Below are 114,099 nucleotides of genomic sequence, written 5' to 3'. Positions count from 1 at the left end.
CCGAGGAACAGCTGGTGGTCTACACCGCCCTGTACGGAGAACGCGGGCTGTGGGTGCGCCCCCTGGCCATGTTCACGGGCACCGTCCGCGTCGAAGGCGCAGACGTTCCACGCTTCGCCCTGATCGACGGCGCGTGATCACCAGCCCCCGCAGTCGCGTCAGAGGGCCTCCGCGAGGATCCATCTGATCGATACATTTCATGCGAAAATTGGTGAGCTTTTCTGCCCCACATAACCAGAGTAGGCCCCGACCGAAGTCGAGGCCTGTTCCATATTTTCGGTACGTTGTGCTACTCGGTGGATCCGAGGGGATTCGAACCCCTGACCCCCTGCATGCCATGCAGGTGCGCTACCAGCTGCGCCACGGACCCAGAATGTGTTTCGCAACTTGCCCGAAACAACTTCTCTAGGCTACTACATGATTAGCCTGCTGCTGACCACCGCTACTCGGCGGCCTTGTGGGCAGGCAGTGCGATGGGAATGACGGGGCAGTCTTTCCACAGACGTTCGAGCGAGTAGTACCCGCGCTCTTCCTCGTGGAAAATGTGCACGACGAGATCGCCGAAGTCGACGAGGACCCAGCGCCCCTCGGCACGGCCTTCGCGACGCAACGGTTTGTGGCCGGCCTCGGTCATCTTGTCTTCGATCTCACCGGCGATGGCCACCACGTTGCGCTCGGAGCGGCCCGTGACGATCAGGAAGATGTCGGTGAGAGGCAGGGGATTGGATACGTCGATTGCGACGAGGTCCTCCCCCGCTTTCGAGTCTGCGGCGGCGGTGGCCACCTGGAGGAGCTCGAGAGCATGGGCAGAAGCGGTCATCGAATGAATCCCTGAGTTAGTGAAGGCGAAATGGATGGCATTAGAAAATCTTGAGGACGTAGCCGGCCACGATCAGGGCCAGCACGCCGAAAGCGAGCACGCCTGCGGTAACGGTCAGGACGGCCGGGACGGTCAACCCGCGCTTTCTCGGTGGAGCCATGACACCCCGGGTCGAAGCGTGCGTGCTGACGGCGCGGCTCGCACTGACCGGGGCGACGTCGCTATGGTGTCCACCCTCGTCGAGCTGGTCGAGCATCTGGTCCATGTCCGACGAGTCGAAGACGTTCGGCAGGGCTCCGGTGGAACCGAGGCTGCGGGGTAGATCGATCGACCCGGTGACCATAATCTCGCCGGTGCGCATGAGCGGGCCCGACGAAGATCCGTGGTGCGGGATGGACGGCAGGATCAGGGCGTTGGTCGTGGTCGGAATGCCGCCGGCGCTGATGCCGCGAGCCACGATCTGGTCGAACGGTTCGAGCTGTGTCACGCCGGGAACGTGGTCGTCAACCTCGTCGCGGGCCAGCGACCAGTGTCCGACCGGCGGGTGGAGCACTCCGGGTCGGGACTTGACCTTCGTGCGCGGGGAGGCCTCAATCAGGAACTCGACGGGCGGCGCCACCTTGGCGGGGGCCACCGGAACGTGCAGCGCGTCGATGGCGAAGGGGTGCGCAGCCGTCTCGGGGACAGGTGCGGGTGCGATCGGGGCAGCGGGGAGCGCCGTCTCGGTGTGGGAGTGGTGCTTCAGCAGGAATTCGCCGGAATCGCCGGTCTGCGCGGTCTGAAGCGCGCGCAGCTCACGACGGGTCAGGGTGTTGTGGTCCTGTGCGTGGAGAACGCTACGCGCGCCGTCGACGGCGCGAGGCGCGAACGCGGTCGGTGCGGCGGGATACTGCTGGGCGGCATGCTGCTTTGCGGAAAGGGCATCCGTCGAAGGAACCGGTGCCTGATCCACCGGTGCCGGTTCGAGCGGCGCCGGAGGCGCAGGAACGGCGGATTCGCCGGCGACGACCTGCTCGTTCCGACTAGCCAATTCGCGGGCTTGTCGCCGCGTCAGTGGCTGTGGGTCATTACCCAACGTCATGCCACACTCCGATACAGATGATGCTTTGAGATGTACTGGACAACCCCATCGGGGACCAGATACCAGACCGGGAATCCCCGATTCACACGTTCCCGGCAGTCCGTGGACGAGATGGCCAGAGCCGGAACCTCCAATAAGCTTACGTCCTGGTTGGGCAATCCCGAAATACTGAGCTCGTGTCCCGGACGACTCACAGCCACGAAATGGGCCAGATCCCAGAGCTCCTGAACATCTTTCCAGCCCAGGATCTGCCCCATCGCGTCGGCACCCGTGATGAAGAAGAGCTCCGCGTCCGGGCGTTCGGCGTGCAGATCCCGCAGGGTGTCGATCGTGTACGTGGGCCCGGTTCGGTCGATGTCGACCCGGCTGACGGTGAACCGGGGATTGGAGGCGGTGGCGATGACCGTCATGAGATACCGATGCTCGCTCTCGGTCACATCTGCCTTCTGCCACGGCTGACCGGTGGGAACGAAAATGACCGTATCAAGGTCGAAGCTCTGAGCCACCTCGCTGGCGGCCACAAGGTGCCCGTGGTGAATGGGGTCGAACGTGCCGCCCATCACGCCGATGCGCGGTGGGCGGGCCCCGGGATTATGGATGGTGACGCTTCCGATTAGTGGTCGCTGCGCGCGCCGCCGTGGGCGTCGGAGTAAGCCTTCGCCTTGGCCTGGTGGCGGTTGGCGACATCCCGGTAGGACCAGACGACGAAGCCGAGCGCGGCGAAGACCACGAGGGCGATCACTCCGTAGAGGAAGATCGGCATCGGCAAATCGACGAGCCCGGCCTCAGCCAGCACAACGGTCAGGAACGACATGGGATTCTCCATTCAGGGACTCACAAGGCACAGCGATACGCCATGGCCAACAGTCTAGCGGGGGCTATGCGCGCACCTGGCCGGAGCCACGCACGATCCACTTGGTGCTGGTGAGCTCGGGCAGACCCATCGGCCCGCGAGCGTGCAGTTTCTGAGTGGAAATGCCCACCTCGGCTCCGAAACCGAACTCGCCGCCATCGGTGAACCGGGTCGAGGCATTGACCATGACCGCCGCGGAATCCACTTCTCCGAGAAACCGGTCGGCGTTCACGATGTCGTTTGTGATGATCGACTCCGTGTGCCCGGTCGAGTAGCGACGGATGTGCGCAATGGCGTCGTCGAGGGAGTCGACGACCGCCACGGCCAGTTCGAGGCCCATGTACTCGGTGGACCAGTCCTCCTCCGTGGCCGGCACCGCCGCGGGGAAGATCTCGCGCACGCGGTCGTCGCCGTGCAGGGTAACGCCGGACTCCGTCAGCTTCGCCAGAACGGCCGGCAGGAGCCGCGCGGCCGCGGCCTCGTGCACGAGCAGAGTCTCGAGGGCGTTGCAGACACTGGGCCGGTGCACCTTCGAGTTGTGCACGATGTCGACCGCCCACTCCGGATTCGCCGACTCGTCGACGAAGATGTGCACGACGCCGGCCCCGGTCTCGATCACGGGCACGGTCGACTGGGTGACGACGGCCCGAATCAGGCCGGCGCTCCCCCGCGGGATCAGCACGTCGACAAGGCCGCGGGCCTGCATCAGTTCGGTGGCACCGGTACGGCCGAACGGGTCGATGGTCTGCACACATGCCTCGGGCAGGCCGACCTGCCTGATCGCCGCCTGGAGTAGGGTGACGAGCACCCGGTTGGTGTTCTCGGCGGCCGATCCGCCCCGCAGGACGACGGCGTTGCCACTCTTCAGAGCGATGGCGGCTATGTCCACGGTGACGTTCGGGCGGGCCTCGTAGATGACGCCGACGACACCGAAGGGTACACGCACCTGGCTGATTCGTACGCCGTTGGGCAGGCTGGAGCCGCGCACAACCTCCCCAACGGGATCGGTGAGCAGGCTGATCTCGAGCACGGCGTCGGCGAGGGCGTTAATGCGCGCCTCGTCGAGGCTGAGGCGGTCGAGCATGCCCTCGGAGAGGCCATTGTGCGTGCCGGCGGCCAGATCCAGGGTGTTGGCGGCCAGAATCTCCGCAGCGCTCCCCCGCAGGGCGGCGGCGATCCCGTGCAACGCCTGGTTCTTCAACCCGGTCGACGTCGTGGCCAGAGTTCGGGCGGCGGTTCGGGCGGCTTCGAGGATCGGAGTGATCTGAGGTGAGTCGGTCTGCAGCATCCCGGTAGTTTAGGCCAGAGCGGGTTCGAACCAGGTTCCGACCGGGTCGCCGCGGAGTGCCTCGGCAACCAGACCAGTCGATGTGAGCAGCACGGCAGTGCCGGCCTCCGCCGCGATCCGTGCGGCCGACACCTTGGTGTCGGCACCCCCGGTACCCACGCCGGAGCGGCTGCCGCTGAGCTCGACACCGAGCATGGGATCGCCGCAGGGGACGTGATCGATGCGTTCCGCGCCCGGCAGGTGCGGCGCGCGCGTATAGAGGGCGTCGACGTCGCTGAGCAGGACCAGCAGGTCGGCGTGGATGAGCGTGGCGACCAGGGCGGCCAACCGGTCGTTGTCGCCGAACCGGATCTCGTGGGTGGCGACCGTGTCGTTCTCGTTGACGATCGGCAGGATGCGCAGACCGAGCAGGCGATCCATCGCCCGGTGCGCGTTGCCTCGATGCGAGGGGTTTTCCAGGTCACCGGCAGTGAGCAGCACCTGGCCGGCGACGATGTCGTACCGGTCGAGGCTGTCCTGGTAGCGGAAGATGAGCAGGTTCTGGCCCACGGATGCCGCGGCCTGCTGGGTGGCCAGGTCGGTGGGGCGCTCGTCGAGTTGCAGGTAGGGCATGCCGGTGGCGATGGCCCCGGAGGAGACGAGGACGATCTCCACTCCGCGCCCGTGCGCTTCGGCAAGGGCATCGACGAGCGGGATGATCTGTGCGATGTTCGCGCCGCTGATCGAGGAGGAGCCGACCTTCACAACGATGCGCGCGGCCGACGCGACCTCGTGTCGGCCGAGTGCGCTCACAGAAGCGCTCGGCCGGGCGCGGTGGGCATCGGCTCGAACCAGGTGCCACAGGAGCCGCCGCGGAGGGCCTCTGCGGCCAGGCTCGTCTCAGTGACGAGAACGGCCGTTCCGGCGGAGGCGGCCAGGCGGGCCGCCTTCACCTTGGTATCCGCCCCGCCGGTGCCCACGGCGCCGGCACCCTTGTTCGCCCCGAACTCCATGCCGTCCAGTTCCTGGTCGAACCCGATAAAGTCGATCGGTTCCGCACCGGGCAGGTGCGGGGGCTTGGTGTAGAGCGCGTCGACGTCGCTGAGCAAGAGCAGTAGGTCGGCGCGGATGAGCACCGAGAGCATGGCGGCGAGCCGGTCGTTGTCGCCGAATCGCAGCCCATAGGTCGCGACCGTGTCGTTCTCGTTCACGACGGGCATGATGCGCAGGTCCAGCAGCCGGTTCACCGCGCGGCGGGTATTGCTGCGGTGCGGCTCGTTGAGTAGGTCACCCTCTGTCAGCAGCACCTGCCCCGCGGCAATGCCATAGCGGTCCAGAGTCTCCTGGTAACGGGCCGTGAGCACGTTCTGACCCACGGATGCCGCGGCCTGCTGGGTGGCTAGGTCGGCCGGCCGCTCGTCGAGGTTGAGGTAGTCCATGCCGCTGGCGACGGCGCCGCTCGACACCAGGACGACCTCCACGCCGCGATTGTGGGCCTGGGCCAGGACCTCGATCAGAGGTGCGATCTGCTCGGAGTTGTCGCCGCTGATCGACGAGGAGCCGACCTTCACGACGATGCGCCGGGCGGCGGCTACCTGGGCGCGGGAGCGGTGACTCATTCGGCCCCGCTCTCCTTACGCGGCGACACCGGGACTGAACCGTCGCCCGTGAGAGTGTCGCCGTTGTACTCTTCCTCGCCGGTCGACCACATGCCGGCCTCGCGTTCTCGGATCAGTTCGGCGCGTGCGGCTGCCTTGGCGTCCATCCGGCCGAAGTACTCCTCTCGGCGCTCGTTGCTGGTGCGTCGCTTGGAGTCGTCAAGGCGGGTGTCGGTGCCACGCGGTGCCGTGATCAGTTCGGCCGTGGAGGTGAGGGTGGGCTCCCAGTCGAAGACCACGCCGTTGCCGGGCCCGATGATGACCGTCGAGCCGGCGATCGCGCCGGCCTTGAACAGTTCGTTCTCGATGCCGAGCTTGGCCAGGCGGTCGGCCAGGAAGCCGACGGCCTCGTCGTTCTTGAAGTCCGTCTGCTGCACCCAGCGCTCGGGCTTGGTGCCGATGATGCGGTAGATGTTGCCGAACGACCCACCCTCGACCTTGACGACGAAGCCGCTGTCGTCGACGGCCTTCGGGCGGATCACGATGCGCGGCTTGACGGCCTGCGCCGCGGCGGCCTCGACCCGGCCGGCCTCGACGGTCTCGGCCAGCGCGTAGTTGAGCTGCTTGAGACCCTCATGGCTGACGGTCGAGATCTCGAACACGCGGTAACCGCGCGCCTCGAGGTCGGGCTTGACGAACTCCGCGAGCTCCCGGCCCTCGGGAACGTCGATCTTGTTCAGGGCGATCAGCTGGGGGCGGTCGAGGAGCGGCTTCTGGCCGTCGGGCACCGGGTAGGCGGCCAGTTCGCCGAGAATGACGTCGAGGTCGCTGAGCGGGTCACGGTCAGGGTCGAGTGTGGCGCAGTCGAGGATGTGCAGCAACGCCGTACACCGTTCCACGTGACGAAGGAATTCGAGGCCGAGGCCCTTTCCCTCGCTGGCGCCCTCGATCAGTCCGGGCACGTCGGCGACGGTGTAGCGCACCTCGCCGGCATCCACGACGCCGAGGTTGGGGTGCAGGGTCGTGAACGGGTAATCCGCGATCTTGGGCCGGGCCGCCGAGATGGCCGCGATCAGGCTGGACTTGCCGGCCGAGGGGTAGCCGACGAGCGCGACATCCGCGACGGTCTTGAGTTCAAGCTGGATGTCGCCTTCCCAGCCGTAGGTGCCGAGCAGGGCGAAGCCGGGGGCTTTGCGTTTGAGCGAGGCCAGGGCCGCGTTGCCGAGCCCGCCCTGACCGCCAGGCGCCACGACGATGCGGAAGCCCGGCTCGGTCATGTCGGCGAGTTCGTTGCCCTCGGCGTCTTTGACCACGGTGCCGAGCGGGACGGCCAGCTCCATCAGCTCGCTGCCGAAGCCGGCGCGGTGGTCACCCATGCCGGGGCCGCCGTTCGCGGAACTGCGGTGCGGGGACCGATGGTAACCGAGGAGGGTCGTCACGTTCGGGTCAGCGACGAGCACGATGTCACCACCGCTTCCGCCGTTGCCGCCGTCAGGGCCGGCGAGCGGCTTGAACTTCTCACGCTTGACGGAGACACAGCCGTTCCCTCCGTTGCCTGCTCGCAGGTGGAGAGTGACGTGGTCAACAAACGTGGCCATGGGGGTGCCCCTTTCAGGTGGCAAAAAGCTCAGTGGTGCGTAAATCATTGGTGCTATGCATCTTGTCGTGCGGGTGCCGTGAAACACGCAAAGGGCGAGCCGAAGCCCGCCCTCACGCTTACCGATGTGAAATGCCTAAGCGGCAGCCACCACGATGTTGACGACCTTGCGGCCGCCCTTGGCGCCGAACTCAACCGAGCCGGGCTCGAGAGCGAAGAGCGTGTCGTCGCCACCACGGCCGACGTTGACGCCGGGGTGGAAGTGGGTGCCGCGCTGACGGACGATGATCTCGCCCGCGCTGACAACCTGACCGCCGAAGCGCTTCACGCCGAGGCGCTGGGCGTTGGAGTCGCGACCGTTGCGAGTGGAACTCGCGCCTTTTTTATGTGCCATCTGTTCTGCTCCTCAGGGCCTAGGCGATGCCGGTAACCTGAACGCGAGTGAGCTCCTGACGGTGCCCCTGACGCTTCTTGTACCCGGTCTTGTTCTTGAACTTCTGGATGACGATCTTCGGACCGCGGAGATCGTTCAAAACCTCGGCCGTAACCGTTATCTTGGCCAGTGACTGGGAGTCAGAGGTGATCGTGTCGCCGTCGACGAGAAGCACTGCGGCCAGCTCGACGTTGCCGTCCTTATTGGCTTTGATTCGGTCCATCGTGACGATGGTCCCGACCTCTACCTTTTCCTGCCGCCCACCGGCGCGCACAACTGCGTAAACCACGTTACGTACCTATCTCTGGGGAGCCGTGAGGCCCCGTGATGGAAAGTTACTGCCTTAAACACGCCAAGTCGGCCCGTCGCTCTCAGAAAACCACGGTGATCGCGGGGGCAAAGGCCCGTCGCACACCAAAAGTCAACGTTAGCCGATCCTGCTGCGACGGTCAAACCGAGGCCGGATCATAGAATCGGGTAATGACCGTCTTGATCGACAAGCCGATGTGGCCCGCGCATGGCACCGTCTGGTCCCATCTTGTCAGCGATTCGTCACTGGCCGAACTGCACGCTTTCGCGGCCCGCAACGGAATCCCCCGCCGCGGCTTCGACCTGGACCACTACGACGTACCCGCCCACCGTTATGACGCCCTCGTGGCCTCGGGGGCGCATCCGGTGGACAATCGGGAACTGGTTCTCCGGCTCCGCGCAAGCGGCCTGCGTGTGCGCGGGCGGGACCGATCGGGCAGCGGCTCTCTCCCAGAGTCCTGATCGGGGCCCGAAGCGCTGCCTCGCCGGTTGAAAGAGATCGGGAGACCGGCGACGCCCAGCCCCGTGGGCTGTGCGCCACCGGTCTCCCGATCGACTCGATTCGTTCCTGCAGTGATTCTCGTTACTGCTGGGAATCCGGGGCCGTGGTCATGATCGGCTGGGCCGACCCGGTGGATCCGCCGGCCGTCGTCACCCGCCGGCTGCGCGAACGCCCCTGGCCCGGCTGCTTGGGCTCGGGCAGGGCGTCCAGCACCGAGTCCAGCAGCTGGTCGGTGACCTGCTTGCTGACCGTGCGGCGGCTACGGGAGGACTTCTTGACCGGGATGTCCAGGATGGCGACGGGCTCGTCGTCGTCGGGCGCTGCGGCCTCGTGCGCGGCAGGCGCCTCGACCGGGGTCTGCTGCGCGTCCTGCACCGGGGTTTCCGGGGTCACGATGGGCGCTGCGTCCCGCTGGCGGGGCGTGGAGGACGCCCTACGGCTGCGGCGTGCCGACGGTGCAGACGTCTCGGCCGCGACTGCCTCATTCACGGCCTCCTCGATCGGGTTGGCCTCGGCGGCCGGGTTGGCTGATGCGGCGGTCGCCGCGTCGACAGATGACCCGTCGGCTGAGGCCGCGGGGGCGGCCGCCTTCTCCGCGGGAACCGATTCCGGCATCGCCTCAGGCAGGGCAATGATCGGGATCGAGCCGGTCAGGGCGCGCGGGATGGTGCGGGCGGCGATCAGGGCGAGGGCGTGCTTGGCATCCTCGGTGATGCCGTGGGTGCCGTGTCCGGACTTGCCGGCATCGGCCTGAGACGCGTGCACGGCTGCGGAGTTGGTACCGTTTCCGTTTCCGTTTCCGTTTCCGTTTCCGTTTCCGCCGCGGTGCCCGTTGTCGCCGCCGGAATTGGTGCCCGACTTGCTGCGCGGGCGACGCTCCATGGCCGGCTGAGCCGTCTGGCGGTGCTTGAGTACCGGGTCATGGTGGATGACGATGCCTCGGCCGGCGCAGGCTTCACAGTTCTCGCTAAATGATTCCAGGAGTCCGAGACCGAGCTTTTTGCGGGTCATCTGCACAAGCCCGAGCGAGGTGACCTCGGCGACCTGATGCTTGGTGCGGTCGCGGCTCAGGCATTCGAGCATGCGGCGCAGCACGAGGTCGCGGTTGGTTTCGAGGACCATGTCGATGAAGTCGACGACGATGATGCCGCCGATGTCGCGCAGACGCAGCTGGCGAACGATCTCTTCGGCAGCCTCGAGGTTGTTCTTCGTGACGGTCTCCTCGAGGTTTCCACCAGAGCCGACGAACTTGCCGGTGTTGACATCGACGACGGTCATGGCCTCGGTGCGGTCGATCACGAGGGAGCCACCGGACGGTAGCCAGACCTTGCGGTCGAGGGCCTTCTCGATCTGCTCCGAAATGCGGTACTCGTCGAAGGCGTCGTTCTCGCCCTCGTAGCGCTCCACGCGCTCCACCAGGTCCGGTGCGACCTGGCGCAGGTAGGCCTCGATGACCTCACGGGATTCCTCGCCGGAGATGACCATCTTCTGAAAGTCCTCGTTGAAGACATCCCGCACGATCTTGATCAGAAGGTCCGGTTCGCTGTGCAGCAGGGCCGGTGCCTGCACCGTGTCGACCTGCTTGGCGATGGACGCCCACTGCGAGGTGAGCCGGTTGACGTCGAGCGTGAGCTGCTCGTCGGTGGCACCCTCGGCCGCGGTGCGCACGATGACTCCCACGTTCTCGGGCAGAACCTCCTTGAGGATCTTCTTCAAGCGCGCCCGCTCGGTGTCGGGCAACTTGCGGCTGATCCCGTTCATCGAGCCGTTCGGCACGTAGACGAGGTAGCGGCCGGGCAGTGACACCTGGCTGGTGAGTCGCGCACCCTTGTGCCCGATCGGGTCCTTCGTGACCTGCACGAGCACCTTGTCGCCCGGCTTGAGCGCGAGCTCGATGCGCCGAGCCTGGCTGCTGTTGCCGGAGTTCTCGGCGGCAGCCTCCCAGTCGACCTCACCCGAGTACAGCACGGCGTTGCGGCCGCGTCCGATGTCGACGAAGGCTGCTTCCATGCTCGGCAGCACGTTCTGCACCTTGCCCAGGTAGACGTTTCCGATCAGCGAGGCATCCTGATTCTTGGCGACGTAGTGCTCGACCAGCACACCGTCTTCCAGCACCCCGATCTGAATCTTGTTCTGCTTGGCCCGCACGACCATGACCCGGTCGACGGATTCGCGGCGGGCGAGGAACTCGGCCTCGGTGATCACCGGGCGACGGCGCCCGGCATCGCGGCCGTCACGGCGGCGCTGCTTCTTGGCCTCGAGGCGGGTCGACCCCTTGATCCGCTGGGGTTCGGTGATGAGTTCGGGTTCGCGGGGCGTACGCACGCGAACAACGGTGTTCGCGGGGTCGTCGGATCCGGACCGGTTCTCGTCGCCGGTGCGCCGACGGGCGCGACGACGAACGGTCGACGACTCGTCGCCCTCGTCGTCATGGTCCTGACGGATGTCCTGGCCGGTGTCCTGGCGCTGGTCCTGGCGCGCGGTGTCGCGGCGCGCTCCGGTGCGGGCCGGTTGCGGCACGATGACCGGGGCCTGGAACACCAGCGAGGTGGACGGGCGGCGAACCACATCGGCGGTCGGGGTGGGCGGCGGCGTCGGTTCCACGGCAGCGTCCTGTTCTGAGTCGGGGGTTTCGCCGAACGGAGCGGCGGCTGCCGGCTCGGTCACGGCGTCGTCGGTGTGGACGCGGGGTGTCTGCGCTGCTGAAAGCGGCTCGCGCGTTGCCGCAGCGACGTTCTGTGCGGCGTCATTGTGCTGCGCACTGTTGTTCTCAGGCGCGGCCTCCGGAACGGCCACCGGGGTGGCAGCCCTCCGCGAGGTGCGGCGGGTGCCGAATAAACCCTTGCGTTTTTTGATGTTTTCGTTGTCTTCCACCATCACTGGCGCGCTCCTTGACCAGTGTGGGCGACCGCGCCACCCATCCGGCTACTCTCTCGTGCGAGGATCACGCTTGCGCGAAACCCTCGGAAATCCTCGTCGTTCGCAACCGGCTCTTGGCTCTGGCTGCTAATACCTTTGGTCGTGGGACCAATGAATCTGGGCCTTTACGGCCCATTAAGACTTGTATGGCGTCAACTTGAGCGCGGCCCAAGCGACTGTTCCGATTATCGCATGCATTCTCAGGAACACATGCGAGGCACATGACATAATCCAATCGTGCCCCACAACCCGCCCGTCAAGCGCCCCATCGGGCTCGCCATCTTCTTCATCATCGGTGGTTTGATCGCCCTCACCGCGGCTTTCCTCCTGACCGTCGACAAGTTCGCGATCCTCGAGGACCCGCAGGCCCAGCTTTCCTGCAACTTCAGTGTGCTGGTGGGCTGCAGCACCAACCTGGGATCGTGGCAGGGTGCCATCTTCGGTTTCCCCAACCCGGTGATCGGCTTGATGGCCTGGCCGGTCGTCATCGCGATCGGCGCCGCGATCCTGGCCGGGGCGCGGTTAGCCCGCTGGTTCTGGATCGCGCTGAACGTGGGCGTCACCGGCGCCCTCGCGTTCGTGATCTGGCTGATGGCGCAGAGCTTCTTCGAGCTCGACGTGCTCTGCCCGTGGTGCATGGTGACCTGGACGGTCACGATCCCAATGTTCCTAGCCGTGACGCTGCACAACCTCACGGCGGGCAACCTCCCAGCGGGGCCGCGCGTGCGGCGCCTGGCATCCGTCGCCTCCTCCTGGATCATCGTGATCACGATCGTCTGCTATCTGATCGCCGCCGTCATCGCCCAGGTCGAGATGGACTTCCTGAACCGCCTGTAATGGCGACCCTGCCCCCGTCCGGTTGAGACCCGGTGGTCGAGCTCCGGTGACGTGGCGGCCGGAGGTTGCCGCTCCGGGCATCCGTGGCGGTTGCTAACCTCGGAGATTTTTGCGACACGCCGCTCACGGCGCCACAACCGGTGTGTCTCAAAAATTTCCGCGTTTATGTGACGACGGATGCGTGCTGCGCGCCCCGCGACGGCTGTTCCCTTTCCACCACAATGCGCGTTTGATCAAGTTATCCACAGGGCGCTGACGGGTGCCGATCTGGGGCATGGAATGTCAGTGGCTGCCCGTAACGTTTTTCTCATGGAGTCCCCATACAGTGAGCAGCTAGAACGCCTGGGTCGTCACTTCGACGCCATCCGGGAGACCCAGGCGGACGCCGCCCTGGGTCGACGCCCACCTGGCCGAACAGGTCGATCAGGCCCGCCGGTTCGCCGAAGCCCTGGCCCGCGACGCGGCCCAGGCAGCCAAAGACAAGGCCAGGGAGGGACCCCGGCCGGGGCGGGGGGTTACACAACCACCGGGTTTCGACCGGCAGAGCCATCGGCCGGCTCAGCCAGCACCGCGGCTCAGCGCGTGGTTACGGTTCCGCCGAGAGAGGCGACCGCCCGCAGCAGTCGGGGACCCTCGGCGACCCAGGCCACGAGCATCACGACCAGGGATGCGGCGAAGATCCAGAATCCGGTCCAGCCGTCGTCGCTCTGCGCCGCGTACATGTGGTTCAGGTTGCGCAGGGCACCGGTGGCGAACACCAGCGTGACGTGGATCACGATGAATGCAAGGAAAAAGACCATCACGCCCACGTGCACGGCCCTGGTCGGGCGCAGCGGGATCAGTTCTCCAAGCCGGCGCGACGTGCAGAGCGGTGACAGACGGATGCCCGAGACCAAGGCGAGCGGCGCGGCCACGAACACGATGCTGAAGTAGCTCAGAGTTTGTAGCGCGTTGTAGTTCACCCAGCCGTCGGTGATCGGCCAGTCCAGTGAGGCGTACTGGAGGGCGGCCGAGAGTGCGTTCGGAATGATGTCCCAGCTGACCGGCACGATGCGCACCCACTGACCGGTGACGAACAGCAGCACGTAGAAGACGATCCCGTTGAGTACCCAAAGGGCATCCACCGCGAGGTGCAGCCAGAGGTTGATGCTCAACCGGCGGGGGGCACGTCGGGTTCGAAAAAGGCCGGTGTTGCGCCGGGTCCAGAACATGCTCGGGCGCCCGGCCGTGCGGATCTGCCAACCCGAACGCACGATGAAGAGCAGGAAGAAAACATTCAGGCCGTGCTGCCACGCCAGCCACGCGGGGAAGCCGACGGGGGCCCACGACGGCAACGGCGAGGCCCCCGGGAAGTCGACCAGGAACTCCTGCGCCATCGGCAGGGAACGGATGCCCCGGGCGGCGAGCACGACGGCGACCAGCAGGATGATCGCCAGCGGGATTGCCCAGACCAGATTGAACCAGGGGTTCCGGGCATGCGGCATGGTGAGGCTTTCTAGTCAGACGAATCAAAGAGGATGTCGGCACATGCTCAGCGGGGCTCTGCCATCATCGGCCATTCTGCGACAGCGGTGCGCTTGGTGCACAAAGCAACGACATCTGGTACCGACGAGAACAGCCGCCTCCAAGCATCCGGTCAGTGGTTGTTCCCCGGTCGGTACGGTTCAGTCGAACCAGAGGGCCAGTTCGCGGTCGGCCGACTCGGGCGAGTCGGAGCCGTGCACGAGGTTCTGCTGCTCCTTGGTGCCCCAGTCTCGGCCGAAGTCGCCGCGAATGGTGCCGGGAGCCGCGGTGGTCGGGTCGGTTGTGCCGGCCAGGGAGCGGAAGCCCTCGATCACGCGTTCGCCGGCGATGCGCAGCACGAGGATCGGACCGCTTTCCATGAACTCCACGAGAGGTTCGAAGAACGGCTTGCCCTGGTGCTCGGCGTAATGCTCGGCCAGCAGGGACCTGTCGGCCTGCACGAGCTTCGCGTCGACGAGGGAGTACCCCTTCTGCTCAATGCGACGCAGGATCTCGCCGGAGAGGTTGCGGGCAACGCCATCCGGTTTGACCAATACGAGCGTTTCCTGGACCTGGGTGCTCATGAGTTCTCCTTCTCGTTGTTCTCGTTGTTGGGAAAGTTCTGGTTCTGGTTGTCGATCCGGGAGCCGGCGATCATGCAGTACGTCCACATGGCGGCGAACATGCCGCCGACGAAGAACATGGCCGGATTGAGGAAGCCGGCGGCCACCATGATCAGCTGGAGGATCCAGCCGACCACGTAGGCCCACTCGTAACGGAGCAGCGCGAGCACGGCGACCATGGCCAGCCCCAGCACGGCTCCCCCGCCGAGGGCGAGCCACGGCGGCAACGCCTGCAGACCGAAGATCACCAGGGCGGCGAGGGCAACCACGATGACCTCGAAGCCGAGCACGATCGTCGCGAGCGTGCGCTTCACCGAGCGGGGAGCGGACGTCATTTCGCCAGCCATTCCCGTGCGTCGGCCAGAATGATGGCTTCGCCGACGAGGGTGATCGACCCGGTCACGATCACAGCCCGCTTGGGCGACTCGAGGGCCCAGTCCCTGGCGGAGTCGAGGGCCTGCGCGAGGTCGTCGAACCGGACGGTTGTCTCCTCGCTGCCGAGGTCGGCGATCAGATCGGCGAGGTCGTCGACGCCGATCGCGCGCTCGGACTGCGACTGTGTGACGTGGAACCGCACCACCTTGGACTGCAGCGCGGTGATGATGCCGGTCGCATCCTTGTCGGTGAGGATGCCCACCACGGCCACAATCTCGTCGAAGTCGAAGTAGTCGGCCAGTGCAGTGCTGAGGGCGGCCGCTCCGTGCGGATTGTGCGCGGCATCCACCAGGACGGTCGGTGCGATTCCGATCAGTTGCAGGCGTCCGGGCGAGGTGACCTGCGCGAGGCCCTCCTCGACCAGGTCATGCGAGAGCGCCGTGGTGCCGGCCCCGAGGAAGGACTCGACGGCGGCGATCGCGACGGCCGCATTCTGCGCCTGGTGCGTGCCGTACAGCGGCAGGAACAGGTCCGAGTAGGTGCCGGCGAGGCCGCGCACCGAGATGAGCTGCCCGCCCACGGCGACCTGGTTTTTGAGCAGGACGAAATCCTCGCCCTCACTGGCCAGGGTCGATTCGGTCAGCTCGGCGGCCCGCTCGAGTTCGGCCTGCGCCGCCTCGCCCTGCCGGGCGGAGACCACGGCGGCGGACGGCTTGATGATGCCGGCCTTGGTGCGGGCGATCTCGGCGATCGTGTTGCCGAGGCGGAGCGTGTGGTCGAGGGCGATGGGCGTGAACACGGCCACCTGCCCGTCGGCGACGTTGGTGGAATCCCACTCGCCGCCCATGCCGACCTCGATCACGGCGACGTCGACGGGGGCGTCGGCGAAGCAGGCGAAGGCCAGCACGGTGAGCGCCTCGAAGAAGGTGAGCACGTCGTCGCCTGCCGCCTCGAGCTCCGCGTCGACCATGGCCAGGAAGGGTTCGATGTCGGCCCAGTTCGCGGCCAGGGCCTCATCGGTGATGAACTCCCCGTCGATCACGATGCGCTCGTTGAGCCGCACCAGGTGCGGGCTCGTCATCAGTCCGGTGCGCAGCCCGTAGGCGCGCACGATGCTCTCGGTGATGCGGCTCGTGCTGGTCTTGCCGTTGGTGCCGGTGATATGGATCACCGGGTAGACGGTCTGAGGGTCACCCAGCAGTTCGAGCGCCCGCCGGGTCGGGGCCAGACGCGGCTTCGGCGCACCCTCGCCCACGCGGGCGAGGAGGGCGGCGAAGACGGCGTCCCCGGCCTCACGGCCGGCGTCGGAGGACTGGCGCGGCCTCTTCGATCCGGGCTCCTTCGATCCGGGCTTCTTCGATCCGGGCTTCTTGGGTTCAGACATGGACGAGTCCGTTCTCTCGGGCGACGGCGACCAGGACGGTCCCCCGGTTGGCATAGTGACCAGCCTCGTAAAGCACGTAGTGCTCGACGGGGAAGCCGACCAGGCTCTGCAGCCATTCGGACGGCAGACCGTGCGCCAGGCTGTCATCGGACACCTCGGTGGCCACATGGGTGGCGAACCGGAGGGTCAGGGTCTCCGCAGCGACGTCGACGCCGGCCGCAAGGGCGAAGGTCGCGGCGTCCTCGGCGGAGTAGAAGACGAGGTCGAGACGGATGCGGTCGCTCACTTCGAATCCGGCCGACTTGCGGGTGTCCTGCACGGCGCGGATCAGGTCGCGGGCGAAGCCCTCCGCCTCGAGTTCCGGGGTGGTCTGCGTCTCCAGCAGCACGAAACCGCCGCCCGCCAGGAGCGCCAGAGCCGGGGCATCCGCCGCCGTGTCGTCAGCGACGGCGGAACCGTCGGCCGGACCGGTCTGCAGCACGAGTTCGTACTCCCCCGCGGCGAGCGGGGTGCCGCCGGCGGTGACTACGCCGTCGGTTTCGCTCCAGTCGCCGGCGCGGGCGGCCTTGATGACCTGCTGCACCTGCTTGCCGAGTCGCGGGCCGGCTGCCCGGGCGTTCACGGTGAGCCGGGAGGTGATGCCGTAGGCGCTCGCGCTGTCGTCGGCCAGTTCGACCAAACGCACGCTCTTCACATTCAGCTCGTCGCGCAGGATGCCCTCGAACGGGGCCAGGGCCGCCGTGTCGGTGGTGACCACGGTCAGAGTGGCCAGCGGCAGACGCACGCGCAGCCCGGACTGCTTGCGCAGTGACAGCACGGTGGAGCTGATGGTGCGCACCTGGTCCATCGCGGTGACGAGAACGGCATCGGCCGGGAACAATTCGGCGTCGGGCCAGTCGGTCAGGTGCACGCTGCGACCGCCGGTGAGGCCCTGCCAGATACGCTCGGTGACGAGCGGGAGCATCGGGGCGGCCACCCGCGTCACCGTTTCGAGCACGGTGTAGAGCGTGTCGAAAGCCTCGTTTCCGGTGGATGAGACCGTCGAGACCGAGACAGAGGCCCCGGCGCCAGCCCAGAACCGGTCGCGCGAGCGGCGAACGTACCAGTTGGTGAGCACGTCGGCGAAGTCCCGGATTCGAGCGGTCGCCTGGGTGCTGTCGAGGTTCTCGAGGTCGGCAGTGACCTCCACGATTAGATCGCGGGTCTTGGCCAGCAGGTAGCGGTCGAGCACGTCGGTCGAGTCGGTGCGCCAGGTGGCGTCGTAGCCGTTCTCGCCGGACGCGTTGGCGTAGAGGGAGAAGAAGTACCAGGTGCTCCAGAGCGGGAGCATAACCTGGCGGGTACCCTCGCGGATGCCCTCCTCGGTGACGATCAGGTTGCCACCGCGCAGCACGGAGGAGCTCATCAGGAACCAGCGCATGGCATCCGAGCCGTCCCGGTCGAACACCTCGTTCACGTCGGGATAGTTGCGCAGCGACTTGGACATCTTCTGGCCGTCGTTGCCGAGCACGATGCCGTGGCTGACCACGTTCTTGAAGGCCGGACGGTCGAACAGGGCGGTGGAGAGCGTGTGCAGCATGTAGAACCAGCCGCGGGTCTGGCCGATGTACTCCACGATGAAGTCGGCCGGGTTGTGGCTGTCGAACCAGTCGGCGTTCTCGAACGGGTAGTGCACCTGCGCGAACGGCATCGAGCCGGAGTCGAACCAGACGTCGAGCACATCCGTGATGCGCCGCATGGTGGACCGCCCGGTGGGGTCGTCGGGGTTGGGTCGGGTGAGCGCGTCGATATAGGGGCGGTGAAGGTCGGTGGGGCGCACGCCGAAGTCCGCCTCGAGCTCGTCGAGCGAGCCGTAGACGTCGACGCGCGGATAGTCGGGATTGTCGCTCTTCCAGACTGGGATGGGCGAACCCCAGTACCGGTTGCGGCTGATCGACCAGTCGCGGGCGTTGCCGATCCACTTGCCGAACTGGCCGTCCTTGACGTTCTCCGGCACCCAATTGATGTCCTGGTTCAGGTCCACCAGACGCTCGCGGAAGTCCGTGACGCGCACGAACCAGCTCGACACGGCCTTGTAGATCAGCGGGTTGCGGCAGCGCCAGCAGTGCGGGTAGGAGTGCTCGTAGCTGGCCTGGCGCAGCAGGCGCCCCTCATTCTTGATCAGCTGGGTGAGCGGCTTGTTCGCGTCGCTCCAGAGCTGGCCGGCGACCTCGGGCACGTCGGAGAGGAACTTGCCGCCCGCGTCGAGGGAGATGATCACCGGGATGCCGGCGGCCATGGAGATCTTCTGGTCCTCCTCGCCGTAGGCGGGCGCCTGGTGCACGATGCCGGTTCCGTCGGCGGTGGTGACGTAGTCGGCCACGACGACGGTCCAGGCGTTCTCGGTGCCCCAGACCGCGGTGTCGGCGTAGTAGTCGAAGAGGCGGTCGTAGCTGACGCCCTCCAGGGCGCTGCCGAGAACCGTGCGGGAGATCGCCGCGGTCGCCTCTGCCGCCGAGTCGTAGCCGAGGTCCTTGGCGTAGTTGCCGACCAGGTCGATCGCGATCAGGTATTCGGCGCCGAAAACCTCGGTGGTTGCGACGCATGCCGCGGCATCCGCCCCGGAAACGGCCTCCCGCAGCACGGTGGCGTCCGGGGTGCCGTTCGGCCCGGCCGGCACGACGGCATAGACGATCTCCGGGCCCACGGCGAGCGCCAGGTTCGTCGGGAGGGTCCAGGGGGTGGTCGTCCAGGCCAGGGCGCGCACGGCGGTCAGCCCGAGGGCTTCGGCCTTGGCGCCGACCAGCGGGAAGGTGACCGTGACGGTCTGGTCCTGGCGCATCTTGTAGACGTCGTCGTCCATGCGCAGTTCGTGGTTGGACAGCGGTGTCTGGTCGCGCCAACAGTACGGCAGCACCCGGTAGCCCTCGTAGGCCAGGCCCTTGTCGTGCAGGCGCTTGAAGGCCCAGATCACGGACTCCATGAAGGTGATGTCGAGCGTCTTGTAGTCGTTCTCGAAGTCGACCCAGCGCGCCTGGCGGGTGACGTACTCCTCCCACACCTTGGTGTACTTGAGCACGGAGCTGCGGGCGACGGCGTTGAAGGCCCCGATGCCCATCTTCTCGATCTCGCTCTTGTCGGTGATGCCGAGCTCGCGTTCGGCTTCGAGCTCGGCCGGCAAGCCGTGCGTGTCCCAGCCGAACCGGCGGTGCACCTGCTTGCCGCGCATAGTCTGGAAGCGCGGGAAGAGGTCCTTCGCGTACCCGGTCAGCAGGTGGCCGTAGTGCGGCAGCCCGTTGGCGAACGGCGGGCCGTCATAGAAGACCCACTCGGGGGCATCCGCACGGTTGTCGATCGACGCCTGGAAGGTGCCGTCGGCTTTCCAGAACGCGAGCACCTCGGTTTCGATCTGGGGAAAGTTCGGTGAGGGCACGATGCCGCCGGGTTGGGCGGGAGAAGCGGACTGCTGGCCTTTGGGGTACGTCATGTCTCTCCTGGACGAGTCGGGCAGGTTGTGTCATTCACAGATCTGCCCCTGTTCCACGAGGACGCCGACTCCGAACGGGATTCGCCGCGGTACCACCTCGCTTGTCTCCCGGAGCCGAGGCTTCGGAAAACCGCTTGTTCTGAGGCTGTGACGGGCCCGACCCGTTCGGTTCTACTGAGAACCACCGCGAGGGTGGTTGCCGTTCTTCCGAAGACTCACCGGTGATAGCCGGATCACGGTCCTACTTGGAAAGTCTACCCTGCGCCTACCCCCGGGTGTACAGCGCGCGGTGCCCGCACACGTCTGCTCAGCGAACAGCTCTCCTGTGTTCTACGATGGTCCTCAATCATTTTATTTGTGGACCCCGTCCAACACGTGCCCGAGGCCTCTAATCTTGCGGGTCCAGCAGGTGCACACTCGGCCCATCGGGCGCCGCGGAAAGAGACCCATAATGCACACTTCGGGGTACACCCATCGCACAGCGCGCACCCTGACCGGGCTGGTCGGCCTCGCCGCCACCGGCATCCTGCTCACCGGCTGCGCCACCGCTGAGTCCCCCGAAGCCACCCGGCCTCTCACCGGCGGCACGTTGACCTACGCATCCGGCGACGCCGAGCCCACCTGCCTGGACCCGCACGTGGGCGGCAACTACCCGCAGGCCCTGGTCAGCACGCAGTACCTTGAGTCGCTTGTATCCCGCAACGCGGACGGTGAGATCATCCCCTGGCTGGCAGATTCGTGGACCGAGAGCGCCGACGGGCTGGCCTGGGACTTCACGCTCGCCGCCGGCGTGAGTTTCACCGACGGCACCCCGCTCGACGCCGCCGCCGTGCAGGCGAATATCGCGCACATCCAAGACCCGGAAACGGCCTCGTCGACCGGCTACCTCGCTCTGGGGAAGGTCACCGGCACCGACGCGGTCTCCACCAACGTTGTGCGCCTTACGCTCAGCGAACCCGACAGCGCCCTGCTCGAATCCCTGTCACAGCCGTGGCTGGCGATCGAATCGCCCACCGCGCTGGCCCGGAGCCAGGACGAGAACTGCGCCTCCCCGGTCGGCACCGGCCCCTTCCAGGTCGAGAAGTGGGTACAGCAGGAATCGATCACCCTGGTGCGGAACGAGAAGTACAACTCCCCGCCCGCGGATGCCGCGCACACCGGGCCTGCCTACCTCGACTCCATCGTCTGGCGCTTCATCCCCGACTCCGCGTCCCGCTACGCGGCTCTGCAGTCCGGCGACGCCGACGTGATCGACAACGCCCAGCCCGACACCATCGTGCAGGCCGAGAAGAGCGACACCATCGTGCACCTCGACGCCCCTCGCCCGGGTGCCTCGAACCGAATCGAACTGAACTCCGGCCGCGCGCCCTTCAACGACCCGCTCGTGCGGGAGGCGTTCATCCGCTCGGCGAATGTCGACGACGCCGTCACCAGCCTCTTCCGGGGCACGGCCGAGCGCTCCTACTCCGCCCTCTCCAGCGTCGAACCCCTCGCCGTGTCGGGCCCGGACCTGTTCGCGTACGACCCCGAGGCCGCCTCGGACCTCCTCGATTCCGCCGGCTGGACCGAGCGTGATTCCAACGGTTACCGGGTGAAAGACGGCGAGCGCCTCACGGTCGACTTCCCGGTGAGTACGAACCAGTCCATTCCGGCGGAGCAGTCCCTGTTCGAGCAGATCCAGGCCACCGCGAAGAAGACCGGCTTCGAGGTTCTGCTCAGCCCGATGGACCTCTCCAGTTGGTACACCGCGCTGGGCGAGAACGACTACGACGCCGTCAGCGCGCCGTACACGAAGGTCGGACCCGACGTTCTGCGCATCCTCTTCCACTCCGACGGGATCACCCCGGCACCCAGCGGCTACTTCGCCAACCACGCCCAGGTGAACGACCCGGCCATCGACGCCCTACTCACCCAGGCCGGCCAGGTGACGGATGCCGATGAACGCGCCGCCCTCTACGCCGACGCGCAGAACCAGGTGCTCGCGGGCTTCTACATCCTGCCGCTCTTCGACCAGCAGAACCAATACCTGCTCGGCACCGATGTGGTGGGCGCGCGGGCGCTGCCGACCGTGTCGACGCCCACGTTCTACGATGCGTGGCTGAAGTAGCGCGGGCAGCCCGGGTCGTCCTGGCCCGCCTGGGAGGGGCGGTGCTGGTGCTCTGGATGGTGGCCACGCTCACCTTTTTCGCCATCCGTCTGATTCCCGGAGACCCGGCCGAGGCCATCCTGGGTGGCCCCGGCTCGCAGACCTCCCCGGAGGCGCTCGCCGCGGTGCGGGCGGAATACGGGCTCGACCAGCCCGTGCTCGTGCAGTACCTGGCACAGTTGGCTCGCCTGGCCACCGGGGATCTTGGCCGCTCCTACTCACTGGACCAGGACGTCGCCCCGCTCCTGGTCGGCCAGCTCGGCGGCACCCTGCTGCTGGCCGTGCTCGCCCTCGCTGTGGCCTGGCTGCTCGCCCTCGGGCTGGCCACCTGGTCGACCCGCGGCGGGCGCGTCGCCTGGTACCTGGGCTCCGGTCTGGAGATCGTGGCTGCCGCGCTCCCTCACTTCTGGCTCGCGACGGCGCTGATCGTGTTGTTCAGCGTCTGGCTGGGCTGGCTGCCGCCGATCAGTACCTCCGGGGTTTCCGGGCTGGTGCTGCCGGTGCTCACCCTCGCCGTGCCGCTGGCCGGGTTCCTTGGCCAGATCATGCGGGAGTCCCTGCTCACCGCGCTGGAATCCCCATTCGTGCTCTCCGCCCGCGCCCGGGGCGAGAGCGAACGCGGGGTGCGCTGGGTGCACGTGATCCGGCACGCGTCACTGCCGGCGATCAGCCTCTCCGGCTGGGCATTCGGCTCCCTGATCAGCGGGGCAGTGGTGGTCGAGACCATCTTCGCCCGGCCGGGCCTCGGCCGCACGCTTCTGAACGCGGTGACCGTGCGCGACGTGCCGGTCGTGGTTGGTGCTGTGCTGATCGTGGCCGTCGGGTACATCCTGATGACCCTGTTCACCGATTTGGCCCAGCGCATCGCCGACCCGAGGCTGCGGGCACGATGAGCGACCTCGAGATCCAGGCCGGGCTGGGCCGGTCGCCGCGCACCGGCGCGCCCCAGTCGCCGCGCGCGCCCCGCACGCGCCGGTTCGGCGTGGCCGAGGTCCTGGCGGGCCTGTTCGCGCTGTTCCTGGTCACGGCGGCACTGTTCCCCGCGCTCGTAGCGCCCGGCGACCCGCTCGGGATCGACCCGCTGTCCGCGTTTCAGACCCCCTCACCCGCGCACTGGTTCGGCACCGACGAGTCCGGCCGGGACATCTATACCCGGGTCAGCCACGGCACCGGCAGCTCCCTGCTGATCGGCACCCTCGCCACCGTGATCGGCCTCGGCCTGGGCCTCGTGCTCGGCACCCTGGCCGGTATGCTCGGCCCGGTCGTGGACTTCACCGTGAACCGGTTCCTCGAGGTGCTGTTCGCGTTCCCCGGCCTGCTGCTGGCCCTGCTCTTCATCCTGATCTTCGGGCCGGGCGTTGCCACGGCGACCATCGCCGTGGGCCTGGCGACCGCTCCCGGCTACGCCCGCATCATCCGCGGCCAGCTCTTGTCGGTGCGGTCATCGGCCTTCGTCGAGGCGGCGACCGTGCTCGGGCGCAGCCCCGTCCAGGTCCTGATGCGCCACATCCTGCCGAACACGCTCGCGCCGCTGTTCGTGCTCGGCACCCTCGGCATCGGTCAGGCCATCGTCTGGGCGTCGGCGCTGAGCTACCTCGGCCTGGGCTCGGCGCCGCCCGCCGCGGAGTGGGGCGCGATGCTCTCCGCCGGGCGCACCTACATCGGCTCGGCCTGGTGGATGAGCTTCTTCCCCGGGCTGTTCATCGTGCTGACGGCGGTGTCGGCCACGGCGCTCGGTCGCGGCATCGAGCGACGGGTGAGGCGCGCGTGAGTGACGAGAGCGGCGTGGGCGCTTCGGTGGGCGCGCCAGGCGAGGGTGACGGCGGGGTTGCCCCGGCCGTGCGGGTGCAGAACCTCGTCGTGGGCTTCGGACCGCAAAATGATACCGACCCGGTGCTGAACGGCGTCTCGTTCGAGGTGGCCCCCGGGGAATGCCTGGCCCTGGTGGGAGAGTCAGGCTCGGGCAAGAGCGTCACCGCGCGCAGCCTGCTCGGCCTGGCCGGCGACAACGCCTGGGTGCGCGCCGACGAGCTGAGCCTCGCAGGCTCCGACGTGCGCGGACTCTCCGAGCAGAGTTGGCGCCGGCGGCGCGGCCGCGACGTGGGCCTGGTGCTGCAGGATGCCCTGGTGTCGCTGGACCCGCTGCGCCCGGTGGGCCGGGAGATCGCCGACTCGCTGCGACTGCACACCCGCCTCGGTGCAGCGGCGCGCCACGCCCGGGTGCTCGAGGTGCTGGCCCGGGTGGGCCTGTCCGACGCCGGCAACTCTGTGCGGAAGCGCGCGGGCGAACTCTCCGGCGGCCAGCGCCAGCGCGCCCTGATCGCGGCCGCGATCGCCCTGGACCCGCCACTGCTGATCGCCGACGAGCCCACGACGGCGCTCGACGTCACGGTGCAGGCACAAATCCTGGAGCTGCTGACGGGTCTGAAACGCGCCGGCACCGGCATCCTGCTGATCAGCCACGACCTGGCCGTCGTCGGCCGCATCGCCGACCGGATCGCTGTGCTGAGCGAGGGACGGATCGTGGAACAGGGACCGGCGCACGCAATTCTGACCCGGCCGGAGCATCCGGTCACCCGGCAGATGCTCGCCGCGATCCCGGTCGACAAGCCGCGCGGGCTGCGCCTCAGCCCGCGGGCCGCGGCCCCGGTGTCGCCCGCCGCCGCGCCCTTTCTCGCTCTCTCAGATCGTGCCGACCCTGTCGCTCCCCGCAACACGGTGCTGGAGGCCACCGGCCTGGTCAAGCGCTTCACCCGGCCCGACGGCACCGAGCAGCTCGCGGTCGACGGGGTCTCGTTCCGGCTCGAACGCGGCACGACGCTCGGCATCGTCGGCGAGTCCGGCTCCGGCAAAACCACGACGGCCCGCCTCGCGCTGGCGCTGACCCGGCCGGACGCCGGCGAGGTGCGGGTGCTCGGGCAGCCGTTCAGCGCCGCCTCGGAGAAGGAACGGCGGCTCCTGCGGCCCCGGCTTGGTGCGGTCTATCAGGATGCGCTCAGCTCCTTCGACCCGCGGCTGAGCGTCGAGCAGGTGCTCCGGGACGCGGTCGGCGGCGGGCGCACCGGGCGCGGCGCGGCATCCGCCTCGGCTGCCACTGCTGCCACTGCCGCCACTGCCGCCACTGCGGCCACTGCCTCGGCTGCCGACCGGCTGCGCGTGCTGGCGCTGCTCGACGCGGTGGGTCTGCCGCAGGGGCTGCTTGGCCGGCGGCCGCTGTCCCTCTCCGGCGGGCAGCGGCAGCGGGTGAGCATCGCCCGGGCGCTGGCGTCGGGGCCGCAGATCCTGATCTGCGACGAGCCCGTGTCGTCCCTCGACGTGACCGTGCAGGCCCAGGTGCTCGACCTCCTCGACGAGCTGCAGCGGAACCTGGGCCTCAGCCTGCTGTTCATCTCCCACGACCTCGGGGTGATCCAGCACGTCAGCGACCAGGTCGCCGTAATGTTGGACGGCCGTATCGTCGAAACCGGCGCAACGGCCCGGGTCTTCGCCGCGCCGGAGCATCCGTACACGCAGACCCTGCTCGGCGCGGTCCCCCGGATCGGGTTCTGACCCTCGAGCAACTCCGTACCGAACGAATTCGACGGAGATTTTGCCCGAAACGCCTTGTTTAAACCTGGCAACCGGCTCCCAGAGCAAAATCTCCGTCGAATTGGTTAGACCACCGCCTGATACGGGGGCTCACCCCTTTAGTTGACGTGCAGCACCACCGGCGGCTCGACCTCGCCGCGCCATGCCTCGATGCCCTCCTTGATCGCGAACCCGGCGATCACGAGGGCGGCGAGCGAGTCCGCCCAGGCCCAGCCGAGGAGCGCGTTGGCCGCCAGCCCGAGCAGCATCGACCCGGACAGCCACGCGCAGAGCAGCAGCTGCCGGGCGTCGGCGATCACGCTGGCACTGCCGAGCTCCGCGCCGGTCCGGCGCTCCACGCCTGCCACCCCGGGCATGATCACGAGGCTGAGGCACGCGATGACGATGCCCAGTGGGCTGGGCGCCGCCTCGACAACCCCGGCGAAGCTCAGGCCGGCGGCCAGGATCACGTACCCGGCGAGGGTGAAGAACGCGATCGCGATGGCGCGGAGGGCCGGTTTCTGCCAGCGCTCAGGATCGCGACGGGAGAACTGCCACGCGATGACCGCGGCGGAGAGCACCTCGATGACGGAGTCCAGGCCGAAGGCGATCAGGGCGGTCGAGGATGCCGCGGCGCCCGCCACGATCGAGGCGACGGCCTCGAGCACGTTGTAGCCGATCGTGAAACCCACGATCCAGCGCACCGTGCGGCGCAGCACCGTGCGACGGGCCTCGGACAGTGTTCCCGGGTCATCCATGGCACCCCTTCCCGCTCCAATCCTGCCACTCATGGCGAGGCCCGGCCGGGCGCTGCAGGCGCTCCGGCAGCCTGGTGACGGCCGGAGTCGGCGGACGACGGGGCATCCGGTAAGTTGGATAAGGCCCAATACTCAGGCACTTCACCAACGACACGGTGCCGCACAGATCGAATCGGAGAAACATGACCGCCGCCAACGTTCCGGAAAAACCGGCCCTTGAAGGCCTCGAAACCAAGTGGGGCGGCTCGTGGGAAGAGGCCGGCACCTACCGTTTCGACCGTGACTCGGCCACGCGGGAGCGTATCTTCTCCATCGATACCCCGCCGCCGACCGCTTCCGGCTCCCTGCACATCGGCCACGTCTTCTCTTACACCCACACGGATGTCATCGCCCGCTTCCAGCGGATGCGCGGCAAGAGCGTCTTCTACCCGATGGGCTGGGACGACAACGGCCTGCCCACCGAGCGGCGCGTGCAAAACTACTACGGCGTGCGCTGCGATCCGTCGCTGCCCTACGCCACCGAGTTCACCGCCCCGTTCGAGGGCGGAGACGGCAAAAGCACCAAAGCCGCCGACCAGCTGCCGATCAGCCGCCGCAACTTCATCGAGCTGTGCGAGCGCCTCACCATCGAGGACGAGAAGCAGTTCGAGGCCGTTTGGCGCATGCTGGGCCTGAGCGTCGACTGGGCCCAGACCTACCGCACGATCGGCAATGACTCCCTGGTCACCTCCCAGTCCGCCTTCATCGGTAACGTCGAGCGCGGTGAGGCCTACCAGGCCATGGCCCCCACCCTCTGGGACGTCACCTTCCGCACCGCGGTCGCCCAGGCCGAGCTCGAAGACAAGGAGATGCCGGCGTTCTACCACCGGGTCGCCTTCGCCAAGCCCGATGGCGGCGCCATCGAGATCGAGACCACCCGCCCGGAACTGCTGCCGGCCTGTGTCGCGCTCGTGGCGCATCCGGACGATGAGCGCTACCAGGCGCTGTTCGGCACGACCGTGCGCACCCCCCTCTTCGACGTGGAAGTGCCGATCCTGGCCCACCACCTCGCGCAGAAGGACAAGGGCAGTGGCATCGCCATGATCTGCACGTTCGGCGACGTCACCGATGTGATCTGGTGGCGTGAACTCGACCTTCCGAACCGCGCCATCATGGGCTTTGACGGCCGCATCATCGCCGAGGCGCCCGAGGCGATCACAAGCGAGGCCGGACAGGCCGCGTACGCGCAGCTGGCCGGCAAGACCGTCTTCTCCGCCAAGGCAGCCGTGGTCGACTTGCTCCGCATCGGCGGCGACCTGATCGGCGAGCCCCGCGCGATCGTGCACCCGGTCAAGTTCTTCGAGAAGGGCGACAAACCGCTCGAGATCGTGTCGACCCGTCAGTGGTATATCCGCAACGGCGCTCGGGACGAGGAGCTGCGCGCCCGCCTGTTCACGCACGGTACCGACCTGCAGTGGCACCCGGAGTTCATGCGTGTGCGCTACGAGAACTGGGTCAACGGCCTCACCGGCGACTGGCTCGTCTCCCGCCAGCGCTTCTTCGGCGTTCCGCTGCCGATCTGGTACCCGCTGGATGCCGACGCGAACCCGCTCTTCGACCAGCCCATCGTCGCCACCCGCGAGACGCTCCCGGTCGACCCGTCCTCCGACACCGCCCCGGGCTTTGCCGCCGAGCAGCGCGGCCAGGCGAACGGCTTCGTCGGCGAGGTCGACGTGATGGACACCTGGGCGACCTCCTCCCTGACCCCGCAGCTGGCGGGCGGCTGGGAGCGCGACCCCGCACTGTTCGATCTCGTCTACCCGTACTCGCTGCGCCCGCAGGGCCAGGACATCATCCGCACCTGGCTGTTCTCCACCCTGCTGCGCTCCGAGCTGGAACACGGCGTCTCGCCGTGGCAGCACGCAGCCCTGTCCGGCTTCATCGTCGACCCCGACCGTAAGAAGATGTCCAAGTCCAAGGGCAATGTGGTCACCCCGGCAGACATGCTCGAGCAGCACGGTTCGGATGCCGTGCGCTACTGGGCCGCGTCGTCGCGCCTCGGCACCGACGCGGCCTTCGACCCCAAGAACCCGACCCAGATCAAAATCGGCCGTCGCCTGGCGATCAAGATCCTGAACGCGTCAAAGTTCATCCTTGCCTTCGACGGCGCCGCCGACGCCCCCGTGACCGAGCCGCTCGACCAGAGCATGCTCGCTCGACTCAGCGTCGTCGTCGGCCACGCCACCGCCGCGATCGAGGGCTACGACCACGCACGTGCGCTGGAACTCACCGAGAGCTTCTTCTGGACGTTCTGCGACGACTACCTCGAACTGGTCAAAGAGCGCGCGTACGGCGAAGCGGGAGCCGGCCAGGCTTCGGCCGTCGCCGCCCTGCGCACCGCCCTGGCCACCCAGCTGCGCCTCTTCGCCCCGTTCGTGCCGTTCGCGACCGAGGAAGCCTGGTCCTGGTCCAACGAGGGGTCCATCCACCGTACCCCCTGGCCCGTTCAGACCGAGCTCGGCGGAGGGCAGGGCGGCAACGTGGCCCTGCTGGACCTGTGCAGCCGGGCGCTGACCGGCATCCGCCGCGCGAAAACGGATGCCAAGGCATCCCAGAAATCCGCCGTTGTTTCTGCTGTAATTAGCGGTACGGCTGCAGAGATTGCCCTGCTCAGGCAGGCTGCAGCCGATCTGAGGGCCGTTGGCCGCATCTCGGAGTTGGTTTTTATTGAGGGCAGCGAATTGGCTGTCACTGACATCGTGCTCGCCACGGTGCTGGAGAACTAGGAGAACCGAATGTCAATCAAGGTACGCGCGCTCGGCGACAAGGACTTCTTCTCATGGCTGGGACTCTTCGAGGGCTACAGCGAGTTCTACAAGAGCGAACTGACTGATCAGAAAGCGCTCCAGGTCTGGAGCTGGATCATCGACAAGAACGAGTCTCTCGCCGGTGCCGTGGCTGTCGACGAGGACGGCGAGTTCGTCGGCTTCGCCCATTACCGCGAGGTCCCGAGCACCCTGACCGCCACTCGCGGACTGTTCCTGGACGACCTGTTCGTGTCGCCGGACTCCCGCAGCACGGGCGTCGGCCGGGCCCTGATCGAGTTCGCCAAGGAGTGCGCCGCGGCGGACCGTCTCACGACCGTGCAGTGGCTGACCGCCGCCGACAACGAGACCGCGCAGCGCCTGTACGACGATGTGGCCACCCGCACGGACTGGGTCACCTACGAGATCGAGCTGTAAGTGAAGATGGGAACCCGCTGGCCTCTGGGTCACCCGGCGCCGGCCGGGCTGCCTCATGTGGTGGAAATCGCCATCCGTGCGGTCGAAGAGGACCTCACCGCGCTGGCGGAGGACTCCAGCGCCTGGCGCTGGACACTGACCTGGCTCGAGGGCAACCCCGTGCTCGAGCTCGACAACGGCACGATCATCCGCTATGACCCGGGCGAGGACAGTGCCACGATCACGCAGCCGTCGATCGTGCTCGACGACGAAGACGACTGGATCTAACCTCTGCTGACCGGCATTCCGGTACTCCGCGGGGCCGCTCCGCACCCCGTGGTCGTGCGTCAGCGTGAGAGTCGTTCGACGCCTGCTGCCTCCGATGACAGGGACTGCTCCCAGCGGAACAGGGCGGCTACCCCCAGGCCGCCGGCGATGCTGACCGCCGCGAGGGCGGCGTCCCCCGGCGTTGCCGCGGCGCGACACTGCTGCAGCAGCCTCAGTACCAGCAGGGCTCCGCTGGCGCCGAACGGATGCCCGAGGGCCAGCGCTCCGCCCTCGCGGTTGGCGTGCTCCTCCGCAACGCCGAGCAGATCGAGGGATGCGAGCACCTGCGCCGCGAACGCCTCGTTGAACTCGATCCGAGCCAGGTCGGCCCCGGTCAGGCCCTGCCGGAGCAGCACGAGGCGCGCGGCCTCGGCGCCGGCGATGCCGAGGAAGTTCGGGTCCGTGCCGGTGACCGCGGCGTCGACGAAGGATAACCAGCCGGTCAGTCCGAGTTCGCGTGCCCGCCGGCGGCTGGTGACCAGGACCACGACGGCGCCATCGGCATCCGCGCAGGAGTTGCCGGCGGTGACCGTTCCTCCCGGCCGGAAGACCGGCGCGAACCGGGCCAGCAGGGTCTCAGTCAGACCCGGGCGGGGACCCTCGTCGACGAAAACCGGGCCGGTCTCTGTCGGCAGCGGCACGATCTCGGGGGCTGGCACGGCGGCAGCCGTGGCGGCCAGCCGGTGACTGCGGAGGGCGAAGGCATCCTGCCGCTGCCGGGAGATGCCGTAGCGGTCGGCCACGTTCTCGGCGGCGACGCCCATGTCGGGGTCGCCGATCGAATCGGGGGCGAAACGCACGCGATCGAAGAAGTCCGGCTGCCCGGCGCTCGAGGTGAGCCGGTGCGCACGCAGCGGGGCCGTGCTGCAACTCTCGACTCCCCCGGCAAGGTAGAGGTCGCCGGCGCCGGCGGCAACCAACCGGCAGGCCAGCACGATGGCCTCAAGGCCGGAGCCGCACTGCCGGTCGATCGTGAGGCCAGGGACGGAATCCGGCAGACCGGCCGTCAGCGCGGCGAGGCGGGCAACATTGCCGCCGCCGCCCGCCGCGTTGCCGATGATGACGTCGTCGATGGCAGCCGGGGACACCCCGCCGCCGGACACCACGGCGTTCAGCACGGGGGCCAGCAGGTCTTCGGCACGGGTGTGCGCGAACACCCCGTTGCGGCGGCCGAAGGCGGTGCGGCGGGCAAGAACGATCACGGGTTCCCGGGCATCGTCGGTTGGCGGGCCGGCGTGCGAATCGACGGTGTCGGCGCTGGGAGCAGCGGAGCCGTCGGCACCGACCGCGTCCGGCCGGATTGGGTCAGCGGAGCGGGCGCACACGACGGTCACCCTCCTCGATCCAGCGGCGCAGCATCACCCGGCTGAGTTTACCGGCCGAGGTGAGCGGCAGTTCCGCCAGGGCGTAGTAGGCGCGGGGCCGGTGGGGCGCGGCGAGCAGAGCCGCGACGTATGACCGGATGCGCGCGGCATCCGTCTCGGAGCCCGCGATCACGGCGGCCACCACGCGGGTCCCGCGAACGGGGTCCGGCAGACCGGTGACGACGGCCGCCTCCACGCCGGGAAGGCCGCGCAAAGCCGCTTCGACCTGCTGCGGGTAGACGTTGTGCCCGGACGTGACGATGAGGTCGGCGCGGCGGCCGAGGTGGTGCAGCACGGCCGCCGGGTCGAGGAAGCCGATGTCGCCGACCGTGCACCAGTCGACCTCGCGGCGGAACGCCTCGCCGTCGTCGCCCCAGGCGTACCCGCCGCCCACCAGAAGGCTGCGCACGAAGATGGTGCCCGGGGTGCCGGTCGGCAGGGCGCGTCCCGCGTCGTCCTGGATGCGCACCTCCACGCCGGGCAGAGCCCGCCCGACGGCGGTCGCCGAGATCGGCGACACCTCGCCGGGACGCAGCACGGATGCCGTCACGAAGCTCAGTTCGGCCGCCCCGTAGTACTCGAACACGCTGGCGTCCGGCGCCCAGAGGCGCAGCATCGACAGGGTTCCCGGGTCGAGTTTGGCCCCCGCACTCACGATGCCGGTGAGCCCCCTGCCGGTGGGGGGCCTGCCGTCCGTGCCGACGGACAGCGCGTGCGCGGCGATCACACGCAGCACGGTCGGCGCCGCCACGATCCGGGTGATCTGCTCGACAGTGACACAGGCGACAGCGGCGGCGGCGGAGAAGCGGTGCAGAGCGAAGAAGGCGGAGCCGGTGTGCAGCGATTCGGCGAAAGCGTAGAGGCTGAGGCTGGCAGAGAGCGGGCCGGGCGCCAGTGTGCGGTCGTGCCGAGTCAGGCCGAAGAACTCGGTGCCCAGCGCGAACGAGCGCTGCCAGGAGGCTCGGCTGCGCGTGAATGCCTTGGGTACGGAGGTCGTGCCGGAGGTGAACCCGTAGAGGAAGTCCCTGTCGGGTGGACCGTCGCGCAGCTCCGTGCCGAGCAGGGGCGCGCCGGCGGCGACCCGTCCGTCCAACCCTGCGGTCCTCGCCAGGCGGCTCTCGACCACCCTGCGCTGCGCCTCCGGCCAGTCAGGGTTGAGAATCGCAGAGCAGCGGCCTTCGGCGACGCCCGCGGCGAAGGCAACGGCGAACGCGGTGCCGTGGGGCAGGCAGACGCTGGAGATCCGGGGCGTCGCGGGCAGGATCGCCGCCGCCGCATCGCGGAGCTCGGCGAAGCTGATTCGGTCGGCGCCGACCGCGACGGCGGTGGCGTCGGGCTGAACCTGGGCCCAGTGTTGGAGTCGGTCGAGGAACGGCACGGGCTACTTCCTGGCGACGATCTCGCCGTGTGGGATACCGCACCAGCCATCGGGGTCGCCGGCCCACTGCAGCCATGCGGCTTGCATCATCCGAAGGTCGGCGAGGTCGGCCGCGCCCACCTCGATGGCGTGTGCCGCGAAGTCGGACTCGATCACCCGCTCGGCCCAGGATTGCCCCCACCACTCGCGTTCGACATCCGAGGCGAAGCACCAAAGGGATGCCGAACTCGCCACGTCGGTGAACCCGGCCTTGCGCGCCCAGGCTTTGAGAGCGCGCCCGGCGTCGGGGTCGCCGCCGTTCCAGTACTGCACGTCGCGGAAGGCGCTCTCCCACAGCTGCAGGCCCTGAAGCTTCGGGTAGTACATCACTCCCCCGGAATCGACGTCGCGGGCGGCGAGGATTCCGCCCGGTCTCAGCACGCGCCGGAACTCCCGCAGCGCGGCGACGGGGTTGGCGAGGTGCTGGAGCACCTGGTGCGCGTGCACGATGTCGAAGCTCGCGTCGGCGAAGCCGAGCGCGTAGGCGTCACCCACCCGGAACGACACGTTCCGCACCCCCTCATCGAAGGCCAGCCCGGCTGCGCGCAGCACAATCTGCTCCGACGCATCGATGCCGGTGACCTGACCGGGATACAGCCGGCGTGCCAGGTCGACCGTGACCGTGCCCGAACCGCAGCCCACGTCGAGCAGGGTCAGCCCGGCATCCAGGTGTGGGATCAGGTAGGCCGCCGAGTTGGCCACCGTGCGCCAGGTATGCGAGCGCAGCACGCTCTCGTGATGCCCGTGCGTGTACTGCTCCCGGGGCGCGGTCTCGGGGCGTGCCGGCTCGTCGATCATGAACCGATCCTAGGCGTGCGGGGGAATACTCCGACAGACGAAATGTGGATGTGACAGGGTGAAGAAATGAACCCCTTCGCCAGCATCAGCACGCTTCCGTTCGAGCTGCCCCCGTTCGCGCTGATTGCGGAGGAGCACTACCGGCCGGCGTTCCTGGACGGTATGTCCGAGCAGTTGGCCGAGATTGCGGCGATCTGCGCGAGCGCGGATGCCCCCACCTTCGACAACACGATGGTTCCGCTCGAGCGCAGCGGACCGTTGCTGACCCGGGTGGCCGAGGTGTTCTTCAACCGGAGTTCGTCGGACTCCAGCGACTTTACCAACGCCCTCGAGGAGGAACTGGCCCCGCTCCTCGCGGCGCACGCGGACGCCATCCGTCTGGACCCTGGCCTGTTCACCCGGATCGCCGCTCTGCAGGAGCAGCGGGACCGGTTGGACCTGGAGCCGGAGGAGCGCTACCTGATCGAGCGGTACTTCACCGAGTTCACGCTCGCGGGCGCGGGCCTCGGCGACGACGACAAGGCCCGGCTGCGTAACTACAATAAGCGGCTCTCCACGGTCACCACCCGGTTCGAGAAGAACCTGCTCGCCGACACCATCGATCTGGCACTCGTGCTCGACGACGTGAGCGAGCTGGATGGCCTCACCCCCGGTCAGATCTCCGCCGCGGCCGAGGCCGCCCACGAGCGCGGCCTGACCGGCCGTTACGTGATCACTCTGGTGCTGGCTACCTCGCACCCCTACTTGGCACAGCTGACGAACCGGGGTGTGCGGGAACGGCTGCTGGCCGCCTCACGGTCCCGGGGCATCCGTGGCGGGCAGTTCGACAACCGCGCCCTCGTGCTGGAGATCTCGCGGCTGCGTGCCGAGCGAGCCCGGCTGCTCGGATTCGACAGCCACGCGGCCGGCGTGACCGCGGACCAGACGGCGAAGACCCCGGAGGCGGTCGCCGACATGCTCGGGCGCCTCGCGCCGGCGGCAGCCCGGAATGCGCGCGTCGAGCAGGCCGACCTGCAGGAGCAGATCGATGCGGACGGCGGGGACTTCGAGCTCGCCGCCTGGGACTGGGCCTTCTACACGGAGAGGGTGCGGCGAGCCCGCTACGACGTGGACACCGCGGCCATGCGCCCCTACTTCGAGTTCGAACGGGTGCTGCAGGACGGCGTGTTCTACGCGGCCAATCGGCTCTACGGCGTCACCTTCACCGAGCGACCCGACCTCGTCGCCTGGCACCCCGGCGCGCGTGTGTTCGAGGTCGCCGAGGCCGACGGCTCGCCCGTGGGCCTGTACATCATCGACGTCTACACCCGCGACTCCAAGCGGGGCGGCGCCTGGATGAACGCCCTGGGCTCCCAGTCGACGCTTATAGGTACCCCCACGATCGTCTGCAACAACCTGAACGTTCCCCGGCCGGCGACGGGCGAGCCCACCCTGCTCAGTTTCGACGAGGTCGTCACCCTGTTCCACGAGTTCGGGCACGCCCTGCACGGCCTGTTCGCGCGGGTCACCTACCCGAAATTCGCCGGCACCAATGTGTACCGCGACTTTGTGGAGTTCCCCAGCCAGGTCAACGAGATGTGGATGCTGTGGCCCGACGTGCTCGCGAACTATGCTCGTCACCACGAGACCGGGGAGCCCATGCCCCAGGACCTCGTCGACCGCATCCACGCCTCGTCCACCTTCAACGAGGGCTTCTCCACCAGCGAGTACCTTGCGGCGGCCCTGCTCGACCAGGCCTGGCACCGCATCGAAGCCGACGACAGGGTGACGGATGTCGCCGCGTTCGAGGCATCCGCCCTCGCCGCCGTGGGGCTCGACAATCCTGCCGTGCCGACCCGCTATTCCAGCACCTACTTCGCGCACACCTTTGCCGGCGGCTACGACGCCGGCTACTACTCCTACATCTGGAGTGAGGTGCTGGACGCCGACACCGGCGAGTGGTTCGCAGAGAACGGCGGGCTCACCCGGGCCAACGGAGACCGTTTCCGGTCGCGGCTGCTGAGCGTGGGCGGCAGCACAGACCCGCTCGCCGCCTACCGCCATTTCCGCGGTCGTGACGCCGACATTCAGCCGCTGCTCGACCGTCGCGGCCTGAACTAGCACCGTCCGGCACTGCCCGGCCCTGCCCGGCCCTGCCCGGCGCCCTAACGCCCCGCCCCTGAACCAATTCGACGGAGATTTTACGGAAACCGGCCGCATTCGGCCCGTGTGGGCCCGATTTCGGCAAAATCTCCGTCGAATTCGTTAGGGGGCAGCGACGGCAGTTGGGTGAGAGCGCCCGGAGGGCATCCAGCCGAGCCAGAGCATGACCACGCCGCCGATGACCAGCCCCCGAACGCGGAGCCGATGCCCAACACCGAAACGCCCGACGCGGTGACCAGGACGAGGCAGGCCGCCCCGGAGGCAGCCGTGGCGATCCACCGCTTCGGGCCGTCAGGATGCGCGTCGGGGCCGGCCATCGGCGCGGTCGTGATTGCCGTCAGGGTGATGCCGAGCGCACCGACGACCGATCCGACCGCGTTCGCCAGACCGGAGCCGACCAGATCGCGCAGGGCGGAGGCTGGTAGCCGAACGTCGATGATCGCGGCCACGACCATGGTCGCCGGCACCATCCACGCGCGCGCCGGCTTGCCCGCGGCGAGCCAGACCAGAACAACCGGCACCGCGAGCAGCGGCTGCTGCACAGCTGCCGTCACCGGGGCCGGGCAGATCGGGAACAGGATGCCGGCAAGCATCGCACTGGCGATCGGCTTCGGGATATAGCACGCCGTCGATGCCGACCAGCAGGCAGGGCGCCAACAGCACGGGTGCCGTCTGCGAATCGGTCGCGCCCACGGCCTGCAGCCCGGCGATGACGAGCACGAATGAACCCGCGAATCCGGTGACCGCCGCAACGACGCCGACGAAGGCGGGCTGGTACACGGCGGCCCCCGGGCCCAGTTCGGTCGGGTGCCGAAGCGGGGTGAGGCCGGACGCTGAACCTAGGCGGACTTGTCGACGCGGCGGGCCTTGTGCAGCACGATCGTGGGCTCGGCGTTATCGAGCACGGCGGCCCGGGTGACCACGACGCGCGCCACCTCGGAGCTCGACGGCACCTCGAACATGATCGGTCCGAGCACTTCTTCCATGATCGCTCGCAGGCCACGCGCACCGGTCTTGCGCAGGACCGCGAGGTCGGCGATGGCCTCCAACGCCGGCTGTTCGAACTCGAGCTCGACGCCGTCGAGCTGGAACATGCGCTGGTACTGCCGCACGAGGGCGTTCTTCGGGACGGTCAAAATCTGCATCAGGGCCACCTGGTCGAGCTGGGTGACGGTGGTGACCACGGGCAGACGGCCGATGAACTCGGGGATCAGGCCGAATTTGTGCAGGTCTTCCGGGAGCACCTCACTGAACAGGTTGACGTCGTCACCCTTGCTGTGAAGCGGAGCGCCGAACCCGATGCCCTTCTTGCCGGCCCGGGTCGAAATGATGTCATCCAGGCCCGCGAACGCGCCGGCCACGATGAACAGCACATTCGTGGTGTCGATCTGAATGAATTCCTGGTGCGGATGCTTGCGCCCACCCTGCGGCGGAACCGAGGCCACAGTGCCCTCGAGAATCTTCAACAGGGCCTGCTGCACACCCTCGCCGGACACGTCGCGGGTGATCGAGGGATTCTCGGCCTTGCGCGCGATCTTGTCGATCTCGTCGATGTAAATGATGCCGGTCTCGGCGCGCTTGACGTCGTAGTCGGCGGCCTGGATCAACTTGAGGAGGATGTTCTCCACGTCTTCACCGACATAGCCGGCCTCGGTGAGAGCCGTCGCATCCGCCACGGCGAATGGAACGTTGAGGCGTTTTGCCAGCGTCTGGGCGAGGTAGGTCTTTCCGCAGCCGGTAGGGCCGATCAACAGAATATTGGACTTGGCGATTTCTACGTCGTCGTGGATGGCGTCGGCGGCGGTGAGGGTGGCGCGGGAGCGTACGCGCTTGTAATGGTTGTAGACGGCAACGGCGAGGGCGCGCTTTGCGGCTTCCTGCCCGATGACGTATTCCTCGAGGAAGCCGAAGATCTCCTTCGGCTTGGGCAATTCGAATTCGCCGGCACCGTCTTCAGCGGTGGCTTCGGCCAAACGCTCCTCGATGATCTCGTTGCACAACTCGACGCACTCGTCGCAGATGTAGACACCGGGGCCCGCAATGAGCTGCTGCACCTGCTTCTGGCTCTTTCCGCAGAAAGAGCATTTCAACAGGTCAGCGCTTTCGCCTATTCGGGCCATCCGTCAGCCTCCTCCATTGACAACTGCATCGAGCCTAGCCTGTGCCTGTGCGGCACGGGTGCAGGCTGACCGCATCTGTCGAATAACGTTCAGGCACCGTTCTGCCCGAACTCTCCGATATGCGAAACGCGACGGATGCCCGGCTCCGTTGAGCCGGACATCCGTCGCGTTCACGGTTTCGCTCTTCTACTTGACGAGCGTGGGCACGTTTTTGCGGCTGGTCAGGATCTGGTCGATCAGGCCGTACTCGAGGGCCTCGGCCGAGCCGAGGATCTTGTCGCGGTCGATATCCTTGTGAACCTGCTCCGCGCTGCGGTTGGAGTGGTGAGCGATGGTGAATTCGAGCCACTCCCGCATCCGCTGAATCTCAGCTGCCTGGATCTCGATGTCGGAGGCCTGACCTCCGCCCTGTCCGCCGGCCGAGGGCTGGTGGATGAGGATGCGGGCGTTGGGAAGGGCGAGGCGCTTCCCGGGTGTGCCGCCGGCAAGCAGCACGGCCGCAGCGGATGCCGCCTGGCCGAGGCAGACCGTCTGGATGTGCGGACGAATGTACTGCATCGTGTCGTAGATCGCCGTCATCGCGGTGAAGGAGCCACCCGGTGAGTTGATGTACATCACGATGTCCCGGTCCGGGTCCTGGCTCTCGAGCACCAGGAGCTGGGCCATGACGTCATCGGCGGACGCGTCGTCCACCTGCACGCCGAGAAAGATGATGCGGTCCTCGAAGAGCTTCGCGTAGGGGTCCTGGCGCTTGTAGCCGTAGGCCGTGCGCTCTTCAAACGTGGGAAGGATGTATCGGGCCTCGGGAGCCTGCGAAGCGCGGCCCCCGGCCTGGTGACCAAAATTCGTGAATTCCATGTCGTCTCGCCCGTCCTACTTCTTGTTCACTGAGTCGTCGGTGCCGCCGCCGCCGACCACTTCCGACGCGGAGCCGCGCAGGTGGTCGACAAAACCATAGGCCACGGCCTCGTGAGCGGTGAACCAGTTGTCGCGGTCGTTGTCAATGAGGATCTGCTCGACCGACTTGCCGGTCTGCTCTGCCGTGAGTTCGGCCATCCGCTTCTTCATATCCAGGATGACCTTCGCCTGCGTCTGGATGTCGGCGGCCGTGCCACCGAATCCGCCGGACGGCTGGTGCAACAGGACCCGGGCGTTGGGTGTGATGTACCGCTTGCCCTTGGTTCCAGAGGACAACAGGAACTGCCCCATCGAGGCAGCGAGTCCGATGCCGACGGTGACGATGTCGTTCGGAACGAACCTCATCGTGTCGTAGATGGCCATGCCCGCCGTGATTGAGCCGCCGGGCGAGTTGATGTACAGGAAGATATCCCGCTCCGAGTCCTCTGCGGCCAGCAGCAGGATTTTGGCACAAATCTCGTTGGCGTTCTCATCCCGGACCTCTGAACCCAGCCAGATGATGCGGTCTTTCAGCAGTCGGTCAAAAACGCCCGGTGTAGGTGTCATATCGGCCATGTCGCGCTCCGTTTCACTTGTCGCTTCAGATTGAATCTATAGGAGCCAACGCTCCGGAACGGCTGTGTTCGCCCTCGGCAGATAACGCGCCGCCCACGCATCAGTCGCTCCGAACCAATTCGACGGAGATTCTGCTCTCCTGGCCCCGAAAACCGTGCATAACGGCCCTTAACCCGAAAATCTCCGTCGAATTGGTCCAGGGCGGGAGAGCTGAGGGCAAGGGACGAGAGCGGGGGCGGCAGGGCAGAAACGCGGAACGGGTCGGATGTCTGTGACATCCGACCCGAACGCCCGCGTGAGCGGTCGTCGTGCTACTTCTTGGCGGCGGCCTTCTTCTTCGCCGCGGTGGCCTTGGCCTTGGCTGCCTTCGCTGCCGTGGCCTTGGCGGCCTTGATGGCCTCGACCTCGGCGTCGACCTCGGCCTCGACCTCGGCGGCGTCGGAGTCGTCCTCCTCGATCTCCTCTTCCTCGTCCTCGCCGGACGCCTCGTCGGCGACCGCGACGAACTCGGACAGGTCGACGGCGTTACCGTTGGAGTCAACGACCTCGGCCTTGCCCAGCGCGATGGCGAGGGCCTTGTTGCGGGCAACCTCGGCCACCATCGACGGGATCTGACCGTTGCCGCTCAGCGCCTGGACGAATTCGCTCGGGTCCATGCCGTACTGGGCTGCGCCCTGGATCAGGTACTGAGTGAGCTCGTCCTGGCTGACCTGGACCTTCTCGGCCTCGGCGATGGTGTCGAGCAGGATCTGCTGACGGAAGGTCTTCTCGCTGGCCTCGGTGACCTCGGCGCGGTGCTCGGCGTCTTCGAGGCGGTTCTCGCCCTCGAGGTGGCGACGCACCTCGTCCTCGATGATCGCGGTCGGAATCGGAACCTCGACCGACTCGAGCAGCTGCTCGACGAGCTTCTCGCGGGCCTGGGTGCCTTGGCCGAAGACCTTGGAGCGCTCGACCTGGCCCTTGAGGCTCTCGGTCAGTTCGGCGATGGTGTCGAACTCGCTGGCGATCTGCGCGAAGTCGTCGTCGGCGGTGGGAAGCTCGCGCTCCTTGACGGCGCCGACGGTGACGGTGATCTCGGCGGTCTCGCCCTCGTGGTCCCCACCCATGAGGTTGGAATTGAAGGTGGTGGTCTCACCGGCGCTGAGAGAGTCGAGCGCCTCGTCGATGCCGTCGATGAGGTCGCCGGATCCGACCTCGTAGGAGATGCCGGTGGCGTTGTCGACCTCGACGCTGTTGATGGCGGCGATCAGGTCGATCTGCACGAAGTCGCCCGTGGTGGCGGGACGATCGACGGTGACGAGAGTGCCGAAGCGGCTGCGCAGGTTGTCGAGTTCCTCGGTGACCTCTGCATCGGACACCTCGACGGCGTCGACGGTGAGCTTCAGCCCGGAGTAGTTCGGCAGGTCGATCTCGGGGCGCACGTCGACCTCGATGGCCAGTTCCAGGTCTCCGGAGAAGTCCTTGTCGCTGGGCCAGGCGACGATGTCTGCCTCGGGGCGGCCCAGGGGGCGCAGCTTGTGCTCGGTCACGGCCGAGCGGTAGAAACCGTCGAGGCTCTCGTTGACCGCATGCTCGAGCACGGCGGACTTGCCGACACGCTGGTCGATGATGGCCGGCGGGACCTTGCCCTTGCGGAAGCCGGGGATGTTGATGTCCTCGGCGATGTGGCCGTAGGCGTGGGTGATGCTGGGCTTCAGCTCCTCGGGAGCCACCGAGATGGTGACCTTCGCGCGAGTGGGGCTCAGTTGTTCTACCGTGGACTTCACGTGGCAATCTCCTGTGTTCGACCGATGTATTTAGGGGGTGTTGGTCGGGGCGACAGGATTCGAACCTGCGACCTCTCGGCCCCAAACCGAGCGCTCTACCAAGCTGAGCTACGCCCCGGACAATTTCTCAACCCGGTGATGGCATCCGCTTGGCGCGCAGAGTTCGCGCAATTCGCGGAATGACCTCGCTAAGTCTACTGCACGGTCCGGATGCCGCGGGTCGAGGCGTGCAGCTGGCGACCGTCGACGTGTACTACGCTTAGTGAGTGCGCGGGGGACTGCGCCCGGGGGATGTAGCTCAATGGTAGAGCCTCAGTTTTCCAAACTGATGGCGCGGGTTCGATTCCCGTCATCCCCTCCACACAACATCCTGGACGGATCGTCTCACACGGCTCAGTCGAGTCCGAGCCCGTTCAGCGTCGTGCGCAACGTCGCCGCCGAGTGCTCGAACAGCTCCTGCTCCTTCTCGCTGAAGGGAACCTCGATCACGCGCGAGACGCCCTCGGCGTTGATCACGCTCGGCACCGACAGCGCCACGTCGCTGACGCCCCGGTAGTCGGTGAGCACCGAGCTGACCGGAAGCACGGCGCCCTCGTCGCGCAGCACGGCCTCGACGATCCGGGCGCCCGAAAGCCCGATCGCGTAGTTCGTGGCGCCCTTGCCGGCGATGACCGTATACGCCGCGGTCTTCACGCTCTCGGTGATCGCGTCGAATTCCGCCTCCGAGAACGGCACCAGACCCTTAGGCGAGATGTCGTCCTGCACCCACTCGGCCAGGGAGATCGGGCCAATCCGGGCCTGGGACCAGAGCGGGAACTCCGAGTCGCCGTGCTCTCCGACGATCACGGCGTGCACATTGGCGATCGCGACGCCGACCCGGTGCGCGAGCATCCAGCGCAGCCGGGAGGAGTCGAGCACCGTGCCCGACCCGAAGACGCGCGTGGCCGGCAGCCCGCTGAACTGGCGGGCAGCATAGGCAAGCACGTCGCAGGGGTTGGTGACGAGCATATAGACGGCGTCCGGGGCTCGCTCGACCAGCTGGGGCATCAGCTCCCGCAGGATCCCGACATTGACGCCGGCCATCTCGAGCCGGGACTGACCGGGGTGCTGTCTGGCCCCGGCCGTGATCACGACCATGTTCGCCCCCGCGATGGCGTCGAGGTCGCTGCCGCCGGCCACGCAGGAAGCACCCGTGAACTGGGTGCCGTGGGCCAGGTCGAGAACCTCGGCCTCCACCTTGGGCCCGTTGATGTCGTAGAGCACGACTTCCCGCGCGGACTGCCGGATCAGTGCGGCGTAGGCCAGGGACGACCCGACGGCCCCGGCTCCGATGATGGCCAGCTTGGAATTCGCGATCTCGCTCATAAGCTCATTCTGCACCCCTGACCGGGCCGGATCCGAGTATCCGGATATCCGTGGCTGAGTCAGTGCCGCAGGTAGGTGAGCACGGCCAGCACCCGGCGGTGGTCGGAGCCCGAGTCGTCGAGGCCAAGCTTCTGGAAGATCGAGGTGACGTTCTTCTCGACCGCGCCGACGCCGATCACGAGCTTCGCGGCGATGCCGGCGTTGGTGCGCCCCTCCGCCATCAGCCCGAGCACGTCACGCTCACGCGGGGTGAGGGCCGCGACCGGGTCGGTGCGGCGGGCCAGCAACTCGCGCACGACCTGCGGGTCGAGCACGGTGCCGCCCGCGCTGATCCGGGTCACGGCGTCCCGCAGCTCGTCGAGCGACGCCACCCGGTCCTTGAGCAGGTAGCCCAGTCCCCCGTTGCCGGCGGCGAGAAGTTCATGCGCGTAGGTGCCCTCCACATACTGGCTGAGCAGCAGGATGCCCACCGACGGCAACCTGCGGCGCAGTTCCAGCGCGGCGCGCACGCCCTCGTCCCGGAAGGTGGGCGGCATCCGCACATCCAGCACGGCGATGTCGGGCCGCAGCGCGTCTACCTCGGCCAGGAGGGAATCCGCGTCGCCGTAGGACGCGACGGTCACAAACCCGGCCTCGTCGAACAGGCGGATCAGACCTTCTCTGAGCAGCACCGAGTCCTCGGCCAGCACGAGCCGCAGGGGTGGGGCGGAGGGAGCGGCGAGAATGGCTGAAGCGAGGTCGGTCATCCGTTCAGGATACGGCGACCGCTCGCGCCGGCCGGGCCGCGGGCAGTGGGATGTGTGCCCCGATCGCGGTCGGGCCACCCTCGGGGCTCCGCACCGACAACACCCCGCGAAGGCCGTGCAGGCGTTCGTCGAGTCCTTGCAGGCCGTGGGCATCGGTCAGCCGGGCCCCGCCGATGCCGTCGTCGATCACCCAGATGTCGAGCCAGATGACGCTGGCGGCCCCCGTGCTGGCAGGGCTGCCGGTGCTCCCATCGTCGGGGACGGCGCGCAGGGCCAGGTGCAGACGGATGTCCGTGGCCCGCGAGTGCTTGGCGGCGTTGGTGAGCAACTCCGCGCCGACGAAATACGCGCTCCGCTCGATTTCGCTGGGCAGCCGCAGCGCCGGGTCGACCTGCAGCTCGAGCCGCACAGGGATGGTGCTACGGGCGGCCAGGGACTCGAGGCCGGCGAGGAGACCGCGGTCCTGCAGGAGGGGCGGCACCAGACCGCGGGACAGCGCCCGCAGCTCCTCGAGGGTGTCGTGAGCCTGCTCCCGGGCCTCCACGATCAGGGTGCGCGCGGCATCCGGGTCGGTATCGAGCTTGCGCTCGGCGCTGGCGAGGTCCATCTGCAGGCGCACCAGGCGCTGCTGCGGACCATCGTGGATGTCCCGTTCCAGGCGTCGCAGGGACTGGTCTTCCGCGGCGACGGCCGCCCCGCGCGACGCGCTGAGGTCGGCGACCTCACGCTGCAGGGCCTCGGACCGCCAGGCGCCCAGCATGCCGCGGGCCGCGAACTGGTGCAGCCGGGTGAACGCGTGGGTGATGTACGGCAGGGTCAGCAGAAAGAGGATGCCCAGGACGAGCTGGAGGAGGCTTTCGGCCAGGAGCGGGTCGATCGGGAGCGTGGTGCCCGGCAGAATCCAGTTCAGGATGATCGCGTGCAGGTCGTCGTTCCGGTCCTCGGGGAGGAAGCGGCCCCAGATCCAGTAGCTGACGCCGCCGAAGCCCACCGACAGCCAGACTACGGTGACGATCCAGCTGACAAGCCCGACCACGAAGTTCACGACCATGCCGTGCAGCAGGTAGAGCCAGTAGTGCCCGTTGACGAGCGGGCCGAGCAGGGCGCGGAGGGTGGTGGCCGGCTCCCCCGGCGTCGCCCACCGCGGCGGGGTGATGGCAGGCTGGCCGGCCCAGCGCAGGCGGGCGAGTTCGACCAGACCGATGCCGCGGGCGAGGTAGAGGGACGCCACGACGACGACGATCCCAACGACGGCGGCGAGCAGGCCGATGCCGGTGAAGAATACGGTGCTCAGAACGGTGAGGGCGATCACGACCACCGGCAGGGTCAGCAGAAGAAAGAGCAGCTCCTGCGGCACGCGCCGCCAGAGCGCGCGATAGCCGGCGCGTGCGGGGGTTTCGGTCGGTGCGGTCATGGTGTCCTCCAGTATGTCTGTCGGTACTCAGCCTGATCGCCGGGTCGAGTAGACGACATCCCGCTGCCAACCGGATCTCGCCGGGGGTAACCCCCCAAGTCAGAGGGTGGTGTGGGTGAAGCGGCCGGCGAGCAGGGTGGCGGCCACGGGCATCCGTCGCAGGTCGGGCACTGAGGCGACGAACGGGTCGATCTCGCACACCGCGAGGTCGGCGACGTCTCCCGCCAGAACGCGGTGCCGGCCGCGCGCGGACGCGGCGAGCGCGGCCTGCCGGGAGATGGCTTGCTCGGCGTGCCAGGGTTCGCGGCTGCCGCGAGTGCGCCCGACGGCGGCGGCGATGCTCACCCACGGGTCCAGCGGAGCGACCGGGGCGTCGGACCCGAGCGCGAGCGTGACCCCGGCGTTCAGCAGGCTCTTCAGCACGAAGGCCCGGTCGGTGCGTCCCACCCAGTAGCGGTCGGCGACGTCCCGGTCGTCGAGGGCGTGCTCGGGCTGCACGCTCGCTACCACGCCGAGCCGGGCGAAACGGGCGACGTCCTCCCTCGTGAGCAGCTGCGCGTGCTCGATGCTGCCGGCGCAGCCGAGCTGCTCGAAGGCGTCGAGGGCCAGCGCGTTGGCCCGGTCGCCGATGGCGTGCACGGCGGGGCGGATGCCCGCGGCCACGGCCCGGCCCAGGTGCGCGAGCAGCTCCTCCGGCGGCACGGTGAGCATCCCGCGTGACCCGGGCTGGCCCTCCAGGCCGGGGTACTCGTCGACGCAGTACGCGGTGCGGGTGTTCAGCGAGCCGTCGGTGATCACCTTGCAGGATCCCACCGTGAGCAGCCCGCCGGTGCCGTCGATGCCGGCCCCACTCCGCAGACCGAGTGCGATGGCGCGCTCCAAATGCTGGGTGTAGATACCGAACTCCACCCGCAGCGAGTCGGTGCCGCCCTGGATGCGCCGCAGCCAGGTGGCGAGGTTCCAGTCCATCTCCATGTCGACGATGCCCACGACCCCGCGAGCCGCCGCGGCCCGGGCCGCGCTGTCGGCCCAGCCGTCCATCACGACATCGGGCACCTCGGCGAGCGTGCGCACCACGGCGAAGCAGTCCTCCTCACGGAGCAGCCCGGTCGGGTGCTCCGTGTGGCCGTGGCGGGCGAGCGCGGCCGAGTTCAGCCAGCATGAGTGTAGGTCACCGCTGATCAACACGGTCGGAACGGTGCCGGCGGCGGCGTCCAGCAGGGGCCGGCTCGGGGCATCCGGCCACAGAGCGTCGCGAAACCCGAACCCGACCAGGGTCTCCCCCCTCGAAACGCCGGGCACCCGTTCGGCCACCAGGTCGGCCGCGGCGGCGGCACTGTCGGTGCCGGACAGATCCAGCCGCTGATTCGTCTGCGCCCACTGGCTGAAGTGCACGTGGTTGTCCCAGAGGCCCGGAATCAGCCAGCGTTCTTCCAGATCGACCGAACGGATGCCCGCAGCCGACTGACTCAGATACCCGAGCCGGCGCACCCGGCCGTCGACGATCAGCGTGTCGACGATCTCGTCGCTTCCCGGCAGCCGGCCGTTCCGCAAGACGAGCGGAGGGGCCGACGCTGTTGCCGGAGCGGGCGTGGACACGCTCACCGGTCGACCCCGTGCACCCGGCGCATTTCGGCTGCCAGGCCCGGGCTCGCATAGGGACCGTCTCCCTCGAGTTCACCCAGAATGCGCGCCACGGTCTCGGCCGGCTTGTTCTGGCTGAGCTTGCACTTGGCGGTGAGGCGGTTCACCCTGAGCCGGAAGCCGACCGTACCGGCCGCAATACGGGCGGCGTAGGCGGCGTTGGCCTCGGTGCCGGACAGGCGACGCGGTTCAGGCATCCGCTCCTCGAAGTGGTCGACCAGGCGGTCCAGCACCCGCAGGTTCTCCTCGTCGCTGAGTAGTTCGGGTGTGCCGTTCAGGTGCGCGGCGACGAAGTTCCAGGTGGGAACGGCGGGCGCCGCGTCGTACCAGCCGGGCGAGATGTAGCCGTGGGGTCCCTGGATGATCACCAGCAGCTCGTGCCGGCCGAGTTCGTGCAGGGCCTCGTCGGGGCGTCCGACGTGGCTGACCAGCACGATTCCGTCGGTCTCGTCGGCCTCCTCGTCGAGCAGTACCGGGTAGTGCGAGGCCACCAGACCGGACTCGGTGTGGCTGATCAGCGTGGCCCATGGGTTCTCCCGGATGAGACGGCGGATCTCGGCCGGGTCGCCCTGCTCAAAAATGGGGTTGTGTCTCATCGGTGTCCCGTTCTGGTCGTGGGTTCAGATCAGGTGAAGCAGATCAGGGCGAGCAGGTCAGGCCTGGCATTTCGGGCACCAGTAGAGCTTGCGTGCGGCCATCTCCTCAACGGTGATGTGGGTGCCGCAGACCCGGCAGGGCAGCCCCTCGCGCTTGTACACCCAGTGCCGGTCGGCCCGTCGCCTCAGGGCTCGCCCATAAGCCGCGTCGCCGAGGCCGTCCATGGTCATCATCTGCCCGGTCGACACGCCGATCTTCAGCAGGTGCGCCCAGTCTCGCCAGAGCGCACGGGACTGCTCGTCGCTGAGCGACTTGCCCGGCGCATACGGGTTCAGGCGCGCACGGAAGAGCAACTCGGCCCGGTAGACGTTGCCGATGCCGCTGACCACCAACTGGTCCATCAAAAGGCGCCCGATCGGGGTGGGCTTCTTCCGCACCACCGTGACGAAGCGGTCCTCGGCGGCGCGGCTGTCGTCGAGCATCGGGTCCGGCCCGAGACGGTCCATCGCCACGTGCACCTCCTGAGAGTCGAGCACCACGCAAGCCGTGGGCCCGCGCAGGTCCGCAACGACGTCGTCGGCCAGCAGACGCACCCGCACCTGGCCGATGGGTGCGGGCGGGAAGCCGTCGGGCTCGACGCTGACCTTCTCGTCTTCCGCCATCCGCAGCCGGGTCAGCCGGGGCGCGCCGATGCTCTGCAGCGAGTCCTCCCCCGCCAGGCCCTGCATGACGTCACCCGCGTCGCGCCTGACGGTCCGGCGCCTGCGACCCTTGATGGCGGCGTCCGTACCGTGCGCTTGGATGTCCCCGGCAAAGTCCCAGGCGCCGTAGAGCCCCAGGTGCACGCGCAGCCAGAGCCCGTTGTCGAATTCGAGGAACATCTGCTTGCCGACGGCACGGGCATCCGTCATGATGTGGCCGTCGAGCATCGCCGCGCCGTCCACGAAGCGGCCCTGCGGCGACGACAGTCGGATGCTTTTACCCACGAAGTTGCGGGCGAACTGGCGCGCAATGCGGTGGACGGAATGACCCTCAGGCACGGCTAGTCGGCGAGACGCGTGCCGTTGATGGTGCAGTGCGCCTCGTACTCCGCCAGCTGCAGGATGCGGCGGCAGTGGCGTTCGTCGCCGGGGAACGGCTCCGAGATAAAGGCGTCGATGAAGTCGATGGCGTCCTCGATGCTGTGCTGCCTGGCACCGATGGAGATGACGTTCGCGTCGTTGTGCTCGCGGGCGAGCCTGGCGGTACTGAGGCTCCAGACCAGCGCGGCGCGCACGCCCTTCACCTTGTTAGCGGCCATCTGCTCGCCGTTGCCCGAGCCGCCGAAGACGACGCCGAGCGCGTCGACGCCGACGGACAGGTCGGCGACGACGGCCTCGGCCGCCCGGATGCAGAAACCGGGGTAGTCGTCGAGGGCGTCGTAGACCTCCGGCCCGTGGTCCACGACTTCGTGACCGGCAAGGGCGAGGTGCGTGACCAGCTGGTGGCTGAAGTCGAGGCCGGCGTGGTCAGTGGCGATGTGGATGCGCATGCAACCGATTATATTTACTCGGCTTACTCGGCTGGTACCGTCGCAGCCGCGGCGAAGATCGGCTCGCGGGTGCGGGAGCGCTTCAGCTCGAAGAAACCGTCGTACCCGGCAACGGCCACCACACCGTCCCAAAGCTTGAGCGCCACATCTCCGCTCGGCGCGGGCGAGATGACCGGGCCGAAGAAGGCCACGTCGTTCACGGCGATGACGGGGGTGCCGACATCCTGGCCCACCCGCTCCATGGCGTCGAAGTGGCTGGCGCGCATCTGCACGTCGTAGTGGTCGCTGTCGGCCCACTCCGCGAACGATGCCGGCAGGCCCACCTCGGCGAGCGCGGCGGGAATGACCTCGTCGGGGTTTGTGCTGCCACCGAGGTGGATGCGGGCGCCCAGGGCATCGTAGAGCGCCTTGACCGTTTTCTGGCCGTGCAGTTCCTGTGCGGCAGCAACCAGGCGGGTGTACTTGAGAGCCCGGGGGAAGAACGCGCGGTACTCCTCGGACACGTCCTGGTCCTCGTTCAGGACGGCGAGGCTCATCACCTTCCACTCGACGTCGAAACCGCGCAGGGCGGAGACCTCCTCCACCCAGCGGGAGGTCATCCAGGCCCAGGGGCAGGAGGGGTCGAACCAGAACTTCACAGAGTCAGCCATGGGGCCCAGCCTAAGTGTCTCCCGGCTGGGAAAGCGCCGACGGAGACCGAACGTAAACCCCTGTCCAGAGACGGTATCCTCGGCAAAATGTCTGGTTGTTGCCCATTTCCGACTAAAATTATTCGTTATGCCCGAAAGCGGGCCCCTTTTTTTCGCAGCAACATGATCTCTACGAGAGAAGTTCCCATGCCCAGAACCAGCTCACTTTCCGGTGCCGACGGCACGGCGGTGAAGACCAAGAATCCGCTCCTGCAGCGCCGCTTGAAGGTGTCGCACGTGAACGTGGTCGATCAGTCAAGGCTGAAGAAAGCCCTCGGCGGAACCATCGTGGGAAACACGATGGAGTGGTACGACGTCGGCGTGTTCGGCTACCTCATCACGACCATGGGTCCGGTGTTCCTGCCCGAGTCCGACCCGACCGTGCAGACCCTGTTCCTGCTCGGCACCTTCGCCGCGACGTTCATCGCCCGTCCGCTGGGTGGTGTGTTCTTCGGCTGGCTCGGGGACAAGATCGGCCGCCAGAAGGTGCTGTCGATGACCCTGATCCTGATGGCGGCATCCACTTTCGCCGTGGGCCTGCTGCCCGGCTACGCCCAGGTGGGCATGCTCGCCGCCGCGCTGCTGGTCTTCACCAAACTCGTGCAGGGCTTCTCCACCGGCGGTGAGTACGCCGGTGCGACCACCTTCGTGAGCGAGCACTCGCCCGACAAGCACCGCGGCTTCTTCGCCAGCCTGCTCGATATGGGCAGCTACCTCGGCTTCGCCATCGGCGCCGCGCTCGTGTCCATCCTGCAGGTCACCCTCGGGCAGCCCGTCATGGAAGACTGGGGTTGGCGCATCCCATTCCTGATCGCCGGACCGCTCGGCCTGATCGCCATCTGGTTCCGTCTGAAGATCGAGGAATCCCCCACCTTCCAGGCCACCCTGGACGCGAAGGAACTGGCCGCGACCGACCCGTCGTTCTCCGACGAGTCCGCCCCGTCCAACAGCCCGGTCAGCATTTTCAAGAACCACTGGCGCGGCATCATCGTCGCCATGATCCTTGTCGCCGCGGCCAACACGCTCGGCTACGCGCTCACCTCATACATGCCGACCTACCTCACCGCCACCAAGGGCTACGACGAGCTGCACGGGACACTGCTCACCATCCCGATCCTCGTTATCATGGCGCTCTGCATCCCCCTGGCCGGCCGCCTGTCCGACAAGATCGGTCGTCGTCCCGTGCTCTGGATGGGTTCGCTCAGCGCCGTAGTGCTCTCCATCCCCGCCTTCATGCTGATCGGCGTCGGCGAGATCTGGACGACGCTGCTCGGCCTGGCTCTGATCGCCCTGCCCGTCACGTTCTACGTCTCCAACCTCGCCTCGGCCCTGCCGGCGCTGTTCCCGACCGAAAGCCGTTACGGTGCCATGGGCATCGCGTACAACTTCTCGGTGGCCATCTTCGGTGGCACGACGCCGTTCATCATCGCGGCGCTGATCGCCACGACCGAGAACGACATGATGCCGGCTTACTACCTGATGGGGACATCCGTCATCGGTGGAATCGCGATCTTCTTCCTGCGCGAGTCTGCCGGGCGTCCGCTGATCGGCTCGATGCCCAGCGTGGACTCGGTCTTCGAGGCCCGCGAACTGGTAGCCACGCAGGATGACAACCCTGCCCTGGACACCGACGAGATGCCGTTCGACGAGACCTATGAGCCGCCGACCTCGTCGATGGATCTCTCATCGCTCGCGACGGAGCCGGAAACCGAGCCGGAGCCGCTGAAGGTCTAGCGACACCCTGCTGCATCGACCGGTGGCCCGTCGTTCGGAGACCCTGGTCTCGGCGCGCCGGGCCACCGGTCTGTGTGTTGTGTGCACCGGGCCGGGCCATCGCGGGGGCCATCGTAGAATTGTTCGATGACCACGACGCCTCCGACCGAGCCCGCTCCCGGGGCCGTGTCCACCCTCAGCATCGACCCTGCCGAGATGGCGATCGCCCTGCGCGTGCTCGCCTCGCTCAGCGAGATCGACCCCGAAGACCCCGATTTCGTCACCGTGCGGCAGGCCACCGCCAAGATGTTCAAGTCCGTCAAGATGGTGCGACGCGGCGAGAAGCGGCAGGCGATTGCGGATGCCGACCGGGAGGTCATCGCCGCGACCGCGACCGGCGCCGCCACCCGCATCGACGACGAGACCATTGGCGCCCAGCTGCGCCTGGGCACCGACCGGGCGTCGGCCGGCGAGTTGCTCGTGCCGCGGGCCTGCTACATCTGCAAACAGAAGTACACCCTCGTCGACGCCTTCTACCACCAGCTCTGCCCTGCCTGCGCGACGATGAGCCATGAGAAGCGGGATGCCCGCACCGACCTGACCGGCAGGCGCGCCCTACTCACGGGCGGCCGCGCCAAGATCGGCATGTACATCGCCCTGCGCCTGCTGCGCGACGGCGCCCACACCACCATCACCACCCGGTTCCCGCGCGACGCGGTGCGCCGCTTCAGCGCCATGCCGGACTCGGCCGACTGGCTGCACCGTCTCCGCATCGTCGGGATCGACCTGCGCGACCCGGCCCAGGTGATCGGCCTGGCCGACTCCGTCGCCGCGGCCGGGCCGCTGGACATCCTGATCAACAACGCCGCCCAGACCGTGCGCCGCTCCCCCGGCTCCTACTCGATGCTGGTCGAGGCCGAGCAGTCGCCGCTGCCGGAGGGCGTCATCCCGGAGATCGTCACGTTCGGGCACACCAGTGACGCGCACCCGACCGCGCTCGCGGCATCCGTCACCAGCCACCCGATCCTGGCCGCAGCAGCCGGAGCGAGTGGCGCACTCACGGCCGACGACCTGACCGCCCTGGCGCTCGCACCGGGCTCCTCGTCTCTCGCGCGTCTCGCCGCCGGCAACGCGATCGACGCCGGCGGGCTCGTGCCCGACCTGCACTCCCAAAACAGCTGGACCGCGAACGTGGAAGACGTCGACCCGCTGGAGATGCTGGAGGTGCAGCTGTGCAACACCACGGCCCCGTTCCTGCTGGTGAGCCGTCTGCGTGGCTCGCTCGCGGCATCCGACGCCCGCCGCACCTACATTGTGAACGTGTCGGCGATGGAGGGCGTGTTCGGCCGCGGCTACAAGGGGCCCGGCCACCCGCACACGAACATGGCCAAAGCCGCGCTGAACATGCTCACCCGCACGAGCGCGAAGGAAATGCTGTCCGACGGCATCCTGATGACCAGCGTCGACACCGGCTGGATCACCGACGAGCGGCCGCACCCCACCAAGATCCGCCTCGCCGAGGAGGGCTTCCACGCCCCACTCGACCTGGTCGACGGCGCGGCGAGGGTCTACGACCCGATTGTGCGCGGCGAGGGCGGCGAGGACCTCTGCGGCGTCTTCCTCAAGGACTACAAGCCCGGCGCCTGGTAGCCGGGGCAGGTCGTCGGCGGGGTCGGCCTGCGAGTCGGCGGGTCAAGTCGGCGGGGTCGGCCTGCGAGTCGGCGGGTCGAGTCGGCGAGTCGAGTCGGCGAGTCACGTCGGCGCGCTGGACAGCCAGCAGGACAGCCGGCAGGCCCCTCACCAATTCGACGGAGATTTTGAGGTTTGCGCACCCGGGCGGCCGGTTGCGGCCTGGTTTCGGCAGAATCTCCGTCGAATTGGTTCGGGCGGGCGACATGGTGCGGGCCATTTTGGTGCGGCGAGCGGATGCCGCTGCGTGCCGGCACCGGGATCGCGCCCCGCCGAACCGCACCTCAGTCAGGAGCCGGCGGGGTCCAGACCCAGGGGGTCGTCGTCGTGATGGCCTGAAAGCCCAGCCGCAGCAGGATCGGTTTGCTATCGTCGGAGGCATCCACTTGCAGGTAGCGCACACCGCGTTGGTGCGCGAGCCGCGCGCGGTATGCCACCAGCGCCCGGTAGATGCCGCGGCCCCGCCAGGCGGCCAGGGTCGACCCACCCCAGAGTCCCGCGAAATCAGTGCCGCGGGTGAACTCGAGCCGGCACGAGGAGACGAGCTCGCCGCCGTGCACGCCGCCGGCCTCGGCGACGAACACGAGCACGTCGCCCGGGGCCTCACGCACACCGGCCTCCAGCTGGTCGGCCAGCCAGGCGTAGTCCTCGTCCCAGACCTGCGACTGCAGCGCGGCGATGCGCTCGAAGTCGGCCCGGGTGTCGACCTGCCTGATCGTGACGCCGACCGGCAGCACCGGCACGGCGTTCAGGCGTTCGGTCTCGGCGACGACGACCGTCTCCAGCTCCTCGGCCACGAAGCCGGCCACAAGCAGGCGGTCCGGCAGATCGGCTGGCAGGTCGTGGCCGCGGGTCTTCCACTCGAAGGCCTCGCCGCGGGCAGCGAAGAAATCGCGGTGCTCCGCGATCAGGGCGTCGAGCGCCGCGCCGGTCGCACCCACGTCGCGAGCGGTCTCGACGAGCCCCTGGTGCCGTCCCAAGATCCGCAGAACCGGGCCCGACAGTTCGTAACGGATGCCCGTGGGCCGGTCGGTCGGAACCCAGAGCCGAAGCTGTGCGTCGTAGGCATCACGGAGCGCGTCTCGGGTTGTCATTGTGGATAACCCTAGAGCCGCCCAGAACGAATTCGACGGAGATTTTGCGCGAAACGGCTCCACGGAGGCCTTAATCCGCCCTTTTCCGCAGAATCTCCGTCGAATTGACTCCACGCCCGACACCGGACGCGGGACACCAGACACCGGATGACGGGTGAGCGCACGCACACGGCCGGGCGACGCCTCCGCTCACCTGCCGGGGCGACGGTCCCTGCTCGCCGCCAATGCAGCCCCCGCCTGTGCGGCCGGGTGACTGCGAGGGGTTCGGCATCGGGCGCGAGCACGAAGCCGTTTCAGAGCCGAGAACCGGCGATCGGAGCGGAGGTCGCCGGGTCATCCGAAACTTTGTGCGCCCACGCCTCTTAGCAGGCGCTCATGCCGCGCGCTCCCACGTCAGCAAACTCACGGTACCGGTCGTCCGTCGCGGCCCACGGGTCGGTGCTTACCCTCGTGCAGACACCATATTCCTTGGCTAGGCTGATTGTCGGTGCGCGGCGCCACAAGCGTCGGCGCGCGTGCAGACCGCGAAACCGAGATGGAGAAACCGTTGCCCGGAGAGAACCTCACCAGGATCGAAGCCCAGGAGCGCGCCGCGCTCATCACCGTTCAGAGCTACGAGGTCACCCTCGACCTCACGACCGGACCGGAAACGTTCGGCAGCGAGACCACGGTGCACTTCACCGCGACGCCCGGCGCGTCGACCTTCATCGACGCGATCACCCGCACCGTGCACTCGGTGACGCTGAACGGCGCCGCGCTCGACCCCTCACTCGTCAGTGACGGCATCCGGATTCAGCTCGACGGCCTAGCCGCCGAGAATACGCTCACCGTCGTCGCCGACGCCGAGTACACGAACACCGGCGAGGGCCTGCACCGCTTCGTCGACCCGGTCGACAACGAGGTCTACCTGTACAGCCAGTTCGAGGTGCCCGACTCCCGCCGCGTCTTCGCCGTGTTCGAGCAGCCCGACCTCAAGGCCACGTTCGCCTTCACCGTCACCGCCCCCGGCGCCTGGGAAGTCATCTCCAACTCCGTCACGCCCGAGCCGACGGATGCCGGCAGCGGCCACAAGACCTGGGCGTTCGCCCCCACCCACACCATCTCCAGCTACATCACTGCCCTCGTCGCCGGCCCTTACGCAGTCGTGCGCAGCGAGCTGACCTCCAACGACGCCCGCGTCATCCCGCTCGGGCTCTTCTGCCGTAAAAGCCTGTTCGAGTTCCTCGACGCGGATTACCTGTTCGAGAAGACCCGCCAGGGCTTCGCATACTTCGAGGGCAAGTTCAACTACCCGTACCCGTTCGACAAGTACGACCAGATGTTCGTGCCGGAATTCAACGCGGGCGCCATGGAGAACGCCGGCGCGGTCACCTTCACGGAGACGTACGTGTTCCGGTCCAAGGTCACCGACGCCATCAAGGAACGCCGCGTCGTCACCGTGCTGCACGAACTGGCGCACATGTGGTTCGGCGACCTCGTCACCATGAAGTGGTGGAACGACCTGTGGCTGAACGAGTCGTTCGCCGAGTGGGCGTCGACCATGGCAACCGCCGAGGCCACCGAGTGGACCGAAGCGTGGACCACCTTCGCCGTGATGGAGAAGAGCTGGGCCTACAAGCAGGACCAGCTGCCCTCCACCCACCCGATCACCGCCACGATCAACGACCTCGAAGACGTGCAGGTCAACTTCGATGGCATCACCTACGCCAAGGGCGGCTCCGTGCTCAAGCAGCTCGTGGCCTGGGTCGGCCGCGATGAATTCTTCGCCGGCGTCGCCGCGTACTTCCAGAAGCACCAGTGGGGCAACACCGAGCTGACCGACCTGATGGCCCTGCTCGAAGCCTCCAGCGGCCGCGATCTCACCGAGTGGACGAAGCTGTGGCTCGAGACCGCGGGCGTGAACACGCTGCGTCCCGAGATCGTCGTGGACAAGTCCGGCGCCATCACCGGCTTCACGGTGCTGCAGACCGCCGCGGCCGACTACCCCACCATCCGCCCGCACCGCCTCGCCATCGGCTTTTACGACCGGGTGGACGGCGCCCTGGTGCGCACTCACCGGATCGAGATCGACGTCGACGGCGAGCAGACGGATGTCCCGTCACTGCTCGGCCGCCAACAACCCGACCTCGTTCTGCTCAATGACGATGACCTGGCCTACGCCAAGATCCGCCTCGACCCGGAATCGCAGGAGGTGGCCCTCGAGAACCTCTCCGCGATCGAGAGCCCCCTCGCCCGCGCCATCATCTGGGGCGCGGTCTGGGACGCCACCCGCGACGCCGAGACCTCGGCGCGCGACTTCATCACGCTTGTGCTCGGCAACGTCGCGACGGAATCCGAGTCCACCACGCTGCGCACCGTGCTCGGCCAGGTTGTGCTCGCCGCCTCGTACTACGTCGCCGAGGAATTCCGTACGAGTACAGTCAAGGAGGTCGGTGACGCGCTCTGGTCCCTCGCCCGCCACGCCGACGCCGGCAGCGACGAGCAATTCCAGTTCGTGAAGTTCTTCGCCGCCATCGCGACCACCGACAGCCAGCTGGCATCCGTTGCCGCGCTGCGTGGTGGCACGGCGCCGCTCGACGGCCTCGAGATCGACACCGACCTCTCCTGGGAGCTGCTCATCGCCCTCGTAGCCGGCGGCAAGGCCGACGCGGTCGAGATCGACGCAGCACTGGCCGCGGACAACACCGCGACCGGCGCCCAGTCGGCCGCGCAGGCCCGCGCCGCCATCCCCACCCTGGAGGGCAAGCAGGCCGCCTGGTCATCTCTGATCGACGTGGACACCGCGCCGAACACCATCGTGCGGGTCACGGCAGCCGGTTTCCTGAGGGCCAACGACACCACGTTGCTGGAGCCGTTCGTCGAGCAGTACTTCGCCATGTTGCAGCCGGTTTGGGCCGCCCGCAGCTTCTCCATCGCGGAAAAGCTGGTGCTCGGCCTATACCCGGCGCCGCTGGCTGACCGGGCGCTCGTCACCGCGACGCGAAAGTGGCTCGACGCCAACCCGGAGCCGCTCGCGCTGCGTCGCCTGGTGATCGAGAACCTGGCCGGGGTCGAACGCGCCCTCGCCGCCCAGGCGCGCGACGCGGAATAGCCGCGCCGAGGCATCCGCCCGCCCGCGCCGTTCGTGCCCCACGCCGCATCCGCCCTCGCCCCCGTCCCCACCCCCGCTCCCACCCTCGCCCTCGCCCCTAATAAATTCGACGGAGATTCTGCTCCCCGAGCCGCACAAAACCGGTTCAGCTCGTCGCCTGGGTAGAAATCTCCGTCGAATTCGTTCGGGCGGGTGGCAGGGGTCAACAGGGTGCGGCTGGGTGCGGAGCCGCGGCCTCAGGACTTGGACAGGACGCGGCTCTGTAGACTCGGATCGTTATGGACTTTGACGCAATCTGGCTTGAACTGATTCAATTTTTCAAAATCGACCTGTGGCTCAGGGTCATCAATATCGTCGTCATCATTGTGGCCGCGCTGGTCATCCGGTGGGTGTTGCGCTTCGTGATCGACCGCGTCGTGCAACAGATCGTCACGGGGGTCAAGAAGACCCAGAACGTGGAGGACACGCAGGCGCTGAGCGTTTCGCCGCTAGCCGCCGTGCGCGTCGTGCAGCGCACCCGCACCCTCGGTTCGGTGCTCTCGAATATCATCAACGTGACCCTGTTGATCGTGACGATCCTGCTGATCGTCAACATCATCAACAATGAAATCCTGGGCTCTTTCGCCCTGCTGACGGCCGCGCTCGGCGCCGGTCTCGGTTTCGGCGCGCAGAACATCGTCAAGGACATCCTGAACGGGCTGTTCATGGTCGTGGAGGACCAGATCGGCGTGGGCGACATCGTCGACGTGGGCTTCGCTTCCGGGGTCGTGGAGACCGTCGGCATCCGTGTCACCCAGGTGCGTGACATCGACGGCACTCTGTGGTTCGTGCGCAACGGTGAGATCCTGCGCGTCGGCAACATGTCCCAGGGCTGGGCGCGCGTGATCATCGACCTCGCCATCCCCTACTCGTCCGATGTCGAGGCGGTGCAGAACGAGTTGCTGCGCGTCGCGAAGGCGCTCGCCTCCAGCCGCAAGTGGCGGTCGGTGATATTGGAGAAGCCGGAGATCTGGGGACTCGAGTCGATCTCCGCCGAGGCCCTCGTCGTGCGCCTCGTCGTCAAGACCCGGGTGGCGGCGAAGTGGGACTTCGCCCGCGACCTGCGCCTGCACCTGAAGAAGGCGCTGGACGGGCTCGGCATCGGTCTGACTCCGCTCAACAGCGTGGTCATGGCCGGCACGGATGGCACGGTCGCCGCCGGCTCCGACCCCGGCTCCGAGGGAACGCCCGACGCGGCCGCGGAAGCAGCCGCGGCCATGCCGGACCTCACCACCGGCCCGTTCACCGCCCCGATCCCGGTGCGGAAGAAAAAGGCTCCCCGCGCACCCCGCCGACCCAAGAACGCCGCGACCGCGCTGCCCCAGGAGGCCCACCCACGCGCAGCGTCAGCGGATGTTTCCGGTACAGACCCGGCTGTGCCCACGGCCCCGACACCCAAAACCGCGGCACCCAAGGCCCCGACACCCAAGACCGAGGCACCCACGCACACGGCACCAGATCCGGAGACTCACGATGACGAATGATGCCGGCGCCCCCACTCCTGCCACGCCCGGTGCGGTCCACCTGCGCGCGGGCGAGAACGGCACCGCGATCGGCGCCACGTTCTACGAGCAGGTCGGCGGTAGGCCGTTCTTCGAGAATCTGGTGAACGAGTTCTATCGCGGCGTCGCCACCGACCCGGTACTGAAGCCGATGTACCCCGAAGACGACCTGGGCCCGGCCGCCGAGCGTCTGACCATGTTCCTCGAGCAGTTCTGGGGTGGCCCGACCACCTACAGCGAGCAGCGCGGCCACCCGCGGCTGCGCCAACGGCACCAGCCCTTCAAGGTGAACCCGGATTCCCGCGACCGCTGGCTGAACCACATGCGCGCCGCCGTCGACAAGGCCGCTCTTGCACCGCTGCAGCGCGACCAGCTCTGGGACTACCTCGAGCGCGCGGCCTTCGCAATGCTCAATACCTTCGACGAGTAGCAGCGCACCCGCTCTCGGCGCACCGTTGGGACGCAGGCGCACGTTCTACCGTGCGCCCGCTTCTGCAATCTGCGCCGCGAGACACAGACCGACCGAACCAGGCCGGCCGACGGATGCCGCCGCGCCTGCTTTACAAGTCGAGCTCGGCGACGATCTCCGCGGCCGTTGCGCGTCCCATCCGAATTGCGCCGTCGACGTGTTGGTAGCCCTTTCCGGCGAGGTCGCTGCAGGAGAACAGGATCGGGCCAACCGGTGTGCGCAGGTCCGCGCCGAAGCGAGCCAGCCCGCCCAGGTCGAAGCTCGCCGCGTAGGCGCCGCGGGTCCACTCTTCCGTGCCCCAGTCGCTCTCGTAGTAGACGACGGGCGTCAGTGCCTTCTGGCCGAAGTAGTGCGAGAGCGAGGTGAGGATGCGCTGCTTGCGCTCCTCCGCCGAGACGGTGAACACGCCGTCGGCGGCCTCGTCGGAGACGAAGCCGACCAGAGTGCCGCGCGGGTCGTTGAAATTGGTGTTGTCGTAGGCCTCGTGGGAGAGCTCGTAGGGGCTGAAGGCCGTGCCGGAGAGGCCGTCCTCCCGCCAGAACGGGGTCTCGTAGACCGCGTGCACCTTGATCACGAAGCCCATCGAGAGGTGCTGGTGCATCATCTGCTGGCGGCGTGGCAGCGGCGGATCGAAGGAGATCCGGGTGTAGAGCACGGGAGGAACGGCAACGATCACGCGACGCGCACGCACCTCGAGGTCGTCGGTGAGCACACTCACGCCGGCGTCGCCCCAGCGCACGGTGCGGGCGGCCTGCCCGAGGAATACGTCGTCACCGAGGTTCTCGGCCAGCAGGATCGGCACCCGCTGCAGCCCGCCCACGACCCGTTCGTCGAGGATGAAGTCGGCGTCGACGAGGTTGCTGAAACTGCCGGCGCTGGCCGCCATCAGGAGGGCCTGCAGCGTGGAAAAAGCGTGCGCCGGCTTGGTCAGCATGGCCCCGGCGATGAAGAGGCTAATGTTGTCGCGGGCCTCCTGGTCGTCGGTCTCCTGCTCCAGCCAGCGCCGGAAGGAGATCTGGTCGAGCTCCACCGCACGCGGGTGTGCCCAGGGACGGTCGGGGTCCATCTGGTCCACGAGCTCGTCGAGAGTGGCGATCAGGGCCACCATCTCGCGCTCGGTGTCGGCCGAGACCGGGAAGATCTCGCCCTCGAACCGGGTTCGCTCCCCCGCGGCGTTGATGTAGACGCTTTCGCCCTCGCGGTACCGCGCGAAGGTCTCGAGGCCCAGCTCGGCGATGGTCTCCTTGAGTGCGTCCTGATCGGGCGAAACCCACTGGCCGCCGATCTCGAGCATGGCACCGTTGATGTCGTCGGTGTGGAGGCGGCCGCCGACGCGGTCTCGCGCTTCGAGCACGGCCACGGTGAGGCCGGCCTTCCGCAGCTCGGTCGCGGCGGTCAGGCCGGATGCCCCCGCGCCGATAATGACGATGTCACGTTCGATGATGCTCAAGAAGTGCTCCATTGCGTTCTGGTGGTGGGGAAGCAGGTGAAAAACAGGTACGTCGCCGGTCAGGAGACCGGGATGAGCGTGTACTTGGTGGACAGGTACTCCTGGATGCCCTCGAGCCCGCCTTCGCGGCCCAGACCGGATTGCTTGACACCGCCGAACGGTGCCGCCGCGTTGGAGACCAGGCCCGTGTTCAGACCCATCATTCCGGTTTCAAGCTTGGCGATCATCCGCTGCCCGCGGGCGAGGTCCTGGGTGTACACGTAGCTGATCAAGCCGTACTCGGTGGAGTTCGCCAGACGCACGCCCTCGGCCTCGTCGGCGAAGGTGACGATGCCGACGACCGGGCCGAAGATCTCCTCGGTCAGGAGGGCGCTGGCCGGGGCCACGTCCGTCAGCACGGTGGGCTCGTAGAAGGAGCCGGCGCCTTCGGGGCGCTTGCCGCCGGCGAGCAGGGTGGCGCCGTGGGCCAGCGCGTCCTGCACGAGGGCATCGGTGCCGGCGACGGCAGCCTCGCTGACGAGCGGGCCGATGGTGACGCCGGCTTCGGTGCCGCGGCCGATCTTCAGCGCGCCGACACGCTCGGTCAGGCGGCGGGCGAACTCGGCGGCGACGGACTCGTGCACGATGAAACGGTTGGCCGCGGTGCAGGCCTGCCCGATGTTGCGGAACTTGGCGAGCATCGCGCCCTCGACGGCCTTGTCCAGGTCGGCGTCTTCGAAGACGACGAACGGGGCGTTGCCGCCGAGCTCCATCGAGGTGCGCAGCACACCCTGGGCCGCCTGCTGAATGAGCTTGCGGCCCACGGGGGTCGACCCAGTGAAGCTGAGTTTCCGCAGCCTGGGGTCGGCGATGATCGGCCCGGCAACGGCGGAAGAGGTCGACGTGGTGATCACGTTGACGACGCCGGCCGGTACCCCGGCGTCTTCGAGCAGCTGCACGAAGAAGAGGGTGGTCAGCGGGGTCAGCTCGGCGGGCTTCACGACGACCGTGCAGCCGGCGGCGAGCGCGGGGGCGATCTTGCGGGTGGCCATGGCCAGCGGGAAGTTCCACGGAGTGATCAGCAGGCACGGTCCGACCGGATACTGAGAGACAACCATCGTGCCGGTTCCCTCCGGGTTCAGCCCGAAGCGACCGCTGATGCGCACGGCCTCCTCGCTGAACCAGCGCAGGAACTCGCCGCCGTAGGTGACCTCTCCATTGGCCTCGGCGAGAGGTTTGCCCATCTCCATGGTCATCAGCAGCGCAAAATCATCGCGGCGCTCCTGCAGCAGGTCGAAGGCCCGGCGCAGGATCTCGGCCCGCGTACGCGGCGCGGTAGCCGCCCACGACTCGGCCGCCTCGACGGCCGCATCGAGGGCACGGATGCCGTCGGCGGCATCCGCGTTCGCGATCCGTTTGAGCACAGCACCGGTCGCCGGGTCGGTGACCTCGATGGCCTTACCGCCACCCTGCTGCCAGGTGCCGTTGATGTAGAGGCCGTCCGGGACGCGGGCGAGCAGTTCGGTTTCACGAGTGGACACGATGAGACTCTTTCCGATGCGATACGGGAAATGCGAATGAAGTTTTGATCAGGGGTGGAGGCCGTGCAGAAAGGGCGTTTCCGCCACCCTCCCCGCGGCGTTCCCCCAGTATGACTGATCGCCCTGTGCCCCCGTCGGCTTCGGGCAGGAGACCGCGGAGCCAGGGCTCATGCGGCGGCGAGCACGCTCACCAGCACCTGCAGGCCCTCGACGAGGAGGTCGTCGGAGATGCTCAGAGGCGGCAGGAAGCGGATCACGTTGCCGTAGGTGCCGCAGGTGAGCAGCACGACGCCCATGGCGTGGGCGGCAGCCACGACGCGGCCGGTGAGGGCGGCATCCGGGTCTCCGGTCACCGGGTCGACCAGTTCGATGGCGATCATGGCGCCGCGGCCGCGCACATCGCCCACACGCTTGTCGACGGCACGGATGGCGTTCAGCCGCTCGGTCAGGATGGCGCCGATTTCACGGGCGCGCTGGGCCAGGTTCTCGGTCTCATAGCTGCGCATGGTGGCCAGGGCCGCGGCGCAGGCGAGCGGGTTGCCGCCATAGGTGCCGCCGATGCCACCGACCTGCGGTGCGTCCATGATCTCGGCGCGGCCGGTGACGGCGGAGAGCGGCAGGCCGCCGGCGATGCCCTTGGCCATCACCATCAGGTCGGGCACGATGCCCTCGTGGTTGCTGGCGAAGAGGTCGCCGGTGCGGGCGAATCCGGTCTGCACCTCGTCGGCTATGAAGACGACCTCGTTCGCGCGGCACCAGTCCACCAGGGTGGGAAGGAAGCCGGGTGCGGGCACGATGAAGCCGCCCTCACCCTGGATCGGCTCGATGATCAGGGCGGCCAGGTTGTCGGCGCCGACCTGCTTCTCGATCTGGGAAATGGCGCGCCGGGCGGCCCCTACCCCGTCGAGTCCGGCGTCGCGGTAGGGGTACGACATGGGTGCCCGGTAGATCTCCGCGGCGAAGGGGCCGAAGCCGTTCTTGTACGGCTGGTTCTTCGCGGTGAGGCCCATGGTCAGGGTGGTGCGGCCGTGGTAAGCGTGGTCGAAGGCGACGACGGCCTGCTTGCCGGTGTAGTGCCGGGCGATCTTGACGGCGTTCTCCACGGCCTCGGCGCCGGAGTTGAACAGGGCGCTGCGCTTGGCGTGGTCGCCCGGGGTGAGCCGGTTGAGCATCTCGGCTACCTCGATGTACGAGTCGTAGGGCGTCACGGTGAAGCACGTGTGCGTGAACTGGGCCAGCTGGGCGGCCACGGCGGCCACGACCTCGGGGGCGCTGTTTCCGATGCCGGTCACGGCGATGCCGCTGCCGAGGTCGATCAGGAAGTTGCCGTCGACGTCGACAAGCACACCGCCGCCGGCCGCGACGATATAGGCAGGCAGGGTCACTCCCACCCCGGCGGAGACGGCCTCGATCTTGCGACGTCCGAGCTCCTGGGACTTCGGGCCGGGGATGGCGGTGACGAGGCGGCGTTCCTGGGGAAGGGACGGTCCGCCGACCGGGATCACAGAAAGGGCGTCTACGAGGGTCATTGCTGCTCCAGTTCGCTGGCTGTTGCATCGGCGCGGGGCCGGCGACGATACCGATTCCAGGAGGCTACGCAGGGCGGCCACCCGCAACATCCGGCACCGTGTACAACGCGCGGGTGAACTTTCGCCACGTTGTACACTCGTCGCATGGCTCCGAACCTGGCCCCGCCGCTCCTGCCCACCGTGCGCCGCCTGCTGGCCCAGCCCGGCCTCCAGCTGCGCCTGCTCACGGCCGAGCCGCAGCTGCCGGCACACACTCTCGACCAGCCCGTGGAGTGGGTGCACGGCTCCGACCTGGCCGACCCGACGCCGTTTCTCTCCGCCAGCCAGGTGCTCCTCACCACCGGCACCCAGTTCGCCGACCCGATGACGGATGCCTACTACCGCGACTACGTGCGCCGGCTCACGGCCCGCGGCATCGCCTGTCTCGGCTTCGGCACGGAGGTCGTGCGCGCCGGCACGCCGGAGGCCCTCGTTGCGGCCTGCCTTGCCGAGGGGCTGCCCCTGATCGAGGTGCCCTATGACACTCCGTTCATCGCGGTGGCCCGCGCGGCCGGCGACCTGGTCGCCGAGTTGCGCTATGCCCGCAACACCTGGGCGCTGGACGCCCAGCGGGCCATCTCGCACGCGGCCCTCCGACCCGACGGCCTGAGCAACATTCTTAGCGAGCTGTCCCGGCAGCTGGGCCACTGGGTCGCGCTCTTCGACGCGAGCGGCACGCTCGACCGGGTCTTCCCCCGCGACGCGTTCTCCGGTTCCGCCTCCTCCACCGCCCTGCCGCAGGTGCAGGCGGAGGCCGGCCGGCTGCTCCGCCGCGGGCAGCGGGCCGGCAGCACCCTCGACGAGGGCGGCGAGACTTTGACCCTGCAGACCCTGGGGAGGCAGGGCCAGCTGCGCGGGGTGCTGGCCCTCGGGGGCGGCACCCTGCTCGACCAGGCCAGCCAGCAGGTGGTGACCAGCGTCATCGCCCTCGCCGGGCTCGCGCTCGAGCAGAACAGCGCCCAGGGTCGCGCCCGCGGCCACCTGCGGTCCGGGCTGCTGCAGGCGCTACTCGGCGGCGACCTCCCGCTGGTGCAGAGCATCTCCCGGGAGCTCTGGGGTGCCCTCCCGGCCGAGCCGGTACGGGTCGCCGTCGTCTCCCCGCCGCCCGAACGCTTGGACGCTCTGGCCGAGCTGCTCGAACTGCGGGTCGAGGAACGCCCCGGGCACCTGTTCTTCGCCCGCGACGGCGGCCAGGTGGTGCTCATCCTCGATGTCGCCGCCGATCCGGTGCTCGCCGAGCTGGTGGGCCTCGGGCTGCACGTGGGCGTCTCCGACCGGAGCGCCTATCGTGCCCTGCCGCACGCGGCGGCCCAGGCCCGACAGGCGCTCGAGCGCGCCCACGAAGGCGCGGCGGGCATCGTCGAATTCGAGGTGATCTCACGGCAGGGCGTGCTCGCGTTCCTGGCCCGAACGGATGCCTCGGAGGTCGGCCGCGCCACCCTCCGGCCGCTCTCCGACCACGATGCCGCCCACGGCACGGCGCTGCTCCCCACCCTGCGGGTGTGGCTCGAGCGCAACGGCCAGTTCGGCCCGGCCGCGACGGAGCTCGGCGTGCACCGACACACCGTGCGCGGCCGGATCAGCCACGCCGAGCAGTTGCTCGGGCGGGACCTCGGCGCCTTCCACGCCCGCGCCGACCTCTGGGCGGCGCTGCTGGCGTCGGCGGGATAGGCCGGAAACACCGCACGCACGAGGCGGCTCGCACACTGTGACGCAAGCACCCACACACCGGAAAGAGACAATGTTCAGTCTGAAGGACCTTCGCATTCCGATCATCGCGGCACCCATGGCCGGTGGCGCGTCCACCCCTGCCCTGGTGCGCAGCCTCAGCGCGGGGGGCGGCCTCGGGTTCCTGGCCGCCGGGTACAAGACCCCGGATGCGCTGGCCCGGCAGATCGCCGACGTGCACCAGGGCTCGCGGCCGCCGTACGGCGTGAACGTATTCGTTCCCGGGCCACCACTGACCGACCAGGCCGGAGTCGATGCCTACCGCCAGAGCCTGACAGCGACCGCGCTGGAACACGGCGTGGAATTGCCCCCGACACTGGCCGCGGACGATGACTGGTTCTCCGCCAAGGTGTCCCTTCTCATCGGGCACCGAGTCCCCGTGGTGTCGTTCACCTTCGGGTTACCGCCGGCCGAGGCCGTGGACGGTTTGCACGCCGTCGACGCGTGCGTGATCGCCACGGTCACCTCGGTTCGGGAGGCGGTTCTCGCGGAGGAACGCGGAGTCGATGTGCTCTGCGTGCAGGGCCCGGAAGCAGGCGGACACCGGGCGACCTTCACGACGGCCGAAGAACCGGAGACCACTCCCCTGATCGAACTGGTCCGCGCCATTTCGGACCTGGCGGTTCTGCCGCTCATCGCGGCCGGGGGCATCCACTCCGGTGCCGGGATCGCGACGCTCCTGGCGGCCGGCGCGGACGCCGTGCAACTGGGCACGGCGTTCCTCCGCACCGCGGAGTCCGGCGCCCAGCAGGCGCACAAGGACGCGCTCGTCGACCCAAACTTTGATCGCACCGTGGTCACGCGCGCGTTCTCCGGGCGTCCGGCACGGGGGCTGCGCAACGCGTTCATCATCGAGCACGACGCCACCGCGCCCCGGGCTTATCCTCAGGTGAACCATCTCACCAGTGGCCTCAGGGCGGATGCGGGTCGACGCGGCGACGCCGACGGACTCGCCCTCTGGGCGGGCACCGGCTTCCGCTCTGCCCGCGCAGAACCGGCGGCCGACGTGCTCACCCGGCTGTGGCAGGACGCCCGCGTGTCGCCGAGTCAGCGACCGGTGTCGAACCAATTCGACGGAGATTTTGATGTTTGAGCCGATTCTCGGCCAGTTTAAGGCCGATCCGGGCAAAATCTCCGTCGAATTCGTTCGGGGCACGGTGCGAACACCCAGCGAATAGTCAGCGGCTCAGCGACCAGGGCTTGCGACGCACGAGGATGTGGCCGCGGCTCGTGCTCAGCCGGGTCCACAGGCCCGTCTCGAACAGGCGCACGGGCTCGTTTTTCGGCAGGAAACCGAGGCTGACGGCCGCGAAGGCGGCGCCGGCCGGCACGATTTCCAGGCCGGGGATCGGGCGGCTCCAGACTTCGGAGCGCACCCGCTGCACGATCTGCCCGCCGGTTCCCGCCGGGATGACGGCGGCGACTTCCTCAATGCCGGCCTGCGCCGCACCGTCGAGCAGGGCGGCATCCGTTTCACCGAGCAGGGTCCAGCCGCCTTGGGGCGGCGAGATACCGGCCCAGGTCACGGTGGTCACTTCCAGCGGCACGGTTACGGTCACTGTCGCCTCGTCCTCCAGCACGGCCGCGGTGAGGCGGGCGAGGCGGTCCAGCAGGGAGCGCACGGGAACGACCGCGTCGAGCTCGACCGGTGCGGTGAGCGCGAAGGTGCGCAGGCCCAGCACGGTCGGGCTGGAGTCGAGGAGACCGCGCGGGTAGAGGATCGCGGTGTAGACAGCGAGCACCCCCGCGGCCTGAATGAGGCGCACGGAACCGTCCTCCACCCGGCTAGCGCGGGAGAGGTAGACCTGGAGGTCGCGAAGGGACAGGGACTCTGGGAGAGAAAATGACTTACTCATCTGCTCCTAAACTACCAAGGTACGGCGCGCGTCACACCGGTGCGCGCGTCTGCTCCGCCACGCGCCTGAGGAGGCCACATGGACTTGCCGATGGAGGGCCTTCTAACCGCCCTGGACCTCACCGACACGGGCGCCCGCACCAGCGAGGACATCTTCACCGGGCCGTCGCAGTGGATGCCGCTCGGCCGCGTTTTCGGCGGGCAGGTGCTCGCCCAGTCACTGGTCGCCGCGATGCGCACGGTTCCCGACGACCGCCATGTGCACTCGATGCACGGCTATTTCCTGCGCCCCGGCGACGTGGGCCAGCCGATCACCTTCTCCGTCGATCGCATCCACGACGGCCGCTCCTTCTCCACCCGCCGCACGCAGGCCTATCAGGACGGGCATCCGATCCTGTCGATGATCGCCTCGTTCCAGGACGGTGATGAAGGCCTCGAGCACCAGATCGAGATGCCAACCGATATGCCCGACCCGGAGTCCTTGCCGACGGCGGCGGATGCTTTGGCCCAGGTCGACCACTCCATCGCCCGCTACTGGGCGAACGAGCGTCCGTTCGACATGCGGCACCTGCCGTCGCCGATCTACCTCAAGGTGGACGGCGAGCACACCTCTCGCCAGGCCGTGTGGATGAAGACCATGGGCCCGTTGCCCGACGACCCTGACCTGCACCGCGCCGCGCTGGCATACGCCAGCGACTACTCGATCATGGAGCCTGTCATGCGTCGCCACGGCGTGGCCTGGGCCACACCCGGGCTCAAGGTTGCGAGCCTGGACCACGCCATGTGGTTCCACCGCTTCGGCCGGGTCGACGAGTGGATGCTCTACGTACAGGATTCCCCGACCGCCCAGGGTGGACGCGGGCTCTCCACCGGCAGCATCTACAGCCGGGCGGGCCTGCTTCTCGCCACGGTCGCGCAGGAGGGCATGCTGCGCGTGCCCACGAACGCAGAGTAGCCTCTCTCACATGCTCTGAGCGTCTCTGAGCATCTCTGAACGCCCGCCCGATCGAGGAGAACCATGACGAACGCCACCGACATCTCCCGCCGCACCGCGCTCCTGCTCGGCACCGCTGGCACCGCCGTCGCGCTGGTCGGCTGCAGCACCGACGGCGCCGCAGATTCCGGCACCGGCAACATTGGCCCGGTGGAGTTAGCCAAGCTCGCCGACATCCCCGTGGGCGGTTCGATCGAGGCCTCCCTCGATGGCAAGCCCATCCTGATCAGCCAGCCCACGGCCGGCACCGTGGTGGCGTTCAGCGCGATCTGCACCCACCAGGGCTGCGTGGTCAAAGCGGTAAAGGACGAGTTCGACTGCCCCTGCCACGGCTCGAAGTTCGACCGTGCCACCGGCGAGGCCCTCGCCGGGCCGGCGACCGAACCGCTGGCGTCGGTGAAGGTCACCGTCACCGGCGACGCCGTCACCGCCGGCTGAGGCGGACTGCGTCCGGGCCGGCCTACTCAGCCGGCAGGGACGCGCGCCGGGTGAATCGGATGGGTTCGTCTACGTATGGAGCCCAAGCGGCGCGCTCGACCTCGTTGATCTTGCGCGGCCGCTCGGTCGCGGCGTCCACCAACACGATTGTGGTGCTCGCCTGCGCGAAGAGAACCGCTGGCTCCAGGCCGATCGGAGTCCAGACCTCGTAGCAGACCTCGAGGCTGGCGCCACCGAGCTTGCCGAGCCAGAGACGGATGTCCAGAGGCTGCCTCAGATACGGAATCGGAGCCAGATACTCGGCCTCCATCCGCGCGATCAGGGTCAGCGTCGCCGCGCCCGGGCGCCCGTCCAGCACGGCGGTGCCGGCGAACGCCCCGGGGCCGTCGCCGTCTTCATCCGGCCAGAACGCCTGGATGCGCGCATCCTCGAGCACACGCAACAACTCGGCGTTGTTGACGTGGCCGTAGGCGTCCAGATCCGACCAGCGCAACTTCACCGGCACGCGCAGCTTCACCGCGGGTCCTAGTCGCGGGTCAGCTTGCGGTACGCGGACCGGTGCGGTTTCGCGGCATCCGGGCCAAGGCGTTCGATCTTGTTCTGCTCGTACGACTCGAAGTTGCCCTCGAACCAGTACCAGTTCGCCGGGTCTTCGTCGGTGCCCTCATAGGAGAGGATGTGCGTGGCGATTCGGTCAAGGAACCACCGGTCGTGGGTGATGACCACGGCGCAGCCGGGGAATTCAAGGAGCGCGTTCTCGAGCGAGCCGAGGGTTTCGACGTCCAGGTCGTTGGTGGGCTCGTCGAGCAGCAGCAGGTTGCCGCCCTGCTTGAGGGTGAGCGCCAGGTTGAGGCGGTTGCGCTCACCACCGGAGAGCACGCCGGCCTTCTTCTGCTGGTCGGGACCCTTGAAGCCGAATGTGGACACGTAGGCCCGCGACGGGATCTCGGTCTTGCCGACCTGGATATAGTCCTGGCCGTCGGAGACGACCTCCCAAAGCGACTTGTTCGGGTCGATGCCCGCGCGGCTCTGGTCGACGTAGGAGATGTCGACCGTCTCGCCGATCTTCAGTTCACCCAGGTCCAGTGGCTCGAGTCCGACAATCGTCTTGAACAGCGTGGTCTTGCCCACGCCGTTGGGACCGATGATGCCGACGATGCCGTTGCGCGGGAGGGTGAAGGAGAGATCCTCGATGAGGACCCGGTCGCCGAAGCCCTTCTTGACCTTCTTGGCGTCGATGACCTGGGCACCGAGGCGCGGGCCGACGGGAATCTGGATCTCTTCGAAGTCAAGCTTGCGGGTGCTTTCGGCCGCTGCCGCCATCTCTTCGTAGCGGGCGAGACGCGCCTTCGACTTTGCCTGGCGGCCCTTCGCATTCGAGCGCACCCATTCGAGCTCGTCCGCGAGGCGCTTGGCCATCTTCGCGTCCTTCTTGCCCGCGATGAGCAACCGTTCCTGCTTCTTCTCGAGGTAGGTCGAGTAGTTGCCCTCGTAGGGGTACAGGTGGCCGCGGTCGACTTCGGCGATCCACTCGGCCACGTGGTCGAGGAAGTACCGGTCGTGGGTGACGGCGAGAACGGCGCCGGGGTACTGGGCCAGGTGCTGCTCGAGCCAGAGCACGCTTTCGGCGTCGAGGTGGTTGGTGGGCTCGTCAAGGAGGAGCAGGTCGGGCTTCTGCAGCAGCAGCTTGGTCAGCGCCACGCGGCGCTTCTCACCGCCGGAGAGGTCGGCGACGGAGTAATCGCCCGGCGGGGTGCGCAGGGCGTCCATGGCCTGCTCCAGCTGGGAATCGAGGTCCCAGGCGTCGGCGGCGTCGATGGCCTCCTGCAGCGTGCCCATTTCGGCCAGCAGTGCGTCGAAGTCCGCGTCGGGTTCGCCGAGCGCGAGGCTGATCTCGTTGAACCGGTCGACCTTGGCCTTGATCGGGCCGACGCCCTCCTGCACATTCTCGAGGACCGTCTTGGTCTCGTCGAGTTCGGGCTCCTGCATCAGGATGCCGACCGAGTAGCCGGGCGAGAGCTTCGCCTCGCCGTTGCTGGGGGTGTCCAGCCCGGCCATGATCTTCAGGATCGTGGATTTTCCGGCGCCGTTCGGCCCCACGATACCGATTTTGGCGCCGGGGAAGAACGACATGGTGACGTCGTCGAGGATCAGTTTGTCGCCGACCGCCTTGCGAGCGCGGACCATCGTGTAGATAAATTCAGCCATAGTGCTTACCAGTCTATTTGCCGCGTGGCCCCGACCAGACACGTTCCGGATGCGAGGATCGCCGTGACCGCGCTGTGGTACCCGCCCGTGGCCGGTCCGTTCTGCCCGATCAGGCATTCGCCGTTGAACCGAACGGAGAACTGGATAGAGTCCGCTTGGAGGTCGATGTTGGTCTCGTCGAAGGTAACCTCCATTTGGGCCCGGTCGAAGCCGGAGGCCCCCAGCGCGTCCACGAATGCCCGCCCGCCGGCATTCTCGTCGGCGGTGACGACCGCCGTGGCGACGCTGTCGAAGTAGGCCAGGTTCGCCGCGGCATCCTTCTCCGGCTCTAGCTGCGGCGCGGGTATGGGCGCCGCGCTCGCGGTCGGACGAGCCGACGCCGACGCCGTGGCCGTGCTCGAGGAAGTCGCGGCCGGTGCCGCCGAGCAGGCCGCGAGGCTGACCGTGACGGCCAGCCCGAGCAGCAACGCGCTACCGGTACGTGGGGAACGGATGCCGGTTCGACGTCTCCGGGTTTCCCGATCTGATGGTGCCGGCACGTGGTCCTTCCGCGACCGCGGTGCGGTCAGACCTCTGAGTCTGCCAGATGCCCCGTGTCCCCGAGAGTCTATTCCGGTCACTGTCCCGGTGACTGTGCCGGATACTGTGCCGAGTTGCCGCCATCAGGAATCGACCCCGACTAGCGCCGCGGACTCTGCCTCGTCGCTCATCGGGGGTGCGTCGTCAGTATCGGCAGGTAGGAAGCCGTCCGTGGGCTCGGTCGGATGTGGCGCCGACGCTGCGCCGGGCGGCGGCGAGCGCGTGTAGACGGTGCTGCACCAGGCCAGGTCGTGCCCGACGGTCTCTGCCTCGACCTCGACCGAGGTACCGTTGCGGTCGGCATTTTCCCACGGCCGGATGCGCAACCGCCCCGCCACGACTACGTGCTCACCCTTCTGCACCGAGCGCTCCACGTTGTGGGCGAGCTGCCGGAAGGAGGACACGGTGTACCAGTTGGTCTCGGCGTCAACCCAGGTCTGTTTCACACGGTCGAAGCGACGCTGGCTTGATGCCAGCCGAAACGACGTGATGGCCAGCCCCGAACTGGTCACGAGGTGACGGGGCGTGGTGGCCACGATTCCGGTCACGGTGATGCTGTCGCTCATTACGGTCTCCCTCATCCTGTGAGCCCCGGACGAATGCCCGGAACACGCGACCTGGAGCGACGGCTCGTGCCCGTCTCCGCCGCCCCAGATCGCGTACTCCGAGTGTGCGGCGGCAGGACGACGCGCGGCCGCGGCATCCGGAACCTGTGCCGAATGACCGCCCCCCGCAGCTGGGGAGGGCTGGGCTCGCTTCTGACGGAGAGGGTCCGGGTGCGCGCCGCGGTCGGTGTCGAACCAATTCGACGGAGATTCTCCTGTGAAAGCGCTCTTTTCCAGTTTCTAGTGTCGCTTTGGGCAAAATCTCCGTCGAATTCGTTTGGCTCCGGGTTTCCGCACGGCGGTCTTGGCGGCGCTGGCACGGCAGCTAGAAAACCCGTTCATTTCGCCGCGCTCGGCGATACTCGCCGCCTACGAGTACACGAACTCGCGCTGCTAGAGGAGGTATTCGGCGTAGGACTTGCGGATCTTGTTCACCTTGGGCAGCGCGACGGCCATGCAGTAGCCCTGACCGGGGTTTTTGGCGAAGAAGTCCTGGTGGTGGTCCTCGGCCACGAAGTATTCGCCGAGCGGATCGATCGTGGTGACGACGCCGCCGCCCCACCATTCGGCGGCGCGAGTGCGAGCGGTTTCGAAGAGCCGCTTCTGCGCGTCGTCGGCATAGAACATCGCCGACCGGTACTGGGTGCCCACGTCGGCGCCCTGGCGGTTCAGCTGGGTCGGGTCGTGCAGCGAGAAGAACACGTCGAGGATGACGCTGGCCGGGATGACCTCCGGGTCGAACGTCACGGCGATGGCCTCGGCGTGGCCGGTACGGCCCGTGCACACCGACTCATACGTTGGCCGTTGAGCCCCTCCCCCGGTATACCCGGAAACCACCTCGCTCACGCCACGCAACACCCGATACACGGCATCGAGACACCAGAAACATCCACCTGCGACCACAAAAGTTTGCACACCCCTAGAGTAACGGCATGACCTTCGTGCCAGCTCCGAACCGCTATGCCGACATGACCTACCGACGCGTCGGACGGAGCGGCCTCAAACTGCCGGCGCTGTCTCTCGGCCTCTGGCACAACTTCGGCCACGAGCGCCCGATCGAGACCCAACGCGCCATCCTGCGCCGTGCCTTCGACCTGGGGGTCACCCACTTCGACCTGGCCAACAACTACGGTCCTCCTCCCGGAGCCGCCGAGACCAACTTCGGCCGCATCTGCGCCGAAGATTTCCGGGCCTACCGCGACGAGATGATCATTTCCAGCAAGGCCGGCTACGACATGTGGCCGGGCCCCTACGGCGACTTCGGTTCTCGCAAGTACCTGCTCTCCTCCCTCGACGCGAGCCTGGGCCGGCTCGGCGTCGACTACGTCGACATCTTCTACTCCCACCGGCCGGACCGGGAGACTCCCATCGAGGAGACCATGGGCGCGCTGGCGTCGGCGGTGCAGCAGGGAAAGGCCCTCTATGTCGGCATCTCCAGCTACACCCCCGAGCAGACGCGGGCCGCGGCGGCGGCGCTGGCCGAGCACAAGATCCCCCTCCTGATCCACCAGCCGCGTTACTCGATGTTCGACCGCCACATCGAAGACGGGCTCTTCCCCGTGCTCGACGAGCTCGGCATGGGCAGCATCGTCTTCTCGCCGCTCGCACAGGGACTTCTCACCGACCGCTACCTGGACGGCACCGTTCCGGCAGGCTCGCGGGTCGCGACGAGCGATTTCCTGTCGGAGGACGTTCTCACCGACACCTACCAGGGCCGTGCCCGCGCCCTGAACGAGATTGCCGCCGCGCGCGGCCAGACGCTGGCCCAGCTGGCGGTCACCTGGATCCTGCGCCAGCCGTCGGTGACCAGTGTGCTGGTCGGCGCGAGCAGCCTGAACCAGCTCGAGCAGACCGTGGCGGCCCTGGATGCCCCGCCTCTCACCCAGATCGAAATCGACGAGATCGAACCGTACGCCGTGCACGGCACCGGTCTGGGCTGAGCGAAGTGGGCTATCTCTACGCTCTCCTCGCGTCGCTGCTCTTCGGCCTCAACGGCAGCACCACCAAGGTGATCGTGGATGCGGGCCTGTCCCCGGCTCAGCTGACCTTCTTCCGGGTCACGGTCGTCGCCCTCCTGGCCGGCGGTCTGTTGCTCGTGACCAACCGGCGGGCGTTCCGCATCAGCCTGCGCCAGCTCGCGGTAATGGCCATCCTGGGGGTGGCCGGGGTCGCCCTGATCCAGTGGTTCTACGCAGTGGCGATCAGTCTGCTGCCGGTGGGCATCGCGCTCATGCTCGAGTACACCGGGGTGCTGATCGTCGCCCTGGTCGCCCGGTTCGTCTTCAAGGAGCGGGTCAAATCCCGCATCTGGCTGGCCATCGGCTGCGTTCTGATCGGCATGGCCGTCGTCGCCCAGATCTGGGCCAGCACCCTCTCTGAATTGGGTGTGCTGGCGGGAATCCTCGCCGCAATCTGCCTGGCAGTGTATTTCCTGGTCGGGGAGCGGCAGGTCGCCGCGACCTCGCCACTGGCCGTGTCGTTCTGGTCCATGCTTTTCGCCAGCGCGTTCTGGCTCGTGTTCAGCGCCTGGTGGCAGGTCGAGCCGCAGACCCTGGTTCAGGATGTCGCGTTGAACGGCAACCTCGGGGCGGTGTCTCTCCCGCTGTGGCTGCTGACGCTGTGGAACGGCGTGTTCGGCTCCTTCGCCCCGTATCTGTTCTCGTACATGGCGCTCGGCCGACTGACTGCCACGGCGGCCGGCATCGTGTCTGCCTCGGAGGTGATCTTCGCCTTCGCGTTCGCGTTCCTCTGGCTCGGCGAGTCCCTCGACGGGCTGCAGATGGCGGGGGTGGTCCTTGTGCTCGCGGGCATCGTCGTCGCCCAGACCGCACGTCCGAACCGGGTTGTGGACCTCGACCTGGCCAGCCAGGACATGGTTTTGCTGAACGGACCTCTGCGGTAGCGCCGAAACCACTGTCGGTGGCTCTCCGTAGCCTGAGGGGACCCTCACCCGCGTACGGTCGATCTCGGAGAATTCCATGTCCACACCAGCGTCCCCACTTCCCCGACTGCCGGTCATCCGCGGTCTGCAGTTTGTTCCCGTGAGAGACGGCCTCTGGCGGGTCTCGAACCGGTCCGGCATGGTGCTCGGGCACATCGAGCGGCGCACCGAGGTCGACGGCGACCACTTCGCCGCGCGGCGCCTGCTCGCCGCCACCCGCACAATGAACGTCGGTTCGTTCTGGCGCATTGACGACGCGGCCGACTGCTTCCGCTGACTGCGCGCACCTCTCCGCAGGGCACGCCGCGCCGCTCCCGGAGATCGGGACGAGACGCCGGTAAAGTGCGCTCATGCAGTGGTGGAATAGTTTCGTATCCTGGCTCACGGCAGCCAGCAATCAGTCCATGGTTTTCAGCGCCGTGGTGCTCATCGTCTCGATCGTCGTCGCAAGCCTTCTGGCGGCGGTGATCTCCCGCGGGGCGATCAAACGCCTCTTGGCGCAGAACGACCGGGCTCTCAAGGCGGCCGTGATCGGCACCCTCGTGGATGCCGCGACCGAGGCATCCGTCTGGAACTCGCTCACGCCGCAGGAGCAGGTCATGGCGGACCGCGCGGTGGGCCAGGCCGACGTGCAGCTGCGCCTCCTGCCGATCAAGGGTTCGGGCGTCGCCGCGAACTGGGCCGCGCATCAACTCGCTGAGCTCAAGCGCACCTCGGCCACGTTCGGGTACCAGCTCGAGCCCGCGCTGCTCGAGTTCCGCGACCGCCTGGTCGAATGGCAGGACAAGCCGGGCCGCACCCGCAAGATCTTCCAGAGCGACCTCGACCGGTGGAAGGTCTCCAAGAACAGCACCGAGAAGAACCTCCTCGCCGAGCAGGATGCCTGGACCGCCCAGCAGCACCACGACCAGTTCACCGCCGCGCCGGCCGCGCCCGTGCCTGCCCCGCTACAATATGCGTCTGGAACGGCCTCGGCGTCGACGGAGACCCAGCGCCTCCTCGACGACGTGCAGGCACTGGAAGTGCGCCCCACCCCGCTCCAGAGCTAGACGTCCGTGAGCCGCCGCCGCGCTCCCGAGCGAGGCGGCGGCTCACAGCTCTCACGAGTCAGCGCCACCACTCGTCGAACATCGATGCCGGGACCTGGCGCTTGTGCTCGGTGCCGAGGTAGCGGTTCTCGATCGTCTCGGCGACGAGATCGTCGACGGGCAGCCCTTCCAGGAAGTCGTCGATCTGCTCGTACCGCAACCCCAGGTTGGCCTCGTCGGTCTGGCCGGGGTTGTCGTCGAGAAGGTCGGCAGTCGGTGCCTTGAGGTATAACCGGTCCGGCGCCCCCAGCTCGACCAGAAGCGCTCGCCCCTGACGCTTGGTCAGTCCGGTCAGCGGCAGGATGTCCGTGCCGCCGTCGCCGTACTTGGTGAAGAATCCCGTGACCGCCTCGGCGGCGTGGTCGGTGCCCACGACCAGCAGGCCGGCCGAGCCGGCGAGGGCATACTGGGCGACCATGCGCACCCGGGCCTTGACGTTTCCCTTGTCGAAGTCCGGCAGCGGGCGGCCCGTCGCATCGGCGAATTCCGCTTCGATGCCGTCGACGGCCCGCTTGATGTCGAAGGTGACGGTCGACGCAGGACGAATGAATTCCAGGGCGAGCTGCGCGTCCTCCTCGTCCCGCTGCACCCGGTACGGCAGGCGCACGGCCTGGAAGATGGCCGAATGTCCCGCCTCGGCGAGCTGCTCCACGGCCAGCTGGCACAGACGGCCGGCCAGGCTGGAATCCTGACCCCCGCTGATGCCGAGCACGAGGCCCTGTGCCCCCGTTCGGACCAGGTAGTCCGCGAGGAACTGCACTCTGCGGCGAACCTCGGAGGATGCATCGATATGGGGGGACACGTTCAGCTCCGCGATGATTCGCGCCTGTAGTTCTCGCATTTCCCGAATCTACCAAACCGAGGGTAGAGCAACAGGATTCACGGGTGTTGTGCGGTGCCCCCGGTAGGAATCGAACCTACGACAAGCGGATTAGAAGGCCGCTGCTCTATCCACTGAGCTACGGGGGCGAAGAACGATCAACGATACCGCAGACCCGGCCCGCCGGCGCTCAAACGGCCTTCGCGGCCGCCACGAGCACCTGGGCGAGTGTCGGCACACCCGTGGCCCGGAAGACCTCGATCCCGGCCGCGTCCCGGATGATCACCGTGGGGGTGATCCGGATGCCGTCGGCCTCGGCTTCCGCGACGTCCCGCACCACGTCGAGCTCACGCACGGTCGCCTGAGGCACGAGGCGTTCGACCTCGGCCAGGACTGCCCGGGTCTGCATGCAGGGCTCACAGAAGGCGGAGGAGAAGTACGTCAATTCCATGCGAGGTAGTCTACGGAGCGCACGTCTCAGTCGCACCGCTGCCGGGATCAGCGCAACAGGGCCGGTCGGCGTCCGCCGTTAGACTCGGCACATGAAAAAAAGTAGTGACCGGTTGGTGTGGATTGACTGCGAGATGACCGGTTTGGACATTGATTCCGACGAGTTGGTGGAGATCGCTGTAGTGATCACCGATTACGACCTGAACATCATCGACCCGGGACTCGACCTCATCATCAAGCCGAATCAGGCGTCGCTGGAGAACATGAACGACTTCGTGCGCAACATGCACGAGACCAGCGGGCTGATCAACGAGATCCCGAACGGAATCAGCGCCGCCGAGGCCGAGACCCTGGTGCTGGAATACGTACTGCAGTTCATCCCGGCCGAGCAGAGGGCTCCGCTGGCGGGAAATTCCATCGGCACCGACCGGGCCTTCCTGATGAAATTTATGCCTCGCCTCGACGCCCAGCTGCACTACCGCAACGTCGACGTGTCCTCGATCAAGGAACTCGCACGCCGCTGGTACCCTCGGGTGTACTTCAACGCCCCCGCGAAAGACGGCGGACACCGCGCCCTGGCTGACATCCTCGAATCCATCCGCGAACTGGCGTACTACCGCCAAACCGTGTTCGTGGCCGACCCCGGGCCGTCCAGCCAACAGGCGAAGAACAGCGCGGCCGAAGCCGTGAACATTTTCGCTGCGAACATGTAATACACTTGTCAAGTTGCCTTCTCTGTGAGAAAGCAGCGCATGGTGGGTATAGCTCAGCTGGTAGAGCATCCGGTTGTGGTCCGGAAGGCCGCGGGTTCAAGCCCCGTTACTCACCCCAATTGAAACACGCAGAAACAGTCCATCGAACGCGCGACCGGGCCCTCGGATTCGGCCGCGCGTTCGCATTTCCGGCATCGAAACGCCTCACCGAAATGGTGTCCTCGCCTCGGCCTTCCCGCGGTCCAACGGCGTCCGGGACAGCTGAAAGGGATCTCTCCATGCGTGCTCGTTTCGCCCTCCCCGCCGTCGCTGCGGTGGCCGCCCTCCTGCTCACCGGCTGCGTCGACAACACTGTGCCGGTTCCCGGAGCCGACGCCACCGCGCCCGCCAAGACCGTGACCGAAGATGCCGCCGCCTCGGCGCTGCTCCCGGAGAAGGTCCGCGCCTCCGACACGCTCGTGATCGGCACGAGCCCGAATTACTCCCCCAACGAGTTCAAGGACGATTCCGGCAACCCGATCGGCTGGGGAGTCGAACTCGGCGCCGCGGTTGCCGCGAAGTTGGGTCTGACCGCCGACTACAAGGTCGCGAATTTCGACACCATAATCCCGAGCATCATCGGCGGCGAGATGGACCTGGGAAACTCGTCCTTCACCGTCAACCTGAAGCGCCAGGAGCAGGTCGACTTCGTCAACTACTACACGGCCGGCATCCAGTGGGCCTCCGCCACCGGCACCACCGTCGACCCCGACGGCGCCTGCGGCCTGAAGATCGCCGTGCAGTCCACCACCTACGAGGACACCGATGAAATCCCGGCCAAGAGCGCCGCATGCGTCGCCGCCGGAAAGCCCCCGATCGACAAGCTCAAGTTCGACACCCAGGACCTGGCCACGAACGCCACTGTGCTCGGCCAGGCCGACGCCTTCAGCGCAGACTCCCCGGTCACCCTCTACGCGATCCAGCAGACCGCGGGCAAGCTGCAGAAGGCCGGCACCTCCTTCGACGAGGCACCGTACGGCATGGCCGTGGCGAAGGACTCCGGGATGGCAGCGGCCGTGCAGGCTGCCCTGCAGTCCATGGTCGACGACGGCTCCTACGGCGAGATCCTCAAGACCTGGGGCGTCACCGACGGCGGCCTGAGCACCATCACGATCAACGGCTGACCGGCTCCCTGAGAGGCTGAACGAATGTGAGATGCTGAACGGATGCCGCAGCTGACTCACGAGGAGTTCGAGCGTCTCGTCGTCGACGAGCTCGACCTCCTGCCCGACGACATGGTCGACGGCCTGGACAACGTGATCTTCGTGGTCGAGGACCGACCCGAAGACGGCACGATGGACACCCTCGGGCTCTATGACGGGGTTGCCCTGACCGAGCGCGGGCAGTACGGCTTCGGTGAGATGCCGGACCGGATCGTGCTCTACCGGGAGCCGCTGCTGGAGCTCTGCGCGGATCTCGGGGAGTTGCGCGACCAGGTGCACATCACTCTGGTGCATGAGATCGCCCATTTCTACGGCATCGACGACGACAGGCTGCACGACCTCGGCTGGGGATGACCAACCACCGTTAGCCTTGCGTCATGAGTAGATCCCGGCCTGCCCGCGTCATCGGCGCCACGGTCGGCGCCCTCGTCATCCTGTCCGTCGGCGTCTACGGGCCGGCCACCCTACTGGGGCCGTTGCCTGAGGCCACCGCCACGCTGGTCACGCCGGCGGCCCGCGAGTCGGTTCCGTTCCCGCCCGCGCTGCCGGCCACCGGCGGCAGCGCCGTCATCGGCCTGGCCACGGTCACACCCGATCCGGCCTTCCCGGAGACGACGGCGCTGGACGCCGACGCTCTCGCCACCACCCTGCCTCTCGCCGTGGCCGGCACGGCCGAACCGCTGCCGATGGCCGCGGCGACGAAGATCGTGACCGCCCTGGTCGTGCTCGACGCGAAACCGCTGACCCTTGGTGAGACGGGGCCTCAGATCCCGATCACGGCCGCGGATTACCAGGACTACATCGACTACGGAAATTCCGGTGCCCGCACCGTCGTGGTCTTCCCGGGCGAACTGTGGACCGAGACCGAGCTGCTCCAGGCGATGATCCTCGGCTCCAGCAACAATCACGCCGACACGCTGGCGCGTTGGGCCTTCGGCTCCCTCGACGCCTACAGCGCCGCCGCCAACGCCTGGCTGGGCAAGCAGGGCCTCGACGGCACTCGTGTCGCCGACGCCACCGGGCTCAACGACGAAAGCGTCGGAACGGCCACCGACCTTGCCCGGCTGGCCGGCCTGGCCGCCGCCGACCCGGTGATCGGTGCCATCCTCTCCCAGCCGGCCTCCGCCCTGGTGGGCCAGCGCGGCGTGGACAACACCACGGCGTTCCTGGCCGAGGAGGGCGTCACCGGCATCACCCGCAGCTACACGGACGGGGCGGGCGTCTGTTTTCTCTTCACCGGTCAGGTGCAGGGCCCGGACTCGACCTACACCTTTGCCGGTGCCCTGCTCGGCGAACCCGATTACGACACCCTGACCAGTGACGTCACCGCCCTGATGGAGAGCGCCCGCGCCGGGGTACGCGAGCTGCCAACCCTCGCCCAGGGTGACGCCTACGTGGAGTTCAGCACACCGTGGGGGGCCGAGGCCTCCGGAACCGTGCGCACGGCCACGACGACGTACGGCTGGCAGGCCCAGGCGCCGGGCGACGCGGAGGTGATCCTGGAGACGGTGTCGACCGGCCGGGCGGGCAAGACCGTCGGCCGGGTCACGGTGGAGACCGGGGGCACCGAGGTGACGTCGACGCTGGTGCTCGACCGCACGATCAGCGCGCCGGGCCTCGGTTGGCGGCTCCTGCACCCCGTGCCGATGATCTCGGCGCTGATCGCCGCGGACCGCTAGCGGCGAAAGGCTGCCGCGACCGCCCGCCGGCTACTGGTCTGCGGCTACTCGCGCTCGCCGGTCGGCAGGAACGGGTCGCTCTCGCCCGCGTCGAACCGGTAGCGCACGTGCACGCGGCCCTGCACATCGCGCACGTCCTCCTCGTCGTACCAGAACAGCGTTTCGACCCCCTCGACGGCGGCCATCATGCTGACCCGGGCGTCATGTTTGCCCTGGATCAGCACCCGGGTGTCGACCTGGCCCGCGAGGGGACCGTCAATGAATTCCGCGGTGTAAACGACATTTTCAGCACCTTGATCAGCCATACCTCCAACCTAGTCCCGGGCACCGACTTACGGGCGACGGATGTCCGGGGTCCCGGCCAGCCGGATCGTCGCCTGCCGCTCGGGCGCCTCCCGCTCTCGGTAAGCGTCCCAGCCCGCTTCCCACTGGTCCCAGTGCGACCGGAACAGTTCGCCGTCCCGGGCGAGGGCCCGCTGCTTGCGGATGCGGTCGTCGGCGGCCAGCCAGACCCGGATGTCGCTGAGTGGCGCGTGGGCGGCCGCCAGGGTTCCGCACCCCTCCACGATCAGCGGGCGGGCCGGGTCGACCGGGTGCCATTCTGCCAACTCGCGCCGCTCCCAGTCATAGCGCCGCCAGGCGGCGGGCCGGCCCAGTCTTCTCGGGGCGAGCACCTGTTCGCGCAGGTGCGTGACGGCGGCGTCCAGCCCCTGCCAGCCGGGGTAGATGTCGTCCAGCCGCACCAGGGTGGGCCGGAGCGGTCCCGGCCAGGCGACGACGAGCGCGTCGGCGAGGGTGCTCTTGCCGGCGCCGCTCGGCCCGTCGATGAGAACGACGGGCGCCATCCCGGCGGCGGCAAGGTCGCGGAGCACGGGGGCCAGCAGCATCCGTCGGTCACCGACCGGATCGGGGGCGGCCGGTTCGAGGGCGGCCGTGGGCAGATCAGGTGAGGACAAAGTTCCAGCTTCCCGTCGCCACGGAGACGCTCACCGAGAGCAGGGCCACGGCCAGACCGATGCCGACCAGGGCCACCTCGCGCCCCCGGAAGCTGGAGGGGCGGGCCCAGGTGCGCCGCACCGAGGCGCCGAACCCGCGGGCCTCCATCGCCGTCGCGAGTTTGCTGCCGCGCCGGATCGACAGCACCAGCAGGGCGAAGGCCTGGCTGAGCAGCCGGCGCAGGACGCCGCGGTCCGCGATGCCGCGGGCCCGCCGGGCCAGTTCGAGGGCGCGCCAGTCCTCGAGGAACAGGCCGACCAGGCGCAGCCCGGCCAGACCGCCAAGCACGAAGCGGGCCGGCAGTTTCACGACTTGGCCGAGGCCGTCGGCCAGGTCGGTGGGGTCGACGGTCACGAAGAGCACGACCGACGGCAGTCCGATGGCGAGGATGCGCAGGGTCGTGGCGATGGCCAGCTCGAGTGATCCCTCGGTCACGTTCACCAGCCCGAAAGACCAATAGACCGCCCCGGCCGCCTGCCCGTAGAGCAGGGTGGTGACGCCGGCGGTGGGTGCGGCGATCCAGACCGGCAGGGTGCGCACCGCGAAGGCCTTCAGGGACAGCCCGGCCCAGAAGAAGAGCACGAACTCGCAGGCGAGGGCGACGACTGCGGAGACCCAGTCGATGGTGAGGATGAGCACGCCCGCCAGCAGCAGCGCGGCGGCCAGCTTCGCGACCGGGTTGATCCGGAAGATGGCCTGGGTTCCCCGGGCAGGCGTCAGCACGCTCACCGGGACACCGCCGCCCGCGGCGTGACGCTGCGGCCGGCCCGCCCGGCCAGATGGTACTCCCGGTCAGCCAGGGCGACCACGAAGTCGGTGTCGTGCGAGACGGCGACCACCGCGGTGCCCTCCCGCAGGAGTTCGTCGAGCAGGGCCACGATCTCCCGCCAGGTGCGCAGGTCCTGGCCGAAGGTGGGCTCGTCGAGCATGAGCAGTCGTGGCTGGGTGGCCAGCACGGTGCCCACCGACAGCCGACGTTTCTCTCCGCCGGAGAGGGTGAACGGGTTCGCCTCGGCCAGGTGGTCCAGGCGCAGGCGCTGCAGCACCTCGTCGACCCGGGCATTGATGTTCGCCTCCGGCCGTTTGAGGGCGCGCGGCCCTACGGCGAGTTCGGCCCGCACGGTGGCGGCCACGAACTGGTGCTCCGGGCTCTGGAACACGGTGCCGATGCGGGTGAGCAGCTGGCGGGACTTCCAGCGGATCGGTTCCTCGTCGGCCCCGCCGGCGAACTCCGGGCTCGCGAGAACCGCTCCCCCGGCCGGTTTCAGCAGGCCGGCGAGGGTGAGCATCAGGGTCGATTTGCCGGCGCCGTTCGGTCCGGTGACTGCCAGAGCGGTGCCGGCGTGCACCGTGAGGTCGATGTCCCGGGCGAGCACGTCGGCGCGCGTGCGCGCGACCGCGAGGCCGGGCGTGCGGAGCAGAGGGACCGAGCCGGGCGCCGACGCCGAGCTGGTCTCGCGCCGCGATGCAGTCAGGCCGTTGCCCCGCCCGGGCACCCAGACACCCTCGGCCGCGAGCCGTTCCCCCTGACTGGTCAGCACGTCGTCGGGATGGCCGTCGGCCAGCACTCCCCCGGCCGCGTCGAGCACGATCACCCGGTTCACAAGGTTCTGCCAGACGGCGACCCGATGTTCGATCACGATGAACGTCGCCGCGGAGTTCTCGAGCACGCGGGCAACGGAATCGCGCACATCCAGCACGCCTCCAGGGTCGAGATTCGCTGTGGGTTCGTCGAGCAGCAGCAGCCCCGGCCGCATCGCCAGCACCCCAGCGAGGGCGAGGCGCTGCTTCTGTCCACCCGACAGCGACGACGTCGGATGGCTGAGCGGCAGGTTCAGGCCGACCATGTCCAGGGCGTCGCTCACCCGGCGCCAGATCTCTTCGCGGGGCACCCCAAGGTTCTCGCAGCCGAAGGCGACGTCGTCGCCCACCCGCGCCAGGATCACCTGGGAGTCAGGGTCCTGCAGCAGCAGCCCGGCCTGGCCGCGCGCTGCGGTCGGCTCGGCGCCGTTTACAAGCAGCTGACCGCGCTGCTCGCCCTCCTCGTCGCCGCCGAGAACCCCGGCGAGGGCGTGCAGCAGAGTGGATTTGCCGGCCCCGGAGGCGCCGAGCAGCAGCACGCGCTCGCCCGGCTCGATTCTCAGGTCGAGGCCGTTGACGGCCCAGCCCCGCCGCCCGGCATGCCGCCATCCCCAGCCGCGGGCCACGACGGACGCTCCCGAGACGGATGCCGCTGCTGCCGGTGTCATCGCCGTCCCCCTAGACCTGGGTGCGGTTCGATCGCCCGGCGGCGAACCGCGACAGTGCCCCGGTGCGGGCGAGGCCACGCATGGCCAGCCAGGACAGCAGTCCGGCCACGACAATGCCGGAGACGATCGAGGAGGCGGTGTAGATGGTGATGAAGGGAACGGCCGATCCGGGGTACCAGAGCAACAGGTCGTTGACGGCGAGGGCAAGGCCGGCACCCGCGCCGGCGAGCAGGGCCACGACGAGGCGGTAGTTGGCGTAGAAGAACAGCGCGAAGACCAGCTCCGCGCCGAGACCCTGCACCAGGCCGGAGACCAGGATGGTGGCTCCCCAGGCGGTGCCGCCGACCAGAGTCGACACGACCGCCGCCAGCAGCTCGGTGTAGAGCGCGGCGCCGGGTTTGCGGATGATGAGGCCGCCGAGTACGCCGGCGAACAGCCATCCGCCGCCCAGGAGAGCCTGCAGGCCCGGCAGCAGCGGGGTGAGCAGGCCGCTGAGCGGGTTGTACGCCTGGTTCCAGACGACGAAGATGAGCCCGCTGGCCACGCCGATGACACTGGCGATGACGATGTCGACGACCCGCCACCGGAAGTTACGCGGCTGGCGGGACGTGGTGGAGGTGAGAAGAGTTGTTGTAGCGTGCACTGGTCGTGCCCTTTCCGTAGATGGTTCCAGGGCACGGGAACGAGAAAATTTGCCTCCCTGCGCTGGCATGATCCAGATCAGGTTCGACGGTCGAAGCTTCAGAAGCTTCCTCTCAGCCCGGTTGACCGGACTCCCGTGTTCGATTCAAGTATAGACCTCGGCCTAGACTCGCGGGATGGAGTCCTCGCCTCGCCCCCGCATCACTGTCGGGCGCGAATGACGTTCACCGTTCTCCTGATCCTCGCCGGGCTGTTGCTTCTGTTGCTGCGCCACTTCATTTTGCGGCGACGACGGATGCGACGCGGGCTACCCGTGCGCGGACCCTGGCACATCCCCCGCAGTTGGCGGGAAGGGCCGGGCTCCCGCCAGCGGCTGGGACGCTGGCGGTGTAGCTGGCGCGGGCGGCGTTGACCGCCCGAACGCGGTACGCTCGACGTGGTGTGTCGGGAAGTCTGGTCGACAGCAATGTCCGTGTGCCACAAAATCCTGATTGACTGAGGCTCGTCCATGCCGAAACCATCACCTCTTCCTCCCACCCCGAAACTTAACGTCTTTCGCCGCAGCAGCTATCCCGAGTACCTGCACGTCTCGACGATCCTGCGCAAAGAGACCGTGGGCGGCGCTCTCCTGCTGGTGGCGACGGTTCTCGCGCTGACCCTGGCCAACACCGGGGCGTCCGATTTCTACTATGCGGTGCGGGACTTTCAGATCGGCTACGAGCCGTGGCACCTCAATCTGAGCCTCGGCGCGTGGGCCGCCGACGGACTCCTGGCGATCTTCTTCTTCATTGCCGGGCTCGAACTCAAGCGTGAGTTCGTCGCCGGCGATCTGCGAACCTTCAGCCGCGCGGTCGTCCCGGTCGCCGCGGCCGTCGGCGGCGTTATCGTTCCGGCTGTGATCTTCACCGCGATCGTGTTCAGCTCGGGGCCGGAAATGTTACGAGGCTGGGCCATCCCCACCGCCACCGACATCGCCTTCGCCGTGGCCGTGCTCGCCGTGATCGGCTCCAAACTGCCCAGCGCTCTGCGCATCTTCCTGCTGACCCTGGCCGTGGTCGACGACCTGCTCGCCATCGCCATCATCGCCTTCTTCTATTCCGGCGACCTCCAGCCTGTTCTGCTGCTGCTCGCCATCGTGCCGCTGAGCCTCTTCGCCTTTCTGGCGCATACGCACTCCTATCTGTTCGGCACCACCAGGTGGGCCGCGGGCGCCGTTCTGCTGCCGCTCGGCCTCGCCACCTGGGTTCTCGTGCACGGCTCCGGCATCCACGCCACGGTGGCCGGAGTGCTGCTCGGCTTCGCCGTGCCCGTGCTGCGCAGCCGACGTGGCGGCGGACCCGACGCCGGCCCGGGCCTGGCGCAGAACCTCGAGCACCGCATCCGCCCGCTCTCGGCCGGTTTCGCCGTGCCGGTGTTCGCGTTCTTCTCCGCCGGGGTCACGATCGGCGGCGTGTCAGGCCTGACAACGGCCCTCACCGACCCGGTCGCGATCGGAATCGTCGTCGCCCTGGTGGTGGGCAAGCCGGTTGGCATCATGCTCGCCACCTGGCTGGTCACCAAGACCACCCGGGGCGCCCTTGACCCGGACCTGGCCTGGGTGGATGTGATCGGCGTCGCCATGCTCGCCGGTGTCGGCTTCACGGTGTCGCTGCTGATCAGCGAGCTGGCTTTCGGGCAGGGTAGTCCGCACGACGAACACGCCAAGGTGGCTATCCTGACCGGTTCGCTGCTGGCGGCACTACTCGCGACCGTGGTGCTGCGGAGCCGCAACCGGCACTACGGGCGCATCGCCGCCAAAGAGGCGCTCGACGCCGACAACGACGGCGTCCCAGACGTGTTCGGGGCCGATCCGGCTCGCGACGAGCGGTTCGGCGGGCACTGACAGGGCCGGAGCGCACCCAGCCGCTCAACTCCCTCAGCCGGAGTGTCTGCTGGTCGTCACGGGCGGAACGCCGTGCCCGGCACCGAACCAATTCGACGGAGATTCATCGATCAACACCCGTTTTTGAGCCCAAATGCGCTGTTCAGGGCACAATCTCCGTCGAATTCGTTCGGGACGGATGTGCCGCAGGTCCGCGGACTCGAAAGACGCGGCGGTTAGAGCCTACGTTCATCCACCGCGTCGCTGTCCGCGGGAAAACGCGCGTCGGAATCGGGAACAAGCGCAACGGAGCCCGCGATCCGCGAACCCCCCTCAACCTCGGCCATGGAGACTCACTCATCGAGCTGGCCGGCGGGCACTGATAGCGCCGGAGCGCAGTCAGCAGCCCGACATCCTCAGTCGGAGTGGCTGGGCGACCGGGCGGCTGGGAGCCTTCGCTGCTAGCGTTTGAGGGCGCGGACGACGCGGGAGATCGCCTTGCCGGCCACCCAGAGGAACGGGATGCCGACCGCGAGCAACGAGATGACGTTGGGCTCGAAGCGCACCGTCGTGCCCGATTTGACGTAGGCGCCGATCGGCAGGGATGCCCCGCCGCCCCCGCCGCCGGACCCGCTGCCGGTGGCGGCGGAGTCACCCTCGCCACCGCCGAAGCCGTAGTAGACGAGAGCAACGGGAATCAGGGTGACGCCGTCCACCTGGACCGGATCACCGTAGGCCGACCTGACGCCGGCGGTACGAGAGATATCTGCGAGCTTCTCTGGAAGGCTAGTCATGGATTCAGGCTACCCCCTGTCTGGTTTGCGGTTGCCTGATCAGAGTGGGCCTGATCAGGGTGTGTCCGGATCCAGCAGCGACGCCGGGCGCACCGTGCCGCGCCCGAACCTTGCGGTAACCGAGTCCACGGCCCGTTCGGCTCCCCGCCAGTCGTCGTCGGGGTCCCAGAGACCGGTGCCAGTGCCGTCGCCACCGCTGAGCTGCTCAACGCGCACGCCGATGAGGCGCACCCGGATGCCGGAGGCCGCCAGAGCCTCGAAGCTGGCAGCCACCTCCTCGTAGATCCGGCGTCCGACGCTGGTCGGTTCCGACAGGGTGCGGGAGCGGGTGACGGTGCTGAAGTCGGTGTAGCGCACCTTGAGCACCACGCAGCGGCCGACGAGGCCTGCGCGGCGCAGCCGGGCAGCCACCGCAACGGACTGCCGCAGCAGTTCGCTACGGAGCCGGGCGACATCCGTCACGTCGTATTCGAAGGTGACCTCGTGGCCGACACTTTTCTCCTCGTGCTCCACCGTGACTACCCGAGGGTCCCTCCCCCAGGCAAGCTCGTGCAGCTTGCGGCCCGACGCGTCGCCCACGCACTTCTGCAGCACCGCGAGCGGGGTGCGGGCGAGGTCACCGACCTGACGCAGGCCCTGCCCGAGAAGCGCCTGCTCGGTCGTGGCGCCGACCCCCCACAGGGTGCCGACGGGCAACGGATGCAGGAATGCGAGGGTCTCGTCGGCGGGGATCACGAGCAGGCCGTCGGGTTTCGCCCGGCCCGACGCCATCTTGGCGACGAACTTCGTGCTCGCCGCGCCGACCGAGCAGGTGAGCCCGGTTTCGGCCTTGACCCGGGCCCGGATCTTCGCGCCGATCTCGGCCGGGGTGCCATGCAGGCGCCGGGCACCCGCCACGTCGAGGAAGGCCTCGTCGATGCCCAGCTGCTCGACCAGCGGCGTGAACTCTTTGAAGATGCGCATCACCCGGTCGGAGTATTCCTTGTACCGCCCCATGTGCGGTTCGAGCACCACCGCCTCCGGGCACCGCCGCAGGGCGAGCGCCATGGGCATGGCCGAATTGACGCCGTAGCGCCGGGCCACGTAGTTCGCCGCCGTGACCACCGAGCGCCCGGACCGGTGCCCCACGATCACCGGGCGGTGCACCAGTTCGGGGTGATCGAGAAGTTCGACTGACGCGAAGAACGCGTCCAGGTCGATGTGGAGCAGGGTCGCGGTGCTGTCGTCGACCGCGCCTGTCGAGACCGTGCGATCGCTGCCGTCCTGCCTGCTCATGCGTCCTGCCTGCTCATGCGTCCTGCCTGCTCATGGAGAGACCCTAACCCGGACCGGCGACAGGCCGCGACCGATTCCGCGACGGGAGAACGTAAACAGCGCCGGGGCGGAATGCACGGTGACGGAATGCACGGTGACTGATGCCGGTTGTAGCGTTGCAGGGGCATCCGTTCCACCCGTTCTACCGAGGGAGTCCCATGACGCATGACTGGCTTGCGCTGCAGAAACAGGCCGCCGAAGAGTTCGGGGCCCGCGTCGACGTGATCACCGACTGGGCCGCCGCCACACCGGACACCGAGTGGACCGTGACCGAGTTGGTGCGCCACGTGGTGCTGGAACAGCAGTGGGTCCCCGCGCTGCTGCGCGGCCTCTCGGTGCTCGACGCCCGGCGCTCACTCACCCCGCTGGGCCCGGACCTCGCGAAGGAATGGGCCATCTATTCGGCGCTGGCGGCCGCAGCCTGGGCAACGACCCCGGCCGACGCACCGGTGACCCTGTCGTATGACACGGTAGCGGCATCCGACTACCTGCGCGAGCAGGTCTCCGACGTCACGATCCATTCCTGGGACCTGGCGCGGGCAACGGCCGCCGACGAGTCCCTCGACCCGGCCCTGATCGAGGCGGTCTGGACGGTGTTCGAGCCCCAGCGGGACACCCTCGAGGCCAGCGGCCTCTTCGCCTCCCCGATACCATCCGACGAGAACGCGCCGCTGCAGACGCGGCTGCTCGCCCTGACCGGCCGGGATCCGCGCCGGCCGTAGCCCGCGGGCTGCACCTGCCAGGCGTGGGGCTAACGGCTCTCCTTTTCCGAGCCGGTAATGCGTTGGGCGATGTAGATCGAAACGATCGACACCAGCACCAGCACCAGCACCACGGCGATGACGTTGACGATCGGTGCCTGGCTGGGGCGAAACAGGTTGTCCAGAATCCAGATCGGCAGGGTCTTGATGCCCGCCCCCGCGGTGAAGATCGTCACCGTCTGGTAGAGCGAACCGGAGCACGGTGATGATGTTATCGAGCGTCCAGGACCGTGTGGTGGTGCCCGTGAAGCTGTCGACCGTCCACAGAGAGGTGATCAGCGGGGCGGCGAGGGCAACGAGGGCAACGATTTAGATCAGGCCGAGCCAGAGCAGAGGGGTGGACAGCATCAGCGTCAGGCGAAGCCGCGGATGCCGGCTCAGCGTGATCGAACCCCGCCGGGCGAGCGTGTCCCGGTGCGGCGGCACCGGCATCCGTTGCCCCGGCGACGCCGTGTCACCCGTCATGATTCCTCCGATTCGGCTCGGCCGGATGGGGATGCCGCGCTAACCCTTGATCTCCTGCCAGGCGGTCGTCCAGTCGGAGTAGTCGGTGCACTTCACATCGGTGCGGCCGTCGAGGCAGTCCTCAATGGGAGTGGACCAGTACCAGATCTGCGCCGCGTACTCCTCGTCGCCGGCGTGGGAGATCTCGCACTGGTCGGGGTTCACCGTGAAGTCGCAGGCGCTCTCGTTGCCGCCCAGCCCGGAGCACCCGTCGCGGCCGTAGTCACTTACTTCGGAGATTGTCGCAACACGCCGCCCAGACCGGCTCCCAAACCGGCGTTTCCCCAAAAATCTCCGTAATACCGTGAGGACGGATGCGGGTGGCGCGCCCCATCACGGATACCCGAAGCAGGCCCCGCAGCGAGCACCACTCCTCCTCCGCAATATGAGTTTGATCGGGTTATCCACTGGGCGCTGACGGTCGCCGACCTGGGGCATCGAATGTCAGTGGGTACCCGTAACGTCTCCCTCATGAAGCCTATTTATAGCGAGCAGTCCGAGACCCGGTGGAGCTCCGTGCCCCTGCCCGGCAGAACCCTGCAGTGGACCTCACCGACCGGGCGCACCCTCCTCAGCGAACCGGCCACGAACATCCGTGCACCGGAAAAAGGGCCGAATCGGAGCCGGCCGTGCGGCAGGCGCACACGAAGCAACCGGCGCCGTTCTGAGCGGAATTGCGGCCACCTCAAGCACGGCGGCTCGGGAGCAGCGTTAGGCGATCGAGGTTCCGAAGAGAAGACCCAGCAGATAGGTGACGCCGGCAGCACCGAAACCGATGATGAGCTGACGGATGGCGCGCCGCCAGGGCGGCCCGCCCGAGAGCAGCCCGACGATGGCGCCAGTGGCCAGCAGGGCGAGCCCCACGAGCACGGCTGCCGCGATGACCGCGGTGATCCCGTCGAGGCCGAACAGATACGGCAGCACCGGCAGGATCGCCCCGGAGGCGAAGAAGCAGAAGCTCGACGTGGCCGCTCCGATTCCCGTGCCGATGGCTTCGTGCTCGTCGACCGCCGGAGCCAGGCCGCCGGTCTTCTTGACGTCGACCGGGCCGGTCGCGATGGCCACCGTGCGCAGAACCTCGCGTGCATGGATCTCCGCTTTCTCCGGGGGCATCCCCTGCGCGCGATAGACCAGGGTCAGTTCGTTCGCAGCCAAATCGAGATGGGCCAGCACGTTCCGGGAGGCCGGATTCGGCGTTGAGGCTTCGAGCAGCTCACGCTGGGACCGTACCGAGACATATTCGCCGGCACCCATCGAGAGTGCCCCGGCGAGAAGACCGGCGATACCGGTGAAGAGGATCGTGGCGGCGGGCACTCCGGTGGCGCCGATGCCCAGCACCAGGGCCAGGTTGCTGACGAGGCCGTCGTTGATCCCGAAGACCGCGGCTCTGAACGTGCCAGCCAGCCGCTGCCGGCCGCGAGCGGCCAGCCCACGCACGACCTCCTCGTGGATGCGCTCGTCGGCGGCCATGGTGTCTGTGGCGTCGGCATCGGCGTCATACGGGGAGCGGGCCTCGGCACGCTGGGCGAGGGCAAGCACGAAAACCGATCCGAACCTGCGGGCCAGGAACCCCAGGAAACGGGTGCGGATCGCGCCCCGGTGTGGGGCTCCGACCTGGTCACCGAGAAGGTGCCGCCAGTGCTGTTCGTGGCGCCCCTCGGCGTCGGCCAGAGCCAGCAGGATCTCGCGCTCCTCGCCACTACGGCGTCCGGCGAGGTCGCGGTACACCGTCGCTTCGGCCCGTTCGTCTGCCAGGTAGCGGCGCCAGCGACGGATGTCCCGCGCGGTGGCCGGGCGCTTCTGCTCCACGACGGTTACGCCTCGGGGGCGGCTTCGAGCGAGCTCTGCGCCACCCGAGCCGACGCGTGCGGGCCAGAACCGTCGAGACCGTAGAAGGGTTCGTCGAATTCCACGATCCATACGGTTTCCCGTCCGGAAACGGGGGCGTACAGGGCCGCGCCCTGGAGTTCTCCGGCCGCCACAATCACGCCGCTCGGGTCTTCGGCGTCGGCGTCCGGATACCGACCACGGTCCAAGCGCACCACGACCTGCGCTCCCACACCGAGGGCACCCGGCTGGGAACCGGGGTACCCGTCGGCGGCAGGTTGGCGCGTGTTCCCGAGGCCCATTACTCGGCCGCTCCGGCACGCTCGAGCACGAGCTCGCGCACGCGCGCGGCATCCGCTTGTCCGCGCATGGCCTTCATAACGGCGCCGATCACGGCTCCGGCCGCCTGAACCTTGCCGTCGCGGATCTTGGCCAGAACATCGGGCTGGGCGGCCAGAGCCTCATCGATCGCCGCGATCAGCGCGCCATCGTCCGAGACGACCGCGAGACCGCGGGACTCGACGACCTCGAGCGGAGTGCCCTCGCCGCCGATGACGCCCTCGAGCACCTGCCGGGCCAGGCGGTCGGTGAGCGTTCCGGCCACGACGAGTTCGATCAGTGCGGCGACCTGCGCCGGCTGCACAAGCGAGTCGGCGGACACACCGGAGGCGTTCGCAAGGCGGGCAACCTCGCCGGTCCACCACTTGCGGGCGGCCTGGGCTGCGGCGCCGGCTGCGATGGTTGCCTCGACGACGTCGAGGAGGTCGGAGTTGACGACATCCTGAAATTCGAGGTTGGCGAAGCCCCATTCGGCCTGAAGCCGCTTGCGGCGGGCGGCCGGAGGCTCCGGCAGGGTGGCGCGGAGTTCTTCCACCCATTCCCGCGACGGGGCCACGGGAACGAGGTCGGGCTCCGGGAAGTACCGGTAGTCGTCGGCGTCGGACTTGGGCCGGCCGGCCGAAGTGATGCCGGTGTCCTCATGCCAGTGCCGGGTCTCCTGAGTGATGGTTCCACCGGCGTGCAGCAGGGCCGCCTGACGCTGGATCTCGTACCGCACGGCCCGCTCGACCGAACGCAGCGAGTTCACGTTCTTGGTCTCGGTGCGCGTACCGAGCACATTCGAGCCGCGCGGGCGCAGGGACACGTTCGCGTCGCAACGCACGTTGCCCTCTTCCATCCGGGCGTTGGAGACGCCGAGCGCTTTCACGATCTCGCGGATGGCGGCAACGTAGGTGCGGCCGATCTCGGGTGAGTCCGCCTCACCGCCCTCGATCATCTGGGTGACGATCTCGACCAACGGCACTCCGCCGCGGTTGTAGTCGACCAGCGAGTAGTCGGCACCCTGGATGCGACCGGTCGCCCCACCCACGTGGGTGAGCTTGCCGGCGTCGTCCTCCATGTGGGCGCGCTCGATGTCGACCGTGACCAGGCGTCCGCTTTCGAGTTCGATCGTGAGCTGACCGTTGAACGCGATCGGCTCGTCGTACTGCGAAGTCTGGAAGTTCTTCGCGGTGTCCGGATAGAAGTAGTTCTTGCGGGCGAACCGCGAGTATTCCGCGATCTCACAGCCGAGGGCGAGCCCTAAACGGATGCTCGATTCGATGGCCTTCGCGTTCACCTGCGGCAGCCCTCCGGGCAGACCCAGGCAGGTGGGGCAGGTGTTGGTGTTGGCACCCTGGCCGAATTCGTTTGCGCAGCCGCAGAACATCTTTGTTTTGGTGTTGAGCTCGACGTGCACCTCAAAGCCGAGCACCGGCTCGAACAGTTCCAGGGCCTTGTCGTAGTCCATCAGTTCGGCCTTCTTCATCAGACGGCTCCCTCTGTGCTCGTGAACGCTGTGCTTGTGGCTGTGCCGGCGAACATTTCTCTCCGCGCCAGTTCCGGCGCCCGGCTGAGGAGGGTGTGCCCCCAGGATGCTTCGAGCAGCGCCTCGACGGCGGCTCCGAAGCTGTAGAGACGAGCATCCATTTTCGCGGGCGCCATGATCTGAAGGCCGACCGGCAGGCCGTCCTCGGGCGCGAGTCCCATCGGCAGGCTCATGCCGGGGACCCCGGCAAGGTTGGCCGGGATCGTGGTGACGTCGTTGAGGTACATGGCCATCGGGTCGGCCATCTTCTCGCCGAACTTGAACGCGGTGGTCGGCGCACTCGGCGACACCAGCACGTCGACCTTCGAGAAGGCCGCGTCGAAGTCGCGCTGGATCAGCGTGCGCACCTTCTGCGCACTGCCGTAGTAGGCGTCGTAGTAGCCGGCACTGAGGGCGTAGGTGCCGAGAATGATGCGGCGCTTGACCTCGGGGCCGAAGCCCGCGTCGCGCGTGGCCGCCATGACCCGTTCGCTGGTCAGCGGGCCGTCTTCCGGGTTGACCCGGATGCCGAAGCGCACCGAGTCGAAGCGCGCCAGGTTGCTCGACGCTTCCGCCGGGAGGATCAGATAGTAGGCAGCGATCGCATACTCGAAGCTGGGGGCGGAAATCTCGACGATCTCGGCGCCCGCCGCGGAAAGCAACGTGAGGGTCTCGGTGAAGCGCTGCGCAACTCCGGCCTGAAATCCGTCGCCGCTCAGCTCCTTGATCACGCCGACCCGCACCCCCGTGAGCGCCCCGTCGGCGAGGCCGGCGCGTGCGGCGGCCGCCATCGAGGGCCAGGTGTCCGTGAGCGACGTCGAGTCGAGCGGGTCGTGCCCGCCGATCACGTCGTGCAGCAGGGCGGCGTCGAGCACCGTGCGGGTCACCGGGCCGACCTGATCGAGCGAGGATGCGAGAGCGATCGAGCCGTAGCGGGACACACCGCCGTAGGTGGGCTTGACGCCGACCGAGCCGGTGACGGCGGCCGGCTGGCGGATCGAGCCGCCGGTGTCGCTGCCGAGCGCCAGCGGCGCCTCGAAGGAGCTGACCGCGGCCGCGGAGCCACCGCCGGAGCCGCCGGGGATCCGGTCGTAGTCCCACGGGTTGTGCGTCGGGCCGTAGGCGGAGAATTCGGTCGACGAGCCCATCGCGAACTCGTCCATGTTGGTCTTGCCGAGCAAAATCAGCCCGGCGTCGCGCACGCGCCTGACCACGGTGGCGTCGTACGGGGGGATCCAGCCCTCGAGGATCTTGGAACCGGCGGTCGAGGGCATGTCGATGGTGGCGAGCACGTCCTTGATGGCGATCGGAACCCCGGCGAGCGGCCCGAGCACCTCGCCGGCGGCACGCCGGGCGTCGACGCGGGCTGCGGCGGCGAGCGCGGCCTCACCGGCCACGTGGAGGAACGCGTGCACACCGGTGTCGACGGCCGCGATCTGGTCCAGGTGAGCCTGGGTCACCTCGACGGAGCTGATGGACCGTTCGACAAGCAGACCCGAGAGGTCGGCGGCGGACAGCTTGATCACGTTGGTCATGGATTACTCCTCGTCCAGGATTGCGGGCACGCGGAACTTGTCGCCGTCCCGGTCGGGAGCCCCGGAGAGCGCCTGTTTGACCGTAAGCGAGGGGACCACCGTGTCGGCGCGGAAGACATTGGTCAGCGGCATCGGGTGGCTCGTCGCCGGCACATCCGGCTTGGCCACTTCGGCTACCTTCGCGACCGAGTCAACGATCTGACCGAGTTCAGTCGTGAGGCGGGCGATCTCCTCCGAGCTGAGGTCGATCCGGGCAAGGTTGGCCAAATGGGCAACCTGCTCGGCCGTGATTTCAGACATGTTGCTCCGTACGATCGTCGAGGGTGGATTCCCCAATTCTATTCGGAGCCGTCGGTGACAAGATCCGCGTTGCCGGTTCCGATCAACGCCATGTTGTGCAGGGACTCGCTTCCAGCGTCGAAGTAGGCGTTGTGGCCGACCGATCCGTTCAGCCAGGAGCCGGTGATCCGATCGTTCCCGCCGGACACGCCGAGGGTGTTCGCGCCGTACGACTCCGCACCGGGATCGCTGCCGAAGAAAGCGCTGTTCACGGTCGGGTCCCAGTCGGCGCTGCCCACATAGACACTGCCCGGCGCGACGCTCAGGCTGTCGACGGACTGCACCTGGCTGCCCGGGGACCCCACCAGCACCAGGGCGTCCACCCCGAACGTGCCGCGGGCCAGCGCCGTGAGCGCCACGGTCGACCCGTACGAGTGCGCGAGCACCGAAACGAAGGGCCGACGCGTGCCTCGGTCGGCCGCGATGCCCAGAGCCGACTGCTCCAGGAAGTCGGCGCCGACCTCCGCGAGGCCCGTCCCGCCCACGGTGAACACCGTGGGGGCCTCGTAGCCGATCCAGGCGATCGTGGCGACGCCGGCGGCGCGGATGCCGCCGGTCAGGGCGTGCCCGGACGGCGCCCCCCCGCGCAGCACCGCGATCTGTTCCGTGTACACGGCGTCTGCGGTGTCGGCCCAGTTGACGATCTGCTGCTCGACGGTGTAGTTCATGCCGGGTACCAGATAGGTGACGAATGCGGCGGTGTCCGGGTTGCCGAGGGCGATCGCGGCACGCCCGCCGCCTGCGGGGTCGAGGAGGATCAAGGAACGGCGCGGGGCGCCGTCGGGGGTGCTCAGTGCCGCCTTGACCTGGGTCAGGACGGCGAGTTCTCGGTTGAGCAGCGTGCGCTCGCTGTCGTCGGTCGCGTCGGCCAGCCGCTGGGTGACGTCGGCCAGGCTCTGCGTGAGGTAGCGGGCGTTGGCCCTGCCCCGCTCCCGGAAGGGGACACCCTCCAGGTTGCCCACGAGCTTGGGTGCGGCAGCCAGCAGCGACGACCGCTCGGAGGCGCCGAGTTCCGTCCAGAGGCCGGCCACCGCGGAGGCTGCGGGCGGCGCCGTCAACAGGGCGTCGACCTGGCCGGGGGACTGCTCCACGAACGCGGCCATGTCGGCCACGGAGAGAGTGGACAGCCCGGCCAGCAGGTTGGCTCCGGTCAGTCCCCGCACGGATTCGACGGTGGCGACCGTGGCGGACTTCGGCACGGATGCGATCGGCTGCGCGGACACCCGCGGGTCGCCGGCGCCGGGCCCCGCGACCGAGGTGCCGGTGCGCGCCGACAGGTTCAGCCACAACGGTTCCGCCGCGGCGGGTTCGGCGCCCCGGTTCGGCACCGGCTGGCCCTGGACTGTGGTGCTGAGAGCGTGCGCGCCAGAGGTCTCACTGACTCCATTGAGAGCCAGGGAGAGCGTTAGAACCGCCGCTTCTAACAGCAAACCTGGGCACGTCCCCTCACGAACACCGAGTAGCAAAACAACCCGGCCCCTAACAGACAAGCATTGCGTCTCCAGACTACTGAAACGGATGGTGCGGCCGTGCCCCCACAGTGGGTCTGGGAGACCCCCGATCGAGGGTCAATCGCGCCAAAGTTGATACTTGCATAAACCTATATAGGTGTGATCTCATATAAACATGTCGTTGAAAATCGCCCTCCTCGGGATCCTGGACCTCGCACCAATGACGGGATACGACCTCAAAAAGAGCATCGAGGCATCCGTCGCCCATTTCTGGTCCGCCGACCAATCCCAGATCTACCGCACGCTGGCGGCACTGGTCTCCGACGGTCTCGCCGACGTCGAGGTCATTCCGCAGGAGGGACGCCCCGACCGGCGCGAGCACCACATCACCTCGGCCGGCCGGACGGCCCTGGGCGACTGGCTGCGGGCGCCGCTGGAACCCGAAACCTCGCACGACGCGTTCCTGATGCGGCTGTTCTTCGTCGGCACCCTGGGGGTGCCGGCTACCCGGGCACTGATGCGGGCGCGGCGCGGCCAGGCCACCGCGATGCTGGCCGCACTGCGTTCCGTCGCCGAGCAGGAGCAGGCCCACCGCGAGCCCGACGATCGTGCCCCGGACGACCTCGGACGCAGGCTGCGCTTCGCAACGCTGCGGAACGGAATCCTCCACGCCGAGGCGGAACTCGCGTGGCTGGTCGAGACGAAGGAGGCCCTCGGATGAGCCGTCCCCGCCAGCGCCTGAAATTCCGCTATCCCCTGCAGCACGGCGTTGACACCACGGGGACCGACACGATCATGTTCCTGCACGGCGGCAGCGTCGCGTCGTGGTCCTGGAGACCGCAGGTGGAGGGAATGCCAGACCGGCATCTGCTCACCCCCGACCTGCCCGGTTTCGGCGCCCGGGCCGGAGAGGACTGGCTTTCCCTCGGTCAGACCGCCGACGATGTGGCCGGCATCATCGCCGCTCACGCGCGCGGCGGCCGGGCCCATCTGGTGGGGCTGTCCCTGGGCGGCCTCGTGGCCACGCACGTCATGGCCCGGCACCCGGGACTGCTGCACTCCTGCCTGGTGTCCGGCGTGCCGCTCACCGGGGTGCACGGCACGGCCCGGTTCCTGAGCACGATGCAACTGCGGCTCTGGGACCGCCCCTGGTACTGGCGGGCCCAGGCGAAGGCTTTCGGCCTGCCCGCCGACGCGGTCGACCTGTTCGTGGAACACGGACTGAGCCTCCGAACCGACAACGCCCGGCGCGTCTTCGCCGAGGTGAACCGCGGCGGCGTCCCGGAGAGGCTGCAGGACTACCGCGGCCCCCTGCTGGCGGTGGCGGGCGAACGGGAGTCCCGCCTCGTCCGGGACAGCTTTCCCGCGCTGCTCGCCCATTTGCCGCAGACTCGCGCCTGGACCGCACCCGGCATGCACCATGTCTGGAGCATCGAGGATGTGGACCTGTTCACCCGGATGGTGCTCGGTTGGGTCGACGCGTCAGAGGTGCCGGGTGAGAAGAGCCGTTGAATCAAACCGGGTCAGTGTCGGCGTCGGCGTCGGCGTCGGCCGTCGTCTCGGCCAGGGACTCCGGGCCGCTCGTGACCAGCAGGTGGAATTCTGCGGCGTCGAGGATCCGCAGGCCGAGCGCCTCCGCCTTGGCCAGCTTCGACCCCGCGCCCGGACCGGCGGCCACGAAGTCGGTATTCTTCGACACGCTCCCGGCGGATTTGCCCCCGGCGGAAATGATCGCCTCCTGCGCCTCTTCCCGGGTGTAGCCCTCGATCGAGCCGGTGGCCACCACCGTGAGCCCGGCCAGCACTCCCCCGGCCGCCGCAGCGGCTCCCGGACCGGGGTGATCCGATATGCGGAACTGAACGCCGGCCACCGTCCACTGCTCCACGATGCCCTGGTGCCAGTCCACCTCGAACCACGCGATGATGGCGTCGGCGATAATGCCGCCCACCCCGTCGACCTCGGCGAGCTCCTCGCGGGACGCGGCCCGGATCAGCTCGAGAGAACCGAAGTGGCCGGCCAGGGCGCGCGCCGCCACCGGCCCGACGTGACGGATGTTGAGGGCCACCAGAAGCCGCCACAGCGGCTTGGTCTTCGCCAGCTCGATCTCGCGCAGGAGCTTCTGCGCACTCGACGACGGCTGCGGTCCCTCGACGCCCTTCTTCTTCTCGGCGGCCGTGGGGTTGCGCCGGAACGGCGTGCGCAGCCGCACGGAGCCGTCATCCTCTTCCTTGGCCAGCCCGGTCTCGGCGTCCCGCACGATGACCTCGATCGGCAGCAGGTCGTCGAGGGTGAGGTCGAACAGGCCGGCCTCGGTGGGCAGGGGCGGCTCCACCGGACGGGTGGGCTGGGTGAGAGCGGCGGCAGCCACCTCGCCGAGCACCTCGATGTCGAGGGCGCCGCGGGAGCCGATGTGCTCGACCCGGCCGCGCACCTGAGCCGGGCAGCTGCGCGCGTTCGGGCAGCGGAGGTCGATGTCGCCCTCCTTGGCCGGGGCGAGCGGCGTGCCGCACTCCGGGCAGTTCACCGGCATGACGAAGGCTCGCTCGGTGCCGTCGCGCAGCTCGACCACCGGGCCGAGCACCTCGGGGATGACGTCGCCGGCCTTGCGCAGCACGACGATGTCGCCGATCAGGATGCCCTTGGCTTGGACCACGTCCTGGTTGTGCAGGGTGGCCTGGCGCACCTCGGAACCGGCGACCCGCACCTTCTTCATGACGGCGAACGGCGTGGCCCGGCCGGTCCGGCCGACGCTGACGACGATGTCGAGCAGCCTGGTGTTGACCTGCTCGGGCGGGTACTTGTAGGCGATCGCCCAGCGCGGCGCCCGGCTGGTGGCACCGAGTTCGGCGTGCAGGGCCAGCTCGTCGACCTTGATCACGATGCCGTCGATCTCGTGGTCGACGCTGGCGCGGTGCTCGCCGTAGTAGGCGACGAAGTCCGCCGCGAGAGCCGCGGAGGGTTCCACCCGGTAGTAGCTGCTGGTAGGCAGACCCCAGCCCTGCAACAGCTCGTAGACCCCGGATTGGGACGCGACCGGCGGGGTGGACCACGCGCCGATGCCGTGCACCAGCATCCGGAGCCGGCCGAGCCTGGCCCGCATCAGGCGCAGCGGTTCCGCGGCCTTACCCTCGGCCTTCTGGCGCAGGGAGCCGGCCGCCGCGTTGCGCGGATTCGCGAAGACGCGTTCGCCGGCGGCGACCTGCTGCGCGTTGAGCTCGAGGAATTCGGCGACCGGGAAGAACACCTCACCGCGCACTTCCATCAGGGGCGGATGCCCGGTGCCCCGCAGTTTTCTCGGAATGCCGGGCACCAAGGCGACGTTCTCACTGACGTCCTCGCCGACCACCCCGTCGCCGCGGGTGGCGGCGCTGACCAGCACCCCCTGCTCGTAGCGCAGGTTGATCGCGAGTCCGTCGATTTTGAGCTCGCAGAGGTAGTGCACGGGTCGCCCGGCGTCCCGTTCGACCTTCGCGGCCCAGAGGCCGAATTCGTCGAGCGAGAAGACGTTGTCGAGGCTGAGCATGCGTTCGGCATGCTGCACCGGATCGAACAGGCTGGTCTCGGCGCGGCCGCCCACGGTCTGGGTGGGGCTGTCCTGACTGGCCAGCTCGGGGAATTCCCGCTCGAGCTCGGCGAGGCGGTGCACCAACGCGTCGTATTCCGCGTCGGTGATGACGGCCTCGTTGCGGTCGTAGTACGCGTCCCGGGCTTCCAGGATGCGCTGGGTCAGGTCGGAGACCTCGGCCGCGGCGACGTGCAGGGGCGCGTCTGCCGCCGGGTCGGGCGCCGGGCTATGCATCGACGGCGACCGCACTGACGGCACTAACCGTGCGATCGATGGTGCACTGCCCGAGCACGCGGGTGCCGAGGTAGACGACGGCGGTCTGCCCGGGCGCGACGCCGGTGAGCGGCTCGGCCGGGATGATCACGAGCTCGGTGGTGGCGCCGCTCCCGCGGCTCGCGCTGGTCTCGGCGGACGAGCCGGCCTTGAGCGGAACGACCTGGGCCACGGCGGGAACCGGGTCGGCGTGGGCGCGGATCTGCACGTCGCAGTCGAAGGCGATCTCCGGGTGCGCGGGGGCCACGCCGCACCAGGTGAACTTCGTGCCGGCGATCTTCTTGATCGCGAGCGCCTCTTTCGGCCCGACGATGACGGTGTTGGAGATCGGGCGCACCTCGAGCACGAACCGGGGCTTGCCGTCGGCGGCCGGGGTGCCGATCTGCAGCCCCTTGCGCTGCCCGACGGTGAACGCGGCCGCCCCGTCGTGCGTGCCGAGGGTGTTGCCGTCCCGGTCGAGGATGTCCCCGGTCGCCGGCGGCACGCGCTCGGCCAGCCAGCCTCGGGTGTCGCCGTCGGGGATGAAGCAGATGTCGTAGGAGTCGGGCTTGTTCGCCACCGAGAAACCGCGCGCCGCGGCCTCCGCTCGCACCTCGGCCTTGGACGGCGTCGCGCCGAGCGGGAACATCGAGTGCGCCAGTTGGTCCTGGGTGAGCACGCCGAGCACATAGGACTGGTCCTTGGCCCAGGCGCTGGCGCGGTGCAGCTCGCGGTTGCCGTCGGCATCCGTCACGATCGTGGCGTAGTGACCGGTGGCGACGGCATCGAAGCCCAGGTCGAGGGCCTTTTCGAGCAGGGCGGCGAACTTGATGCGCTCGTTGCAGCGCATGCAGGGGTTCGGGGTGCGGCCAGCGGCGTATTCGGCGATGAAGTCGTCGACCACGTCGAGCTTGAACCGCTCGGAGAAGTCCCAGACGTAGTACGGGATGCCGATGATGTTGGCCGCCCGCTGGGCATCCATCGAGTCCTCGACCGTGCAGCAGCCGCGGCTGCCGGTGCGCAGGGTTCCGGGCATCCGGCTGAGGGCCAGGTGCACCCCGACCACCTCGTGTCCCGCCTCGACCATGCGGGCTGCGGCGACGGCGGAGTCCACCCCACCGCTCATTGCTGCCAAAACCTTCACTTGACGAGTGTAATCGGGTGAGCGCCCCCGCGCAGCCCTCGCGCAGCCCCCGCGCAGCCCTCGCGCAGCCCTCGCGCAGCTCCCGCGCAACGAAACGATGGGCCGGGACGAGCGACGACAGACGCCCGCGGCACCAGCCAGGGCCAGGGCCAGTGTCAGGGGATATCGGTCAGGGTTCGCTCAATCGAGGCGAGGCGAAGCTCCAGCAGGGCGAGCCGGTCGAGCACGGCCTGGTTGCTCGCGGTGCTCTGCTCGACGAGGCCGCGCAGGTCCGCCGCTTCGGCGAACTCCGCCTGCTTCTCGCGCGACCGCAGCACGGCCGCCACGATGCTCGATGTGACGCCGGCGATAATGCCGACAATGGCGATCCAGGCGAACCAGGGAATGTTGTCCATCAATGTGTGCTTTCTGTGTCGGCTGCGACCGCCGCAACGATGCGTGCGACGTTGGTGGTGACCTCGAACGAAACGACCTCGAAAAATTTCAGGGCCTTGCCGTCGTCGGAGAGTTCGAGGTGCCCGGTCACGTAACCGGCCGATTCGAGTCGTTGCAGGTGCATGTACAGCAGGGCCCGGGACATCCCCAGCCGGCGGGCGAGCTCACTCACATGGAGGGACTCCTCCGCCAGCAGGGCGATGATGCGGAACCGGTGCGGGTTGGCGAGGGCGGACAGCCGGGCGATCTCCTCGTCGAGCGTCATCGTGCCCACGCTCCCCTCGACATCCATCTACCTGCAATAAATACCTTACACGTGTAGGCCCAAGCCGTCCAGCACCGCCACGTCAGCCGCGCGGCAGCTGCGCCGCGGGTGAGGAGCGACGACGTGCAGCAGAGCACGGATGCCGCGGCGCGGCTCAGCGGCCCGGCATCCGGTCGGCCAGGCCGGCCCGGGCCGCCCGGACGTGGGCGGCCGGGAGAGCGGCGAGCAGAGCGTCGACGTCGGCCTCGGTGTTGGTGCGGCCGAGGGTGATCCGCAGGGCGCCGCGCGCCTCCACTTCGCTGCGGCCCATGGCGCGCAGCACGTGGGAGGGCTCGGCCACGCCCGCCTGGCAGGCAGACCCCGTGGACACCGAGATGCCCGCCACGTCGAGCAGGAACAGGAGCGAGTCACCCTCGCAGCCCGGGAAGCTGAAATGCGCGGTGCCCGGCAGATGGTTTTGCGGGTCCGGGTCGCCGTTCACCACAACGGAGGGTACGGCCGAAGAGACGCCGACGACGAGTCGCTCGCGCAGCGCGGAGATCCGCGCGTTCTCCGCTGGAAGGTCGTGCAGGGCGTTTGCCGCGACCGCGAATGCCACGGCCGCCGCGACGTCCTGGGTGCCGCTGCGTACCTGACGCTGCTGCCCGCCGCCGTGCAGCAGCGGCTCGACCGTGGCCCGGCGCGAGAGGGCGAGCGCCCCGATCCCCACCGGGCCGCCGATCTTGTGTGCCGAGACGCTGAGCGCGGCCACGCCGGCCTGGCTGAGGGCGTGGAAATCGATCGGAACGTGGCCGTACGCCGCCACCGCGTCGACGTGCACCGGGATGCCGTGCGCCGCGGCGAGCGCGGCCACCTCGGCGACCGGCTGCAGGGTTCCGACCTCGTTGTTGGCGCTGAGACAGGTGATCAGGGCGATGTCGTCGGGGTTCGCGGCGATGGATTGGGCAACCGCTGCCAGGTCGATCCGGCCGACGGCGTCCAGCGGCAGCCACTCGACTACGGCTCCCTCGTGCCGATCGAGCCACTCGACCGTGTCCATGGTGGCGTGGTGCTCGCCTCCGGGAACGAGGATGCGGGTGCGCGGCTGCCTGGCCCAGAACAGCCCCTTGATGCCGAGGTTGATCGCCTCGGTGCCGCCGCCGGTGAAGACTACCTCGATCGGGTCGCAGCCGAGGCTGGCAGCGACCTGCTCGCGGGCCTCCTCGAGCATCCGTTTTGCGTTCTGACCCTGGCTGTGAACGGATGCGGGATTGCCCACCACCCCCATCGCCCGAACGTAGGCGTCAATGGCTTCGGGCAGCATGGGGGTGGTTGCCGCATGGTCCAGATAGATCGCCATCTCGCTCCTTTCGCGCTCGCTCGAGTTTCGCCAGGTCCCACCGGCGGGTCTCCTGGTGGTAAATCACGGCTTCTGTACTCATTACTCTAGAACGCATGACCCCGCCTGATCCCCTGCGCAGCCTCGGCGTGCGAGTCACGACCCACGGCGGCGAACTCCGCGTGTGGTCGGAGACCGCCGACGCCATCGACCTGTGCATCTTCGACGCCACCGACCCCCACTGGATCATCAAGACCGTGCCCATGGTCAAGGATGAGCACGGCGTCTGGTCCGGACACTCCCGAACCCTCTCCCCCGGACGCCGCTACGGCATCCGCGTCTCTGGTCCCACCGCCCCCCGCAACTCCTTCCACCCCGAGAAGACACTGATCGAACCCTATTCCCGGGGACTCGTGCGGGTCGGCCCCGACCAGTGGCAGTCTTCCGTAGTCGACGGCGATTTCGACTGGGCCGGTTCGGTCAAACCGAGGATCGCCCTGGACCACACCGTGGTCTACGAGGCCCACGTTCGCGGCCTCACCAACCTCAGCCCCTCGGTGCCGGCGAACCTCCGCGGCACCTATGCGGGCCTTGCCCACGAGTCGACCATCGGCTACCTGAAGAACCTCGGCGTGACCAGCGTCGAACTGTTGCCGGTGCAGGCGTTCGTGTCCGAGCAGCGCCTGATAAAGCAGGGTCTGAGCAATTATTGGGGTTACAACACCTTCAACTTCTTTTCACCGCACGCCGACTACGCCACCCAGAAGTCCCAGGCCGCCGGTCCCGAAGCGGTGCTCCGGGAATTCAAGGGCATGGTCAAGCTCCTACACGAGGCCGGCCTCGAGGTCATCCTCGACGTGGTCTACAACCACACCGCCGAGGAGGGCCCGAACGGCCCCGTCAGCAGCCTCCGCGGCATCGACAACGCCGCCTACTACCGGCAGAACAGCGCCGGCGGATACATCGACGTCACGGGTTGCGGCAACACCCTGAACGTCTCCCACGACGTTCCCCGCCGACTCGTGCTCGACTCGCTGCGCTACTGGGCGAACGAGGTGCAGATCGACGGTTTCCGCTTCGACCTGTCCGCCACGCTCGCCCGGGACGAGAACGTCGACTTCCAGGCGGACAGCCCGCTGCTCGCCTCGATCACGGCCGACCCGGAACTCTCGACGGTCAAGCTGATCGCCGAGCCCTGGGACATCGGGATGGGCGGCTGGCAGACCGGCAATTTCCCGGACGGCTGGACCGAGTGGAACGACCGCTACCGCGACCGCATGCGGTCGTTCTGGCTGACCGACCTGGCGGCCGCCCGCGACGGGCACGCCGGGAGCGGGATCGGGCGCTTTGCGACCCGCCTCGCAGGTTCCGCGAACACCTTCTCCCGGGAGCGCGGCCCGCTCGCCTCGCTCAACTTCATCACGGCCCACGACGGTTTCACGATGGCCGATTTGACCTCGTACAACGTCAAGCACAACGTCGGCAACGGGGAGTCGAACCGCGACGGCACCGACTCCAACAACTCGTTCAATCACGGCGCGGAGGGTCCGACCCGGGACCGGGACATCCTGACCGCCCGGCGCAAGGCCATGCGCAACCTGCTCGCGACCCTGCTGCTGTCGGCCGGCGTGCCGATGATCACCGCGGGCGACGAATTCGGTCGCAGCCAGCGCGGCAACAACAACGCCTACTGCCACGACAGTGAGCTCACCTGGTTGAATTGGGACCTCGACGACTGGCAGGAGGACCTGCACCGGGTGACTCGGCGCCTGCTCCAGCTGCGCCGCGAGAACCCGGCGCTGCGCCCGGTACGGTTCGGACGCCCCGGTGAGACGACCCTCAGCGCCAGCGAAATGAACTGGTACAACGCGGAGGGCCGGTCCATGTCCGAGGACGACTGGCACTCGTCCGGTGAGCGCACTCTGCAGTACCTGGCGGCGAGCACCCCGGAGCACGAGGATTTCAACCGTATCCTGCTGATCGTGCAGGGCCGTGAGGAGGAGGTGACGGTGACGCTGCCCCTGCACACGGGCGTCACCTCGTACTCGCTGCTCTGGGATTCCAGCCACGACGACCTGAGCGACGCCGTCATCGAGCACGCCCCCGGCGACCGGTTCCTCGTACCGGCCGCCTCGATGCAGCTGCTCCGGGCGCACTGAGCGTGGGCAACCGGACCATGGGCAACCGGACCGGGGGCCGCTGACCGTGGCCAAACGGGTGGAGGGAAGCGCCGGTACTCCGGCGACGGTAGCGCTGGTGCGCGCCGGCATCCCTTTCACCCCGCACGCCTACCCGCACGAGGCGTCGTCGACGAGTTTCGGCCTGGAAGCGGCGGAGAAACTCGACGTCGCCGCCGGCCGGGTGTTCAAGACTCTGCTGACGGATGTCGACGGCCGGCTGGTCGTCGGCGTCGTGCCGGTCACCGGCCAGCTCGACCTCAAGGCCTTGGCCACCGCCGTGGGTGCAAAGAGGGCCGTGATGGCAGACCCGTCGCTCGCCGAGCGCAAGACCGGCTACGTGGTGGGCGGTATCAGCCCGATCGGCCAGAAGAGCCGGCTCACGACCGTGGTCGACGAGAGCGCCCTGACGTTCGACACCGTCTTCGTCTCCGGCGGGCGCCGCGGTTTCGACATCGAGCTGACGCCGGCCGATCTGGCCCGGGCCGCCTCCGCGGTCTTCGCGGCGATCGCGCGCCCGTAACCGCACGAAAAAACACCTCCGTCGGAACGAAGGTGCTTTTTCGTGAGGCCGGTCAGCGCTAGCCGGCGACGGCGATCAGACCCATCTCGGCGGGGCTCACCAGAAGCGCGTTGTGCGGCACGACCCGCACCGTGTAGCCGAATGCGCCACCACGGTCGAGTTCTATCGTGCCGGTGAAGAGCGTCGGCGTACTGGCATCCGTCGCACCGGTCCCCAACGGTTCCGTATTGAGCGGCAGGGTGTTGACGTCACTCAGGTCGTCATTGGTGAGGCTCTTGCCGTAGACGACCTCGACGGTGACGTCCTCGGGCGCAAGACCGTTCAACTGCACGTGTGCGCGGAGGTGCAGTTCGTCGCCGACCTGCGGCACCGGGGCGACGCCGCCGGATTCGACGTGGGTCACGGCGACGCCGGGCCAGGCCGAGACGATCCGCCCCTTCCAGGCGGCCAATTCCCGGGCGGCCCGGTAGTTGTTCTCGGACAGGCGGGCCGCGGCCGTGCCGGCAGGCCGGTACAGCTCCTGCACGTACTGGCGCACCATCCGACCGGCGTTGAGTTCCGGTGAGAGCTTCGCGAGCGTCTGCCGAATCGAGGAGACCCAGCGTTCGGGCACTCCGTCGGCGTTGCGGTCGTAGAACTTCGGTGCGACCTGGTGCTCGATCAGCTCGTACAGCGCGTCCGCCTCGAGCCGGTCACGTTCGGCCGCGTCACCGGCGGCGTCTGCGGTGGGGATCGCCCAACCGTTGTTGCCGTCGTAGTATTCCGGCCACCAGCCGTCGAGGATCGACAGGTTGAGGGCGCCGTTGAGGGCCGCCTTCATGCCGGACGTGCCGCACGCCTCGAGCGGGCGCAGCGGATTGTTGAGCCAGACATCCGTGCCTGGGTACATCAGCTGGGCCATACCGATGTTGTAGTCGGGCAGGAACGCGATCTTGGTGCGCAGCGCCGGGTCGGCCGCGAACTGCACGATCCTCTGGATCAGGCGCTTGCCCTCCTCGTCGGCCGGATGCGATTTGCCTGCGATTACGATTTGGATCGGGTGTTCGGAGTGCAGCAGCAGCGCGCGCAACCGCTCGGGGTCGTGCAGCATCAGGGTCAGGCGTTTGTAGGTCGGCACGCGGCGGGCGAACCCGATCGTGAGAACGTTCGGGTCGAAGACCCGCCCGATCCAGGACGGCACGATGCCGCCCGGGTTCTGGCCCTCCCAGGCCGCGGCGATCCGTCGGCGGGCGTCCTCGACGAACTGCAGGCGCATCTGGCCGCGCACCTGCCACAGGTCCGTGTCGGACACGGCGGGCGACGCCCAATCGGCGTCGGACGTGTCGCTGGTGCCCAGACGGCTCTGCGCGAGCGCGAGAAGGGCCGGGTCGGTCCAGGTGGGGGCGTGCACACCGTTCGTGATCGAGGCGATCGGCACGTCGTCGGCGTCGAAACCTGGCCATAGACCCTTGAACATCACCCGGCTGACCTCGCCGTGCAGCTTCGAGACGCCGTTGGCGCGCTGCCCCAGTCGCAGGCCCATCAGGGCCATGTTGAAGACGTCCGGGTTGCCATCCTGGAAGTTCTCCGCGCCGAGGGCGAGGAGGTCGTCGACGGCGACGCCCGGAAGCAGGTCGGTCTCGAAGTAGCGCCGCACCAGGCTGCGCTCGAACCGGTCGATGCCGGCGGCGACCGGCGTGTGGGTCGTGAACACCGTTCCGGCCCGGGCCACCTGCAGCGCCTCCGAAAAACTGAGCCCCTCGCCGATCAGGCTGGAGATGCGCTCGAGGCCGAGAAAACCGGCGTGACCCTCGTTGGTGTGGAACACCTCAGGGTCGGCCTGGCCGTTGAGGCTGCTCCACTTCTTCACGGCGCGCGCGCCGCCGATGCCGAGCAGCAGCTCCTGCAGCAGACGGTGTTCGCCGCCGCCGCCGTACAGGCGGTCGGTGACCAGTCGCAGGTCGTCGGTGTTCTCGGGGATGTCGGTGTCGAGCATCAAGAGCCGGATGCGACCGACCATCGCCTGCCAGACCCGCGCGTGCAGGGTCCGGTCGTCGGGAAGTGCGAGGGAGACCTGGACGGGCGAGCCGTCGGCCCGGCGCAGCACCGACAGCGGCAGGCCGTCGGGGTCGAGCAGCGGGTAGCTCTCCAGCTGCCAGCCGTCGGGTGAGATGGCCTGGCTGAAGTACCCGGCACGGTAGAACAGGCCAACACCGACCAGCGGCACGCCAAGGTCCGAGGCGCTCTTCAGGTGATCGCCGGCGAGGATGCCGAGGCCGCCCGAGTACTGCGGCAACGCGGCGGCGATGCCGAACTCCGGGGAAAAATAGGCGATGGATGCCGGCTTGTCGCCCTCGAGCCCCTGGTACCAGCGGGGCTTCTCGAGGTACTCGCGCAGTTCGTCGCGGGTGGCGTTCGCCCACGCCACGTAGTCGTTGTCCTGGGCGAGGGCTTCGAGGCGGGCCGTGTCGACGGCCCCCAGCAACGCGACCGGGTCGGTACCGCTCTCACGCCACAATTTAGGGGCGATGTGCTCGAACAACTGGCGGGTCGGCTCATGCCAGGACCAGCGCAGGTTGCCGGCAAGCTCGTCGAGCGCGGCGAGCGACTCGGGCAGCACGGTTCGGACGGTAAATTTGCGGATCGCTTTCACATCCTCAGCCTAGGCGCGGGGCGTGTCCGGCGGGTGAATAGAGGCAGCATTACACCCCCAATCCGCGCTACGGTCAGTAGGTGGCTAAGACAGTAAAACGCACAGGCGCGGCTCCTGAAACCCTCGGCGCGGTTCAGGAAGTCCAGACGACAGACCCGGCAGAACCCCGGATCGGCCGTATCCCGATCCTCGATCTGTCCCCTCAGTTGAACGACGACCTCTGGCCCGCGAAGGCGTTCGTGGGCGAAGCGGTTCCGTTCGCCGCGACCGCGTTCAGGGAGGGACACGACCTCATCGGCGTCATGCTGCTGCTGACCGCTCCCGATGGAACCGAGTCGCAGCATCCGATGTCCCTGAACTCCCCCGGCACCGACCGCTGGGAGACGCTCGTCACCCTCGGAACCCAGGGCCGCTGGACCTACCGCGTGCGCGCCTACGCCGACGACTGGGCCACCTGGCGGCACAACGCCTCGCTGAAGATCCCCGCCGAGGTCGATGTGGAACTCATGTTCCTGATCGGCTCTGAGCTGCTCATCCGAGAGAGCGCCGTCAAGACCCGCCCTCTGAACGAGCGGCGCACGTTCACCGCGGCCGCGAAGTCCCTCGTCGACCCGGCCAAGTCCGTCGCCGCCCGCTTCGATGTGCTCAGCAGTCCGAAGCTGGCTGCCGCGGCCGCCGTGCGCCCGCTGGCTAGCCTCGAATCCGTCTCGGAATCCCGGACCGTGCTGGTCGAACGCACCCGGGCCGGCGTCGGCTCCTGGTACGAGTTCTTCCCTCGGTCGGAGGGCGCCGTGAAGCGCGCCGACGGCTCCTGGCAGAGCGGCACCTTCCGCACCGCGGCTAACCGGCTTCCGGCCGTCGCCGCGATGGGCTTCAACGTGCTCTACCTGCCGCCGATCCACCCGATCGGCCTGGCTTTCCGCAAGGGACCCAACAACACCCTTAACGCCGGACCGAACGACCCCGGCTCGCCCTGGGCGATCGGGTCGGCGGACGGCGGCCACGACGCCATCCACCCGGACCTCGGCACCGTCGCCGACTTCCAGTTCTTTCTTGCGGTCGCTCGCGAGAACGGCCTCGAGGTCGCGCTCGACCTGGCCCTGCAGGCGTCGCCCGACCACCCCTGGGTCACCGAGCACCCGGAGTGGTTCACCACGCTGCCCGACGGGTCCATCGCCTACGCCGAGAACCCGCCGAAGAAGTATCAGGACATCTACCCGGTCAACTTTGACAACGACCCTCTGGGTATCCGCGCCGAGGTGCTGCGGATCGTGCGGTACTGGATCGGAGTGGGCGTCAATATCTTCCGGGTCGACAACCCGCACACGAAGCCGCTCGATTTCTGGGAGTGGCTGATTTTCGAGATCAACGCCGAATTCCCCGATGTCTTCTTCCTCGCCGAGGCCTTCACCCGGCCGGCCCTGCTGCAGGGCCTGGGCAAGGTGGGGTTCCAGCAGTCGTACACCTACTTCACCTGGCGCAACACGAAGCAGGAACTTGCGGAATTCTTCGATGGCCTCGCCCACGAGACCGCCGACTTCCTGCGACCGAACCTGTTCGTGAACACTCCCGACATCCTCTCCGAGTATCTGCAGTTCGGCGGCCCGGCGGCGTTCAAGATCCGGGCGGCCCTCGCGGCCACCGCGGCGCCGACCTGGGGCGTGTACACGGGCTTCGACCTGTTTGAGTGCGTGGCCCGGCCCGGCGCCGAGGAGAACATCGACAACGAGAAGTACCAGTACCGGCCGCGTGACTTCGCGGGCGCCGAAGCGGCCGGCGCGTCCCTGGCGCCCTACCTCACCCTCCTCAACCGCATCCGCGCCGAGCACCCGGCCCTCGGGCAGCTGCGCAACCTCGATCTCCACGAGAGCGAAGACGAGGGGATCCTCGTCTACAGCAAATTCCTCGACGCGCCGTTCACAGGCAGCGGGCACTCGGACGCGTTGATCATCGTCGCCAACGTCGACCCCCACTCCGTGCGCCAAACCGTCGTGCACCTCGACGTCGCCCGGTTCGGTCTGCCGTACGGCTCCGTGTTCGAGGTCGAGGACCTGATCACCGGTGCCATCTGGACCTGGTCGGCCGACAACTTCGTGCGCCTCAACGCATTCACCGAACCGGTGCACATCCTGCACGTGAAAGGACCAGCTCAATGAAGCACGCACAGGGAGGTCCGGCGGCCAAAAGGGCCGCAGACAAGAAGACCGCTGACAAGAAGACCCTGGACAAGGCGGGCGCCGCCCAGCCTCAGGGAACCGTCAAGGCGAGCGTGCCGAAGCCTGCCGGAGCGCTGCACTCCCCCGCGCCGTTCGAGCTGCCGGTCATCGCCGACCACGTCCTCCAGGCCGTCTCCACCGGCAGCTACTACAACCCGCACGAGGTCCTCGGCCAGCACCTGATCGAGCAGGCCGGTATCGCGGACCCGCTCACCGTCATCCGTGCCCTCCGCCCGCTCGCGACCGAGGTCTTCGCCGTGCTGCCCACGGGCGCGCATGTGGAGCTGGCTCACCTGGGCCACGGTATCTGGCAGGGCGTGAGCACTCTCGGCCTTCAGGACTACCTGCTGGAGGCCCGCTACAGCGACGCCCCCACCTGGATCGTCGATGACCCCTATCGCTACCTGCCCACCCTCGGCGAACTCGACCTGCACCTTCTCGGCGAGGGTCGACACGAACGCCTGTGGGATGTTCTCGGCGCCCACTACCGGCCGAACGCGGGCCCGCTCGGCACCACGTCTGGCACATCCTTCGCCGTGTGGGCCCCGCATGCCCGAGCCGTCCGCGTGATCGGCGACTTCAACGCCTGGACCGGCACGCTGCACGCCATGCGCAACATGGGCAGCACCGGGGTCTGGGAGTTGTTCGTGCCCGGGCTGACCGCCGGCTCCAACTACAAGTTCGAGCTGATGACCCGCTCGGGCGACTGGGTGCGTAAGGCCGACCCGATGGCCCGCTACACCGAGATCCCGCCCAAGACGGCCTCCATCATCGGTGAGACCAGCTACGAGTGGGCGGATGCCCGCTGGCTCACCGACCGTTCGGCCACCGACCCCCACAACCGGGCCATGAGCATCTACGAGATGCACGTCGGGTCGTGGCGTCCGGGGCTGAGCTACCGCGACCTCGCCGACCAGCTGATCGACTATCTGAACGAACTGGCGTTCACGCACGTGGAGTTCATGCCGCTCACCGAGCATCCGTTCGGCGGCTCGTGGGGCTACCAGGTCACCGGCTACTACGCGCCGACGAGCCGGTTCGGCCACCCCGACGACCTGCGCTACCTGATCGACCGGCTGCACCAGGCCGGCATCGGCGTCTTGATGGACTGGGTGCCCGGGCACTTCCCGAAGGACGACTTTGCGCTGGCCCGCTTCGACGGCGAAGCGCTGTATGAGCATCCCGACCCTCGCCGCGGCGAGCAGATGGACTGGGGCACCTACGTCTTCGACTTCGGCCAGAAGCAGGTTCGCAACTTTCTGGTCGCGAACGCCCTCTACTGGCTCGAGGAGTTCCACATCGACGGGCTGCGGGTCGACGCCGTGGCCTCGATGCTCTACCTGGACTACTCCCGCGAAGACGGTCAGTGGGAGCCGAACATCCACGGCGGCAACGAGAACCTCGAGGCGATCAGCCTGTTGCAGGAGATCACGGCCACCGCCTACAAGCGCAATCCCGGAGCGGTCATGATCGCCGAGGAGTCCACTAACTGGGGTGGGGTCACGGCGCAGACCAGTGCCGGTGGTCTCGGGTTCGGTTTCAAATGGAACATGGGCTGGATGCACGACACGCTGGAGTACATGCAGGTCGACCCGATGTACCGGGCGCACCACCACAACCAGATCACGTTCTCATTCGTCTACGCGTTCAGCGAGAATTTCCTGTTGCCGATCAGCCACGACGAGGTCGTGCACGGCAAGGGCTCGCTGGTCGCGAAGATGCCCGGTGACTCCTGGCAGCAGCTCGCCAACGTGCGCGCCTACCTCGCCTTCATGTGGGCGCACCCCGGCAAGCAACTTCTGTTCATGGGCCAGGAATTCGGGCAGCGCTCCGAGTGGAGCGAAGAGCGCGGCCTGGACTGGTGGACCCTCGACCAGCCGGCTCACCGCGGCCTGTTCACGCTTGTCGGTCAACTGAACCGGGTGTACCGGTCGAACCCGAGCCTTTGGGCTAAGGACAACGACCCGAGCGGCTTCGAGCTGCTCGAGGGCGGCGCGGCCGCCCAGAACGTGGTCTCGTTCCTGCGCTGGGACGCCGACGGCAACCCCATTGCCTGCCTGTTCAACTTCTCCGGGGCGCCGCACAACGGTTACCAGATCGGCCTGCCGTTCGCCGGGGTGTGGGAAGAGATTCTGAACACGGATGCCGCGGACTTCGGCGGCTCCGGGGTCGGAAACCTGGGTGCCGTGACCGCGCTCGACGTGCCGTGGGCCGGACGCCCGGCATCCGCTGTGGTGACCCTGCCCCCGCTGGCCGGTCTCTGGCTGCGCCTGCAACGCTGACCCGCTTCGCCCCAGTTCGCGAGAGCGCGGAAATGGCCCCGTCGAAACGCCGACGGGGCCATTTTGTTGCCACTTCGGACGCGTGGGCCTGAGCGACTCCATTCCAAACGAATTCGACGGAGATTTTGCCGAAATCAGCTCTAGACACCACTAAAAAACGGTTCTAGACCAAAATCTCCGTCGAATTGGTTCGACGCCGTCGTCTAGTACAGCAGCGCGGTGAGGCGGGAGCGGGTGGGCGGCACCCGCGGGTCGTCTTGGCCGATGACCTCGAACATCTCCAGGATGCGCTCGCGGATCAGGTTGCGGCCGGCCGGCTCCTGCGCGGGAAAGAGGGCGAGCAGCCGATCGAAGGCATCCTCGATGTGACCGCCGGAGAGGTCGAGGTCGGCGACCGCGAGCTGCGTGAGCAGGTCGTCGGGCGCGGCCGCGGCGGCTGAGCGGATCTCGGCCATGGTCTTGCCGTGCAACCGGGCCAGAAGGCTCACCTGGGCCAGGCCGGCGACGGCCATCTGGTCCCGGGGGTCCCGCGCCAGCGCGGTCTTGTAGAGAGCGATCGCCGCGTCATAGTCTCCGCGGTCGATGGCGTCGTAGGCCTCTTGGTGCAGCGGCGGCAGCTCGGGTTCTCCGGAGGCCGGTGCCTCCGCTTCGGCGTCGCCGGAGGCCTCCGGGGCGGCGGCCATGGCGGTGACGCCGTGCTGCGCCGCGAGCTCGAAGACCCGGTGCAGAACCTCGCGCACCTGGCCCTCAGGCAGTGCGCCACTGAACAGCTGCACCGGCTGACCGCCGATCACGGCGGCCACGGTCGGGATCGATTGCGCCTGGAAGGCCTGGGTGAGCTGCGGGTTCGAGTCCACGTCGACCTTGGCCAGCACGAACTGGCCGGCGTATTCCAGGACGAGCTTTTCCAGGATCGGCGTGAGCTGCTTGCACGGCTCACACCATTCGGCCCAGAGGTCCACGATGACCGGAACACTCATCGAGAGTTCCAGTATTTCGCCGAAATTCGCATCCGTGCCCTCGAGCACGAGGCTGGGTACCGCGACCGGACCCGCCGCGGGTGTACCGGGTGCGCCCGGCGCCGGCGGTGCGCCCGGCGCCGGCG

104 protein-coding genes, 5 tRNA genes and 1 riboswitch (1 of these 110 only partly in view) are annotated in these 114,099 nt (G+C 68.1%); of the genes, 38 read left to right on the top strand and 71 right to left on the bottom strand.

Features of this window, described 5'->3' with window-relative positions:
* Positions 1-137: the 3' portion of a DUF1653 domain-containing protein gene (locus E3O54_RS03470; RefSeq protein WP_104103441.1), read on the top strand. It extends 82 nt beyond the left edge of the window; 137 of the gene's 219 nt are visible here — the last part of the coding sequence; the start codon falls outside the window, past its left edge; its stop codon occupies positions 135-137.
* A gap of 160 nt (positions 138-297) precedes the next feature.
* Here the strand turns inward: E3O54_RS03470 and E3O54_RS03465 are convergent.
* From E3O54_RS03465 to rplU, 11 genes are all read right to left on the bottom strand, one after another.
* Positions 298-370 (bottom strand) — tRNA-Ala (locus E3O54_RS03465).
* A 72-nt stretch (positions 371-442) separates the two neighbouring features.
* Positions 443-820, bottom strand: a complete 378-nt coding sequence (gene rsfS / locus E3O54_RS03460; RefSeq protein ID WP_134400944.1) for a ribosome silencing factor — start codon at positions 818-820, stop codon at positions 443-445.
* A 40-nt stretch (positions 821-860) separates the two neighbouring features.
* Positions 861-1,850, bottom strand: coding sequence for a hypothetical protein (locus E3O54_RS03455; RefSeq protein ID WP_134400943.1), 990 nt, complete (start codon positions 1,848-1,850; stop codon positions 861-863).
* A 47-nt stretch (positions 1,851-1,897) separates the two neighbouring features.
* Positions 1,898-2,500, bottom strand: a complete 603-nt coding sequence (nadD, locus tag E3O54_RS03450) for a nicotinate-nucleotide adenylyltransferase (protein WP_255570179.1) — start codon at positions 2,498-2,500, stop codon at positions 1,898-1,900.
* 14 nt (positions 2,501-2,514) lie between these two features.
* Entirely contained in the window at positions 2,515-2,715 is a 201-nt protein-coding gene (locus E3O54_RS03445; RefSeq protein ID WP_104103428.1) for a hypothetical protein, read from the bottom strand.
* 64 nt (positions 2,716-2,779) lie between these two features.
* A complete protein-coding gene (locus tag E3O54_RS03440; RefSeq protein ID WP_104103426.1) occupies positions 2,780-4,042 on the bottom strand; it encodes a glutamate-5-semialdehyde dehydrogenase in 1,263 nt (420 codons plus the stop codon).
* A 9-nt stretch (positions 4,043-4,051) separates the two neighbouring features.
* Complete coding sequence (gene proB, locus E3O54_RS03435; protein ID WP_104103424.1) at positions 4,052-4,834, bottom strand: glutamate 5-kinase; 783 nt, start codon at positions 4,832-4,834, stop codon at positions 4,052-4,054.
* Positions 4,831-5,640, bottom strand: a complete 810-nt coding sequence (proB, locus tag E3O54_RS03430; RefSeq protein ID WP_134400942.1) for a glutamate 5-kinase — start codon at positions 5,638-5,640, stop codon at positions 4,831-4,833. Before proB (E3O54_RS03430) ends, proB (E3O54_RS03435) begins: the two co-directional genes overlap by 4 nt.
* On the bottom strand, positions 5,637-7,217 hold the full coding sequence (gene obgE / locus E3O54_RS03425; RefSeq protein ID WP_104103417.1) for a GTPase ObgE: 1,581 nt from the start codon (positions 7,215-7,217) through the stop codon (positions 5,637-5,639). The genes proB (E3O54_RS03430) and obgE overlap by 4 nt, the downstream gene beginning before the upstream one ends.
* 135 nt (positions 7,218-7,352) lie before the next feature.
* A complete protein-coding gene (gene rpmA, locus E3O54_RS03420) occupies positions 7,353-7,610 on the bottom strand; it encodes a 50S ribosomal protein L27 (protein WP_104169636.1) in 258 nt (85 codons plus the stop codon).
* Positions 7,611-7,629: 19 nt separating this feature from the next.
* Positions 7,630-7,938, bottom strand: a complete 309-nt coding sequence (gene rplU / locus E3O54_RS03415) for a 50S ribosomal protein L21 (RefSeq protein WP_104103412.1) — start codon at positions 7,936-7,938, stop codon at positions 7,630-7,632.
* A 191-nt stretch (positions 7,939-8,129) separates the two neighbouring features.
* Between rplU and E3O54_RS03410 the strand changes: the two genes are divergently transcribed.
* Entirely contained in the window at positions 8,130-8,420 is a 291-nt protein-coding gene (locus tag E3O54_RS03410) for a DUF4031 domain-containing protein (protein ID WP_104103409.1), read from the top strand.
* Between the two features lie 121 nt (positions 8,421-8,541).
* Here E3O54_RS03410 and E3O54_RS03405 read toward each other — a convergent pair whose 3' ends face one another.
* Complete coding sequence (locus E3O54_RS03405; protein ID WP_134400964.1) at positions 8,542-11,337, bottom strand: Rne/Rng family ribonuclease; 2,796 nt, start codon at positions 11,335-11,337, stop codon at positions 8,542-8,544.
* Between the two features lie 279 nt (positions 11,338-11,616).
* On the opposite strand from E3O54_RS03405, the gene E3O54_RS03400 reads away from it, so the two are divergent.
* Positions 11,617-12,216, top strand: a complete 600-nt coding sequence (locus E3O54_RS03400; protein WP_241976732.1) for a vitamin K epoxide reductase family protein — start codon at positions 11,617-11,619, stop codon at positions 12,214-12,216.
* A gap of 575 nt (positions 12,217-12,791) precedes the next feature.
* Here the strand turns inward: E3O54_RS03400 and E3O54_RS03395 are convergent.
* From E3O54_RS03395 to ileS, 5 genes are all read right to left on the bottom strand, one after another.
* Positions 12,792-13,700 (bottom strand): cytochrome b/b6 domain-containing protein, encoded by a 909-nt coding sequence (locus E3O54_RS03395; protein WP_134400941.1) that lies wholly within the window; start codon positions 13,698-13,700, stop codon positions 12,792-12,794.
* Between the two features lie 180 nt (positions 13,701-13,880).
* Positions 13,881-14,303 carry a nucleoside-diphosphate kinase gene (gene ndk, locus E3O54_RS03390; RefSeq protein ID WP_104103399.1) on the bottom strand — a complete coding sequence of 141 codons (423 nt, stop codon included), beginning with the start codon at positions 14,301-14,303 and terminating at the stop codon, positions 13,881-13,883.
* Positions 14,300-14,677, bottom strand: a complete 378-nt coding sequence (locus E3O54_RS03385) for a DUF4233 domain-containing protein (RefSeq protein ID WP_158250313.1) — start codon at positions 14,675-14,677, stop codon at positions 14,300-14,302. The genes ndk and E3O54_RS03385 overlap by 4 nt, the downstream gene beginning before the upstream one ends.
* Positions 14,674-16,101 carry a folylpolyglutamate synthase/dihydrofolate synthase family protein gene (locus E3O54_RS03380; protein WP_134374178.1) on the bottom strand — a complete coding sequence of 476 codons (1,428 nt, stop codon included), beginning with the start codon at positions 16,099-16,101 and terminating at the stop codon, positions 14,674-14,676. Before E3O54_RS03380 ends, E3O54_RS03385 begins: the two co-directional genes overlap by 4 nt.
* Positions 16,094-19,567 (bottom strand): isoleucine--tRNA ligase, encoded by a 3,474-nt coding sequence (gene ileS, locus E3O54_RS03375; protein WP_134374180.1) that lies wholly within the window; start codon positions 19,565-19,567, stop codon positions 16,094-16,096. Before ileS ends, E3O54_RS03380 begins: the two co-directional genes overlap by 8 nt.
* A 451-nt stretch (positions 19,568-20,018) precedes the next feature.
* Here ileS and E3O54_RS03370 point away from each other — a divergent pair, with 451 nt between their 5' ends.
* Genes E3O54_RS03370 through E3O54_RS03355 form a run of 4 tightly spaced genes read left to right on the top strand, consistent with a single transcriptional unit; the run spans position 20,019 to position 25,262 of the window.
* The gene (locus E3O54_RS03370; RefSeq protein ID WP_134400940.1) at positions 20,019-21,674 is read left to right on the top strand and encodes an ABC transporter substrate-binding protein; all 1,656 of its coding nucleotides are present in this window, start codon (positions 20,019-20,021) and stop codon (positions 21,672-21,674) included.
* A complete protein-coding gene (locus tag E3O54_RS03365; protein WP_255409047.1) occupies positions 21,662-22,606 on the top strand; it encodes an ABC transporter permease in 945 nt (314 codons plus the stop codon). Before E3O54_RS03370 ends, E3O54_RS03365 begins: the two co-directional genes overlap by 13 nt.
* Positions 22,603-23,484: an ABC transporter permease gene (locus tag E3O54_RS03360; protein ID WP_134400939.1), complete on the top strand. Its 882-nt coding sequence runs from the start codon at positions 22,603-22,605 to the stop codon at positions 23,482-23,484. Before E3O54_RS03365 ends, E3O54_RS03360 begins: the two co-directional genes overlap by 4 nt.
* Positions 23,481-25,262, top strand: coding sequence for an ABC transporter ATP-binding protein (locus tag E3O54_RS03355; protein ID WP_241976731.1), 1,782 nt, complete (start codon positions 23,481-23,483; stop codon positions 25,260-25,262). The genes E3O54_RS03360 and E3O54_RS03355 overlap by 4 nt, the downstream gene beginning before the upstream one ends.
* 137 nt (positions 25,263-25,399) lie before the next feature.
* Here the strand turns inward: E3O54_RS03355 and E3O54_RS03350 are convergent, their stop codons facing one another.
* Positions 25,400-26,038 carry a cation transporter gene (locus E3O54_RS03350; RefSeq protein WP_104103381.1) on the bottom strand — a complete coding sequence of 213 codons (639 nt, stop codon included), beginning with the start codon at positions 26,036-26,038 and terminating at the stop codon, positions 25,400-25,402.
* Positions 26,039-26,220: 182 nt separating this feature from the next.
* On the opposite strand from E3O54_RS03350, the gene valS reads away from it, so the two are divergent.
* From valS to E3O54_RS03335, 3 genes are read left to right on the top strand one after another with little or no spacing between them, the layout of a single operon-like run.
* Positions 26,221-28,803, top strand: coding sequence for a valine--tRNA ligase (gene valS / locus E3O54_RS03345; protein ID WP_104103378.1), 2,583 nt, complete (start codon positions 26,221-26,223; stop codon positions 28,801-28,803).
* Positions 28,804-28,812: 9 nt separating this feature from the next.
* Positions 28,813-29,259 carry a GNAT family N-acetyltransferase gene (locus tag E3O54_RS03340; protein ID WP_104103375.1) on the top strand — a complete coding sequence of 149 codons (447 nt, stop codon included), beginning with the start codon at positions 28,813-28,815 and terminating at the stop codon, positions 29,257-29,259.
* A 6-nt stretch (positions 29,260-29,265) separates the two neighbouring features.
* Entirely contained in the window at positions 29,266-29,526 is a 261-nt protein-coding gene (locus E3O54_RS03335; protein WP_241976734.1) for a hypothetical protein, read from the top strand.
* 59 nt (positions 29,527-29,585) lie between these two features.
* Here E3O54_RS03335 and E3O54_RS03330 read toward each other — a convergent pair whose 3' ends face one another.
* From E3O54_RS03330 to E3O54_RS03320, 3 genes are read right to left on the bottom strand one after another with little or no spacing between them, the layout of a single operon-like run.
* A complete protein-coding gene (locus tag E3O54_RS03330; protein ID WP_370247219.1) occupies positions 29,586-30,899 on the bottom strand; it encodes a thiolase family protein in 1,314 nt (437 codons plus the stop codon).
* Complete coding sequence (locus E3O54_RS03325) at positions 30,871-32,307, bottom strand: class I adenylate-forming enzyme family protein (RefSeq protein ID WP_104103370.1); 1,437 nt, start codon at positions 32,305-32,307, stop codon at positions 30,871-30,873. The genes E3O54_RS03330 and E3O54_RS03325 overlap by 29 nt, the downstream gene beginning before the upstream one ends.
* Before the next feature lie 3 nt (positions 32,308-32,310).
* Positions 32,311-33,144 (bottom strand): class I SAM-dependent methyltransferase, encoded by an 834-nt coding sequence (locus E3O54_RS03320; RefSeq protein ID WP_104103367.1) that lies wholly within the window; start codon positions 33,142-33,144, stop codon positions 32,311-32,313.
* 66 nt (positions 33,145-33,210) lie between these two features.
* Between E3O54_RS03320 and E3O54_RS03315 the strand changes: the two genes are divergently transcribed.
* Complete coding sequence (locus tag E3O54_RS03315) at positions 33,211-35,244, top strand: M3 family metallopeptidase (protein WP_104103364.1); 2,034 nt, start codon at positions 33,211-33,213, stop codon at positions 35,242-35,244.
* An 80-nt stretch (positions 35,245-35,324) separates the two neighbouring features.
* Here the strand turns inward: E3O54_RS03315 and E3O54_RS03310 are convergent, their stop codons facing one another.
* From E3O54_RS03310 to E3O54_RS03280, 6 genes are all read right to left on the bottom strand, one after another.
* Positions 35,325-36,038 carry a benzoate/H(+) symporter BenE family transporter gene (locus E3O54_RS03310; protein ID WP_255570175.1) on the bottom strand — a complete coding sequence of 238 codons (714 nt, stop codon included), beginning with the start codon at positions 36,036-36,038 and terminating at the stop codon, positions 35,325-35,327.
* Between the two features lie 87 nt (positions 36,039-36,125).
* Positions 36,126-37,406 carry an ATP-dependent Clp protease ATP-binding subunit ClpX gene (clpX, locus tag E3O54_RS03300; protein WP_104103359.1) on the bottom strand — a complete coding sequence of 427 codons (1,281 nt, stop codon included), beginning with the start codon at positions 37,404-37,406 and terminating at the stop codon, positions 36,126-36,128.
* Positions 37,407-37,592: 186 nt separating this feature from the next.
* Entirely contained in the window at positions 37,593-38,264 is a 672-nt protein-coding gene (locus tag E3O54_RS03295; RefSeq protein ID WP_104103356.1) for an ATP-dependent Clp protease proteolytic subunit, read from the bottom strand.
* Between the two features lie 15 nt (positions 38,265-38,279).
* Positions 38,280-38,879 (bottom strand): ATP-dependent Clp protease proteolytic subunit, encoded by a 600-nt coding sequence (locus E3O54_RS03290; protein ID WP_104103353.1) that lies wholly within the window; start codon positions 38,877-38,879, stop codon positions 38,280-38,282.
* A gap of 311 nt (positions 38,880-39,190) precedes the next feature.
* Positions 39,191-40,645, bottom strand: coding sequence for a trigger factor (tig, locus tag E3O54_RS03285; protein WP_104103351.1), 1,455 nt, complete (start codon positions 40,643-40,645; stop codon positions 39,191-39,193).
* A gap of 41 nt (positions 40,646-40,686) precedes the next feature.
* A tRNA-Pro gene (locus E3O54_RS03280) sits at positions 40,687-40,763 on the bottom strand.
* 169 nt (positions 40,764-40,932) lie between these two features.
* On the opposite strand from E3O54_RS03280, the gene E3O54_RS03275 reads away from it, so the two are divergent.
* Positions 40,933-41,006 (top strand) — tRNA-Gly (locus E3O54_RS03275).
* 32 nt (positions 41,007-41,038) lie between these two features.
* On the opposite strand, the gene E3O54_RS03270 is transcribed toward E3O54_RS03275, so the two are convergent.
* From E3O54_RS03270 to E3O54_RS03235, 8 genes are all read right to left on the bottom strand, one after another.
* Positions 41,039-42,010: an L-lactate dehydrogenase gene (locus E3O54_RS03270; RefSeq protein WP_104103349.1), complete on the bottom strand. Its 972-nt coding sequence runs from the start codon at positions 42,008-42,010 to the stop codon at positions 41,039-41,041.
* Positions 42,011-42,069: 59 nt separating this feature from the next.
* Positions 42,070-42,756, bottom strand: coding sequence for a response regulator transcription factor (locus E3O54_RS03265; protein WP_104103347.1), 687 nt, complete (start codon positions 42,754-42,756; stop codon positions 42,070-42,072).
* A 4-nt stretch (positions 42,757-42,760) separates the two neighbouring features.
* A complete protein-coding gene (locus E3O54_RS03260; protein ID WP_134400936.1) occupies positions 42,761-44,170 on the bottom strand; it encodes a sensor domain-containing protein in 1,410 nt (469 codons plus the stop codon).
* A 99-nt stretch (positions 44,171-44,269) separates the two neighbouring features.
* On the bottom strand, positions 44,270-45,769 hold the full coding sequence (locus E3O54_RS03255; RefSeq protein ID WP_134400935.1) for an amidohydrolase: 1,500 nt from the start codon (positions 45,767-45,769) through the stop codon (positions 44,270-44,272).
* A gap of 2 nt (positions 45,770-45,771) precedes the next feature.
* Positions 45,772-46,410 (bottom strand): FMN-binding negative transcriptional regulator, encoded by a 639-nt coding sequence (locus tag E3O54_RS03250; protein ID WP_104103338.1) that lies wholly within the window; start codon positions 46,408-46,410, stop codon positions 45,772-45,774.
* A 57-nt stretch (positions 46,411-46,467) separates the two neighbouring features.
* A complete protein-coding gene (locus E3O54_RS03245) occupies positions 46,468-47,451 on the bottom strand; it encodes an Fpg/Nei family DNA glycosylase (RefSeq protein WP_104103336.1) in 984 nt (327 codons plus the stop codon).
* A gap of 2 nt (positions 47,452-47,453) precedes the next feature.
* Entirely contained in the window at positions 47,454-47,942 is a 489-nt protein-coding gene (locus E3O54_RS03240) for a ribose-5-phosphate isomerase (protein ID WP_104103334.1), read from the bottom strand.
* A gap of 23 nt (positions 47,943-47,965) precedes the next feature.
* Positions 47,966-48,592 carry a DsbA family protein gene (locus tag E3O54_RS03235; protein WP_104103332.1) on the bottom strand — a complete coding sequence of 209 codons (627 nt, stop codon included), beginning with the start codon at positions 48,590-48,592 and terminating at the stop codon, positions 47,966-47,968.
* Between the two features lie 186 nt (positions 48,593-48,778).
* Between E3O54_RS03235 and E3O54_RS03230 the strand changes: the two genes are divergently transcribed.
* Complete coding sequence (locus E3O54_RS03230) at positions 48,779-50,365, top strand: MFS transporter (protein WP_233191541.1); 1,587 nt, start codon at positions 48,779-48,781, stop codon at positions 50,363-50,365.
* 126 nt (positions 50,366-50,491) lie between these two features.
* Entirely contained in the window at positions 50,492-51,994 is a 1,503-nt protein-coding gene (locus tag E3O54_RS03225) for an SDR family NAD(P)-dependent oxidoreductase (RefSeq protein WP_134400934.1), read from the top strand.
* Positions 51,995-52,317: 323 nt separating this feature from the next.
* Here the strand turns inward: E3O54_RS03225 and E3O54_RS03220 are convergent, their stop codons facing one another.
* Positions 52,318-53,127 carry a GNAT family N-acetyltransferase gene (locus E3O54_RS03220; RefSeq protein ID WP_134400933.1) on the bottom strand — a complete coding sequence of 270 codons (810 nt, stop codon included), beginning with the start codon at positions 53,125-53,127 and terminating at the stop codon, positions 52,318-52,320.
* 547 nt (positions 53,128-53,674) lie between these two features.
* On the opposite strand from E3O54_RS03220, the gene pepN reads away from it, so the two are divergent.
* The 3 genes from pepN to E3O54_RS03205 all read left to right on the top strand — a co-directional run bounded on the left by pepN (position 53,675) and on the right by E3O54_RS03205 (position 58,189).
* The gene (gene pepN / locus E3O54_RS03215) at positions 53,675-56,218 is read left to right on the top strand and encodes an aminopeptidase N (protein WP_134400959.1); all 2,544 of its coding nucleotides are present in this window, start codon (positions 53,675-53,677) and stop codon (positions 56,216-56,218) included.
* Positions 56,219-56,496: 278 nt separating this feature from the next.
* Positions 56,497-57,741, top strand: coding sequence for a mechanosensitive ion channel family protein (locus E3O54_RS03210; protein ID WP_134374198.1), 1,245 nt, complete (start codon positions 56,497-56,499; stop codon positions 57,739-57,741).
* The gene (locus E3O54_RS03205; protein ID WP_134400932.1) at positions 57,731-58,189 is read left to right on the top strand and encodes a globin; all 459 of its coding nucleotides are present in this window, start codon (positions 57,731-57,733) and stop codon (positions 58,187-58,189) included. Before E3O54_RS03210 ends, E3O54_RS03205 begins: the two co-directional genes overlap by 11 nt.
* Before the next feature lie 130 nt (positions 58,190-58,319).
* Here E3O54_RS03205 and E3O54_RS03200 read toward each other — a convergent pair whose 3' ends face one another.
* From E3O54_RS03200 to gabT, 3 genes are all read right to left on the bottom strand, one after another.
* Complete coding sequence (locus E3O54_RS03200; protein WP_370247235.1) at positions 58,320-59,714, bottom strand: flavin monoamine oxidase family protein; 1,395 nt, start codon at positions 59,712-59,714, stop codon at positions 58,320-58,322.
* Positions 59,715-59,737: 23 nt separating this feature from the next.
* The gene (locus E3O54_RS03195) at positions 59,738-61,201 is read right to left on the bottom strand and encodes an NAD-dependent succinate-semialdehyde dehydrogenase (RefSeq protein WP_104103314.1); all 1,464 of its coding nucleotides are present in this window, start codon (positions 61,199-61,201) and stop codon (positions 59,738-59,740) included.
* A gap of 164 nt (positions 61,202-61,365) precedes the next feature.
* Positions 61,366-62,727, bottom strand: a complete 1,362-nt coding sequence (gene gabT / locus E3O54_RS03190; RefSeq protein ID WP_134374204.1) for a 4-aminobutyrate--2-oxoglutarate transaminase — start codon at positions 62,725-62,727, stop codon at positions 61,366-61,368.
* Between the two features lie 144 nt (positions 62,728-62,871).
* On the opposite strand from gabT, the gene E3O54_RS03185 reads away from it, so the two are divergent.
* Entirely contained in the window at positions 62,872-64,437 is a 1,566-nt protein-coding gene (locus E3O54_RS03185) for a PucR family transcriptional regulator (RefSeq protein ID WP_134400931.1), read from the top strand.
* 70 nt (positions 64,438-64,507) lie between these two features.
* Complete coding sequence (locus tag E3O54_RS03180; protein ID WP_134400930.1) at positions 64,508-65,587, top strand: nitronate monooxygenase family protein; 1,080 nt, start codon at positions 64,508-64,510, stop codon at positions 65,585-65,587.
* A gap of 85 nt (positions 65,588-65,672) precedes the next feature.
* Here the strand turns inward: E3O54_RS03180 and E3O54_RS03175 are convergent, their stop codons facing one another.
* Complete coding sequence (locus E3O54_RS03175; protein WP_104103304.1) at positions 65,673-66,350, bottom strand: hypothetical protein; 678 nt, start codon at positions 66,348-66,350, stop codon at positions 65,673-65,675.
* Positions 66,351-66,428: 78 nt separating this feature from the next.
* Between E3O54_RS03175 and E3O54_RS03170 the strand changes: the two genes are divergently transcribed.
* Both E3O54_RS03170 and E3O54_RS03165 read left to right on the top strand, forming a co-directional pair.
* Positions 66,429-67,304, top strand: coding sequence for an acyl-CoA thioesterase II (locus tag E3O54_RS03170; RefSeq protein WP_233191540.1), 876 nt, complete (start codon positions 66,429-66,431; stop codon positions 67,302-67,304).
* Between the two features lie 63 nt (positions 67,305-67,367).
* Positions 67,368-67,781, top strand: coding sequence for a ubiquinol-cytochrome c reductase iron-sulfur subunit (locus E3O54_RS03165; RefSeq protein ID WP_104103301.1), 414 nt, complete (start codon positions 67,368-67,370; stop codon positions 67,779-67,781).
* A gap of 22 nt (positions 67,782-67,803) precedes the next feature.
* Here the strand turns inward: E3O54_RS03165 and E3O54_RS03160 are convergent, their stop codons facing one another.
* From E3O54_RS03160 to msrA, 5 genes are all read right to left on the bottom strand, one after another.
* Positions 67,804-68,298: a thioesterase family protein gene (locus tag E3O54_RS03160; protein WP_104103299.1), complete on the bottom strand. Its 495-nt coding sequence runs from the start codon at positions 68,296-68,298 to the stop codon at positions 67,804-67,806.
* An 8-nt stretch (positions 68,299-68,306) separates the two neighbouring features.
* Positions 68,307-69,989 (bottom strand): energy-dependent translational throttle protein EttA, encoded by a 1,683-nt coding sequence (gene ettA, locus E3O54_RS03155; RefSeq protein ID WP_104103296.1) that lies wholly within the window; start codon positions 69,987-69,989, stop codon positions 68,307-68,309.
* Between the two features lie 5 nt (positions 69,990-69,994).
* Positions 69,995-70,528, bottom strand: coding sequence for a hypothetical protein (locus E3O54_RS03150; protein WP_241976730.1), 534 nt, complete (start codon positions 70,526-70,528; stop codon positions 69,995-69,997).
* A 123-nt stretch (positions 70,529-70,651) separates the two neighbouring features.
* On the bottom strand, positions 70,652-71,134 hold the full coding sequence (locus tag E3O54_RS03145) for a single-stranded DNA-binding protein (protein WP_134400929.1): 483 nt from the start codon (positions 71,132-71,134) through the stop codon (positions 70,652-70,654).
* Between the two features lie 432 nt (positions 71,135-71,566).
* Positions 71,567-72,088 carry a peptide-methionine (S)-S-oxide reductase MsrA gene (msrA, locus tag E3O54_RS03140; protein ID WP_134343113.1) on the bottom strand — a complete coding sequence of 174 codons (522 nt, stop codon included), beginning with the start codon at positions 72,086-72,088 and terminating at the stop codon, positions 71,567-71,569.
* Between the two features lie 17 nt (positions 72,089-72,105).
* Between msrA and E3O54_RS03135 the strand changes: the two genes are divergently transcribed.
* The 4 genes from E3O54_RS03135 (at position 72,106) to E3O54_RS03120 (ending at position 75,163) form a co-directional block, all read left to right on the top strand.
* Entirely contained in the window at positions 72,106-73,113 is a 1,008-nt protein-coding gene (locus E3O54_RS03135; protein WP_134400928.1) for an aldo/keto reductase, read from the top strand.
* Between the two features lie 5 nt (positions 73,114-73,118).
* Positions 73,119-74,075 (top strand): DMT family transporter, encoded by a 957-nt coding sequence (locus tag E3O54_RS03130; RefSeq protein WP_134343111.1) that lies wholly within the window; start codon positions 73,119-73,121, stop codon positions 74,073-74,075.
* A gap of 76 nt (positions 74,076-74,151) precedes the next feature.
* Positions 74,152-74,391: a DNA mismatch repair protein gene (locus E3O54_RS03125; RefSeq protein WP_134400927.1), complete on the top strand. Its 240-nt coding sequence runs from the start codon at positions 74,152-74,154 to the stop codon at positions 74,389-74,391.
* Between the two features lie 73 nt (positions 74,392-74,464).
* The gene (locus tag E3O54_RS03120) at positions 74,465-75,163 is read left to right on the top strand and encodes a hypothetical protein (protein ID WP_104103279.1); all 699 of its coding nucleotides are present in this window, start codon (positions 74,465-74,467) and stop codon (positions 75,161-75,163) included.
* A gap of 58 nt (positions 75,164-75,221) precedes the next feature.
* On the opposite strand, the gene nadE is transcribed toward E3O54_RS03120, so the two are convergent.
* The 3 genes from nadE to E3O54_RS03105 form a co-directional block, all read right to left on the bottom strand.
* Positions 75,222-76,043 carry an ammonia-dependent NAD(+) synthetase gene (nadE, locus tag E3O54_RS03115; RefSeq protein WP_104103276.1) on the bottom strand — a complete coding sequence of 274 codons (822 nt, stop codon included), beginning with the start codon at positions 76,041-76,043 and terminating at the stop codon, positions 75,222-75,224.
* Between the two features lie 55 nt (positions 76,044-76,098).
* A tRNA-Arg gene (locus E3O54_RS03110) sits at positions 76,099-76,171 on the bottom strand.
* Positions 76,172-76,212: 41 nt separating this feature from the next.
* Entirely contained in the window at positions 76,213-76,473 is a 261-nt protein-coding gene (locus E3O54_RS03105) for a thioredoxin family protein (protein WP_104103273.1), read from the bottom strand.
* Between the two features lie 91 nt (positions 76,474-76,564).
* On the opposite strand from E3O54_RS03105, the gene orn reads away from it, so the two are divergent.
* From orn to E3O54_RS03080, 5 genes are all read left to right on the top strand, one after another.
* Positions 76,565-77,185, top strand: a complete 621-nt coding sequence (gene orn / locus E3O54_RS03100; protein WP_104103271.1) for an oligoribonuclease — start codon at positions 76,565-76,567, stop codon at positions 77,183-77,185.
* 42 nt (positions 77,186-77,227) lie between these two features.
* Positions 77,228-77,303 (top strand) — tRNA-His (locus E3O54_RS03095).
* 160 nt (positions 77,304-77,463) lie between these two features.
* A complete protein-coding gene (locus E3O54_RS03090) occupies positions 77,464-78,348 on the top strand; it encodes an ABC transporter substrate-binding protein (protein WP_166784844.1) in 885 nt (294 codons plus the stop codon).
* Between the two features lie 42 nt (positions 78,349-78,390).
* Positions 78,391-78,741, top strand: coding sequence for a metallopeptidase family protein (locus tag E3O54_RS03085; protein WP_134374220.1), 351 nt, complete (start codon positions 78,391-78,393; stop codon positions 78,739-78,741).
* Between the two features lie 23 nt (positions 78,742-78,764).
* Positions 78,765-80,066, top strand: coding sequence for a D-alanyl-D-alanine carboxypeptidase family protein (locus tag E3O54_RS03080; protein WP_134400925.1), 1,302 nt, complete (start codon positions 78,765-78,767; stop codon positions 80,064-80,066).
* A gap of 44 nt (positions 80,067-80,110) precedes the next feature.
* On the opposite strand, the gene E3O54_RS03075 is transcribed toward E3O54_RS03080, so the two are convergent.
* The 5 genes from E3O54_RS03075 to E3O54_RS03055 are packed head-to-tail and all read right to left on the bottom strand — an operon-like array spanning position 80,111 to position 83,954.
* Complete coding sequence (locus E3O54_RS03075) at positions 80,111-80,371, bottom strand: hypothetical protein (protein WP_104103259.1); 261 nt, start codon at positions 80,369-80,371, stop codon at positions 80,111-80,113.
* A 27-nt stretch (positions 80,372-80,398) separates the two neighbouring features.
* Positions 80,399-81,022, bottom strand: coding sequence for an ATP-binding protein (locus E3O54_RS03070; RefSeq protein ID WP_241973150.1), 624 nt, complete (start codon positions 81,020-81,022; stop codon positions 80,399-80,401).
* Positions 81,009-81,791, bottom strand: coding sequence for an energy-coupling factor transporter transmembrane protein EcfT (locus E3O54_RS03065; protein WP_134343107.1), 783 nt, complete (start codon positions 81,789-81,791; stop codon positions 81,009-81,011). Before E3O54_RS03065 ends, E3O54_RS03070 begins: the two co-directional genes overlap by 14 nt.
* Positions 81,788-83,311, bottom strand: a complete 1,524-nt coding sequence (locus tag E3O54_RS03060; RefSeq protein WP_134400924.1) for an ABC transporter ATP-binding protein — start codon at positions 83,309-83,311, stop codon at positions 81,788-81,790. Before E3O54_RS03060 ends, E3O54_RS03065 begins: the two co-directional genes overlap by 4 nt.
* A gap of 10 nt (positions 83,312-83,321) precedes the next feature.
* A complete protein-coding gene (locus E3O54_RS03055; protein WP_104103251.1) occupies positions 83,322-83,954 on the bottom strand; it encodes an ECF transporter S component in 633 nt (210 codons plus the stop codon).
* Between the two features lie 37 nt (positions 83,955-83,991).
* A riboswitch (TPP riboswitch) is annotated at positions 83,992-84,101 on the bottom strand.
* A 360-nt stretch (positions 84,102-84,461) separates the two neighbouring features.
* Here E3O54_RS03055 and nhaA point away from each other — a divergent pair.
* Positions 84,462-85,835, top strand: coding sequence for a Na+/H+ antiporter NhaA (gene nhaA / locus E3O54_RS03050; protein ID WP_104103249.1), 1,374 nt, complete (start codon positions 84,462-84,464; stop codon positions 85,833-85,835).
* A 440-nt stretch (positions 85,836-86,275) separates the two neighbouring features.
* Here the strand turns inward: nhaA and E3O54_RS03045 are convergent, their stop codons facing one another.
* Both E3O54_RS03045 and E3O54_RS03040 read right to left on the bottom strand, forming a co-directional pair.
* Positions 86,276-86,608, bottom strand: coding sequence for a hypothetical protein (locus E3O54_RS03045; RefSeq protein ID WP_134343105.1), 333 nt, complete (start codon positions 86,606-86,608; stop codon positions 86,276-86,278).
* Positions 86,609-86,662: 54 nt separating this feature from the next.
* On the bottom strand, positions 86,663-87,883 hold the full coding sequence (locus E3O54_RS03040; RefSeq protein WP_134400923.1) for a DNA polymerase IV: 1,221 nt from the start codon (positions 87,881-87,883) through the stop codon (positions 86,663-86,665).
* A 197-nt stretch (positions 87,884-88,080) separates the two neighbouring features.
* On the opposite strand from E3O54_RS03040, the gene E3O54_RS03035 reads away from it, so the two are divergent.
* The gene (locus tag E3O54_RS03035) at positions 88,081-88,644 is read left to right on the top strand and encodes a TIGR03086 family metal-binding protein (RefSeq protein ID WP_134400922.1); all 564 of its coding nucleotides are present in this window, start codon (positions 88,081-88,083) and stop codon (positions 88,642-88,644) included.
* A 29-nt stretch (positions 88,645-88,673) separates the two neighbouring features.
* Here the strand turns inward: E3O54_RS03035 and E3O54_RS03030 are convergent, their stop codons facing one another.
* From E3O54_RS03030 to E3O54_RS02995, 9 genes are all read right to left on the bottom strand, one after another.
* Positions 88,674-88,859 (bottom strand): hypothetical protein, encoded by a 186-nt coding sequence (locus E3O54_RS03030; RefSeq protein ID WP_174720179.1) that lies wholly within the window; start codon positions 88,857-88,859, stop codon positions 88,674-88,676.
* 133 nt (positions 88,860-88,992) lie between these two features.
* Positions 88,993-89,148: a hypothetical protein gene (locus tag E3O54_RS16190; protein WP_166790075.1), complete on the bottom strand. Its 156-nt coding sequence runs from the start codon at positions 89,146-89,148 to the stop codon at positions 88,993-88,995.
* 39 nt (positions 89,149-89,187) lie between these two features.
* Entirely contained in the window at positions 89,188-89,352 is a 165-nt protein-coding gene (locus E3O54_RS03025; RefSeq protein WP_198411423.1) for a hypothetical protein, read from the bottom strand.
* A 546-nt stretch (positions 89,353-89,898) separates the two neighbouring features.
* The gene (locus tag E3O54_RS03020) at positions 89,899-90,915 is read right to left on the bottom strand and encodes a VIT1/CCC1 transporter family protein (protein WP_369828004.1); all 1,017 of its coding nucleotides are present in this window, start codon (positions 90,913-90,915) and stop codon (positions 89,899-89,901) included.
* 86 nt (positions 90,916-91,001) lie between these two features.
* On the bottom strand, positions 91,002-91,316 hold the full coding sequence (locus tag E3O54_RS03015) for a hypothetical protein (RefSeq protein ID WP_134400921.1): 315 nt from the start codon (positions 91,314-91,316) through the stop codon (positions 91,002-91,004).
* The gene (gene gatB, locus E3O54_RS03010; RefSeq protein WP_104103236.1) at positions 91,316-92,821 is read right to left on the bottom strand and encodes an Asp-tRNA(Asn)/Glu-tRNA(Gln) amidotransferase subunit GatB; all 1,506 of its coding nucleotides are present in this window, start codon (positions 92,819-92,821) and stop codon (positions 91,316-91,318) included. Before gatB ends, E3O54_RS03015 begins: the two co-directional genes overlap by 1 nt.
* Entirely contained in the window at positions 92,821-94,395 is a 1,575-nt protein-coding gene (gatA, locus tag E3O54_RS03005) for an Asp-tRNA(Asn)/Glu-tRNA(Gln) amidotransferase subunit GatA (RefSeq protein WP_104103234.1), read from the bottom strand. Before gatA ends, gatB begins: the two co-directional genes overlap by 1 nt.
* Positions 94,396-94,398: 3 nt before the next feature.
* Positions 94,399-94,695: an Asp-tRNA(Asn)/Glu-tRNA(Gln) amidotransferase subunit GatC gene (gene gatC, locus E3O54_RS03000; protein WP_174720178.1), complete on the bottom strand. Its 297-nt coding sequence runs from the start codon at positions 94,693-94,695 to the stop codon at positions 94,399-94,401.
* Positions 94,696-94,733: 38 nt separating this feature from the next.
* A complete protein-coding gene (locus E3O54_RS02995) occupies positions 94,734-96,062 on the bottom strand; it encodes an alpha/beta hydrolase (protein WP_134400920.1) in 1,329 nt (442 codons plus the stop codon).
* A gap of 298 nt (positions 96,063-96,360) precedes the next feature.
* On the opposite strand from E3O54_RS02995, the gene E3O54_RS02990 reads away from it, so the two are divergent.
* Both E3O54_RS02990 and E3O54_RS02985 read left to right on the top strand, forming a co-directional pair.
* The gene (locus E3O54_RS02990; RefSeq protein WP_134343098.1) at positions 96,361-96,906 is read left to right on the top strand and encodes a PadR family transcriptional regulator; all 546 of its coding nucleotides are present in this window, start codon (positions 96,361-96,363) and stop codon (positions 96,904-96,906) included.
* Positions 96,903-97,697, top strand: coding sequence for an alpha/beta fold hydrolase (locus E3O54_RS02985; RefSeq protein WP_134374234.1), 795 nt, complete (start codon positions 96,903-96,905; stop codon positions 97,695-97,697). Before E3O54_RS02990 ends, E3O54_RS02985 begins: the two co-directional genes overlap by 4 nt.
* Before the next feature lies 1 nt (position 97,698).
* Here E3O54_RS02985 and ligA read toward each other — a convergent pair whose 3' ends face one another.
* From ligA to E3O54_RS02960, 5 genes are all read right to left on the bottom strand, one after another.
* Positions 97,699-99,984, bottom strand: a complete 2,286-nt coding sequence (ligA, locus tag E3O54_RS02980; RefSeq protein WP_134400919.1) for an NAD-dependent DNA ligase LigA — start codon at positions 99,982-99,984, stop codon at positions 97,699-97,701.
* Positions 99,977-101,146 (bottom strand): tRNA 2-thiouridine(34) synthase MnmA, encoded by a 1,170-nt coding sequence (gene mnmA / locus E3O54_RS02975; RefSeq protein WP_134374238.1) that lies wholly within the window; start codon positions 101,144-101,146, stop codon positions 99,977-99,979. Before mnmA ends, ligA begins: the two co-directional genes overlap by 8 nt.
* Positions 101,147-101,301: 155 nt before the next feature.
* A complete protein-coding gene (locus tag E3O54_RS02970) occupies positions 101,302-101,541 on the bottom strand; it encodes a hypothetical protein (RefSeq protein ID WP_104103220.1) in 240 nt (79 codons plus the stop codon).
* On the bottom strand, positions 101,541-101,873 hold the full coding sequence (locus tag E3O54_RS02965) for a winged helix-turn-helix domain-containing protein (RefSeq protein WP_233191536.1): 333 nt from the start codon (positions 101,871-101,873) through the stop codon (positions 101,541-101,543). The genes E3O54_RS02970 and E3O54_RS02965 overlap by 1 nt, the downstream gene beginning before the upstream one ends.
* Before the next feature lie 127 nt (positions 101,874-102,000).
* On the bottom strand, positions 102,001-103,185 hold the full coding sequence (locus tag E3O54_RS02960; protein WP_104103217.1) for a cysteine desulfurase family protein: 1,185 nt from the start codon (positions 103,183-103,185) through the stop codon (positions 102,001-102,003).
* Positions 103,186-103,280: 95 nt separating this feature from the next.
* On the opposite strand from E3O54_RS02960, the gene glgX reads away from it, so the two are divergent.
* Both glgX and ybaK read left to right on the top strand, forming a co-directional pair.
* The gene (gene glgX / locus E3O54_RS02955) at positions 103,281-105,323 is read left to right on the top strand and encodes a glycogen debranching protein GlgX (protein ID WP_104103214.1); all 2,043 of its coding nucleotides are present in this window, start codon (positions 103,281-103,283) and stop codon (positions 105,321-105,323) included.
* A 46-nt stretch (positions 105,324-105,369) separates the two neighbouring features.
* Positions 105,370-105,864 (top strand): Cys-tRNA(Pro) deacylase, encoded by a 495-nt coding sequence (gene ybaK, locus E3O54_RS02950; RefSeq protein WP_198411422.1) that lies wholly within the window; start codon positions 105,370-105,372, stop codon positions 105,862-105,864.
* A gap of 58 nt (positions 105,865-105,922) precedes the next feature.
* On the opposite strand, the gene glgP is transcribed toward ybaK, so the two are convergent.
* Entirely contained in the window at positions 105,923-108,496 is a 2,574-nt protein-coding gene (glgP, locus tag E3O54_RS02945) for an alpha-glucan family phosphorylase (protein ID WP_134400917.1), read from the bottom strand.
* An 80-nt stretch (positions 108,497-108,576) separates the two neighbouring features.
* Here glgP and E3O54_RS02940 point away from each other — a divergent pair, with 80 nt between their 5' ends.
* Together E3O54_RS02940 and glgB are read left to right on the top strand one after the other, a co-directional pair.
* Complete coding sequence (locus E3O54_RS02940) at positions 108,577-110,652, top strand: maltotransferase domain-containing protein (RefSeq protein WP_174720177.1); 2,076 nt, start codon at positions 108,577-108,579, stop codon at positions 110,650-110,652.
* Positions 110,649-112,994 carry a 1,4-alpha-glucan branching protein GlgB gene (glgB, locus tag E3O54_RS02935; protein WP_134400916.1) on the top strand — a complete coding sequence of 782 codons (2,346 nt, stop codon included), beginning with the start codon at positions 110,649-110,651 and terminating at the stop codon, positions 112,992-112,994. The genes E3O54_RS02940 and glgB overlap by 4 nt, the downstream gene beginning before the upstream one ends.
* Positions 112,995-113,197: 203 nt before the next feature.
* Here the strand turns inward: glgB and E3O54_RS02930 are convergent.
* A partial coding sequence (locus tag E3O54_RS02930) for a tetratricopeptide repeat protein (RefSeq protein WP_134400915.1) occupies positions 113,198-114,099 on the bottom strand: 902 nt, incomplete at its 5' end.

Source organism: Cryobacterium sp. TMT2-4 (genome assembly GCF_004402575.1).
GTDB lineage: Bacteria > Actinomycetota > Actinomycetes > Actinomycetales > Microbacteriaceae > Cryobacterium > Cryobacterium sandaracinum.
Note: the sequence above shows the minus strand (reverse complement) of the source record. Positions and strands in the feature narration are given on the sequence as shown.

Bases quoted from the DNA above. Each gene is read 5' to 3' on its own strand.
- rsfS (WP_134400944.1), bottom strand. From the start codon at position 820: ATGACCGCTTCTGCCCATGCTCTCGAGCTCCTCCAGGTGGCCACCGCC.
- E3O54_RS03445 (WP_104103428.1), bottom strand. From the start codon at position 2,715: ATGTCGTTCCTGACCGTTGTGCTGGCTGAGGCCGGGCTCGTCGATTTG.
- E3O54_RS03440 (WP_104103426.1), bottom strand. From the start codon at position 4,042: ATGCTGCAGACCGACTCACCTCAGATCACTCCGATCCTCGAAGCCGCC.
- proB (WP_134400942.1), bottom strand. From the start codon at position 5,640: ATGAGTCACCGCTCCCGCGCCCAGGTAGCCGCCGCCCGGCGCATCGTC.
- obgE (WP_104103417.1), bottom strand. From the start codon at position 7,217: ATGGCCACGTTTGTTGACCACGTCACTCTCCACCTGCGAGCAGGCAAC.
- rpmA (WP_104169636.1), bottom strand. From the start codon at position 7,610: ATGGCACATAAAAAAGGCGCGAGTTCCACTCGCAACGGTCGCGACTCC.
- E3O54_RS03410 (WP_104103409.1), top strand. From the start codon at position 8,130: ATGACCGTCTTGATCGACAAGCCGATGTGGCCCGCGCATGGCACCGTC.
- E3O54_RS03405 (WP_134400964.1), bottom strand. From the start codon at position 11,337: ATGGTGGAAGACAACGAAAACATCAAAAAACGCAAGGGTTTATTCGGC.
- E3O54_RS03395 (WP_134400941.1), bottom strand. From the start codon at position 13,700: ATGCCGCATGCCCGGAACCCCTGGTTCAATCTGGTCTGGGCAATCCCG.
- ndk (WP_104103399.1), bottom strand. From the start codon at position 14,303: ATGAGCACCCAGGTCCAGGAAACGCTCGTATTGGTCAAACCGGATGGC.
- E3O54_RS03385 (WP_158250313.1), bottom strand. From the start codon at position 14,677: ATGACGTCCGCTCCCCGCTCGGTGAAGCGCACGCTCGCGACGATCGTG.
- E3O54_RS03380 (WP_134374178.1), bottom strand. From the start codon at position 16,101: ATGTCTGAACCCAAGAAGCCCGGATCGAAGAAGCCCGGATCGAAGGAG.
- ileS (WP_134374180.1), bottom strand. From the start codon at position 19,567: ATGACGTACCCCAAAGGCCAGCAGTCCGCTTCTCCCGCCCAACCCGGC.
- E3O54_RS03370 (WP_134400940.1), top strand. From the start codon at position 20,019: ATGCACACTTCGGGGTACACCCATCGCACAGCGCGCACCCTGACCGGG.
- E3O54_RS03360 (WP_134400939.1), top strand. From the start codon at position 22,603: ATGAGCGACCTCGAGATCCAGGCCGGGCTGGGCCGGTCGCCGCGCACC.
- E3O54_RS03350 (WP_104103381.1), bottom strand. From the start codon at position 26,038: ATGGATGACCCGGGAACACTGTCCGAGGCCCGTCGCACGGTGCTGCGC.
- valS (WP_104103378.1), top strand. From the start codon at position 26,221: ATGACCGCCGCCAACGTTCCGGAAAAACCGGCCCTTGAAGGCCTCGAA.
- E3O54_RS03340 (WP_104103375.1), top strand. From the start codon at position 28,813: ATGTCAATCAAGGTACGCGCGCTCGGCGACAAGGACTTCTTCTCATGG.
- E3O54_RS03335 (WP_241976734.1), top strand. From the start codon at position 29,266: ATGGGAACCCGCTGGCCTCTGGGTCACCCGGCGCCGGCCGGGCTGCCT.
- E3O54_RS03320 (WP_104103367.1), bottom strand. From the start codon at position 33,144: ATGATCGACGAGCCGGCACGCCCCGAGACCGCGCCCCGGGAGCAGTAC.
- E3O54_RS03315 (WP_104103364.1), top strand. From the start codon at position 33,211: ATGAACCCCTTCGCCAGCATCAGCACGCTTCCGTTCGAGCTGCCCCCG.
- clpX (WP_104103359.1), bottom strand. From the start codon at position 37,406: ATGGCCCGAATAGGCGAAAGCGCTGACCTGTTGAAATGCTCTTTCTGC.
- E3O54_RS03295 (WP_104103356.1), bottom strand. From the start codon at position 38,264: ATGGAATTCACGAATTTTGGTCACCAGGCCGGGGGCCGCGCTTCGCAG.
- E3O54_RS03290 (WP_104103353.1), bottom strand. From the start codon at position 38,879: ATGGCCGATATGACACCTACACCGGGCGTTTTTGACCGACTGCTGAAA.
- E3O54_RS03270 (WP_104103349.1), bottom strand. From the start codon at position 42,010: ATGAGCGAGATCGCGAATTCCAAGCTGGCCATCATCGGAGCCGGGGCC.
- E3O54_RS03265 (WP_104103347.1), bottom strand. From the start codon at position 42,756: ATGACCGACCTCGCTTCAGCCATTCTCGCCGCTCCCTCCGCCCCACCC.
- E3O54_RS03260 (WP_134400936.1), bottom strand. From the start codon at position 44,170: ATGACCGCACCGACCGAAACCCCCGCACGCGCCGGCTATCGCGCGCTC.
- E3O54_RS03250 (WP_104103338.1), bottom strand. From the start codon at position 46,410: ATGAGACACAACCCCATTTTTGAGCAGGGCGACCCGGCCGAGATCCGC.
- E3O54_RS03240 (WP_104103334.1), bottom strand. From the start codon at position 47,942: ATGCGCATCCACATCGCCACTGACCACGCCGGCCTCGACTTCAGCCAC.
- E3O54_RS03235 (WP_104103332.1), bottom strand. From the start codon at position 48,592: ATGGCTGACTCTGTGAAGTTCTGGTTCGACCCCTCCTGCCCCTGGGCC.
- E3O54_RS03230 (WP_233191541.1), top strand. From the start codon at position 48,779: ATGCCCAGAACCAGCTCACTTTCCGGTGCCGACGGCACGGCGGTGAAG.
- E3O54_RS03225 (WP_134400934.1), top strand. From the start codon at position 50,492: ATGACCACGACGCCTCCGACCGAGCCCGCTCCCGGGGCCGTGTCCACC.
- E3O54_RS03220 (WP_134400933.1), bottom strand. From the start codon at position 53,127: ATGACAACCCGAGACGCGCTCCGTGATGCCTACGACGCACAGCTTCGG.
- E3O54_RS03210 (WP_134374198.1), top strand. From the start codon at position 56,497: ATGGACTTTGACGCAATCTGGCTTGAACTGATTCAATTTTTCAAAATC.
- E3O54_RS03205 (WP_134400932.1), top strand. From the start codon at position 57,731: ATGACGAATGATGCCGGCGCCCCCACTCCTGCCACGCCCGGTGCGGTC.
- gabT (WP_134374204.1), bottom strand. From the start codon at position 62,727: ATGACCCTCGTAGACGCCCTTTCTGTGATCCCGGTCGGCGGACCGTCC.
- E3O54_RS03185 (WP_134400931.1), top strand. From the start codon at position 62,872: ATGGCTCCGAACCTGGCCCCGCCGCTCCTGCCCACCGTGCGCCGCCTG.
- E3O54_RS03180 (WP_134400930.1), top strand. From the start codon at position 64,508: ATGTTCAGTCTGAAGGACCTTCGCATTCCGATCATCGCGGCACCCATG.
- E3O54_RS03175 (WP_104103304.1), bottom strand. From the start codon at position 66,350: ATGAGTAAGTCATTTTCTCTCCCAGAGTCCCTGTCCCTTCGCGACCTC.
- E3O54_RS03170 (WP_233191540.1), top strand. From the start codon at position 66,429: ATGGACTTGCCGATGGAGGGCCTTCTAACCGCCCTGGACCTCACCGAC.
- E3O54_RS03165 (WP_104103301.1), top strand. From the start codon at position 67,368: ATGACGAACGCCACCGACATCTCCCGCCGCACCGCGCTCCTGCTCGGC.
- ettA (WP_104103296.1), bottom strand. From the start codon at position 69,989: ATGGCTGAATTTATCTACACGATGGTCCGCGCTCGCAAGGCGGTCGGC.
- E3O54_RS03145 (WP_134400929.1), bottom strand. From the start codon at position 71,134: ATGAGCGACAGCATCACCGTGACCGGAATCGTGGCCACCACGCCCCGT.
- E3O54_RS03135 (WP_134400928.1), top strand. From the start codon at position 72,106: ATGACCTTCGTGCCAGCTCCGAACCGCTATGCCGACATGACCTACCGA.
- E3O54_RS03125 (WP_134400927.1), top strand. From the start codon at position 74,152: ATGTCCACACCAGCGTCCCCACTTCCCCGACTGCCGGTCATCCGCGGT.
- E3O54_RS03120 (WP_104103279.1), top strand. From the start codon at position 74,465: ATGCAGTGGTGGAATAGTTTCGTATCCTGGCTCACGGCAGCCAGCAAT.
- nadE (WP_104103276.1), bottom strand. From the start codon at position 76,043: ATGCGAGAACTACAGGCGCGAATCATCGCGGAGCTGAACGTGTCCCCC.
- E3O54_RS03105 (WP_104103273.1), bottom strand. From the start codon at position 76,473: ATGGAATTGACGTACTTCTCCTCCGCCTTCTGTGAGCCCTGCATGCAG.
- orn (WP_104103271.1), top strand. From the start codon at position 76,565: ATGAAAAAAAGTAGTGACCGGTTGGTGTGGATTGACTGCGAGATGACC.
- E3O54_RS03090 (WP_166784844.1), top strand. From the start codon at position 77,464: ATGCGTGCTCGTTTCGCCCTCCCCGCCGTCGCTGCGGTGGCCGCCCTC.
- E3O54_RS03085 (WP_134374220.1), top strand. From the start codon at position 78,391: ATGCCGCAGCTGACTCACGAGGAGTTCGAGCGTCTCGTCGTCGACGAG.
- E3O54_RS03080 (WP_134400925.1), top strand. From the start codon at position 78,765: ATGAGTAGATCCCGGCCTGCCCGCGTCATCGGCGCCACGGTCGGCGCC.
- E3O54_RS03075 (WP_104103259.1), bottom strand. From the start codon at position 80,371: ATGGCTGATCAAGGTGCTGAAAATGTCGTTTACACCGCGGAATTCATT.
- E3O54_RS03060 (WP_134400924.1), bottom strand. From the start codon at position 83,311: ATGACACCGGCAGCAGCGGCATCCGTCTCGGGAGCGTCCGTCGTGGCC.
- nhaA (WP_104103249.1), top strand. From the start codon at position 84,462: ATGCCGAAACCATCACCTCTTCCTCCCACCCCGAAACTTAACGTCTTT.
- E3O54_RS03045 (WP_134343105.1), bottom strand. From the start codon at position 86,608: ATGACTAGCCTTCCAGAGAAGCTCGCAGATATCTCTCGTACCGCCGGC.
- E3O54_RS03040 (WP_134400923.1), bottom strand. From the start codon at position 87,883: ATGAGCAGGCAGGACGGCAGCGATCGCACGGTCTCGACAGGCGCGGTC.
- E3O54_RS03035 (WP_134400922.1), top strand. From the start codon at position 88,081: ATGACGCATGACTGGCTTGCGCTGCAGAAACAGGCCGCCGAAGAGTTC.
- E3O54_RS16190 (WP_166790075.1), bottom strand. From the start codon at position 89,148: ATGACGGGTGACACGGCGTCGCCGGGGCAACGGATGCCGGTGCCGCCG.
- E3O54_RS03015 (WP_134400921.1), bottom strand. From the start codon at position 91,316: ATGGGCCTCGGGAACACGCGCCAACCTGCCGCCGACGGGTACCCCGGT.
- gatB (WP_104103236.1), bottom strand. From the start codon at position 92,821: ATGAAGAAGGCCGAACTGATGGACTACGACAAGGCCCTGGAACTGTTC.
- gatA (WP_104103234.1), bottom strand. From the start codon at position 94,395: ATGACCAACGTGATCAAGCTGTCCGCCGCCGACCTCTCGGGTCTGCTT.
- gatC (WP_174720178.1), bottom strand. From the start codon at position 94,695: ATGTCTGAAATCACGGCCGAGCAGGTTGCCCATTTGGCCAACCTTGCC.
- E3O54_RS02990 (WP_134343098.1), top strand. From the start codon at position 96,361: ATGTCGTTGAAAATCGCCCTCCTCGGGATCCTGGACCTCGCACCAATG.
- E3O54_RS02985 (WP_134374234.1), top strand. From the start codon at position 96,903: ATGAGCCGTCCCCGCCAGCGCCTGAAATTCCGCTATCCCCTGCAGCAC.
- ligA (WP_134400919.1), bottom strand. From the start codon at position 99,984: ATGCATAGCCCGGCGCCCGACCCGGCGGCAGACGCGCCCCTGCACGTC.
- E3O54_RS02970 (WP_104103220.1), bottom strand. From the start codon at position 101,541: ATGGACAACATTCCCTGGTTCGCCTGGATCGCCATTGTCGGCATTATC.
- E3O54_RS02965 (WP_233191536.1), bottom strand. From the start codon at position 101,873: ATGGATGTCGAGGGGAGCGTGGGCACGATGACGCTCGACGAGGAGATC.
- E3O54_RS02960 (WP_104103217.1), bottom strand. From the start codon at position 103,185: ATGGCGATCTATCTGGACCATGCGGCAACCACCCCCATGCTGCCCGAA.
- glgX (WP_104103214.1), top strand. From the start codon at position 103,281: ATGACCCCGCCTGATCCCCTGCGCAGCCTCGGCGTGCGAGTCACGACC.
- glgB (WP_134400916.1), top strand. From the start codon at position 110,649: ATGAAGCACGCACAGGGAGGTCCGGCGGCCAAAAGGGCCGCAGACAAG.